The 115,343-nt window shown below is 38.1% G+C and carries 122 protein-coding genes, 3 pseudogenes and 2 other annotated features (1 of these 127 running past the window's edge); of the genes and pseudogenes, 25 read left to right on the forward strand and 100 right to left on the reverse strand.

Features of this window, described 5'->3' with window-relative positions; all coding sequences use genetic code 11:
• The 65 genes and pseudogenes from ACOZBY_RS16100 to ACOZBY_RS16420 form a co-directional block, all read right to left on the reverse strand.
• Positions 1-752 (reverse strand): annotated as a pseudogene (locus tag ACOZBY_RS16100) (DNA-directed RNA polymerase subunit alpha); the annotation flags it as partial.
• A 139-nt stretch (positions 753-891) separates the two neighbouring features.
• Complete coding sequence (rpsK, locus tag ACOZBY_RS16105) at positions 892-1,281, reverse strand: 30S ribosomal protein S11 (protein WP_004233731.1); 390 nt, start codon at positions 1,279-1,281, stop codon at positions 892-894.
• 25 nt (positions 1,282-1,306) lie between these two features.
• A complete protein-coding gene (gene rpsM / locus ACOZBY_RS16110; protein ID WP_004233729.1) occupies positions 1,307-1,672 on the reverse strand; it encodes a 30S ribosomal protein S13 in 366 nt (121 codons plus the stop codon).
• A gap of 24 nt (positions 1,673-1,696) precedes the next feature.
• Positions 1,697-1,810 carry a 50S ribosomal protein L36 gene (gene rpmJ, locus ACOZBY_RS16115; RefSeq protein ID WP_000868344.1) on the reverse strand — a complete coding sequence of 38 codons (114 nt, stop codon included), beginning with the start codon at positions 1,808-1,810 and terminating at the stop codon, positions 1,697-1,699.
• Positions 1,811-1,847: 37 nt separating this feature from the next.
• Positions 1,848-2,066: a translation initiation factor IF-1 gene (gene infA, locus ACOZBY_RS16120; protein WP_004233690.1), complete on the reverse strand. Its 219-nt coding sequence runs from the start codon at positions 2,064-2,066 to the stop codon at positions 1,848-1,850.
• Between the two features lie 86 nt (positions 2,067-2,152).
• A pseudogene (locus ACOZBY_RS16125) lies at positions 2,153-2,230 on the reverse strand (type I methionyl aminopeptidase); the annotation flags it as partial.
• A 249-nt stretch (positions 2,231-2,479) separates the two neighbouring features.
• Positions 2,480-3,133 carry an adenylate kinase gene (locus ACOZBY_RS16130; RefSeq protein WP_012296052.1) on the reverse strand — a complete coding sequence of 218 codons (654 nt, stop codon included), beginning with the start codon at positions 3,131-3,133 and terminating at the stop codon, positions 2,480-2,482.
• Between the two features lie 70 nt (positions 3,134-3,203).
• Positions 3,204-4,499, reverse strand: coding sequence for a preprotein translocase subunit SecY (gene secY / locus ACOZBY_RS16135; RefSeq protein WP_031416715.1), 1,296 nt, complete (start codon positions 4,497-4,499; stop codon positions 3,204-3,206).
• A complete protein-coding gene (gene rplO / locus ACOZBY_RS16140) occupies positions 4,499-4,939 on the reverse strand; it encodes a 50S ribosomal protein L15 (RefSeq protein WP_008181708.1) in 441 nt (146 codons plus the stop codon). Before rplO ends, secY begins: the two co-directional genes overlap by 1 nt.
• Positions 4,940-4,973: 34 nt before the next feature.
• On the reverse strand, positions 4,974-5,156 hold the full coding sequence (gene rpmD, locus ACOZBY_RS16145) for a 50S ribosomal protein L30 (protein WP_004233668.1): 183 nt from the start codon (positions 5,154-5,156) through the stop codon (positions 4,974-4,976).
• A 15-nt stretch (positions 5,157-5,171) separates the two neighbouring features.
• Positions 5,172-5,675, reverse strand: coding sequence for a 30S ribosomal protein S5 (rpsE, locus tag ACOZBY_RS16150; protein WP_008181711.1), 504 nt, complete (start codon positions 5,673-5,675; stop codon positions 5,172-5,174).
• 21 nt (positions 5,676-5,696) lie between these two features.
• Entirely contained in the window at positions 5,697-6,056 is a 360-nt protein-coding gene (gene rplR / locus ACOZBY_RS16155; protein ID WP_012296055.1) for a 50S ribosomal protein L18, read from the reverse strand.
• 32 nt (positions 6,057-6,088) lie between these two features.
• The gene (rplF, locus tag ACOZBY_RS16160; RefSeq protein ID WP_031416716.1) at positions 6,089-6,628 is read right to left on the reverse strand and encodes a 50S ribosomal protein L6; all 540 of its coding nucleotides are present in this window, start codon (positions 6,626-6,628) and stop codon (positions 6,089-6,091) included.
• Positions 6,629-6,658: 30 nt separating this feature from the next.
• Positions 6,659-7,057 carry a 30S ribosomal protein S8 gene (gene rpsH, locus ACOZBY_RS16165; protein ID WP_008181717.1) on the reverse strand — a complete coding sequence of 133 codons (399 nt, stop codon included), beginning with the start codon at positions 7,055-7,057 and terminating at the stop codon, positions 6,659-6,661.
• A 29-nt stretch (positions 7,058-7,086) separates the two neighbouring features.
• Positions 7,087-7,272, reverse strand: coding sequence for a type Z 30S ribosomal protein S14 (locus ACOZBY_RS16170; protein ID WP_004233656.1), 186 nt, complete (start codon positions 7,270-7,272; stop codon positions 7,087-7,089).
• Between the two features lie 21 nt (positions 7,273-7,293).
• Entirely contained in the window at positions 7,294-7,833 is a 540-nt protein-coding gene (gene rplE / locus ACOZBY_RS16175) for a 50S ribosomal protein L5 (RefSeq protein WP_004233654.1), read from the reverse strand.
• Positions 7,834-7,862: 29 nt separating this feature from the next.
• Positions 7,863-8,171, reverse strand: a complete 309-nt coding sequence (rplX, locus tag ACOZBY_RS16180; RefSeq protein WP_004233652.1) for a 50S ribosomal protein L24 — start codon at positions 8,169-8,171, stop codon at positions 7,863-7,865.
• A gap of 35 nt (positions 8,172-8,206) precedes the next feature.
• The gene (gene rplN, locus ACOZBY_RS16185) at positions 8,207-8,575 is read right to left on the reverse strand and encodes a 50S ribosomal protein L14 (protein ID WP_004233650.1); all 369 of its coding nucleotides are present in this window, start codon (positions 8,573-8,575) and stop codon (positions 8,207-8,209) included.
• Positions 8,576-8,617: 42 nt separating this feature from the next.
• Positions 8,618-8,881, reverse strand: a complete 264-nt coding sequence (gene rpsQ / locus ACOZBY_RS16190) for a 30S ribosomal protein S17 (RefSeq protein ID WP_008181723.1) — start codon at positions 8,879-8,881, stop codon at positions 8,618-8,620.
• 18 nt (positions 8,882-8,899) lie between these two features.
• The gene (gene rpmC, locus ACOZBY_RS16195; RefSeq protein ID WP_004233646.1) at positions 8,900-9,100 is read right to left on the reverse strand and encodes a 50S ribosomal protein L29; all 201 of its coding nucleotides are present in this window, start codon (positions 9,098-9,100) and stop codon (positions 8,900-8,902) included.
• Positions 9,090-9,524: a 50S ribosomal protein L16 gene (gene rplP, locus ACOZBY_RS16200; RefSeq protein ID WP_012296060.1), complete on the reverse strand. Its 435-nt coding sequence runs from the start codon at positions 9,522-9,524 to the stop codon at positions 9,090-9,092. The genes rpmC and rplP overlap by 11 nt, the downstream gene beginning before the upstream one ends.
• A 1-nt stretch (position 9,525) precedes the next feature.
• A complete protein-coding gene (rpsC, locus tag ACOZBY_RS16205) occupies positions 9,526-10,179 on the reverse strand; it encodes a 30S ribosomal protein S3 (protein ID WP_025116438.1) in 654 nt (217 codons plus the stop codon).
• A 3-nt stretch (positions 10,180-10,182) separates the two neighbouring features.
• Positions 10,183-10,527 carry a 50S ribosomal protein L22 gene (gene rplV / locus ACOZBY_RS16210; protein WP_004233639.1) on the reverse strand — a complete coding sequence of 115 codons (345 nt, stop codon included), beginning with the start codon at positions 10,525-10,527 and terminating at the stop codon, positions 10,183-10,185.
• 22 nt (positions 10,528-10,549) lie between these two features.
• The gene (rpsS, locus tag ACOZBY_RS16215) at positions 10,550-10,828 is read right to left on the reverse strand and encodes a 30S ribosomal protein S19 (RefSeq protein WP_008181911.1); all 279 of its coding nucleotides are present in this window, start codon (positions 10,826-10,828) and stop codon (positions 10,550-10,552) included.
• Positions 10,829-10,888: 60 nt separating this feature from the next.
• Positions 10,889-11,719 (reverse strand): 50S ribosomal protein L2, encoded by an 831-nt coding sequence (rplB, locus tag ACOZBY_RS16220; protein ID WP_008181913.1) that lies wholly within the window; start codon positions 11,717-11,719, stop codon positions 10,889-10,891.
• 47 nt (positions 11,720-11,766) lie between these two features.
• Entirely contained in the window at positions 11,767-12,051 is a 285-nt protein-coding gene (gene rplW / locus ACOZBY_RS16225; RefSeq protein ID WP_004233628.1) for a 50S ribosomal protein L23, read from the reverse strand.
• Complete coding sequence (gene rplD / locus ACOZBY_RS16230) at positions 12,051-12,674, reverse strand: 50S ribosomal protein L4 (RefSeq protein ID WP_012296062.1); 624 nt, start codon at positions 12,672-12,674, stop codon at positions 12,051-12,053. The genes rplW and rplD overlap by 1 nt, the downstream gene beginning before the upstream one ends.
• Positions 12,675-12,700: 26 nt before the next feature.
• The gene (rplC, locus tag ACOZBY_RS16235) at positions 12,701-13,330 is read right to left on the reverse strand and encodes a 50S ribosomal protein L3 (protein ID WP_031416717.1); all 630 of its coding nucleotides are present in this window, start codon (positions 13,328-13,330) and stop codon (positions 12,701-12,703) included.
• Positions 13,331-13,376: 46 nt separating this feature from the next.
• Positions 13,377-13,685: a 30S ribosomal protein S10 gene (gene rpsJ, locus ACOZBY_RS16240; protein WP_004233624.1), complete on the reverse strand. Its 309-nt coding sequence runs from the start codon at positions 13,683-13,685 to the stop codon at positions 13,377-13,379.
• A gap of 342 nt (positions 13,686-14,027) precedes the next feature.
• The gene (locus ACOZBY_RS16245) at positions 14,028-15,338 is read right to left on the reverse strand and encodes a Na+/H+ antiporter family protein (protein WP_325882137.1); all 1,311 of its coding nucleotides are present in this window, start codon (positions 15,336-15,338) and stop codon (positions 14,028-14,030) included.
• A gap of 153 nt (positions 15,339-15,491) precedes the next feature.
• Positions 15,492-17,471 (reverse strand): FtsX-like permease family protein, encoded by a 1,980-nt coding sequence (locus ACOZBY_RS16250; RefSeq protein ID WP_031416719.1) that lies wholly within the window; start codon positions 17,469-17,471, stop codon positions 15,492-15,494.
• Positions 17,458-18,222, reverse strand: coding sequence for an ABC transporter ATP-binding protein (locus ACOZBY_RS16255; RefSeq protein WP_012296070.1), 765 nt, complete (start codon positions 18,220-18,222; stop codon positions 17,458-17,460). The genes ACOZBY_RS16250 and ACOZBY_RS16255 overlap by 14 nt, the downstream gene beginning before the upstream one ends.
• A 96-nt stretch (positions 18,223-18,318) precedes the next feature.
• Positions 18,319-19,281 (reverse strand): sensor histidine kinase, encoded by a 963-nt coding sequence (locus ACOZBY_RS16260; protein WP_230586032.1) that lies wholly within the window; start codon positions 19,279-19,281, stop codon positions 18,319-18,321.
• A 60-nt stretch (positions 19,282-19,341) separates the two neighbouring features.
• Positions 19,342-20,031: a response regulator transcription factor gene (locus tag ACOZBY_RS16265; protein WP_031416722.1), complete on the reverse strand. Its 690-nt coding sequence runs from the start codon at positions 20,029-20,031 to the stop codon at positions 19,342-19,344.
• A 158-nt stretch (positions 20,032-20,189) separates the two neighbouring features.
• Positions 20,190-21,377: an elongation factor Tu gene (gene tuf, locus ACOZBY_RS16270; RefSeq protein ID WP_004233614.1), complete on the reverse strand. Its 1,188-nt coding sequence runs from the start codon at positions 21,375-21,377 to the stop codon at positions 20,190-20,192.
• Between the two features lie 136 nt (positions 21,378-21,513).
• The gene (gene fusA / locus ACOZBY_RS16275) at positions 21,514-23,592 is read right to left on the reverse strand and encodes an elongation factor G (RefSeq protein ID WP_012296073.1); all 2,079 of its coding nucleotides are present in this window, start codon (positions 23,590-23,592) and stop codon (positions 21,514-21,516) included.
• A gap of 80 nt (positions 23,593-23,672) precedes the next feature.
• A complete protein-coding gene (gene rpsG / locus ACOZBY_RS16280) occupies positions 23,673-24,143 on the reverse strand; it encodes a 30S ribosomal protein S7 (RefSeq protein WP_025116448.1) in 471 nt (156 codons plus the stop codon).
• A 147-nt stretch (positions 24,144-24,290) separates the two neighbouring features.
• Positions 24,291-24,710, reverse strand: a complete 420-nt coding sequence (gene rpsL, locus ACOZBY_RS16285) for a 30S ribosomal protein S12 (RefSeq protein WP_010860613.1) — start codon at positions 24,708-24,710, stop codon at positions 24,291-24,293.
• Between the two features lie 98 nt (positions 24,711-24,808).
• A complete protein-coding gene (locus ACOZBY_RS16290) occupies positions 24,809-25,057 on the reverse strand; it encodes a ribosomal L7Ae/L30e/S12e/Gadd45 family protein (RefSeq protein ID WP_036165052.1) in 249 nt (82 codons plus the stop codon).
• A gap of 138 nt (positions 25,058-25,195) precedes the next feature.
• The gene (rpoC, locus tag ACOZBY_RS16295; RefSeq protein WP_031416724.1) at positions 25,196-28,879 is read right to left on the reverse strand and encodes a DNA-directed RNA polymerase subunit beta'; all 3,684 of its coding nucleotides are present in this window, start codon (positions 28,877-28,879) and stop codon (positions 25,196-25,198) included.
• A gap of 202 nt (positions 28,880-29,081) precedes the next feature.
• Positions 29,082-32,657: a DNA-directed RNA polymerase subunit beta gene (rpoB, locus tag ACOZBY_RS16300; protein WP_012296077.1), complete on the reverse strand. Its 3,576-nt coding sequence runs from the start codon at positions 32,655-32,657 to the stop codon at positions 29,082-29,084.
• A 242-nt stretch (positions 32,658-32,899) separates the two neighbouring features.
• Positions 32,900-33,502, reverse strand: a complete 603-nt coding sequence (locus ACOZBY_RS16305) for a class I SAM-dependent methyltransferase (RefSeq protein ID WP_031416726.1) — start codon at positions 33,500-33,502, stop codon at positions 32,900-32,902.
• A 76-nt stretch (positions 33,503-33,578) separates the two neighbouring features.
• The gene (rplL, locus tag ACOZBY_RS16310) at positions 33,579-33,938 is read right to left on the reverse strand and encodes a 50S ribosomal protein L7/L12 (RefSeq protein ID WP_012296079.1); all 360 of its coding nucleotides are present in this window, start codon (positions 33,936-33,938) and stop codon (positions 33,579-33,581) included.
• Between the two features lie 73 nt (positions 33,939-34,011).
• Positions 34,012-34,512, reverse strand: a complete 501-nt coding sequence (rplJ, locus tag ACOZBY_RS16315) for a 50S ribosomal protein L10 (RefSeq protein WP_012296080.1) — start codon at positions 34,510-34,512, stop codon at positions 34,012-34,014.
• A gap of 32 nt (positions 34,513-34,544) precedes the next feature.
• Positions 34,545-34,690 (reverse strand) — a sequence feature (ribosomal protein L10 leader region).
• A 54-nt stretch (positions 34,691-34,744) separates the two neighbouring features.
• Positions 34,745-35,443 (reverse strand): 50S ribosomal protein L1, encoded by a 699-nt coding sequence (gene rplA / locus ACOZBY_RS16320; protein ID WP_031416727.1) that lies wholly within the window; start codon positions 35,441-35,443, stop codon positions 34,745-34,747.
• Positions 35,444-35,559: 116 nt separating this feature from the next.
• On the reverse strand, positions 35,560-35,985 hold the full coding sequence (gene rplK, locus ACOZBY_RS16325) for a 50S ribosomal protein L11 (protein WP_004233593.1): 426 nt from the start codon (positions 35,983-35,985) through the stop codon (positions 35,560-35,562).
• A gap of 230 nt (positions 35,986-36,215) precedes the next feature.
• The gene (nusG, locus tag ACOZBY_RS16330; RefSeq protein ID WP_031416728.1) at positions 36,216-36,749 is read right to left on the reverse strand and encodes a transcription termination/antitermination protein NusG; all 534 of its coding nucleotides are present in this window, start codon (positions 36,747-36,749) and stop codon (positions 36,216-36,218) included.
• 335 nt (positions 36,750-37,084) lie between these two features.
• Positions 37,085-37,270, reverse strand: coding sequence for a preprotein translocase subunit SecE (gene secE / locus ACOZBY_RS16335; RefSeq protein WP_025116455.1), 186 nt, complete (start codon positions 37,268-37,270; stop codon positions 37,085-37,087).
• A gap of 49 nt (positions 37,271-37,319) precedes the next feature.
• Positions 37,320-37,466, reverse strand: a complete 147-nt coding sequence (rpmG, locus tag ACOZBY_RS16340; RefSeq protein WP_075807303.1) for a 50S ribosomal protein L33 — start codon at positions 37,464-37,466, stop codon at positions 37,320-37,322.
• A gap of 76 nt (positions 37,467-37,542) precedes the next feature.
• Positions 37,543-38,190: an RNA polymerase sporulation sigma factor SigH gene (gene sigH / locus ACOZBY_RS16345; RefSeq protein ID WP_031416729.1), complete on the reverse strand. Its 648-nt coding sequence runs from the start codon at positions 38,188-38,190 to the stop codon at positions 37,543-37,545.
• 68 nt (positions 38,191-38,258) lie between these two features.
• Entirely contained in the window at positions 38,259-38,771 is a 513-nt protein-coding gene (locus ACOZBY_RS16350; protein ID WP_012296085.1) for an NYN domain-containing protein, read from the reverse strand.
• Positions 38,772-38,773: 2 nt separating this feature from the next.
• On the reverse strand, positions 38,774-39,526 hold the full coding sequence (rlmB, locus tag ACOZBY_RS16355; RefSeq protein ID WP_012296086.1) for a 23S rRNA (guanosine(2251)-2'-O)-methyltransferase RlmB: 753 nt from the start codon (positions 39,524-39,526) through the stop codon (positions 38,774-38,776).
• Positions 39,527-39,531: 5 nt separating this feature from the next.
• Positions 39,532-39,945, reverse strand: coding sequence for a Mini-ribonuclease 3 (locus ACOZBY_RS16360; RefSeq protein ID WP_012296087.1), 414 nt, complete (start codon positions 39,943-39,945; stop codon positions 39,532-39,534).
• Positions 39,946-39,950: 5 nt separating this feature from the next.
• A complete protein-coding gene (gene cysS / locus ACOZBY_RS16365; RefSeq protein ID WP_012296088.1) occupies positions 39,951-41,351 on the reverse strand; it encodes a cysteine--tRNA ligase in 1,401 nt (466 codons plus the stop codon).
• On the reverse strand, positions 41,348-41,998 hold the full coding sequence (epsC, locus tag ACOZBY_RS16370; protein WP_036162451.1) for a serine O-acetyltransferase EpsC: 651 nt from the start codon (positions 41,996-41,998) through the stop codon (positions 41,348-41,350). Before epsC ends, cysS begins: the two co-directional genes overlap by 4 nt.
• 189 nt (positions 41,999-42,187) lie before the next feature.
• Positions 42,188-42,407, reverse strand: a binding site (T-box leader).
• Positions 42,408-42,457: 50 nt separating this feature from the next.
• Entirely contained in the window at positions 42,458-43,918 is a 1,461-nt protein-coding gene (gene gltX / locus ACOZBY_RS16375) for a glutamate--tRNA ligase (protein ID WP_012296090.1), read from the reverse strand.
• An 89-nt stretch (positions 43,919-44,007) separates the two neighbouring features.
• A complete protein-coding gene (gene ispF, locus ACOZBY_RS16380) occupies positions 44,008-44,484 on the reverse strand; it encodes a 2-C-methyl-D-erythritol 2,4-cyclodiphosphate synthase (protein ID WP_008180601.1) in 477 nt (158 codons plus the stop codon).
• A 342-nt stretch (positions 44,485-44,826) separates the two neighbouring features.
• Positions 44,827-45,522, reverse strand: a complete 696-nt coding sequence (gene ispD, locus ACOZBY_RS16385; protein ID WP_031416731.1) for a 2-C-methyl-D-erythritol 4-phosphate cytidylyltransferase — start codon at positions 45,520-45,522, stop codon at positions 44,827-44,829.
• Between the two features lie 11 nt (positions 45,523-45,533).
• The gene (locus tag ACOZBY_RS16390; RefSeq protein WP_012296092.1) at positions 45,534-46,619 is read right to left on the reverse strand and encodes a PIN/TRAM domain-containing protein; all 1,086 of its coding nucleotides are present in this window, start codon (positions 46,617-46,619) and stop codon (positions 45,534-45,536) included.
• 216 nt (positions 46,620-46,835) lie between these two features.
• Positions 46,836-48,212: a DNA repair protein RadA gene (radA, locus tag ACOZBY_RS16395; protein WP_012296093.1), complete on the reverse strand. Its 1,377-nt coding sequence runs from the start codon at positions 48,210-48,212 to the stop codon at positions 46,836-46,838.
• 91 nt (positions 48,213-48,303) lie between these two features.
• Positions 48,304-50,748, reverse strand: a complete 2,445-nt coding sequence (locus tag ACOZBY_RS16400; protein ID WP_031416732.1) for an ATP-dependent Clp protease ATP-binding subunit — start codon at positions 50,746-50,748, stop codon at positions 48,304-48,306.
• Positions 50,738-51,847: a protein arginine kinase gene (locus ACOZBY_RS16405; RefSeq protein WP_012296095.1), complete on the reverse strand. Its 1,110-nt coding sequence runs from the start codon at positions 51,845-51,847 to the stop codon at positions 50,738-50,740. The genes ACOZBY_RS16400 and ACOZBY_RS16405 overlap by 11 nt, the downstream gene beginning before the upstream one ends.
• Positions 51,844-52,386 (reverse strand): UvrB/UvrC motif-containing protein, encoded by a 543-nt coding sequence (locus ACOZBY_RS16410; RefSeq protein ID WP_031416733.1) that lies wholly within the window; start codon positions 52,384-52,386, stop codon positions 51,844-51,846. The genes ACOZBY_RS16405 and ACOZBY_RS16410 overlap by 4 nt, the downstream gene beginning before the upstream one ends.
• Before the next feature lie 13 nt (positions 52,387-52,399).
• On the reverse strand, positions 52,400-52,870 hold the full coding sequence (locus tag ACOZBY_RS16415) for a CtsR family transcriptional regulator (protein WP_031416734.1): 471 nt from the start codon (positions 52,868-52,870) through the stop codon (positions 52,400-52,402).
• A gap of 267 nt (positions 52,871-53,137) precedes the next feature.
• Positions 53,138-53,443, reverse strand: a complete 306-nt coding sequence (locus tag ACOZBY_RS16420; protein WP_325882139.1) for a DUF4870 domain-containing protein — start codon at positions 53,441-53,443, stop codon at positions 53,138-53,140.
• A gap of 125 nt (positions 53,444-53,568) precedes the next feature.
• Here ACOZBY_RS16420 and ACOZBY_RS16425 point away from each other — a divergent pair, with 125 nt between their 5' ends.
• Both ACOZBY_RS16425 and corA read left to right on the forward strand, forming a co-directional pair.
• On the forward strand, positions 53,569-54,255 hold the full coding sequence (locus tag ACOZBY_RS16425) for a class I SAM-dependent methyltransferase (RefSeq protein ID WP_031416736.1): 687 nt from the start codon (positions 53,569-53,571) through the stop codon (positions 54,253-54,255).
• Positions 54,256-54,292: 37 nt separating this feature from the next.
• Positions 54,293-55,255, forward strand: a complete 963-nt coding sequence (gene corA / locus ACOZBY_RS16430) for a magnesium/cobalt transporter CorA (RefSeq protein WP_031416737.1) — start codon at positions 54,293-54,295, stop codon at positions 55,253-55,255.
• Positions 55,256-55,309: 54 nt separating this feature from the next.
• Here corA and ACOZBY_RS16435 read toward each other — a convergent pair whose 3' ends face one another.
• Positions 55,310-55,519, reverse strand: a complete 210-nt coding sequence (locus tag ACOZBY_RS16435) for a hypothetical protein (RefSeq protein WP_325882140.1) — start codon at positions 55,517-55,519, stop codon at positions 55,310-55,312.
• Positions 55,520-55,798: 279 nt separating this feature from the next.
• Between ACOZBY_RS16435 and ACOZBY_RS16440 the strand changes: the two are divergent.
• Positions 55,799-56,344: pseudogene (locus ACOZBY_RS16440) on the forward strand (protoglobin domain-containing protein); the annotation flags it as partial.
• A 276-nt stretch (positions 56,345-56,620) separates the two neighbouring features.
• On the forward strand, positions 56,621-57,109 hold the full coding sequence (locus ACOZBY_RS16445) for a methyl-accepting chemotaxis protein (RefSeq protein WP_373561627.1): 489 nt from the start codon (positions 56,621-56,623) through the stop codon (positions 57,107-57,109).
• Positions 57,110-57,155: 46 nt separating this feature from the next.
• On the opposite strand, the gene ACOZBY_RS16450 is transcribed toward ACOZBY_RS16445, so the two are convergent.
• The 5 genes from ACOZBY_RS16450 to adh all read right to left on the reverse strand — a co-directional run bounded on the left by ACOZBY_RS16450 (position 57,156) and on the right by adh (position 62,375).
• Entirely contained in the window at positions 57,156-57,635 is a 480-nt protein-coding gene (locus tag ACOZBY_RS16450) for an acyl-CoA thioesterase (RefSeq protein ID WP_025116473.1), read from the reverse strand.
• Between the two features lie 68 nt (positions 57,636-57,703).
• Positions 57,704-59,131 carry an aldehyde dehydrogenase family protein gene (locus tag ACOZBY_RS16455; RefSeq protein WP_012296104.1) on the reverse strand — a complete coding sequence of 476 codons (1,428 nt, stop codon included), beginning with the start codon at positions 59,129-59,131 and terminating at the stop codon, positions 57,704-57,706.
• Between the two features lie 41 nt (positions 59,132-59,172).
• The gene (locus ACOZBY_RS16460; protein ID WP_325882141.1) at positions 59,173-60,141 is read right to left on the reverse strand and encodes a DUF4003 family protein; all 969 of its coding nucleotides are present in this window, start codon (positions 60,139-60,141) and stop codon (positions 59,173-59,175) included.
• A 332-nt stretch (positions 60,142-60,473) separates the two neighbouring features.
• On the reverse strand, positions 60,474-60,833 hold the full coding sequence (locus ACOZBY_RS16465; RefSeq protein WP_031416741.1) for a DUF779 domain-containing protein: 360 nt from the start codon (positions 60,831-60,833) through the stop codon (positions 60,474-60,476).
• A 21-nt stretch (positions 60,834-60,854) separates the two neighbouring features.
• The gene (gene adh, locus ACOZBY_RS16470; RefSeq protein ID WP_012296107.1) at positions 60,855-62,375 is read right to left on the reverse strand and encodes an aldehyde dehydrogenase; all 1,521 of its coding nucleotides are present in this window, start codon (positions 62,373-62,375) and stop codon (positions 60,855-60,857) included.
• A gap of 239 nt (positions 62,376-62,614) precedes the next feature.
• Here adh and rluF point away from each other — a divergent pair, with 239 nt between their 5' ends.
• Together rluF and ACOZBY_RS16480 are read left to right on the forward strand one after the other, a co-directional pair.
• Positions 62,615-63,316 (forward strand): 23S rRNA pseudouridine(2604) synthase RluF, encoded by a 702-nt coding sequence (gene rluF / locus ACOZBY_RS16475; protein ID WP_012296108.1) that lies wholly within the window; start codon positions 62,615-62,617, stop codon positions 63,314-63,316.
• Positions 63,317-63,338: 22 nt separating this feature from the next.
• Entirely contained in the window at positions 63,339-64,058 is a 720-nt protein-coding gene (locus tag ACOZBY_RS16480) for a DUF6904 family protein (protein ID WP_012296109.1), read from the forward strand.
• A gap of 43 nt (positions 64,059-64,101) precedes the next feature.
• On the opposite strand, the gene ACOZBY_RS16485 is transcribed toward ACOZBY_RS16480, so the two are convergent.
• The 12 genes from ACOZBY_RS16485 to ACOZBY_RS16540 form a co-directional block, all read right to left on the reverse strand.
• Positions 64,102-64,599, reverse strand: coding sequence for a cupin domain-containing protein (locus ACOZBY_RS16485; protein WP_325882142.1), 498 nt, complete (start codon positions 64,597-64,599; stop codon positions 64,102-64,104).
• Between the two features lie 114 nt (positions 64,600-64,713).
• Entirely contained in the window at positions 64,714-65,421 is a 708-nt protein-coding gene (locus ACOZBY_RS16490; RefSeq protein ID WP_012296111.1) for an ABC transporter ATP-binding protein, read from the reverse strand.
• Positions 65,421-66,200, reverse strand: coding sequence for an ABC transporter ATP-binding protein (locus ACOZBY_RS16495; protein WP_012296112.1), 780 nt, complete (start codon positions 66,198-66,200; stop codon positions 65,421-65,423). Before ACOZBY_RS16495 ends, ACOZBY_RS16490 begins: the two co-directional genes overlap by 1 nt.
• Positions 66,200-67,135: a branched-chain amino acid ABC transporter permease gene (locus ACOZBY_RS16500; protein WP_031416743.1), complete on the reverse strand. Its 936-nt coding sequence runs from the start codon at positions 67,133-67,135 to the stop codon at positions 66,200-66,202. The genes ACOZBY_RS16495 and ACOZBY_RS16500 overlap by 1 nt, the downstream gene beginning before the upstream one ends.
• 12 nt (positions 67,136-67,147) lie before the next feature.
• Entirely contained in the window at positions 67,148-68,023 is an 876-nt protein-coding gene (locus ACOZBY_RS16505) for a branched-chain amino acid ABC transporter permease (protein ID WP_012296114.1), read from the reverse strand.
• 150 nt (positions 68,024-68,173) lie between these two features.
• Positions 68,174-69,394, reverse strand: coding sequence for an ABC transporter substrate-binding protein (locus ACOZBY_RS16510; RefSeq protein ID WP_012296115.1), 1,221 nt, complete (start codon positions 69,392-69,394; stop codon positions 68,174-68,176).
• Between the two features lie 374 nt (positions 69,395-69,768).
• A complete protein-coding gene (locus ACOZBY_RS16515) occupies positions 69,769-70,371 on the reverse strand; it encodes an SAM-dependent methyltransferase (protein ID WP_031416744.1) in 603 nt (200 codons plus the stop codon).
• Positions 70,372-70,458: 87 nt separating this feature from the next.
• Positions 70,459-72,240 carry a CotH kinase family protein gene (locus tag ACOZBY_RS16520; protein ID WP_031416745.1) on the reverse strand — a complete coding sequence of 594 codons (1,782 nt, stop codon included), beginning with the start codon at positions 72,238-72,240 and terminating at the stop codon, positions 70,459-70,461.
• Positions 72,241-72,282: 42 nt separating this feature from the next.
• The gene (locus ACOZBY_RS16525) at positions 72,283-72,966 is read right to left on the reverse strand and encodes a DUF4956 domain-containing protein (RefSeq protein ID WP_036165083.1); all 684 of its coding nucleotides are present in this window, start codon (positions 72,964-72,966) and stop codon (positions 72,283-72,285) included.
• 17 nt (positions 72,967-72,983) lie between these two features.
• The gene (locus ACOZBY_RS16530; RefSeq protein ID WP_031416747.1) at positions 72,984-73,685 is read right to left on the reverse strand and encodes a polyphosphate polymerase domain-containing protein; all 702 of its coding nucleotides are present in this window, start codon (positions 73,683-73,685) and stop codon (positions 72,984-72,986) included.
• A gap of 213 nt (positions 73,686-73,898) precedes the next feature.
• Positions 73,899-75,317 carry a sensor histidine kinase gene (locus ACOZBY_RS16535; RefSeq protein ID WP_036217770.1) on the reverse strand — a complete coding sequence of 473 codons (1,419 nt, stop codon included), beginning with the start codon at positions 75,315-75,317 and terminating at the stop codon, positions 73,899-73,901.
• A complete protein-coding gene (locus ACOZBY_RS16540; RefSeq protein ID WP_036165088.1) occupies positions 75,301-75,987 on the reverse strand; it encodes a response regulator transcription factor in 687 nt (228 codons plus the stop codon). The genes ACOZBY_RS16535 and ACOZBY_RS16540 overlap by 17 nt, the downstream gene beginning before the upstream one ends.
• A gap of 215 nt (positions 75,988-76,202) precedes the next feature.
• Between ACOZBY_RS16540 and ACOZBY_RS16545 the strand changes: the two genes are divergently transcribed.
• Positions 76,203-76,538, forward strand: coding sequence for a heme oxygenase (locus ACOZBY_RS16545; RefSeq protein ID WP_012296118.1), 336 nt, complete (start codon positions 76,203-76,205; stop codon positions 76,536-76,538).
• A 148-nt stretch (positions 76,539-76,686) separates the two neighbouring features.
• On the opposite strand, the gene ACOZBY_RS16550 is transcribed toward ACOZBY_RS16545, so the two are convergent.
• Positions 76,687-77,706, reverse strand: a complete 1,020-nt coding sequence (locus ACOZBY_RS16550; RefSeq protein ID WP_012296119.1) for a YeiH family protein — start codon at positions 77,704-77,706, stop codon at positions 76,687-76,689.
• A 113-nt stretch (positions 77,707-77,819) separates the two neighbouring features.
• Here ACOZBY_RS16550 and ACOZBY_RS16555 point away from each other — a divergent pair, with 113 nt between their 5' ends.
• Complete coding sequence (locus tag ACOZBY_RS16555; protein ID WP_031416752.1) at positions 77,820-78,701, forward strand: LysR family transcriptional regulator; 882 nt, start codon at positions 77,820-77,822, stop codon at positions 78,699-78,701.
• 15 nt (positions 78,702-78,716) lie between these two features.
• On the opposite strand, the gene ACOZBY_RS16560 is transcribed toward ACOZBY_RS16555, so the two are convergent.
• The gene (locus ACOZBY_RS16560) at positions 78,717-79,634 is read right to left on the reverse strand and encodes a LysR family transcriptional regulator (RefSeq protein WP_012296121.1); all 918 of its coding nucleotides are present in this window, start codon (positions 79,632-79,634) and stop codon (positions 78,717-78,719) included.
• Positions 79,635-79,747: 113 nt separating this feature from the next.
• Between ACOZBY_RS16560 and ACOZBY_RS16565 the strand changes: the two genes are divergently transcribed.
• Positions 79,748-80,938, forward strand: coding sequence for a coenzyme F420-0:L-glutamate ligase (locus tag ACOZBY_RS16565; protein ID WP_012296122.1), 1,191 nt, complete (start codon positions 79,748-79,750; stop codon positions 80,936-80,938).
• A 187-nt stretch (positions 80,939-81,125) separates the two neighbouring features.
• Here ACOZBY_RS16565 and ACOZBY_RS16570 read toward each other — a convergent pair whose 3' ends face one another.
• The 4 genes from ACOZBY_RS16570 to ACOZBY_RS16585 all read right to left on the reverse strand — a co-directional run bounded on the left by ACOZBY_RS16570 (position 81,126) and on the right by ACOZBY_RS16585 (position 85,511).
• The gene (locus ACOZBY_RS16570) at positions 81,126-81,761 is read right to left on the reverse strand and encodes an RNA ligase family protein (RefSeq protein WP_012296123.1); all 636 of its coding nucleotides are present in this window, start codon (positions 81,759-81,761) and stop codon (positions 81,126-81,128) included.
• Between the two features lie 23 nt (positions 81,762-81,784).
• Positions 81,785-82,741: an AAA family ATPase gene (locus ACOZBY_RS16575; RefSeq protein ID WP_036162456.1), complete on the reverse strand. Its 957-nt coding sequence runs from the start codon at positions 82,739-82,741 to the stop codon at positions 81,785-81,787.
• A gap of 156 nt (positions 82,742-82,897) precedes the next feature.
• Positions 82,898-84,067 (reverse strand): M20 metallopeptidase family protein, encoded by a 1,170-nt coding sequence (locus ACOZBY_RS16580; protein ID WP_236249583.1) that lies wholly within the window; start codon positions 84,065-84,067, stop codon positions 82,898-82,900.
• Positions 84,068-84,098: 31 nt separating this feature from the next.
• Entirely contained in the window at positions 84,099-85,511 is a 1,413-nt protein-coding gene (locus ACOZBY_RS16585; protein WP_012296126.1) for a YfcC family protein, read from the reverse strand.
• Between the two features lie 579 nt (positions 85,512-86,090).
• On the opposite strand from ACOZBY_RS16585, the gene helD reads away from it, so the two are divergent.
• Positions 86,091-88,397: an RNA polymerase recycling motor HelD gene (helD, locus tag ACOZBY_RS16590; RefSeq protein WP_422762551.1), complete on the forward strand. Its 2,307-nt coding sequence runs from the start codon at positions 86,091-86,093 to the stop codon at positions 88,395-88,397.
• Positions 88,398-88,515: 118 nt separating this feature from the next.
• On the opposite strand, the gene ACOZBY_RS16595 is transcribed toward helD, so the two are convergent.
• The 5 genes from ACOZBY_RS16595 to ACOZBY_RS16615 form a co-directional block, all read right to left on the reverse strand.
• Entirely contained in the window at positions 88,516-89,271 is a 756-nt protein-coding gene (locus ACOZBY_RS16595; RefSeq protein WP_012296129.1) for an amino acid ABC transporter ATP-binding protein, read from the reverse strand.
• Between the two features lie 13 nt (positions 89,272-89,284).
• On the reverse strand, positions 89,285-89,986 hold the full coding sequence (locus tag ACOZBY_RS16600; RefSeq protein WP_012296130.1) for an amino acid ABC transporter permease: 702 nt from the start codon (positions 89,984-89,986) through the stop codon (positions 89,285-89,287).
• A 12-nt stretch (positions 89,987-89,998) separates the two neighbouring features.
• Positions 89,999-90,706 (reverse strand): amino acid ABC transporter permease, encoded by a 708-nt coding sequence (locus tag ACOZBY_RS16605; protein WP_031416758.1) that lies wholly within the window; start codon positions 90,704-90,706, stop codon positions 89,999-90,001.
• An 84-nt stretch (positions 90,707-90,790) separates the two neighbouring features.
• Positions 90,791-91,654: a transporter substrate-binding domain-containing protein gene (locus tag ACOZBY_RS16610; RefSeq protein ID WP_416277897.1), complete on the reverse strand. Its 864-nt coding sequence runs from the start codon at positions 91,652-91,654 to the stop codon at positions 90,791-90,793.
• A gap of 31 nt (positions 91,655-91,685) precedes the next feature.
• The gene (locus ACOZBY_RS16615; protein ID WP_197223665.1) at positions 91,686-92,852 is read right to left on the reverse strand and encodes an acyl-CoA dehydrogenase family protein; all 1,167 of its coding nucleotides are present in this window, start codon (positions 92,850-92,852) and stop codon (positions 91,686-91,688) included.
• Positions 92,853-93,121: 269 nt separating this feature from the next.
• Between ACOZBY_RS16615 and ACOZBY_RS16620 the strand changes: the two genes are divergently transcribed.
• The gene (locus ACOZBY_RS16620) at positions 93,122-93,868 is read left to right on the forward strand and encodes a hypothetical protein (protein WP_099805444.1); all 747 of its coding nucleotides are present in this window, start codon (positions 93,122-93,124) and stop codon (positions 93,866-93,868) included.
• Between the two features lie 96 nt (positions 93,869-93,964).
• On the opposite strand, the gene ACOZBY_RS16625 is transcribed toward ACOZBY_RS16620, so the two are convergent.
• Positions 93,965-94,339, reverse strand: coding sequence for a VOC family protein (locus tag ACOZBY_RS16625; protein WP_422762552.1), 375 nt, complete (start codon positions 94,337-94,339; stop codon positions 93,965-93,967).
• 204 nt (positions 94,340-94,543) lie between these two features.
• On the opposite strand from ACOZBY_RS16625, the gene ACOZBY_RS16630 reads away from it, so the two are divergent.
• Positions 94,544-96,493: a methyl-accepting chemotaxis protein gene (locus tag ACOZBY_RS16630; RefSeq protein ID WP_422762553.1), complete on the forward strand. Its 1,950-nt coding sequence runs from the start codon at positions 94,544-94,546 to the stop codon at positions 96,491-96,493.
• A 255-nt stretch (positions 96,494-96,748) separates the two neighbouring features.
• Complete coding sequence (locus ACOZBY_RS16635; RefSeq protein ID WP_012296137.1) at positions 96,749-98,698, forward strand: methyl-accepting chemotaxis protein; 1,950 nt, start codon at positions 96,749-96,751, stop codon at positions 98,696-98,698.
• Between the two features lie 44 nt (positions 98,699-98,742).
• Here ACOZBY_RS16635 and ACOZBY_RS16640 read toward each other — a convergent pair whose 3' ends face one another.
• Complete coding sequence (locus ACOZBY_RS16640) at positions 98,743-99,162, reverse strand: VOC family protein (RefSeq protein ID WP_031416763.1); 420 nt, start codon at positions 99,160-99,162, stop codon at positions 98,743-98,745.
• Positions 99,163-99,398: 236 nt separating this feature from the next.
• On the opposite strand from ACOZBY_RS16640, the gene guaC reads away from it, so the two are divergent.
• Entirely contained in the window at positions 99,399-100,382 is a 984-nt protein-coding gene (gene guaC, locus ACOZBY_RS16645; protein WP_012296139.1) for a GMP reductase, read from the forward strand.
• A gap of 192 nt (positions 100,383-100,574) precedes the next feature.
• Complete coding sequence (locus ACOZBY_RS16650; protein WP_422762554.1) at positions 100,575-102,308, forward strand: cache domain-containing protein; 1,734 nt, start codon at positions 100,575-100,577, stop codon at positions 102,306-102,308.
• A 57-nt stretch (positions 102,309-102,365) separates the two neighbouring features.
• Here the strand turns inward: ACOZBY_RS16650 and ACOZBY_RS16655 are convergent, their stop codons facing one another.
• Complete coding sequence (locus ACOZBY_RS16655; RefSeq protein ID WP_008177853.1) at positions 102,366-102,590, reverse strand: hypothetical protein; 225 nt, start codon at positions 102,588-102,590, stop codon at positions 102,366-102,368.
• A 217-nt stretch (positions 102,591-102,807) separates the two neighbouring features.
• On the opposite strand from ACOZBY_RS16655, the gene psiE reads away from it, so the two are divergent.
• Positions 102,808-103,263: a phosphate-starvation-inducible protein PsiE gene (psiE, locus tag ACOZBY_RS16660; RefSeq protein ID WP_036162460.1), complete on the forward strand. Its 456-nt coding sequence runs from the start codon at positions 102,808-102,810 to the stop codon at positions 103,261-103,263.
• Positions 103,264-103,278: 15 nt separating this feature from the next.
• Here the strand turns inward: psiE and ACOZBY_RS16665 are convergent, their stop codons facing one another.
• Positions 103,279-104,574, reverse strand: a complete 1,296-nt coding sequence (locus ACOZBY_RS16665; protein ID WP_227256947.1) for a GNAT family N-acetyltransferase — start codon at positions 104,572-104,574, stop codon at positions 103,279-103,281.
• Positions 104,575-104,652: 78 nt separating this feature from the next.
• On the opposite strand from ACOZBY_RS16665, the gene ACOZBY_RS16670 reads away from it, so the two are divergent.
• A complete protein-coding gene (locus tag ACOZBY_RS16670) occupies positions 104,653-105,684 on the forward strand; it encodes an HAAS signaling domain-containing protein (RefSeq protein ID WP_197148766.1) in 1,032 nt (343 codons plus the stop codon).
• A gap of 136 nt (positions 105,685-105,820) precedes the next feature.
• The gene (locus ACOZBY_RS16675; RefSeq protein WP_197148767.1) at positions 105,821-106,966 is read left to right on the forward strand and encodes a SpoIIE family protein phosphatase; all 1,146 of its coding nucleotides are present in this window, start codon (positions 105,821-105,823) and stop codon (positions 106,964-106,966) included.
• Positions 106,967-107,011: 45 nt separating this feature from the next.
• Here ACOZBY_RS16675 and ACOZBY_RS16680 read toward each other — a convergent pair whose 3' ends face one another.
• Together ACOZBY_RS16680 and ACOZBY_RS16685 are read right to left on the reverse strand one after the other, a co-directional pair.
• Positions 107,012-107,866 carry a CheR family methyltransferase gene (locus ACOZBY_RS16680; protein WP_012296145.1) on the reverse strand — a complete coding sequence of 285 codons (855 nt, stop codon included), beginning with the start codon at positions 107,864-107,866 and terminating at the stop codon, positions 107,012-107,014.
• A gap of 2 nt (positions 107,867-107,868) precedes the next feature.
• Positions 107,869-110,619 carry an ATP-binding protein gene (locus ACOZBY_RS16685; RefSeq protein WP_422762555.1) on the reverse strand — a complete coding sequence of 917 codons (2,751 nt, stop codon included), beginning with the start codon at positions 110,617-110,619 and terminating at the stop codon, positions 107,869-107,871.
• 170 nt (positions 110,620-110,789) lie between these two features.
• Between ACOZBY_RS16685 and ACOZBY_RS16690 the strand changes: the two genes are divergently transcribed.
• The 7 genes from ACOZBY_RS16690 to ACOZBY_RS16720 form a co-directional block, all read left to right on the forward strand.
• Positions 110,790-111,980, forward strand: a complete 1,191-nt coding sequence (locus ACOZBY_RS16690; protein ID WP_031416771.1) for a M14 family metallopeptidase — start codon at positions 110,790-110,792, stop codon at positions 111,978-111,980.
• A 174-nt stretch (positions 111,981-112,154) separates the two neighbouring features.
• Entirely contained in the window at positions 112,155-112,484 is a 330-nt protein-coding gene (locus ACOZBY_RS16695; RefSeq protein ID WP_012296148.1) for a PadR family transcriptional regulator, read from the forward strand.
• Entirely contained in the window at positions 112,481-112,888 is a 408-nt protein-coding gene (locus ACOZBY_RS16700; RefSeq protein WP_012296149.1) for a permease prefix domain 1-containing protein, read from the forward strand. Before ACOZBY_RS16695 ends, ACOZBY_RS16700 begins: the two co-directional genes overlap by 4 nt.
• Positions 112,889-112,890: 2 nt before the next feature.
• Positions 112,891-113,547 (forward strand): hypothetical protein, encoded by a 657-nt coding sequence (locus ACOZBY_RS16705; RefSeq protein WP_099805449.1) that lies wholly within the window; start codon positions 112,891-112,893, stop codon positions 113,545-113,547.
• 12 nt (positions 113,548-113,559) lie between these two features.
• Positions 113,560-114,591 carry an alpha/beta hydrolase gene (locus ACOZBY_RS16710; protein WP_036165128.1) on the forward strand — a complete coding sequence of 344 codons (1,032 nt, stop codon included), beginning with the start codon at positions 113,560-113,562 and terminating at the stop codon, positions 114,589-114,591.
• 92 nt (positions 114,592-114,683) lie between these two features.
• Positions 114,684-115,091, forward strand: a complete 408-nt coding sequence (locus ACOZBY_RS16715) for a MarR family transcriptional regulator (protein WP_012296152.1) — start codon at positions 114,684-114,686, stop codon at positions 115,089-115,091.
• Between the two features lie 129 nt (positions 115,092-115,220).
• Positions 115,221-115,343 carry the 5' portion of a hypothetical protein gene (locus ACOZBY_RS16720; RefSeq protein WP_031416775.1) on the forward strand. It continues 537 nt past the right edge of the window, so only the first 123 of its 660 coding nucleotides appear in the window; it begins with the start codon at positions 115,221-115,223; its stop codon lies beyond the right edge, outside the window.

The following is a 115,343-nucleotide window of genomic DNA, read 5'->3' on the forward strand; positions in this document are numbered from 1 at the left end:
AGCTCTAAAACTTTTTCTTTTTGATCTTCTTCTTTTTCGACCATGATTTCAGCAGTTTGTGCCTCATCTGTCATGCCAACGAAGATGTTAAGATGCTCGGTTAAAATTTTTGCTCCGAGCGAAATCGCCTCTTTCGGACCGATGCTGCCATCTGTCCACACATCAAGAGAAAGTTTATCGTAGTCAGAAGACTGACCTACACGAGTATTTTCCACTTGGAAATTAACGCGTGATACTGGAGTGTAAATAGAGTCGATCGGGATCACGCCGATAGGAAGATCCTCACGTTTGTTTTGATCAGCAGGAGTGTAACCACGGCCGCGTTGTGCGTACATACGCATACGTAAATGACCGTTTTTAGCGATTGTTGCAATATATAGATCTGGGTTTAAAATTTCTACATCACTGTCATGTGTAATGTCAGCAGCCGTAACTGTACCATCGCCTTTTACATCAATCTCAATAACTTTTTCTTCGTCAGAGTAGATTTTAAGAGCTAGTTTTTTCACGTTCAAAATGATTGAAGCTACATCTTCTACTACGCCTTCTACAGTTGAGAATTCGTGAAGAACGCCATCAATTTGAATGGACGTGACAGCAGCTCCTGGTAATGAAGACAGAAGGATACGACGTAAAGAATTACCCAAAGTGTTTCCATATCCGCGTTCAAGCGGTTCTACAACAAACTTTCCATACTTGGAATCTTCGCTGATCTCCACCGTTTCAATCTTTGGTTTTTCAATTTCGATCATTTCATTTACCCTCCTTCAAAACATCGAATGTATAGGTTCTTTCCATCATAGATTCGATCGTCAATGACGTATCGTTTATTATCTGCACAAGACAGTCTGTACAAAAAATGATGTTCTCATACAATATGAGACGCACCCATTACACGCGACGACGTTTTGGCGGACGGCAACCATTATGAGGAACTGGAGTAACGTCTTTAATAGCAGTTACTTCTAAACCAGCAGCTTGAAGCGCACGAATTGCAGCTTCACGACCAGCACCAGGACCTTTAACAGTTACTTCCAACGTTTTCAGACCATGTTCAAGGGATGTTTTAGCAGCAGTTTCTGCAGCCATTTGAGCAGCGAATGGTGTAGATTTACGTGAACCACGGAAACCAAGAGCACCAGCACTTGACCAAGATACAGCGTTACCTTGCATATCTGTAATCGTTACGATTGTATTGTTAAATGTAGAACGAATGTGTGCGATACCAGATTCGATATTCTTTTTCACACGACGTTTACGAGTTTGTTGTTTACGAGCCATGTTAAGAAGGAACCTCCTTTACCAATTATTTTTTCTTGTTCGCTACAGTTTTACGAGGACCTTTACGCGTACGCGCATTGTTCTTCGTATTTTGGCCACGAACAGGTAAACCACGACGGTGACGGATACCACGGAATGAACCGATTTCCATCAGACGTTTAATATTTAATGAAGTTTCGCGACGTAAGTCACCTTCAAGTTTGTAAGAATCTAATTGTTCACGGATTTTGTTTAACTCATCTTCAGTTAAGTCGCGTACGCGTGTATCTTCTGAAATACCTGCGTCAGCTAGTACTTTCTGAGCTGTAGTTTTACCAATACCGAAAATGTACGTTAATGAAATTACCACGCGTTTGTCGCGAGGAATATCAACACCAGCAATACGTGCCATGTACGTTGTGCACCTCCTTTAGAATTAACCTTGTTTTTGTTTATGTTTAGGATTTTCACAGATTACCATTACTTTACCGCGTCGGCGAATTACTTTACATTTTTCGCAGATCGGTTTCACAGATGGTCTCACTTTCATCTAACCTAACCTCCTTAGTAGTCCGGAGCGCAAAAGATTATTTAAAACGGTATGTGATACGACCGCGAGTTAAATCATAAGGAGATAACTCGATAGTAACCTTATCTCCAGGTAGAATACGGATAAAGTGCATACGAATCTTACCAGATACGTGTGCTAGAATCACATGTCCATTTTCTAATTCTACCTTAAACATCGCGTTTGGCAAAGTCTCAACAACTGTCCCTTCGACTTCAATTACATCATCTTTCGCCATCTACTCTGTCTCCTCTCTATATGCAAATTAAAGTTCTCATCGTTACATCAAACGGATATCTGCTGCAACTATAGAAGCAACCTCGTTTCAACATATGTTTGGATTGTATGAGAGATGTTTGAAAGACGCTCGTCTGGTTTCGCTTCACACAATCCACGGAATATCCAGAACCAATAAGGGCACTGAAACTCCCATGTTTACACGAATACCGGAATGTCTTGGATGAGATATTCATACCCGTTACACAGATGCTTCCACGAAACCCATTATACTCCTCCAAAAACTATGTTGCACTTTTTAGAAGAAATATATACCGGGCACAATATGCTTTTGCAACTCTCAAAAAAATTATGTTTCGTTGTTGCTCCCGCATGCCTCCCGCGGAAGCAGTACTCTGCGCCCGGAGCCGGGTATCAGCTGCGGCTGCTCTGTAATAGAGCATCAAGATCAGCAAACACTTTGTTTATATCTTGCTGTCCATCTATATTAGTTAACACACCTTTTGCTTGATAGAAATCAAGTAAAGGTTGCGCTTGTTTCATATTAACTTCCAGACGGTTCGCAACCGTATCAGGATTATCATCGGCACGTGTGTAAAGCTCGCCACCATCTTTATCACATTTTCCTTCCTCGGCTGGAGGATTGAAAATTAAATGATAGGATGCTCCACAAGTTTTACAAATGCGTCGACCTGAAAGACGAGCAATTAACTCATCCTTTTCAACTTGAATGTTTAGAGTATGTTCAATTGCTTTGCCAAGATCAGCAAGAATGCTATCTAAAGCTTCAGCTTGAGGAACAGTACGTGGGAAACCATCTAATAGGAAGCCCTTTTCACAATCAGGTTTAGCCAGTCGCTCACGAACAATACCAATCGTTACTTCATCTGGTACAAGAGCACCTTGATCCATAAACGACTTAGCTTGTAAGCCAAGTTCTGTACCTTCTTTAATAGCAGCACGGAACATATCGCCTGTAGAAATATGAGGAATCGCGTACTTCTCAACAATTTTATCTGCCTGAGTACCTTTACCAGCACCTGGCAGACCCATTAAAACGATATTCATTAGGAAATATTCCTCCCACCAAAGGTTTGCTGATTTAAGGAAACGATAGAACGTTCCCTAAAAACCAACATTATTTCATAAAGCCTTTGTAGTGACGTTTAACAAGTTGAGATTCTAGCTGTTTCATCGTTTCGAGCGCTACGCCGACTACGATAATAATACTAGTACCACCGATTTGCACTGAGGCAGGTAAATTCATAAAGTTAATGAATAAAATCGGCATTACAGCAATAACAGTTAAGAATATCGCACCAACAAATGTTAGACGATATAACACGCTTGTTAAATACGCTTGAGTGTTTTCACCAGGACGAATACCCGGAATATAAGCACCTTGTTTTTTCAAGTTGTCTGCCACATTTTCAGGATTCACTTGTACGAATGCATAGAAATATGTGAACGCGACGATCAATGCAACGTAAATAATCATTCCAACAGGTTTCGTATAATCAAACGTGTTTTCAATGAAAGTAGTTACGTCATTTTGACCAAAGAACGTAGCTAACGTACGTGGTGTAACAATAAACGCTACTGAAAAGATTACCGGAATAACCCCTGCAGCATTTACTTTTAAAGGTAAATGAGTTTGTTGACCACCAGCTTGTTGATTACGTCCAGTAACTCGTTTTGCATATTGAATTGGAATTTTACGAAGTGCTTGTTGCACATAAATAACTCCAACTACAACTGCGAGTAAAACCAATACAAGCAATGCAAGGATTATGATGTTGATAAATAATTTATCCCCAGCACCCTCGATTTGCTGTGCAAAGATTTGGTTGATTCCTGTAGGCAATGCTGCAACGATACCTGCGAAGATTACAACAGAAATACCATTCCCAACACCGTGTGAAGTAATTTGCTCTGCAAGCCATACAAGGAAAGCTGTCCCCGCTGTCAATACAATGGCGATTGTAACATATGTTAGAATCCCTTCTTCTTTAATCAATGATCCGCCATACATTCTATTAAAACCAAATGACATTGCGAATGATTGGATGAAAGCAAGAATAATAGTAAAGTAGCGAGTAAATTGTGCAAGTTTACGTCTTCCGACTTCACCTTGCTTTGCCCATTCAGCAAACTTCGGTACTACGTCCATTTGCAATAACTGAACAATAATTGAGGCTGTGATGTAAGGCATAATCCCCATCGCAAAGATAGAGAAGTTCTTTAAAGCACCACCGCCAAAAGTATTCAGGAAACCAACGAGGTTAAACTCATCAGTTGCCTTTAATACATTTGCGTCAACGTTAGGTACTGGAATGAATGTTCCAATACGGAAAACGATTAACATTAAAAGAGTGAAAATGATTTTATTTCTTATATCTCGAACACGCATAAAGTTAGAGATTGTCTGAAACATTAAATCACCTCAGTAGTTCCGCCGGCATTCTCGATTGCTTCTTTAGCTGAAGCTGAGAATTTATGAGCTTTAACTGTAAGCTTTTTGTTAAGAGTTCCGTTGCCAAGAACTTTAATTCCAGCTTTTTCATTACTCACAAGACCAGTTTCAAGTAATAATGCAGTTGTAACCTCTGCACCGTCTTCGAAACGGTTTAAAGCGTCAAGGTTAACGATCGCGTATTCTTTACGGTTAATGTTCGTAAAGCCACGTTTTGGTAAACGACGGAATAATGGGTTTTGACCGCCTTCAAAGCCTGGGCGTACACCGCCACCAGAACGAGCGTTTTGACCTTTATGACCTTTACCTGCTGTTTTACCGTTACCAGAACCGATACCACGACCAACGCGGTTGCGTTGCTTACGAGAACCTTCTGCTGGTTTTAACTCATGCAGTTTCATAGTGGGTGGCACCTCCTTGTTCATTAATTGGAAATTAAATTTCTTTTACAGTAACTAAGTGAGCTACTTTATCAAGCATACCGCGAGTAGCTGCGTTATCAGCTTTCTCTACAGTTTGGTGTAATTTACGTAAACCTAAAGCTTCAACAGTTTTGCGTTGTGCAGGTTTAGTACCAATCACAGATTTAGTAAGGGTGATTTCTAATTTGTTAGCCATATTATCTTTCCCCCCTTATCCTAATATTTCTTCCACTGATTTACCACGTAATTTTGCTACGTCCTCTACGCGTTTTAATTCAGTTAAACCTTGAACAGTTGCACGCACCATGTTGATTGGTGTGTTAGATCCAAGAGATTTTGAAAGAATATCAGTAATACCAGCAAGTTCTAGTACTGCACGTACTGGACCACCAGCGATAACCCCTGTACCAGGAGCAGCAGGTTTAATTAGGATTTCTCCTGCACCGAAGCGACCAAGCACTAAGTGTGGAGTTGTTCCACCAACACGTGGCACTTCTACTAAGTTTTTCTTCGCATCTTCAACAGCTTTACGGATAGCATCTGGAACCTCTTGAGCTTTACCAGTACCGAAACCTACATGACCGTTTCTATCGCCAACAACAACTAGTGCTGTGAAGCGGAAGCGACGTCCACCTTTAACAACTTTAGCAACACGGTTAATAGTAACTACGCGTTCTTCAAGTTCTCCAAGTTTGTTTGCGTCAATTCGACTCATGAAATGTGTCCCTCCTTCTTATTAAAATTCTAAACCATTCTCACGTGCAGCTTCAGCTAAAGCTTTCACGCGTCCATGATATAAGTAACCACCACGGTCAAAAACTACAGCAGTAATATTTTTTTCCGCAGCGCGTTTCGCGATTGTTTCACCGATTTTTGATGCAGCTTCAACATTGCTACCAGCACCTTCAAAACCATTTTCTTGAGAAGATGCGCTAACAATTGTTACGCCTGCTACGTCATCGATAAGTTGAGCGTAGATGTTCTTGTTAGAACGGAATACATTTAAGCGTGGACGCTCAGCAGTACCCGAAATTTTAGAACGTACTCGTGCATGACGTTTTTTACGAACTTGATTTTTATCCTGTTTCGTAATCACAAGGGTCACTCCTTTCTAATGCTTAAGCAGCATTATTTACCTGTTTTACCTTCTTTACGACGAACGTATTCGCCTTCGTAACGGATACCTTTACCTTTATATGGCTCTGGTGGACGAACGTCACGGATGTTAGATGCTAGAGCACCAACGCGCTCTTTGCTGATACCTTTAATGATGATTTTAGTGTTAGAAGGAACTTCAATTTCTAGACCATCTTCAGGTGTGAACTCTACTGGATGAGAGTAACCTACGTTAAGTACAAGTTTTTTGCCTTGTAACTGCGCACGGTAACCAACACCGATAAGTTCTAAAGCTTTTTCGAAACCTGCAGAAACACCAGTAACCATGTTCGCTAGAAGCGCACGAGTAGTACCGTGGTTTGTGCGGTGTTCTTTTGAATCAGAAGGACGTGATACTGAGATTACGTTACCTTCTTGCTCAATTTTCATATCTTGGTGGAAAGAACGAACAAGTTCGCCTTTAGGACCTTTAACAGTAACAGTGTTGTCAGCTGCAACAGTAACAGTTACGTTAGCTGGTACCTCGATAATTTTTTTACCTACACGAGACATTTAGTTGCACCTCCATTCATTTATTGCTAATTACCAAACGTATGCTAGAACTTCGCCGCCAACTTGTTTAGCGCGAGCTTCTTTATCTGTTAATAAACCTTGTGAAGTTGACACTAAAGCGATACCAAGACCGTTCAGTACTTTAGGAACTTCATTTGTTTTTGCGTATACACGTAGACCAGGTTTAGAAATACGTTTTAAGCCAGTGATAACACGCTCGTTATCTTTACCGTATTTTAAGAAGATACGGATAATACCTTGCTTGTTGTCTTCCACGTATTCTACGTCACGTACGAAACCTTCACGCTTTAAAATTTCAGCGATTTCTTTTTTCACGTTGGAAGCTGGTACTTCTAACTTCTCGTGACGAACCATGTTCGCATTACGAATGCGAGTAAGCATATCTGCAATCGGATCAGTCATTGTCATTACATTTACCTCCTTCCCAAATTAGGGGATTACCAGCTGGCTTTTTTCACGCCAGGAATTTGTCCCTTATATGCAAGTTCTCGGAAACAAATACGGCAAAGTTTGAATTTGCGATATACAGAGTGTGGACGACCACAGCGTTCACAACGTGTATATTCTTGCACTTTAAACTTTTGCTTACGTTGTTGTTTAACGATCATAGATTTTTTAGCCACGTTTTCGCCCTCCTTGTTTGATTACTTTTGGAACGGCATACCGAATTGTGTCAATAACTCGCGAGCTTCTTCGTCAGAGTTCGCTGTCGTTACGATCACGATGTCCATACCGCGTACTTTTGAAACTTTATCGTAATCGATTTCTGGGAAAATTAATTGCTCTTTAACACCTAGAGTGTAGTTACCGCGACCATCGAATGCTTTTTTAGAAACACCACGGAAGTCACGTACACGAGGAAGTGAAATTGAGATTAATTTGTCCAAGAATTCATACATACGCTCACCGCGTAATGTAACTTTAGCACCGATAGGCATACCTTCACGTAAACGGAAACCTGCGATCGATTTTTTCGCTTTAGTTACAACTGGTTTTTGACCAGTGATAATTGTTAATTCTTCTACAGCTGCATCTAATGCTTTAGAGTTTTGAACAGCATCACCAACACCCATGTTGATAACGATTTTTTCAACTTTCGGCAATTGCATAACTGATTTATATCCAAATTTGCTCATAAGAGCAGGAGAAACTTCATTTAAATATTTTTCTTTTAGGCGGCTCATGTGTGTACCTCCCTTCTTTTATTTACTAATTAGTCGATTACTGCACCTGATTTTTTTGCAACACGAACTTTTTTACCGTTTTCGATTTTATAACCTACACGAGTCGGCTCGCCAGATTTAGGATCGATTAGCATTACGTTCGAAACGTGAATTGCAGCCTCTTGGCTTACAATCCCACCTTGTGGATTCAATTGGTTAGGTTTAACGTGTTTTTTCACGATATTAACACCTTCAACAAGAACGCGATCTTGTTTAGGGAAAGCAGCTAGGATTACTCCTTCTTTGCCTTTGTCCTTACCAGTGATAACCTTAACCTTGTCACCTTTTTTTACATGCATGCTGTCGCACCTCCTTGATTGGCACTATCATGAAATTAAAGAACTTCTGGAGCTAGAGAAACGATTTTCATGAAGTTGCTGTCACGTAATTCACGTGCAACAGGTCCGAAAATACGAGTTCCGCGTGGTGATTTATCATCACGAATAATTACACAAGCATTTTCATCAAATTTGATGTACGTACCGTCTTTACGACGAACGCCTGATTTAGTACGAACGATAACAGCTTTAACAACGTCACCCTTCTTGACAACGCCACCTGGTGTTGCTTTCTTAACTGTACAAACAACGATATCACCGATGTTAGCAGTTTTACGGCCAGAGCCACCAAGCACTTTAATTGTAAGAACTTCACGTGCACCTGAGTTGTCAGCAACTTTCATACGACTTTCTTGTTGGATCACTTAGGTTACCTCCCTTCGGAAATGGTTGTTCCGAAATAGTTATTAAATAATAACCGCTTTTTCTACAACTTCAACTAGACGGAAACGTTTAGTAGCTGATAGCGGGCGAGTCTCCATGATACGTACGATATCACCGATTTTCGCTTGGTTTTGCTCATCATGAGCTTTAAACTTTTTAGAGTATTTTACACGCTTACCGTAAAGCTTGTGCTTTTTGTGAGTTTCAACTAAAACAGTAACAGTTTTGTCCATTTTATCTGAAACAACGCGGCCCGTGTAAACTTTGCGTTGGTTACGCTCAGTCATACTTGAAAACCTCCTTTATCAGTTATTTGCACTGATTTCTCTTTCACGAATAACAGTTTTCATACGCGCGATTGCTTTACGCACTTCACGAATACGAGCTGTGTTTTCTAATTGACCAGTCGCCAATTGGAAGCGAAGGTTGAAAAGCTCTTCTTTCAGTGATTTCACTTTTAATTCAATTTCAGAAGTGGCAAGGTCACGGATTTCATTAGCTTTCATTAGATTCACCACCAGTTTCTTGACGTTTTACGATCTTACATTTAACAGGAAGCTTATGTGATGCTAAACGAAGTGCTTCACGTGCAACCTCTTCAGATACACCAGCAATTTCGAACATAATTTTTCCTGGTTTTACTACTGCTACCCAACCTTCAGGAGAACCTTTACCAGAACCCATGCGGACTTCTAGAGGTTTTTTAGTGTAAGGTTTGTGTGGGAAGATTTTAATCCAAACTTTACCGCCACGTTTCATGTAACGAGTCATCGCGATACGAGCAGATTCGATTTGACGGTTAGTAATCCAGCTAGCTGTTTGAGCTTGTAGGCCCCATTCGCCGAAAGATACTTCTTTACCGCCTTTCGCTTCGCCACGCATGTTTCCGCGGTGTTCACGACGGTATTTTACGCGTTTAGGCAATAACATATTATTTGCCTCCTTCCACAGATTTCTTCGTAGGAAGAACTTCACCACGGTAGATCCATACTTTAACGCCTAATTTACCGTAAGTAGTGTCAGCTTCTGCGTGTGCATAATCAATGTCAGCACGTAGAGTATGAAGTGGAACAGTTCCTTCACTATAGTGTTCAGCACGCGCGATATCAGCGCCACCTAAACGACCAGATACTTGTGTTTTAATTCCTTTTGCACCAGCACGGATTGTGCGTTGGATCGCTTGCTTTTGCGCACGACGGAATGATACACGGTTTTCTAATTGACGAGCGATGTTTTCAGCTACAAGACGAGCGTCAAGATCTGCACGTTTAATTTCAATGATGTTGATGTGTACGCGTTTACCAGTTAACTCGCTAAGGTATTTACGAAGATTTTCAACTTCAGTACCACCTTTACCGATTACCATACCTGGTTTCGCAGTGTGAATTGTAATGTTTACACGGTTTGCAGCACGTTCGATTTCTACTTTAGAAACAGAAGCGTCTTTAAGAGCCGTTTCAATATATTTACGCACTTTGATGTCTTCGTGAAGTAGAGTTGCATAGTCTTTTTCAGCGTACCATTTTGACTCCCAGTCACGAATAATACCAACGCGTAGTCCTATTGGATGTACTTTTTGACCCACGGATTAACCCTCCTTCTTCTCAGATACCACTAGAGTAATGTGGCTTGTGCGTTTGTTAATTGCGCTTGCACGTCCTTGCGCACGTGGACGGAAACGTTTTAAAGTTGGACCTTCATCAACGAACACTTCAGAAACTACTAAAGAGTTGATGTCAAGATCGTAGTTGTGCTCAGCATTAGCAACTGCAGATTTTAATACTTTCTCAACGACTGGAGACGCCGCTTTTGGAGTATGACGTAAAATTGCAACTGCTTCACCAACTTGCTTACCTCGGATTAAGTCTACAACTAGACGTACTTTGCGAGGAGCAATGCGTACTGTACGAGCGATAGCTTTAGCTTGTGTCATTAGGATTTACCTCCTCTCAAAATTAGCGTCTTGTTTTCTTGTCGTCTGCACCGTGACCTTTGTAAGTACGTGTCGGTGCGAACTCACCAAGTTTATGGCCTACCATATCTTCTGTTACGTATACAGGAACATGTTTACGTCCATCATATACAGCAATCGTTAAACCGATAAAGTTCGGGAAGATTGTAGAACGGCGTGACCAAGTTTTGATAACTTGTTTTTTCTCAGAAGCCTCTTGTACTTCCACTTTTTTCATTAAGTGGTCATCGACAAAAGGTCCTTTTTTCAAGCTGCGACCCATGTAGGAACCTCCCTCCGTGATTCCACCACGGCTCTCACATAGAACCGTAGTTTAACCACTTTATTTTTTACGACCACGGATGATAAATTTATCCGATTTGTTTTTCTTCTTGCGAGTTTTGTAACCAAGTGCTGGTTTACCCCAAGGAGTCATTGGTGATTTACGTCCGATTGGAGAACGTCCTTCACCACCACCGTGTGGGTGATCGTTAGGGTTCATTACAGAACCACGAACTTCTGGGCGTTTACCTAACCAACGGCTACGACCCGCTTTACCGATGTGTACAAGTTCGTGTTGTTCATTACCAACTTGACCGATTGTAGCGCGACAAGTAGCTAACACTAAACGTACTTCACCAGACTGAAGACGAACGATTACGTACTTTCCTTCACGACCAAGTACTTGAGCAGAAGTACCAGCAGAACGTACTAATTGTCCACCTTTACCAGGTTTTAACTCGATGTTATGGATTGTAGTACCCATTGGAATGTTTGCTAATGGTAAAGCGTTACCCACTTTAATGTCAGCATCTGGACCAGAAACGATTGTTTGACCAACCTCTAGACCTTTAGGTGCTAGGATGTAAGCTTTTGCTCCATCAGCGTAATTGATTAATGCGATATTCGCAGAACGGTTTGGATCATATTCAATAGTAGCAACTTTTGCCGGAATGCTATCTTTAACACGTTTGAAATCGATAACACGGTATTGCTTCTTATGACCACCACCATGATGACGAACAGTGATTTTACCTTGGTTGTTACGACCAGCTTTGCGTTTAGTTGGTTCAAGCAATGATTTCTCAGGCTTGTTAGTTGTAATTTCCGCAAAGTCTAATGACGTCATGTTACGACGACCATTAGAGGTAGGTTTATACTTTTTAATCGCCATTGTGTTTCCCTCCTTCTTGAGTGTTCAAATCATAAATCCACTAGGGATTACATTTCGAATAATTCAATTTCTTTGCTATCAGCAGTTAATTTAACAATCGCTTTACGACGTTTGTTAGTGTAACCACCGTAACGGCCAACACGCTTGAATTTACCTTTGTAGTTAAGAACGTTTACTTTCTCAACTTTTACACCAAAGATTTCTTCTACAGCGTCTTTTACTTGAGTTTTGTTAGCGCGAGTGTCTACTTCGAAAGTATACTTTTTCTCTGCCATAAGTTCTGAAGAACGCTCAGTAATGACCGGACGTTTTAAAATATCACGTGCTTCCATTATCCAAGCACCTCCTCAACTTTTTCTACTGCAGATTTAGTGAATACAACTTTTTCATGACCTAAAAGATCAAGAACGTTGATTCCATTTGCAGTTAAAACTGTTACACCAGGGATGTTACGAGCAGATAATGCTACGTTTTCATCTAGGTCAGCAGTTACGAATAAAGATTTTTTCTCTAAAGAAAGATCTTTAAGGATTTTTGTGAATTCTTTTGTTTTTGGTGCTGCTAGAGTTAGAGCATCAAGAACTAAGAAGTTTTGTTCTACTACTTTAGCTGATAAAGCAGATTTAAGAGCTAAACGACGAACTTTTTTAGGTAATTTATAAGAATAGCTACGTGGAGTAGGACCGAATACGATACCACCGCCGCGCCATTGTGGAGAACGGATAGAACCTTGACGAGCACGACCAGTTCCTTTTTGACGCCATGGCTTACGACCACCACCAGCAACTTCAGAACGGTTTTTAACCTTGTGATTACCTTGACGTAGAGAAGCACGTTGAGCTACTACTGCGTCGAATAATACTGCTTCATTTGGCTCGATTCCGAAGATCGCATCGTTTAATTCGATTTCACCAACTGAAGCACCTGTTTGACTAAGTACAGATACTTTTGTCATTCCTGTTTCCTCCTTTCCTTAAGTGATTACTTAGCTTTAATTGCAGTTTTTACTGTAACTAGAGCTTTTTTAGAACCAGGAACATTACCTTTAACAAGTAGTAAGTTACGATCTGTATCAACTTTCACGATTTCTAAGTTTTGGATTGTAACTACATTGCCACCCATTTGACCAGGTAATTTCTTTTGTTTGAATACGCGGTTCGGAGCAACTGGACCCATTGAACCAGGACGACGGTGGTAACGAGAACCGTGGGCCATAGGACCACGAGATTGTCCGTGGCGTTTAATTACACCTTGGAAACCTTTACCCTTAGTAACACCTGTTACATCGATTACATCGCCTTCTGCGAAAATTTCTACTTTGACTTCTTGACCAACTTCGTACTCTTCCACGTTCACGTTGCGGAATTCACGAATGAAGCGCTTAGGAGCAGTGTTCGCTTTTGCTACGTGACCTTGTTGTGGTTTGTTAGAAAGCTTAACGCGCTTATCTTCGAAACCAACTTGGATTGCTTCGTAGCCATCTGTTTCAACAGTTTTCTTTTGAAGTACTACGTTTGGAGTAGCTTCGATAACTGTTACCGGGATTAGATCGCCGTTTTCAGCGAAAACTTGTGTCATACCAATTTTTCTACCTAAGATTCCTTTAGCCATTTGTCACACCTCCTGTAAGTTTTAAAAAGTTATATTGTTTTTACCATTAAAGTTTGATTTCGATATCAACGCCAGATGGTAAATCAAGTTTCATTAACGCATCAACAGTTTGTGGTGTCGGGTTAACGATATCGATCAGACGTTTATGCGTACGCATTTCGAATTGTTCACGAGAATCTTTGTACTTGTGAACCGCACGAAGAATTGTGTACACAGACTTCTCAGTTGGAAGTGGAATCGGACCTGATACACTTGCACCTGAACGTTTTGCAGTTTCCACAATTTTCTCAGCAGATTGATCTAAAATACGGTGATCATACGCTTTTAAACGAATACGAATCTTTTGTTTTGCCATTATTTTCCCTCCTTCTCGCCTATTTTCTAGACATTCTCCACGAAAATTTTCCCACACACCGCCATGGCAAAGCGGCCGGGTGTGTCGGCAACCTCTCGCTTCATCGCAGTCAAAGACCAACATTCAACATTATATACAATAAAAAAAGAATAAGCAAGTCTTTTCGCTAAATTCTTTTAAATGTTGCAGATATTCTTAGTACTACTATTACTTCGCTTTATTAAGCCGTTTATTAGTATATAAAATTTCCATACATATTGCAACACCTAAGGTTTCCATACAACAATATCGAACATTTCAAATAACTTTGAAGTCTTTTTAAATAGTAGCTTCCTTTCTTCTTTATAGAAAGAACACACATGCAATCCAACCAAATAGAATTAATGGAATGTTAATAAAAATAAAAGTCGGCACACAAGTGTCCCAAATATGGTGATGTTGTCCGTCTACATTCAAACCTGCTGTCGGTCCTAGCGTAGAATCTGAAGCTGGAGATCCTGCATCACCTAATGCACCTGCCGTTCCTATTAGACAAAGGATTGCTAAAGGACTCATTCCTAACCCCTGTGCGAGAGGAACAAATAACGTCGCGATTATCGGCACTGTTGCAAAGGAAGAACCGATTCCCATTGTCACAACTAACCCTATGACTAACATAATAAATACCGCTAAACTTCTGTTTCCTTTTAAAATAGATATAGAGCTTGTAATTAAGCTATCCACATGTCCAGTAGCATTAATGACCGCAGCAAAGCCATTAGCGGCAATCATGACAAAGCCTATAAAGGCCATCATCTTCATTCCTTCTGAAAGAATGTCATCAGCTTCTTTCCATTTCAATGCACCTGTAAAATACATGATCATAATACCTGCAAAAGAACCTACTATCATCGAATCTGTAAACACTTGAGCACATAACGATACGATTAGTGCAAGAGCTGTGGAAAACATCACAACTTTGCTGACATTAACATGGAGAGAATCAGCCTCTATTTCATTATTTTTATAATGTCTTGGCTTGCGATATACAATAAAGGCTGTAATTAATCCTATCAGCATACCTAGCACTGGAATCGCCATTGCTACAGGTACATCACGTGAAGATACTACCATCCCAGCCTCTGATACTTGTGTAGCAACGATATCTTGAAAGATCGCCCCAAAGCCAGCTGGTACAAAGCTATAAGTACCTATTAAGCCCACTGCTATTAAGGTTGCCACTTGACGTCGATCGATCTCTAATAAATTTAAAATTTTTAAAACAGGAGGAATCAATAGTGGAATAAAAGCGATATGAATAGGTATGACATTCTGTGATAAAATTGACATCAAAAAAATAAGGAAAAAAATTAAAACCTTCACTAAACCTTTGCGATTACTTTCACTATTTAATATGTTTAACATCCCTGTAATCATCAATTCAGGTATCCCGGTTTTGGCAATGGCGATGGCAAAGCCGCCAAGTAGGCCATAACTTAATGCAATCGTTGCACCTGCCCCTAACCCTTCTGTAAATGATTCTACTGTTGCTTCAATGCTCATACCGCTTGTAAGGCCACCTACAAACGCCCCTAACACTAAAGATAGGACGACATTGATGCGGAGTAAGCTTAATATTAACATAACGGCTACCGCCACTATTACTGCATTCATCGTTACACTCACTTTCATACGCTAAATTACTAACATGTTAAACATTATTATTCTGATAATTGAAAGTCAAGGGTTTTCATCATTCAAGGCAATAAAAAAACAGTATGATCTATTACTCATCACACTGCTTTTGGGTTCCTACTTATTTAATTGTTACAATGATTCTCGAACGACTTTTTTATAGTAGCCTACCGATAGTAGAGCAAAAATTGTATACAATGCTATATAACAGCACATCGCAATCCACAAGGGTGCTGTTAACTCTGTTCCAAATAAAAACCATCCTGATTTAACAGCAAAGTAGCTATGCAATAATCCAATAATTAATGGAACTCCAAAATTAAAGGCTTGTTTCATATAAATGCCTCTCATAATATCTCTTTCTGCAAAGCCAATCTTTCTGAGGATTGTATAGGAGCCACGCTCTTCCTCTGCCTCAGACATTTGTTTGAAGTACAGAATACTACCAGTTGTCATTAAGAAAGCTAATCCTAAAAATGCAGTTGTAAATATAGTAAGACCCAATGATTCAATATTATCTTTACGCTTCTCTTCATAAGAAGATTGATTATACTGCTCTGTTTTACCCTCATGATCTTTAGTTGTAATGACCCCAGCATTTGTCTGTAAATATAATTTCTCTGCCACCACTAAGTTTTCTTTTGAATTTATAGTAATAGAAGACTGTCGATGCCAAGGGTAATGCTCTGATTGTGTAGCTAGACTTTTAAACATATCATCTGTTACAACAAAGATGGGCCCACCACCTCCAGCTGTAACGATACCACTTATAATACTTTTATCGTGTACATCCACAACATGAAAAGTCTCTTCGAGTTCTCCTGCAGATACTACTACATCACGATCTTTCTCTAATGGGAACATCTCAGCCATATACCCACCATAGTTTGTTAAAATCACATCATTTCCTGATATCGAGGCTTCAGGCACACTCTGCTTATAATCAGAAAGTGGAATTGTATAGATGGTTCCTTCCATACTATATAGAGGATTATCCTGCTGTTTTTTAGACATGAGTTGTCCTACAGAGGCTGTTACTCCTTGCAAACGATAATCTACCCTTTCATACGCTATGTTATTTTTCTCTAATTCATTTAAGAAAGACATTCCCTGCTCTTCTAGCAAGATAAAATCACCCGGTACTTGGCTATATGCAGATGCTTCTGAAGAATAGTAGGAGATATAAGATAAAGTCGTCACACCTAGAGAGACACCCGTTAATACGGTTATGAGCGTTAATGACTTAGCGTTGCTCTTCATCCGATGCATGATAGGTGTTAATGCTAAAACATCATGGATGGAAAGATGTCCTTTTTTCTTTAAGCGAATCGTATTCATAATAAATGCTACAGAAAAACGAAAGACAAGAAATGTTCCACCAATTGTAGTAACTAGAATAATGATCATATTAATAAATAAGTTTCCGGCTGATTCAATATCAAATAGCTTTGTTGAAGCATAGTAACCATAAACTATTAAAACTAACCCCATAAAGCCAATCACCATTTGTAAGGCACTAAAACGTCTTACACGTTCATCTGCTTGTTTAGCAGCGGTAAATAGTGATAGTAAAGAAACACGATGGATCATCCAGGCCATTTGTACAAGGACAATCATCAAAAGTATAGTAAATACAATTATGGATTGCTGTAATGCCTGCGTACTAAATGTCATGGTTACAAGAGCTTCTTTCTCAAGTACACGCAATAGTATCATTGCAAATACACGTGAACTAAAGAAACCGGCCAGCATACCTAAAATAACTGCTCCAACAAATAATAGAATGCTTTCGATCGCTAATAAGCGTACAATTAATCCCTTGGTCATACCAATCAATTGGTACAAGCCTATCTCTTTACTACGACGCTTCATAAATAAATGATTGGCGTACAAGACGAAGAACAAAACGATAAAATATAAAATATAAGTGGCTGCTTTAAATCCAGCAGTAGCCGTTCCACTCATCTGAACAGCATCCCATACTGCAGAGTTATTTTGTAATGTTACAAAGGAAAAATATAAAGTAACGCTAAAAATAAGGGCGAAGAAGTATAAATAGTAGTGCTTCATATTTTTCTTCATGCTTCTTAATACTAACTTACTTAGACTCATAACCATCACCGCCTAGCACACTTTGCGTATGCATGATTTCCTGGAAAAAAGCCTGTCTTGTTTTATCCCCTTTATAAAGCTCACTATAAATAAGTCCATCCTTTAGAAATAAAACACGTGTGCAGAAACTTGCAGCTACTGCATCATGCGTAACCATCATTATTGTCGCTTCTTTTGTCTCATTAATATTTTGGAGATTTTGGAGCAAAGCTGTAGCTGATTTAGAATCTAATGCACCTGTAGGCTCATCTGCAAATACTAATGATGGATTTGTAATCAGTGCACGCGCAGCAGATGTACGTTGTTTTTGTCCCCCGGATATTTCATTGGGATATTTATTTAAAATTTCTGATATGCCTAGTAAGGATGTTAGCTCCTTTACACGACTTTCAGCAACTGTCTTAGGTAGATTACTGATCGCTAAGGGGAGAAGAATATTTTCCTTTACGGTTAATGTATCTAGTAAATTATAATCCTGGAATATGAAACCTAACTGCTCTCTACGGAAATTGGCCAAAGCCTTTTCCTTCATTCCCCGTAAATTATGACCATTTATTTCTATTACTCCTTCTGTTGCAAAATCGATTGAACATAAGACATTTAAAAGTGTTGTTTTACCTGATCCAGAAGGTCCCATAATACCTACGAATTCACCCTTACTCACTTCCAAATCAATGCCCTTTAATACTTCCTGAGCCGTAGATTTCTTTCCATAAACTTTTTTTATTTTACGACCAATTAACACTGTCACTTATAAACGCCCCTTTCTATATTCCCAGTGTACCCTATCGCATCTATTCATTCGTGCGTTTTAGATGACAATATAAAAAGGTAGGTGACAATTTCGTCATCTACCTGTTAGTTTGACATATTCATTTTGTAATGGGAACCGTAGCGTAAATAATGAACCCTCTCCTACAGTCGACTGTACATTTATACGGATACCTATTTTTTTTGCTACATTATATGCTAGATAAAGACCCATACCTGTAGATTGACTTGACTCCCGCCCCACGTTTCCTGTATACGATTTTTGAAAAATCCTAGGTAAATCCTCCGAAGGTATCCCAATGCCCACATCTTTAATATGTAATAATGTAGCACCTGTTGGGTCAAGTTCAGTAAAAATCGCTACCTCTGAATTGGCTGAACTATATTTTATGGCGTTAGAGAGAATTTGTCGTACAATAAACGATAGCCATTTTCCATCTGTCATAACCTTTTCAGTCAGTTCATCTACTTCAAAACCGATTCCCTTTTCTATACACCAGGCTTGCATAGCTCGAATCTCTTTATTAACAACTGGTTTTAGCTCAATCTCAGTTAAATAATTGTCCTTTTCTATAGAAGTAAGTCGTGTTTGGTGTAGCTGTTGATCGACTAACAGATGGAGTCTCAACCATTCTTTTTCTAATTTTCGACGTGTTGATAAATCCTCCACATGGTCTAACATTAAATTAATGGTTGTTAAAGGCCCTTTTACTTCATGAACCCATGCCAGCAACTCATCTGAATACTCTTGCAGCTGTACTTTGGCCTGATTTAATTCCATATTCTTTTCATGAAAGACATCCTCCATTTTTCGAAAGCTAACTTCTTGAAAAGGTGACAAAGATAAGCTACTTCTATGGGCTTCATCAAGGTGGCTATCCATATTTCCCAGGAAATCATTTAATTTCCCAACTTCGAGGAAGAAACGCCATAAGAAGAAGAGTATGAAACTAACAAGCATACTTACATTTACATACCAAATAGAAACACTATTTAGACCAACATCTAAAGAAAATAGCACGTTTAACAGTATCATCATAAATGTAAAAAACCCTATCCATGCAAAGCGCTCTCTTATAAACAATAGTAACAATATAGTTCACGTCCCTTGAGTTACTGCTATATATCCAAGTCCCTTTTTTGTTAGAATCACTTCATGTAAGCCAATATCCTCTAGCTTTGCACGTAACCTGTTAACATTCACCGATAACGTATTATCGTTTACAAAACGTTCATCATCCCACAGTTTTCTCATTAGTTCATCTCTTGAAACGATATGATTAGCCTGTTCCACTAAAATGCGCAAAATAAAGAGTTCATTTTTTGTTAAAGAAGCTATAGCTCCATCACAAATAATTTCACTCCTTGCATAATCAATAACAGCATCATTAAATCGTGTAACATCCATTTTCGCTTCAACATAGTCATAGGTTCTTCGTAAAATAGCCTGTGCTTTAGCGAGCAATACTTCCATATGAAAGGGTTTCTGTATAAAATCATCTGCCCCCATTTGCATTGCCATCACCATATCCATTGGATGATCTCGAGAAGATAGAAAAAGGATTGGCACATTGGATAGATGACGAATTTCTCGACACCAATGAAAGCCATCATAGGCTGGCAATTGAATATCGATTAGTACAAGATGTGGCTTTACTTCTATAAAGTCATCCATCACCTTTTGAAAATTTTTGGGTCCAACAACTTGTAATGACCATTGTGCAAAACGTTCTTCAATCATACTATATATCGATGGATCATCTTCAATCAGTAAAATTTTCATCTCCATATTCAAATCCCTTTCCACTTAAATAGTTTACCTAGATGACATGCTGGCTGATATGTATTCATACACTAATTAAAACTTTAAATTACTTACATTTTAACATAAAAAACCAATCTGTAAGCGTCCCTACAGATTGGTTTGAACATTAGCAAAAGCTAAAATTATTTTTGGATAGAAGCAACTACGCCAGCGCCTACAGTACGGCCACCCTCACGGATAGAGAATTTAGTACCTTCTTCAAGAGCGATTGGAGCGATAAGTTCAACTGTCATTTCGATGTTATCACCAGGCATTACCATTTCAACGCCTTCTGGTAAGTTACAGATACCTGTTACGTCAGTTGTACGGAAGTAGAACTGAGGACGGTAGTTAGAGAAGAATGGAGTATGACGGCCACCCTCTTCTTTTGATAAAACATAAACTTCAGCTTTGAAGTTAGTGTGTGGAGTAATTGAACCTGGTTTAGCTAATACTTGACCACGTTGGATTTCTTCACGAGCTACACCACGAAGTAATGCACCGATGTTGTCACCAGCTTCAGCATAGTCTAATAATTTACGGAACATTTCTACACCAGTTACAGTAGTAGATTTAGCTTCTTCAGCGATACCGATGATTTCAACTACGTCACCAACTTTAACTTGACCACGTTCAACACGGCCAGTTGCAACTGTACCACGACCAGTAATAGAGAATACGTCCTCTACTGGCATCATGAATGGTTTGTCAGTTTGACGTTCTGGAGTTGGGATGTAAGAATCTACAGCGTCCATTAATTCAACGATTTTTTCTTCCCATTCTGGTTCACCTTCAAGAGCTTTAAGAGCAGAACCTTTGATTACAGGAATATCGTCACCTGGGAAGTCATATTCAGATAGTAGGTCACGGATTTCCATTTCTACTAATTCTAATAATTCTTCGTCATCAACCATATCACATTTGTTCATGAATACTACTAAGTATGGAACACCTACTTGACGAGATAAAAGGATGTGTTCACGAGTTTGTGGCATTGGGCCATCAGCAGCAGATACTACTAAGATACCGCCGTCCATTTGTGCAGCACCAGTGATCATGTTTTTAACATAGTCAGCGTGTCCTGGGCAGTCAACGTGTGCATAGTGACGAGTTTCTGTTTCATATTCTACGTGAGAAGTATTGATTGTGATACCACGCTCTTTTTCTTCAGGAGCGTTATCGATGTCAGCGTATGATTTAGCTGTACCACCCATTTTTTTAGAAAGAACTGTAGCGATAGCAGCAGTTAAAGTAGTTTTACCATGGTCAACGTGTCCGATTGTACCAATGTTAGCATGCGTTTTAGAACGGTCAAATTTTTCTTTAGCCATTAGAGATTGCCTCCTCAAAATTATATGTTTTATTTTTGAAATTTATAGAATGAATGCTGATAGAGAACGGGCCCATCCCCTATCCTGCAATCATAGCTTACAAATTAGTTATACTTTATGCAAGATGAAAATTCAATTATTCACCTTTATTTTTTTTGATGATTTCAGCAGCAATTGATTTTGGTACTTCTTCATAATGATCAAATGTCATTGAGAATACACCACGACCTTGCGTTGCAGAACGAAGAGTCGTTGCATAACCAAACATTTCTGCTAAAGGAACCATAGCACGAACAACTTGTGAGTTACCGCGAGCATCCATACCCTCAACGCGTCCGCGACGAGAAGTAATGTTACCCATGATATCACCAAGGTATTCTTCTGGAATTACAACTTCTACTTTCATCATTGGTTCTAAGATAACAGCATCACATTGTTTAGATGCTTCTTTAAGAGCCATAGATGCAGCAATTTTGAACGCCATCTCATTCGAGTCAACGTCATGGTAAGAACCGAATACTAATTTCGCTTTAATATCGATTAGAGGGTAACCAGCTACTACACCGCGGTCAAGAGAGTCACGAAGACCTGCCTCAACTGCAGGAATGTATTCACGAGGAATTACACCACCAACGATAGCGTTTTCGAATTCAAAGCCTTTACCTTCTTCATTTGGAGAGAACTCAATCGTTACGTCACCATATTGTCCACGACCACCAGATTGGCGAGTGAATTTACCTTGAACTTTTGCAGAGCTACGGAATGTTTCACGGTAAGATACCATTGGAGCACCTACGTTAGCTTCTACTTTAAATTCACGGCGCATACGGTCAACTAAGATATCAAGGTGAAGTTCACCCATACCTGAGATGATTGTTTGTCCAGTTTCTGTGTCAGTATGAGCACGGAAAGTTGGATCCTCTTCTTGAAGTTTTTGTAAAGCTTGACCCATTTTATCTTGGTCAGCTTTTGATTTTGGTTCTACAGAAAGAGAAATTACTGGCTCAGGGAATTCCATTGATTCAAGAATAACTAGGTTTTTCTCGTCACAAAGAGTATCACCAGTAGTAGTATCTTTAAGACCTACTGCTGCTGCGATGTCCCCAGCGAATACTTTAGAAATCTCTTCACGAGAGTTAGCGTGCATTTGTAGGATACGACCTACACGCTCACGTTTACCTTTAGAAGAGTTTTGTACGTATGAACCTGAATCTAATGTTCCAGAGTACACACGGAAGAACGTTAATTTACCTACGAACGGGTCAGTCATAACTTTGAATGCAAGAGCTGAGAATGGCTCATCATCAGAAGATTTACGTTCTAACTCTTCGTCACCATCAACAGAAGTACCTTTGATTGCTGGTACATCTACTGGAGATGGTAAGTAATCGATAACAGCATTTAACATTGGGCGTACACCTTTGTGTTTGAACGCTGTACCACAGATTACTGGGTAGAATTCTACTGCGATTGTAGCACGACGGATTGCCGCTTTAAGTTCCGCAACAGTAATTTCTTCGCCTTCTAAATATTTTTCCATGATATCTTCATCAACACTTGCAACAGCATCGATTAATTTTTCACGGTACTCTTCAGCTTGTGCGCGGTATTCTTCAGGAATTTCTCCCTCAGTTACTGCTGTACCTTTTTCGTCACCATAGAAAGTAGCTTTCATTTCAACCAAGTCAATGATTGCTGAGAACTGATCTTCAGCTCCGATTGGTAATTGAATAGGGTGAGCGTTTGCTTGTAAACGATCATGTAGAGTTCCTACAGAATATAAGAAGTCTGCTCCTGTTTTATCCATTTTATTAATGAATACAATACGTGGAACACCATAAGTTGTAGCTTGACGCCATACAGTTTCAGTTTGAGGCTCAACACCAGATTGAGCATCTAGTACTGTTACAGCACCGTCAAGTACGCGTAATGAACGTTCTACTTCTACAGTGAAGTCTACGTGTCCAGGAGTATCGATGATGTTTACACGATGGCCTGCCCATTGGGCTGTTGTTGCTGCAGAAGTGATTGTAATACCACGTTCTTGCTCTTGCTCCATCCAGTCCATTTGAGAAGCGCCTTCATGAGTTTCACCGATTTTGTGAATCTTACCAGTGTAATAAAGGATACGCTCAGTTGTTGTTGTTTTACCAGCATCAATGTGAGCCATGATCCCAATATTACGAGTATTCTCAAGTGAGAATTCGCGTTTCATAGGAAATTTCTCCTTCCATATTGGGGTAAAGACTGTATAAGAGACCTTGTGCTAGCCAATTTGCTAACACATAGGTTAAATTACCAGCGGTAGTGAGCGAATGCTTTGTTCGCTTCTGCCATTTTGTGCATATCTTCACGTTTCTTAACTGATGCACCAGTATTGTTAGAAGCATCAAGAATTTCGTTAGCTAAACGTTCTTCCATAGTTTTTTCACCACGAAGACGAGCATAGTTAACTAGGTAACGAAGACCTAAAGTTGTACGACGTTCTGGACGTACTTCAACCGGTACTTGGTAGTTAGAACCACCAACACGGCGAGCGCGTACTTCAAGAACTGGCATTACGTTATTTAGAGCAGCTTCGAATACTTCAATTGGATTTTCACCAGAACGTTCTTTAACAATTTCGAACGCACCGTATAAAATCTTTTGAGAAGTACCTCTTTTACCATCAACCATCATTTTATTGATTAAACGAGTTACTAGTTTTGAACTATAAATTGGATCTGGTAACACGTCACGTTTGGAAACAGGACCTTTACGAGGCATGTGTTTTCCTCCTTTCGAATAAATATCGATTATTTTATAAGTTGGCCTTTTATATTCGTCCATCAAATATCAAATCTGCTAGCAAGATTCGATATTTGTGACATTTAGTATAAGGCTCAGTTTTAAATAACGTTATTGAACGTTAAATTATTTTTTTTCTTTAGGGCGTTTTGTTCCGTATTTAGAACGTGATTGTAAACGACCGTTTACACCAGCTGTATCAAGAGCACCACGTACGATATGGTAACGAACACCCGCTAAGTCTTTTACGCGTCCGCCACGGATAAGAACAACGCTGTGCTCTTGTAAGTTGTGGCCTTCACCTGGGATATAAGCTGTAACCTCAATTTGGTTAGTTAAACGTACACGAGCGTATTTACGTAACGCTGAGTTTGGTTTACGAGGTGTCATTGTACCAACACGAGTACAAACACCGCGTTTTTGAGGAGACTTAACATCAGTTAAAGATTTTTTAAATGAGTTATATCCTTTGTTTAACGCTGGTGATTTTGATTTCGTGATTTTAGATTGACGAGGCTTACGTACTAATTGGTTAATTGTAGGCATCGGTATTTCCTCCCTTCATTTATTCCTTGTTAATACCACACATCCAGGTGGTTCATTTTTTGGGTAAAAACAAAGTCTTTGTGCTTAACACACAAAAACTACTCTACAGTAATCGCAACTACCGCAGCTCCAACATGGATTCCACAGGCCTTGCCCAGTTCCTTTTTGGACTCAACAAGAATAACTGGTATACCGATTTCTCTCGCGAAAGATATGGCCAAATCGGTTACCCAATTGTCTGCATCAAGTGCCACAAGGAGTTCTTTCACTGAACCGGCTCGCATTGCTTTTACTGCTTGCTTTGTACCTATGATTGTTTGACTAGCCCTTACTTTATCATAAGACATTTTCATATCCTCCGAAGTACAGACAGTTAACTATCAACCTTCAATATATTATCATTACCATTTTATACTGTCAACTAATATCTTTAAAAAGTCCGAAGAGACGGTGGAATTCCATCTCTTCGGCGCTATTTTTACTATCTATTCAGCAGAAACGACTTCTGTGTCAAGCTCATCTTTTTCAATGCGGATTTGACGGTAACGTTGCATACCAGTACCTGCAGGAACAAGTTTACCGATAATTACGTTCTCTTTTAATCCAAGAAGCTCGTCACGTTTACCCTTAATTGCTGCATCTGTTAACACACGTGTTGTTTCTTGGAATGATGCTGCTGATAAGAATGATTCTGTTTCAAGAGAAGCTTTTGTAATACCTAGGATTACAGGACGACAAGTTGCAGGGTTTTTGCCATCCATAACAGCATCTGCGTTTGCCTCTGCGAACTGGTGGATATCTAGTAATGAACCTGGTAATAAATCTGTATCTCCAGCTTCAATTACACGTACTTTACGAAGCATTTGGCGAACCATTACCTCGATATGTTTATCTCCAATTTCTACCCCTTGCATACGGTATACTTTTTGAACTTCTTTTAATAAATATTCTTGAACAGTTGAAACGTCTTTGACTTTTAATAATTGTTTTGGATCGATAGAACCCTCTGTTAAAACTTGACCACGCTCCACATTATCACCTTCGATAACTTTAAGACGTGCATTATAAGGCGCTTGGTACTTACGAGTTTCTACGTCACCTTGAATCGTAATTTCTTTTAAGCCTTCACGGATTTCTGTGATATCTGAAACAGTACCTGCGATCTCTGAAATAACAGATTGACCTTTTGGATTACGTGCTTCAAAGATCTCCTGGATACGTGGAAGACCTTGTGTAATATCGTCCCCGGCAACCCCACCTGTATGGAATGTACGCATTGTTAACTGTGTACCTGGTTCACCGATTGATTGAGCGGCAATAATACCAACTGCCTCTCCAACCTCAACCTTTTCACCTGTTGCTAAGTTCATGCCGTAACATTTTTTACATACGCCATGTTTTGTATTACATGTAAATGCTGAACGGATAGTCACTTCTTCGATACCAGCTTCGATAATTGCACGAGCCACATCTTGATCGATTAAACCGTCTTTATTTAGAATCACTTCACCAGTTTCAGGATGTACGATTGTTTTCTTCGTATGACGACCAACAATACGCTCATCTAGAGCCTCGATTAGCTCTGTGCCTTCCATTAATGCACCAATTGTTAAACCACGGTCAGTACCACAGTCATCTTCGCGCACAATAACATCCTGTGCAACGTCAACAAGACGACGAGTTAAGTAACCTGAATCGGCAGTTTTTAGGGCTGTATCGGCAAGACCTTTACGAGCACCGTGAGTTGAGATGAAGTACTCTAATACTGTTAAACCTTCACGGAATGAAGATTTAATTGGTAGTTCGATGATACGACCAGCCGGGTTGGCCATCAGACCACGCATACCTGCTAACTGTGTAAAGTTAGATGCGTTACCACGGGCACCTGAGTCAGACATCATGAAGATTGGGTTTGTTTTCTCAAGAGACTTCATCAGCTTGGCTTGGATTTCATCTTTCGCAGCACTCCAGCTTGAGATAACACGGTCATAACGTTCATCCTCTGTGATGAAACCACGGCGGAATTGCGCTTGAACTTTATCAACCTTTTCTTGAGCTACTGCTAAAATTTCACCTTTGTCAGGTAATACCACGATATCAGATACACCAACAGTAATACCGGCACGAGTTGAATATTTGAATCCTAGGTTTTTCATGCGGTCAAGCATTTTAGATGTTTCAGTAATGTGGAAACGTTTAAATACTTCAGCAATGATATTTCCTAAGAACTTTTTACGGAATGGATTTACAACTGGTACAGATTCAAAATGCTTGCGCAATACAGCTGTACGTTGTGCATCAATTTTCCCTTTTTCATCAAGGCTATTATAAGCACTATCTGATTCAAGCTCTTTTAGTGTTTCTTCGTCAATTGTTAAATTCACAAAGTATTTTTCTGGTGTTACTTGCTCTAAGTTAAAATCAGTCGGCTCATTGATATAAGGGAATGATTCAGGCAAGATTTCGTTAAAGATCACTTTACCAACAGTCGTTAATAGGAACATGTTATTTTGTTCCTCTGTGAAGGTTGGATTATTTAACGAACCAGCTTTAATAGCAATACGTGTATGCAAATGCACATGACCTGTATCATATGCGATTAATACTTCGTTTGGACCGTAGAAAATAGTACCTTCTCCACGTGCACTTTCACGTTCAAGCGTTAAGTAGTAGTTTCCTAATACCATATCTTGTGAAGGTGTTACAACAGGTTTACCGTCTTTAGGGTTCAGAATGTTTTGCGCAGCAAGCATTAGAAGACGAGCCTCAGCTTGAGCTTCTGCAGACAATGGTACGTGAACGGCCATTTGGTCACCATCGAAGTCAGCGTTATATGCTGTACATACTAATGGGTGAAGACGAATAGCACGACCTTCTACTAGTGTTGGTTCAAATGCTTGAATACCAAGACGGTGTAGCGTTGGTGCACGGTTTAGTAATACTGGATGCTCACGAATAACATCTTCTAGTACGTCCCAAACGTCGTTGTTTAAACGTTCGATTTTACGCTTAGCAGATTTAATATTATGAGCTAGGCCACGTTCTACTAATTCCTTCATAACGAAAGGCTTGAATAACTCAATAGCCATTTCTTTAGGTAGACCACATTGGTACATTTTTAAGTTTGGACCTACTACGATAACGGAACGACCGGAATAGTCAACACGTTTACCAAGTAGATTTTGACGGAAACGACCTTGTTTACCTTTCAACATATGTGAAAGTGATTTTAGTGGACGGTTACCAGGACCTGTTACAGGGCGTCCGCGACGACCATTATCAATTAATGCGTCAACAGCTTCTTGTAACATACGTTTTTCGTTTTGTACGATGATGCTTGGAGCACCTAAATCTAATAAACGTTTTAATCGGTTATTACGGTTGATAACACGACGGTATAGATCGTTTAAATCTGAAGTTGCAAAACGTCCACCATCTAATTGCACCATTGGGCGAAGCTCGGGTGGAATTACAGGTAGTACATCTAAAATCATCCATTCAGGTGAGTTACCTGAGTTACGGAATGATTCAACAACTTCTAAACGTTTGATAGCACGCGTACGTCTTTGACCTTGTGCAGATTTTAACTCCTCTTTTAAAGAATGAGTTTCATCTTCTAGGTCAATTTTGCCTAATAATTTTTTAATTGCTTCTGCACCCATTGAAGCTTCGAATGTATTTCCGAACTTTTCACGGTATGCGCGGTACTCTTTTTCAGAAAGTAATTGTTTGCTTTCTAAATTTGTAGCACCAGCATCAATCACAACGTAGGAAGCGAAATAAATCACTTCTTCAAGTGCACGCGGTGACATATCTAAAATTAGACCCATACGGCTAGGAATACCTTTGAAGTACCAGATATGAGAAACTGGTGCAGCTAATTCGATATGACCCATACGTTCACGACGAACTTTAGCACGCGTTACTTCAACACCACAGCGGTCACAAACTACGCCTTTATAGCGGACACGTTTATACTTACCACAATGACATTCCCAATCCTTAGTTGGCCCAAAAATACGTTCACAGAATAAACCATCTTTTTCTGGTTTTAACGTACGGTAGTTAATTGTTTCAGGTTTTTTAACCTCACCATATGACCAAGAGCGAATCTTGTCAGGGGATGCTAAACCGATTTTCATATATTCAAATTCATTAACGTCTATCAAGGAGCCTACCTCCCTCTAGTATAGGTCTTTATAAAGACTCTTTTACGCAGCTCGATAATCGTTTGCAAAGAATTTCCTCTTTGACAAAGGATTAGAAATAGAATGATTTATTAAAAGAAAAAGCCAGGCAGGGCGTTAAATCCTGCCCGGCTAATTTGAAAATAAGTTTGACCTTCTTCACTATTGTGAATTTTGGTTTCCATTATTCAAAAGACTCTACTGGCTCTTCTTCAGTATCTGGCTGTGGTGCGATGTTAAGTGCATCAGCTGGTTGAAGATCTTCTTCTTCGTCTAAATCACGAAGCTCTACTTCTTCATCATTAACTGTTAACATCTTAACGTCCATACCAAGAGATTGAAGCTCTTTAATCAATACTTTGAATGATTCAGGAACCCCTGGCTCTGGTACACTTTCACCCTTAACGATGGCTTCATACGTTTTCACACGACCAACAACGTCATCGGATTTAACTGTTAAGATTTCTTGAAGTGTATAAGCGGCACCATATGCTTCAAGTGCCCATACTTCCATCTCACCAAAACGTTGTCCACCAAATTGCGCTTTACCACCAAGTGGTTGCTGCGTAACAAGTGAGTAAGGACCCGTTGAACGCGCGTGAAGTTTATCGTCAACCATGTGAGCAAGTTTGATCATATACATGATACCAACAGATACACGGTTATCAAATGGTTCACCAGAACGGCCATCATACAGGATAGTTTTACCGTCACGGTTCATCCCTGCTTCTTCCATTGTTTCCCAAACGTCTTCTTCATTCGCACCATCAAATACTGGTGTTGCCATGTGGACGCCTAGGTAGCGAGAAGCCATACCTAAGTGTAATTCTAAAACTTGTCCGATATTCATACGAGAAGGTACACCAAGTGGATTTAACATGATATCAACAGGCGTGCCATCTGGCATGAACGGCATATCTTCTTCTGGCAAGATACGAGAGATAACCCCTTTGTTACCATGACGTCCGGCCATTTTGTCCCCAACGCGAATTTTACGTTTTTGAACAATGTAAGCACGAACTAATTGGTTAACACCTGGTGGTAATTCATCGCCATCTTCACGGTTAAATACTTTAACATCCAGAATGATACCGCCAGCACCATGAGGGACACGTAATGATGTATCACGAACCTCACGAGCTTTTTCACCGAAAATAGCATGTAATAAACGCTCTTCAGCAGTTAATTCTGTAACTCCTTTAGGCGTTACTTTCCCTACAAGAATATCACCGTCACGTACTTCCGCACCAATACGGATAATACCACGTTCGTCTAGGTTACGAAGTGCATCTTCCCCGACATTCGGAATATCACGAGTGATTTCTTCAGGTCCAAGTTTTGTATCACGAGACTCTGATTCATATTCTTCAATATGAACAGATGTATAAACATCGTCTTTTACAAGGCGCTCACTCATAATAACAGCATCCTCATAGTTAAAGCCGTTCCAAGTCATGAATGCAACAAGTACGTTACGTCCAAGAGCTAATTCGCCTTTTTCCATTGATGGACCATCTGCTAAAATATCGCGAGGCTTCACACGTTCACCTACTTTTACAAGCGGACGTTGGTTATATGAAGTACCTTGGTTTGAACGAATGAATTTTTGTAATTTATATTTTGTTAAATCGCCTTTAACCTCTTTGCCGTCAACAACTTCAATGCGGCGAACATGGATAGAGCGAGCTTCAACATGCTCAACAATACCATCATACTTCGCTACTACAGCTGCACCTGAATCACGTGCATCCACGTGTTCCATACCCGTACCAACGAATGGTGCCTCTGGGTTAAGAAGTGGAACTGCTTGACGTTGCATGTTTGCACCCATAAGTGCACGGTTAGAGTCATCGTTTTCTAAGAATGGGATACACGCAGTCGCTGCAGAAACTACTTGTTTAGGAGATACGTCCATGTAGTCCATTTGAGCTTTATTAAATACTGTGTTATCTCCGCGGAAACGACCTACTACTTCGTCATTTGCAAAGCTACCATCTGGATTTAATGGTGAGTTTGCTTGTGCTACGTAGTAGTTATCTTCTTCATCAGCTGTTAGATAATCAATTTGATCCGTTACTTGACCTGTTTCATGGTCAATACGACGGTAAGGCGTTTCGATGAAACCAAATTTATTTACTTTAGCGAAAGAAGATAATGAGTTGATTAAACCAATGTTTGGCCCCTCTGGTGTCTCAATTGGACACATACGACCATAGTGAGAGTAGTGAACGTCACGTACTTCGAAACCAGCACGCTCACGTGTTAAACCACCAGGCCCTAATGCAGATAATCGGCGTTTATGCGTTAACTCTGCTAACGGGTTTGTTTGGTCCATGAATTGTGATAATTGAGAGCTTCCGAAGAACTCTTTAATTGACGCAATGACTGGACGAATATTAATTAATTGTTGTGGTACGATAGCCGCTGTGTCGTTAATAGACATACGTTCACGTACTACACGTTCCATACGAGATAATCCAATACGGAACTGGTTTTGTAGTAACTCACCTACAGAACGTAGACGACGGTTACCTAAATGGTCAATATCATCTGTTGCACCTACTTGATAAAGCAAGTTGAAGAAATAGCTTACTGAAGACAATACGTCAGCAGGAGTGATATTTTTTACTTCTTCATCAATATAGGCATTACTAATGATATTAATTTCTTTTTGTGCTTCATCTTTCGGTGCATAAATTTTAATAGATTGGATTGTTACATCGTCCTCAAGTACTCCACCAACTTGTGATAAAGTACGGAAACCAATACCCTTCGAAGAATCTTCTAGGTAAGGTAGGATTTTATCTAAAGTACGGCGATCAAGCACTGTACCTTTCTCTACTAAAATTTCGCCTGTTTCTGGGTCTACAAGCGTTTCAGCAATCGTTTGGTTGAATAAACGATTTTTAATATGAAGCTTTTTATTCATTTTGTAGCGTCCAACATTCGCTAAATCATAGCGTTTTGCGTCGAAGAAACGAGAGTATAATAAACTTTTCGCACTTTCAACTGTTGGTGGTTCACCTGGACGTAAACGCTCGTAGATTTCTAAAAGTGCTTTTTCAGTGCTTTCAGAGTTATCTTTTTCTAACGTATTACGTAAATACTCGTTATCACCGATAATATCGATAATTTCTTGGTCTGAGCCAAAACCTAATGCACGAAGTAATACGGTTACTGGTAGTTTACGAGTACGATCGATACGTACATATACCACATCTTTTGCATCCGTTTCATACTCTAACCAAGCACCACGGTTTGGAATCACTGTAGCTCCAAAACCTTTTTTACCGTTCTTATCCGTTTTATCATGGAAATACACACTTGGTGAACGAACTAATTGTGAAACGATAACACGTTCAGCACCATTGATAATGAATGTACCCGTTTCTGTCATTAATGGGAAATCACCCATGAAGACATCCTGTTCTTTCACTTCGTCTGTTTCTTTGTTGTAAAGACGTACTTTCACACGTAATGGAGCTGCGTAAGTAACATCTCGCTCTTTACACTCATCAACATCATATTTAGGATCACCTAATGAATAATCGATGAATTCTAATGAAAGATTGCCTGTAAAGTCCTCGATCGGCGAAATGTCACGGAACATTTCACGTAAACCTTCTTCAAGGAACCACTCGTAAGACGCCGTTTGAATCTCAATCAGATTTGGAAGCTCAAGCACCTCTTTAATACGCGCAAAGCTTCTACGCTGGCGGTGTTGTCCGTACTGAACTAGTTGACCTGTCAACTCATTCACCCCTCAATAAAGCGATATTAGGTCTTTGCAAAATCATACAAATAGTGTATGATTTCGAAAGACAAAAAGAAAACGAGTCTTCAAAAAGATCTCATTTTCGGTTAACTAAACTTATCTTGGCAAGTATACCCATATTAAAACAATTCTATACAAAAAGGGCATACGACCTCAAAATAATATTTTTGCATTGTATCATATTATCATAGCCGATTTGTCAAGTCAATAAATTATACATATTTCATTTATTTTTTTGCTCGTATTATCCAGTATCCTTTTTTCTTCTCGACAACATCGACTTCGGAAAATTTACCCTCTAGGTAACTTACTGTCGATGGCGCTCCTTGTTTCTTCTGAATTACTACCCAAAGCTCTCCAGATGACACTAGTCTATCATAAGCTCCATCGTAAAAGCGGAAAATCGTTTCCTTCCCTGCACGAATTGGCGGATTCGTTAAGATAGCTGCTGCTTCTATATCTTTATCAACCATCGATAGGCCGTCACTCACAAATATTCGCACATTTTGAACACCGTTCACTTGCGCATTTTTTTGCGAAAGCGCAACTGCACGTTCATTTATATCCATCATACAAACGGTACGGTCTGGATTCGCTTTGGCGATGGATAATCCTATCGGCCCATATCCACACCCTATATCAAAAATTGCACCATCAATATTAGGCATTTGAAAAGCGTCTATTAAAACACGGGATCCAAAATCTACTTCGCTTTTACTAAATACACCTGCATCCGTTTCAAATGAAAACGAATGCCCTAGTAATTGAAATGTCCAATGACGAGGTTTACTCTCAGTTTGAGGATTACTTGTATAATAGTGATCTGACATTTTCACGCCTCCTCAGAATGAAGAAAAAAGCTCGCCAATATGACGAGCTTTCCTTTTGTTTAAAAGTAACGCGAGATTACTTAACTTCTACAGATGCGCCAACTTCTTCAAGTTTAGTTTTGATTTCTTCAGCTTCATCTTTAGAAACGCCTTCTTTAAGAGCTTTAGGAGCGTTATCTACTACTTCTTTAGCTTCTTTAAGACCTAAACCAGTGATTTCGCGAACCACTTTGATTACTTTAATTTTTTCTGCACCAGCAGATGCTAATACTACGTCGAATTCTGTTTTCTCTTCAGCTGCAGCAGCACCACCAGCAACTACTGCTACAGGAGCAGCAGCTGTTACACCGAATTCTTCTTCGATAGCTTTTACTAAATCGTTTAATTCAAGAACTGTCATAGCTTTGATAGCTTCTAAGATTTGCTCTTTGTTCATTATAATTTCCTCCTAATTGGATAATGTTTTATTTTTTTGCGGTCAGGCCGCGGAAGTTTTTGGACGTATTAAATTACGCGCCTTGTTCTTCTTTTTGATCTGCAACAGCTTTTGTTGCAAGTGCGAAGTTACGCACTGGAGCTTGAAGTACAGATAAAAGCATAGAAAGTAGACCTTCGCGTGATGGAAGTTCTGCAAGTGCTTTAACATCTTCAACAGAAGAGATTGTACCTTCGATAATACCCGCCTTAATTTCTAAAGCTTCGTTTTTCTTAGCGAACTCGTTGATGATTTTAGCAGGCGCTACAACATCTTCATTTGAGAACGCAATTGCGTTAGGACCAACTAATACGTCGTTGATTCCTTCAAGACCAGCAGCTTCAGCAGCACGACGAGTTAAAGTGTTTTTGTATACTTTGAACTCAACGCCAGCTTCACGAAGTTGTTTACGAAGCTCTGTTACTTGTGCAACATTAAGACCACGGTAATCCACTACTACTACAGAAGAAGCGTTTTGGAATTTCTCAGTAATCTCTTGAACTTGTACTTGTTTGTTTTCGATTGCTTTGCTCATGATGACACCTCCTATTAGAATGGGTCATTTATACCGACAAAAGAAAAGCCCCTACGTCAAATAGACACAGAGGCTGAAAGTCATCATCTTTAAATAAGAATCTGAATTCCGATGTCCTCGGTAGGAACATTAAGTGACATGTCACTCCTACTGTCTACGGTACAAATGGATAATTCACAACAGCAATGATTATATCATGTAATCATTGCTGTTGTCAATATATATATTTAAATTATTTTACTACTACGTTAGCAGCGTCAATTTTAACAGCTGGACCCATTGTAGTTGTAATATTTACAGACTTCATGTAAGTACCTTTAGCTGCAGCAGGTTTTGCTTTTTGAACTACATCAAATACAGCTAAGAAGTTTTCTACTAATTTTTCTGCAGAGAAAGAAACTTTACCGATAGGAGCGTGGATGATACCAGCTTTGTCAGCACGGTATTCTACTTTACCAGCTTTGATTTCTTCGATAGCTTTTGTTACATCGAAAGTAACTGTACCAGTTTTAGGGTTTGGCATTAAGCCTTTAGGTCCTAATACACGACCAAGTTTACCAACTTCACCCATCATGTCAGGAGTTGCTACGATTACATCGAAATCAAACCAACCTTGTTGGATTTTTTGGATGTACTCTGCATCACCTACATAATCAGCACCAGCTGCTTCTGCTTCTTTAAGTTTTTCACCTTTCGCGAATACTAATACGCGTTGAGTTTTACCAGTACCGTTTGGTAGTACTACTGCACCACGGATTTGTTGGTCGTTTTTACGAGTATCAATACCTAAGCGGAAAGCAACTTCTACAGTAGCGTCGAAGTTTACTGTGCTAGTTTTTTGAGCAAGTTCGATTGCTTCTTGTGCACTGTATAGTGAGTTACGATCAATTAATTTAGCTGCATCTTGCAGTTTTTTACCTTTTTTAGCCATTATATATTTCCTCCTTGATTGTGGTTATAACGGATTTTACCTCCCACGAATAAAGGTTGCGTGTTCACAAAGAAACTTCGCAACCTTCCAAAAAACAAAACATCAAGTAACTGGGATTAGTCTTCGATAACAATACCCATGCTTCGTGCAGTACCTTCTACCATTAACATAGCAGCTTCTACTGAAGCAGCGTTAAGGTCTGGCATTTTAGTTTCAGCGATTTCGCGAACTTTATCACGTTTAACCGTTGCCACTTTTTTACGATTTGGTTCACCAGATCCAGATTGGATACCAGCTGCTACTTTAAGTAGAACTGCTGCAGGTGGAGTTTTTGTAATGAAAGTGAAAGAACGATCCTCGAATACTGAAATTTCAACTGGAATAATAAGACCAGCTTGATCAGCAGTACGCGCGTTGAATTCTTTACAGAATCCCATGATGTTCACACCTGCTTGACCTAATGCAGGACCAACCGGTGGAGCTGGATTAGCTTTACCAGCAGGGATTTGAAGTTTTACAACTTTAATAACTTTTTTAGCCACGAGACACACCTCCTTAAGTCCGTGATGTGGTAATTGGGTTGCCCCTCCCACTCAATATCTGTCTGTCAGCTAAGTGCCGATAACATTAAAATTATCATTACAGACGTCAAACAAAAGTATGACAGTCTGACCTATGAAATGATACCACTTTTAATTTTTTTAAGCAAGTAGTAATTAACAAAATCTGCGAAACGTCTACCAATTGGCATGTCACAGTTCTAGAAATTGTACTATAATTTTTGAATTTGTTCGAAGTCTAGCTCCATAATTGTTTCGCGACCAAACATATCAACTGACACTTTTATTTTTCCTTTTTCTGTGTCAATTTCTTCAACACGTCCTTGGAAATGAGCGAACGGCCCTTCTAATACTTCAACTGCCTCACCAATAGAGATGTCCACTTCAACAATCTTATCAGTCATACCCATTTGTTGTAATAGACGATCCGCTTCTTCAGGTAGTAAAGGTGTTGGTTTTGCTCCTCCACCAGAGGACCCGATAAAGCCTGTTACACCCGGCGTATTACGCACTACATACCAAGAATCATCTGTCATAATAAGCTCTACTAATACATAACCTGGGAAAACTTTACGCATCATCGTACGCTTTTTCCCATCCTTCATTTCTGTTTCCTCATGCTCAGGAACAATCACTCGGAAGATTTTATCTTGCATTCCCATTGTTTCTACACGTTTTTCTAGGTTTGCTTTTACTCGGTTCTCATACCCTGAATACGTATGAACAACATACCAATTTTTCTCCATAACTACTAGGACTCCTCGTCCGTCCCTCCCTTACAAATAAAAGTGAAAATGAATCGCGATATGCTAGATGCAATCCTTACCCTTTTCACAAACATCTCATATAAACATAGCCTTTTCCTATAAAGAAAGCCTGAAGATATGTATCGAAACTAGCATAGTCATCTATCGCTACTATCATACTTATCATAATGAGATTAACTTACTGCCATTCACTTCATCCATATCACTTGCACATAAAGATAGAATTACCTGCTGAATGAAGATAAAACAAACGAAAAAACCCGTTATTGCAATGGACGGGCTATTTCATAAGTATTAACATGCTATTTACTAAATTATAAATCTAAGTACCAGCGGAATAATGATGAAATACCTAAGTCAACTAACACAAAAAATAAAGCCATAACGACAACAGTTGAAATTACAACGACTGTATATTTAGTCAGCTCTTTACTTTTCGGCCAGCTTGTTTTGCGCATTTCTGACATTACATCACTGAAAAAGCCTTTGATCTTGCCCATTCTAGCTTAACCTCCGAATCAATCAAAATCTGTCTATTTACATATCATTTTATAACGTTTGTTTATGCACTGTATGTTCATTGCAATGCGAGCAAAATTTCTTTAATTCGAGGCGTACAGTGGAGCCTTCTTTAGCCGGGAACGTGTAATTTCTCGATCCACATTTCTCGCAATTTAGCACGACTTTTTTTGCCATACACTCACCTTTTTCGGCACTTTATCTTTTTAAGACTAACACCTATATTTGTCAATGTCAATAAAGCCTATGACCTCTAAGACATTTCCTCAAGGACTAAATGTCGCTCTAATTTGCGCTTCACCCGCTGCAAAGCATTATCAATGGATTTCACATGACGATTTAATTTTGCAGAAATTTCATGATATGATCGGCCATCTAGATATAGAGCTAAAACCTGTAACTCTAGTTCACTTAAAATCTCACTCATCTTTTCTTCTAAATATCCAAATTCTTCTCTATGAATTATTAATTCTTCTGGATCATCCATGATAGCGCCTGTTAAAACATCCATTAGCGTTCGGTCTGATTCTTCATCAAAAATGGGCTTGTCCAAAGAAACATACGAGTTGAGAGGTATATGCTTTTGCCTAGTAGCCGTTTTAATAGCGGTAATAATTTGCCTTGTAATACATAGCTCAGCAAATGCCCGGAAAGAAGCAAGCTTATCCCCTTTAAAATCACGAATCGCTTTATACAAACCAATCATGCCCTCTTGCACAATATCTTCCTTATCAGCACCAATTAAGAAATAGGATCTTGCCTTCGCCCTAACTAACAAACGGTATTTCGTAATTAAATAATCCAACGCATCTGTATTACCTTGATGCACCATTTCAATAAGCTCTTCATCATTGAATCGTTCAAAATCTTGTGTCACTTGTACAATGCTATTTTTAAACATGGTATCACCTCAGCCACAACAGATAATTAGGAACAGTATAACGGAAATGGAAAATATGCGTCAATCAATCATTTCAATCCACGTCTCCATTTTTCGAATGCTATCGCCACATCCGGCTTTAATTCTATACGTGAAGGTGGTCTACTTTCATGTTTCCTTTTTACAGCATGTGATATTTTATGCTGGATAATGCTTGTATCTATTTCTAGTTCTCTCGCTGATTTTCTCAAAGCTCCATTACCAAAGATCACACTTTGCTCTGCCATATCGGAAGTTGCTACGTGTATTTGTACATTTCTAGCCTTAAGTTCATGCGTCATTTTTTCAATACGTTCATCTGCTGTTTCATTTTTCCGAGTATAAATGACTTCAACATCACTTTCTAAATAAGATTGCTCTACGCCTGGTACTAGATGTGCGTCAAAAACAATAATTACGCGCCACCCCATAGCTGCTTTATATTCAGCCATAAGTTCTATCAACCTTTTGCGAGCATCCTCAAAATTTGTATCCCGCAATGGTCGAAGCTCTTTCCAGGACCCAATCATATTATAGCCATCAACTAGCAAAATGTTTTTCATTGTTACTCATTCGCTTCTTGACGCTTACGATACACTTCGTACATTAATAATGCTGCTGCCACTGAAGCATTCAGTGATGTCACATGCCCTACCATCGGTAAATGATACAAGAAGTCACATTTCTCTTTTAATAAGCGACCCATTCCCTTACCCTCACTACCGATAATGATAGCCAATGGTAATGTTGCATCCATTTTCCGATAGTCTACAGAGCCCTTCGCGTCTGTACCAGCAATCCATATACCTCGTTCTTTTAGTTCATCCACTGTTTGAGCCAGATTGTTTACACGTACTACAGGGACATGTTCAATAGCGCCTGTTGAAGACTTCGCCACGACAGCTGTTAAACTTACTGAACGGCGCTTTGGAATAATAATACCATGCGCTCCTATTGCATCAGCTGTTCTCATAATAGAACCTAGGTTATGTGGATCTTCAAGCTCGTCTAAGATTAAGAAAAAGGGATCTTCTTGTTTTTTTGCGGCTGCAGCAAATAAATCCTCCAGTTCAGCATACTTATATGCTGCAACAGAAGCAACAATACCTTGATGATTTGCACTTGATAATTGGTCGACCTTCTTTTTCGGAACAAACTGAACGATCACTCCACGTTCTCGAGCTAGATCTAGCAGTTCATTGACACCCGATTTTTTTACCCCCTCTGCAATCCATACTTTATTCATATCGCGTCCTGAACGAAGTGCTTCTAACACTGGGTTTTTACCGGCAATAATTTCTCCATTTTGTTCTGTCATTCTTTCTACACTCCTTTCGATTCCTCGATTATTTGAATAGCATATGCAATGATTTCATACACGCGTTCAAGTTCATTTAATAAATATAAACTACCAAGTACCGCCTCAAAGCCAGAGCTATTTCGATAAGTTTGGACATCTGTATTCTTTGGTACAGAGCCGGACTTGGCATTACGTCCACGACGGAACACTGCCAACTCCTCCTCTGTTAAATAATTCTCATCCATCATACGATGAACAATCATAGATTGTGCCTTTGCCGAAACGTAACGCGTTGCCTCTCGATGAAGTGTATTCGGTTTAACTCGACCTGAACGAAGCAAGTGTTCTCGTATCTTTTGCTCCAATACGGCGTCACCCATATAGGCTAACGCCAACGCATTTAATTGCTTAACATCTTCATTGCGAAGTTTATCCAACTTAATTACCCTCGTTTCCATCTAGTTCCTTGTCGCGTATCTTCTAAAATGATACCTTGGGCTTGCAAATGGTCACGAATCTCATCAGAACGAGCAAAATCACGATTCTTACGTGCCTCTACACGCTCTTGTAGTAGTGCTTCAATTTCTTCGTCTAATAATTCTTCTTCTTTTGCAAATTCGATACCTAAGACGTCACCTAGTACTTCAAAAGTTTCAATAAATGTTTCTAACACTTTTTTGCAAGTATTCGTTTCATTTAAATAAATATTAGCAATACGAGCTAACTCAAATAATACCGAAATCCCGTTAGCTGTATTAAAATCATCATCCATGGCCTCTTCAAACTGTGCCTTTTGCTCAGTAATTTTATTCAGCCACTCATCTGAGTGATCGCCTAAGCTTACAGTAGTCGTAAGACGATGCTTCACATTGTTGTAGGCTGTACGAATGCGCTCTAAGCCAGCTGAAGCTGCCTCTACTAAATCCTTCGCAAAATTAATTGGATGACGATAATGAACAGATAGCATAAAGAAGCGAAGCACCTGTGGATCAATTTGTTTACGAATATCATTCACCAAAATAAAATTCCCAAGAGATTTAGACATCTTTTCATTATCAATATTAATATAACCATTATGCATCCAATAACGTGCAAATGTTTTATCATTGTGAGCTTCTGACTGTGCAATTTCATTTTCGTGGTGTGGGAAAGTTAAATCCTGCCCACCAGCGTGAATATCAATAGTATCTCCTAAATGCTCACGAGCCATTACTGAACATTCAATATGCCAACCAGGACGACCATTGCCCCAAGGACTTTCCCAGAAAATTTCACCTGGCTTCGCTGCTTTCCATAAAGCAAAATCTAATGCATCATCTTTTTTCTCACCAGCTTCTATACGTGCACCAATTTTTAAATCATCTACGGATTGATGTGATAATTTACCATAGCCATTAAACTTGCGCGTGCGGTAATACACATCACCTGCTGACTCATAAGCATAGCCTTTTTCAATTAAAACTTGGATAAATTGAATAATATCAGCCATATGCTCTGTTACACGTGGATGAACATCGGCTTTTTTGCACCCTAATGCAGTAACATCTTCAAAGTACGCAGCTATAAAGCGCTCTGTTAACTCATGAACTTCTTCACCAAGCTCATTGGCAGCCTTAATAATTTTATCGTCTACATCCGTAAAATTGGAAACAAACTTTACATCATAGCCTTTATATTGGAAATAGCGACGGACTGTGTCGTAAACTATAACAGGACGTGAATTCCCGATATGGATATAGTTATAAACGGTAGGCCCGCAGACATACATTTTTACTTTGCCTTCTTCTAGCGGAACAAAGGTTTCTTTTTGTCTTGATAATGAGTTGAAAATTTGAATACTCATTGTGTCTCTCTCTCCTTTTGTAAGCGTTCAATTTCCTGTCTTAATATAACAATTTGCTTCTCAAAAGCTTGACAACGTTCTTCTACAGGATCAGGAATATTTTGATGATCTAGTTTTTTCTCTAGACGAACTCCATCTTTAATTACTATTTTACCAGGTATACCGACCACAGTGGCATTTGGAGGCACCTCTTTTAAAACAACTGACCCCGCACCAATTTTACTATTCTCGCCAATTGTAATAGAACCTAAAACTTTAGCGCCTGTTGCTACAAGGACATTATCCTCTAATGTAGGGTGTCGTTTTCCTTTTTCTTTCCCTGTACCACCTAGAGTTACCCCCTGGTACAAAGTCACATTATCACCGATTTCACATGTTTCACCAATCACAACACCCATACCATGGTCTATAAAAAAGCGGCGGCCGATTTTCGCACCAGGATGAATTTCAATACCAGTAAAAAAGCGGCTTATTTGTGAAATGGCGCGAGCCATAAAATAAAAGCGTTTTTTAAAGAACCAATGAGCCACTCGATGAGCCCATGTGGCATGCAAACCGGAATATGTTAATACCACTTCCAATACACTTCGCGCAGCTGGATCATTCTCAAAAATTGTTTCCACATCTTCTTTCATCCTTTTAAACACAAAAAACTCCCCCTTTTTATGTTGTTCTTGCTCAAATTCCTAGAAACCCTTTACACAGAACCGACACTGTCGTCAACTTTCTTTAGAATTCTCTGCCTAAGATGATGTGGTGTGTTTGTTTGAATGCCTCCCTCTTCATCAAAGAATGAAGATAAAATAAAAAACGCCCCTATCATCCCAAAAAGGAATGACAGAGACGCTTAAATTTGCGTGGTTCCACTCTGATTGAAGGCAAAAAGCCTCCCACTCTGGTCGTTCTTTAACGAGAACGAATCGATAAAGCCTACTATAGTTCAGCTTTATGCTCAAAGGTGCATTTCAGTTTTGCCTAGACTCAGACCACTTTCAGCCGGTGATGGTCCTCTCTTTAGAGCGTGCGCCACTTACTTCTCCTTATCAACGCTTTTTCAATGTAAATACATTTTACAACGCAAGAATCAATTGTCAATGGATTTCTATTTATTGTGCAAATTTTTCTACACGATCAATTGCTTTCTCTTTGCCGATTAAGCAGATAGCATTGGGAAGCTCCGGTCCATGTGTTTCACCCGTTGTGACAACACGGATTGGCATAAATAAATTTTTACCTTTATGACCTGTTGCCTTTTGCACAGCTTTAATAGCTGCTTTTACTGCATCTGGCGTAAATTCTTCTAATTCTTCGAGCTGTGCTTTGAATGCAGCCATTACCTCTGGTACTTGCTCTCCTGCTAAAACAGCTTTGGCTTCTTCATCATATTCAATATGGTCTTTAAAGAATAGGCTAGATAATTCAACAATCTCTGCACCAAAGCTCATTTGGTCATGGTAAAGCCCAATTAAATCTGTTGCCCATGCATGTTGCACTGCTGAAAGTTCATCTGGTAAGAGTCCAGCTTTTTGTAAATGTGGTAATGATAAAGCTACTACTTCTTCTAAAGATAGTTTTTTAATATATTGATTATTCATCCATGTCAACTTTTGTTTATCGAACATAGATGGTGATTTAGAAAGACGTTTTTCATCAAAGATCTTGATAAATTCTTCTTTAGAGAAAATTTCCTCTTCCCCTTCTGGAGACCAGCCAAGTAAAGCAAAGAAGTTGAACATTGCTTCAGGAAGATACCCTAAATCCTTATATTGAGTGACAAATTGAATAATGGACTCATCACGTTTTGATAGCTTTTTACGGTTCTCATTAATAATTAACGTCATATGACCGAAGCGCGGATACTCCCAACCAAATGCATCAAAGATCATCATTTGTTTTGGCGTATTAGATAAATGCTCTTCACCACGGAAAACGTGAGAAATCTCCATGAAGTGATCATCTAGAACTACAGCATAGTTATAAGTTGGAATACCGTTTGCTTTTACAATTACCCAGTCGCCAATGTCTTTAGATTCAAATGTAACTTGTCCACGAACTAAATCTTCAAAATCATATGTTACATTTTCTGGTACACGCATACGAATTGTGTATGGCTCACCCGCTGCTTCTTTAGCTGCAACTTCCTCAGCTGAGAGATGACGGCATGTACCATCATAAGTAGGAGCTGCTACACCTCTTGCTTTTTGTTCCTCACGAGATGCTTCCAGTTTTTCTGAAGAACAGAAGCATTTGTAGGCTGCACCTTGCGCTAATAGTTTTTCAGCGTGCTCTTTATAAATATCAAGACGCTCCATTTGACGATAAGGCGCATAAGGTCCACCAATATCAATGGACTCATCATATTCAATACCTAACCATTTTAGGTTATCTAACTGAGATGCTTCTCCACCCTCTACATTACGTTCAATATCCGTATCTTCAATACGTACAATGAATTTACCGTTATGATGTTTTGCATATAAATAATTGAATAATGCTGTACGCGCCCCACCGATATGTAAAAAACCTGTTGGAGATGGCGCGTAACGAACGCGAACTTCTTTCGTCATATTAAAAGCCTCCTAAATTTTCGATCAAAAATTGACTTTGTTCATTTTACCACTCTGTAACTGGAAATAAAAGCAGAGTTCACTCACATTTATTTCTTCATCAAAAGAATTGTTGCCATCGCTGCTATACCTTCTTCACGTCCAGTAAAACCTAGACGTTCAGTTGTTGTCGCTTTGACATTTACCTGTGACGGCTCAGCATGTAACAATTCTGCAATACGATTTTGCATTTGCTCAATATATGGTGCCATTTTTGGTCGTTGAGCCATAATTGTACAATCGACATTACCTAGAATATATCCTTTATCCTCAACAATTTTCCAAATGTATTCTAATAATTTTGCTGAATCTGCGTCCTTAAAAGCTGGATCTGTGTCTGGAAAATGACGTCCAATATCTCCTTCTCCAATTGCTCCTAGCGCTGCATCTGTAACTGTGTGTAATAATACATCTGCATCTGAGTGTCCAACTAACCCTTTTTCATGTGGAATAGTAATACCACCGATAATTAACGGACGCCCTTCTTCAAATGCATGTACATCAAAACCTTGTCCAATTCGAAACATATGATAGAGAGACTACGTTAGCCATACATATGGATAATTCTCCTAGTTTGCCTAAAATGCAGTCTCATTCACCTTCCTTCACTTTTATCTATTTAGTCACTATTATACCCTCACATTTTAACATATTTCCTAGGAAATTGAGCTGATAGCAAATAGTCAGCATTTTCTTATACCAACAGATCCATTACTCCTTGGTGTGCTGGCTTATAGTTTTTCCAAGCTAACCAATCATTATTACAACAGGCGTTAGGACGACCACTGAAAAATAAACATGTCCCATTCTTAAGCATCAATATAAAATCCCATTAGCAACTATCACTAATGAGATTTTTAAACTAGTCACTATTCATTTAATTGCAATGCTCGTTTTCGTAAAATAGCTTCTCCAAATAGCAAATCCTCTTGTGTCGTCATTTTTACATTCTCGTAGCTGCTTTCCACAATATGCACTGTGTGACCAAGACGCTCAACTAGCATTGCTTCATCGGTACCAAGAAAACCTACTTTTTCAGCAACATCCTCTGCCTCAACAATTAAGTCAAAACGGAAGGCTTGAGGCGTTTGAATCATCCATAAGCTGTCGCGATCTACTGTTTCCTCAATGACACCATTACGAACTTTTTTCATTGTGTCCTTTGCTCGGACACCTGCAATGGCTGCACCAAAGTCGTGGGCACTTTGCACAAGATTGGCGATAATAGCATGTGTAATAAAAGGTCTTGCCGCATCATGAACAAGCACGATGTCTACCTGTTCCATTTCCTTCATACATGAATGTACAGAATGCTGTCGTTCAGCACCACCATCAGGTAAACCTTTGACTTTCGTAATACGATATTCATCGAGCAATTCTTGTATATAAATACGCTCCTCTGGTTTTACTGCTAGCCAAATACCTGTGCAAAAAGGGTCCTGTTGAAAGACCTCTAACGTGTGTATCAGAATAGGCTTCTTTAAAAGTTTTAAAAACAATTTATTTTGTCCTGCCCCCATACGTTTTCCACTTCCTGCGGCAGGTAAAACTACTTCATACTGCATGTTTTCACTTCCTAATCGTCCTTCGGCTTTGCAAATATCATACGACCTGCTGACGTCTGCAGCACACTCGTTACTGTTACCGTTATTGCCTGTCCTATATAGCTACGACCGCCTTCCACAACAATCATTGTACCATCGTCTAAATAGGCTACTCCTTGATTATGCTCTTTGCCATCTTTAATGACTACCACCTGCATATCTTCACCTGGAATAACGACAGGCTTTACGGCATTCGCTAAATCATTTATATTTAATACTTTTACATGATGTAGCTCGCATACTTTATTAAGGTTAAAATCATTTGTGACAATTTGCGTATCAGTCCCCATTTTTTTTGCCAGTCGTACAAGTTTTAAATCTACCTCTTGCACATCCTCAAAATCCTCATCTGTAATCTCTACGTTCGTATTACGTTCATCCTGTAATTTCCTTAAAATATCTAAGCCTCGACGACCTCTTGTGCGCTTTAATGTATCTGAGGAATCAGCAATATGCTGAAGCTCTGTTAGGACAAATTGAGGCACAATTAAGATTCCTTCAATGAATCCTGTTTCAGAAATATCTGCGATGCGGCCATCAATAATGACACTTGTATCTAACAATTTGTAACTTCCTCGCACCTCTTGAATTTCATTACCCTCAGCAACTTTTTTCTTTGTCTGATTACTACGTAAGGTAAAAAGCTGGATTAATTCATCCCTTTTTCTAAAACCTAAACGGAAGCCTAGATATCCTAATACGAATGACAGGATAATAGGGACTACCTCTGTAATAACAGGGAACTTCACACTATTAATAGCAAAGCCTAAAAAATACGCTACAATTAGCCCTATTATTAGGCCAAGCGTACCAAATAACAAATCTCCGACCGGAACCTTAAACAGGACCTCTTCCATCCAGCTAATGAGCTTCACAAAATAATCGGAAAACGCGAATGACAATGTAAACAGTAAAAGCGCTCCTAATGCTACTGATACGTAAGGATTATCAAGCCAAGGATTAGATGATAAATGAAGCAATTCGTATAATGGCGGTAAGAAAACAAGGCCCAATGCTCCTCCAATCAGTAAAAAAGCTATCTGAACAAATTTTTTCACAAGCTGTCACCTCCTATTGTTAGTTAAGATTATACATAGTTTATTATAGAAAATCCTTCTTCAGCCCATCAGATTATCATTATTTAACTCTCTCTTTCCAACCACACTTTCACCCTGCATTAACTAGGACGCCTATTCCTTTACTTGAGTTTCCCACTTTTTACGTCAAAATGAAGGAAATGCATGTCAGAATAGTATCTAACATGCATGGTTTTCCTATAACTCTCTAAAACAGGCATTTAATGCATCCTTTATTGTTTCTACACCGACAATTTCAATCCCTTGCGGAAAATCCCAACCACCTATATTTGATGCAGGAATGAAGACTTTTTTAAAACCAAGCTTCGCTGCTTCAATGACACGCTGCTCGATACGGGATACTCGACGTACCTCTCCTGTCAGACCCACTTCACCAATAAAGCAATCGGTTGCCCTTACAGCCTGATCCTTAAAGCTAGACACGATGCTTGTCAGAACAGCTAAATCTATAGCAGGTTCGTCCAATTTCACACCACCAGCAACTTTAATATATGCATCCTGTGCTTGTAGCATGAGACCCATACGCTTTTCAAGCACAGCCATCAGCAATTGCACTCTATTTTGATCTACCCCGGTTGCCATCCGTTTAGGGTAATTAAAGCTTGTAGGCGTCACTAGCGACTGAATTTCAACGAGTATTGGCCTTGTTCCCTCCATCGAGGCAACAATCGTGGAACCCGCAGCCCCTTGTGAACGCTCCTGCAAAAATAGCTCAGATGGGTTCAGCACCTCTTTTAAACCACCCTGTAGCATTTCAAATATAGCAATTTCATTGGTAGAGCCAAAGCGGTTTTTTTGACTTCGTAAAATACGATGATTATGATGTCTTTCGCCTTCAAAATATAGGACTGTATCCACCATATGTTCTAAAATTCGAGGCCCTGCGATTTGCCCCTCTTTCGTAACATGCCCAACTAAGAATATAGCAATCCCTTTTGTTTTAGCTATTCGCATAAGCTCAGCTGTACACTCACGTACCTGAGATACACTACCTGGCGCACTTGTTACCTCTGGATGAAAGACCGTTTGTATGGAATCGACAATGACAAATTTCGGCTGTACTTCCTCAATCGTTTGATTCAAAAACTCAAGATTCGTTTCGGAATAAATGTACAGCTCTTGAGAGATTACCCCTAAACGCTCTGCTCGTAGCTTCGTTTGACGAATAGACTCCTCACCTGAAATATACAGCACGCGATGGCCTTTATTTGAGAGCAAAGCTGAAACTTGTAGTAATAATGTTGATTTCCCAATCCCAGGATCGCCACCTATTAATACTAGAGAGCCAGGCACAATACCACCGCCTAATACACGATTCAGCTCGCCCATTTCTGTCGCCACTCGAGACTCTTCACTAGCTTCGACCTGAATAATGGGGATTGCCTTTTGAGTAACTGTAGCAGAATGCTGGAATGCCCCTCTTGGTCCTTTCGCTATAACTTCTACTTCCTCCACCATTTTATTCCATTCTCCACAGCCTGGACATCTTCCCATCCATTTTGCCGATTCATAGCCACAGCCTGAACATACAAATTTCGTTTTTTTCTTTGCCAACTTTCTTTCACCTCGAATATTTGTTCTTATATTAATTGTACAAAAAAAAAGACAGCTTGGCACTTAATGCCTTACTGTCTTTAGTTTGAAATTATTTAGAGATAGAAACTCCCTCTTTTTTCTTCACAATAAACTCGTCATTTACATAATCAATGATAACATGATTACCCTTCTCCACATTACCCTTTAATAATTCTTCTGATAATCGGTCTTCCACTTGTTTTTGTAATGCTCGACGTAGTGGACGTGCACCGTATTGAGGATCGTAGCCCTCCTGAGCAATTTTTTCAAGCGCTGCATCTGTTAATTCTAATGAAATATCCTGTTCTTTCAACCGCTTTGTTAGAGCGTTCCCCATCATCGCAATGATTTCTTTTAAATGCTCTTTTTCTAATGAATGGAACACAATCATTTCATCAATACGGTTTAAGAATTCTGGACGGAATGCTTTTTTCAATTCTTCGAGCATCGTACTCTTCATATCTTTATGTTTAGAATCTGCACCACCTACGTTAAAACCAAGGCTTTTTTGATATTTAAGAGCATCCGCGCCGACGTTAGAAGTCATTATCACTACTGTGTTGCGGAAGTCTACTACACGCCCCTTAGAGTCCGTTAATCGACCATCTTCAAGAACTTGCAGGAGAATATTGAAAACATCAGGGTGTGCTTTTTCAATTTCATCTAGTAATACAACAGAATATGGTTTACGACGAACCTTTTCAGTCAATTGACCACCATCATCAAAGCCTACGTAGCCTGGAGGTGAACCTACTAAACGAGAAGTTGAATGTTTCTCCATGTACTCAGACATATCGACACGAATCATAGCATCTTCGTCACCAAACATCACTTCAGCAAGTGCTCTTGCAAGCTCCGTTTTACCAACACCAGTAGGACCTAAGAAAATAAATGAACCGATTGGTCGTTTTGGATCTTTGAGGCCCGCTCTTGCACGACGGATCGCACGGGAAATGGCTTCTACTGCTTCCCCTTGCCCAACCACACGTTTGTGTAGCTCTTCTTCAAGTTGTAATAATTTTGAAGATTCTTCAGAAGCAATTTTAGCTACAGGAATTCCTGTCCACATTGATACAACTGCTGCAACATCATCTACTGTTACTTTGGACTCGGCTTTACCTTGCTCTTCTTTCCAATTTTTTCTTGTAGCTTCAATCTCATCTTTAAGCTTTTGCTCCGTATCTCTTAACGCAGCAGCCTTTTCAAACTCTTGACCTGATACAGCAGCATTCTTTTCAGAGCGAACATTTTCAAGCTTATCTTCAAGTGCCTTTAAGTTTGGTGGCACTGCGAATGAACGTAAGCGAACCTTTGATCCTGCTTCATCAATCAGGTCAATTGCTTTATCTGGTAAGAAGCGGTCAGAAATATATCGATCACCCATTTTTGCCGCTGCTTCAATTGCTTCATCTGTAATTTTCACTCGGTGATGTGCTTCATAGCGATCTCGTAAGCCTTGAATAATGAGAATTGCTTCTTCCACCGTTGGTTCATCCACTTGGATCGGTTGGAAACGACGCTCTAATGCTGCATCTTTTTCAATATATTTACGATATTCATCAAGCGTTGTCGCACCGATACATTGCAGCTCACCACGCGCTAAGGATGGTTTTAAAATATTTGATGCGTCAATTGCACCTTCTGCACCACCTGCACCGATTAAAGTGTGTAATTCATCAATAAATAAAATGATATTTCCGGCTTGGCGGATTTCATCCATTACTTTTTTCAAACGGTCCTCAAATTCCCCACGATATTTTGTGCCTGCAACGACAGTTCCCATATCTAGTGTCATCACACGTTTGTCTCGAAGAATTTCTGGTACTTCATTATTAATAATTTGCTGTGCTAACCCTTCAGCAATTGCTGTTTTACCAACACCTGGCTCACCAATTAAAACAGGGTTATTTTTTGTACGACGCGATAACACTTCGATAACACGTGTAATTTCCTTGCTTCGACCAATCACAGGATCTAACGTGCCTTCACGGGCAATTTGAGTTAAATCACGGGCTAAACTATCTAATGTAGGGGTATTCGCAGCTTGTGCCGCTTGTTGACCTGATTGCGCATTATCATTATTCCCTAATAACAATAATACTTGCTGACGTGCTTTATTTAAGCCCACACCTGCATTGTTTAAGACGCGAGCTGCTACACCTTCACCTTCACGTATAAGGGCTAACAGCAAATGCTCTGTACCGATATACGAATGGCCTAATTTACGAGATTCATCAACCGATAGTTCAATTACTTTTTTCGCTCGTGGCGTATAGTGAACGATTGGACCAACATCTTCTTTACCTTTACCAACTAATTCTTCAATACCAGCTTCAATCATTTGAGGACTAATATCAATAGCTTCTAACGCTTTTGCAGCAATACCGCCGCCTTCACGTATAAGCCCTAATAAAATGTGCTCTGTGCCAATGGATTCGTGCTTCCAACGAATAGCCTCTTCCTGAGCAAGCTGTAATACTTTTTGCGCGCGTTGTGTAAAACGATTAAACATCATATAAATCCTCTCCTTTTTCCCCATTATTAGGCTTATTCGTGTGTGTTTGAATTAATGCCTCACGAAGCATTTCTGCTCGTACACGATCACGTTCAGCAGGCGGTAATGCCTCACCTGCATAATGCTGTAAAAAACCTGGTTGCATACTGACGACGCACTCATTTAAAGTTGTTGCGAGTATACCGTCAATCAACTGTAGGTCGACTCCTAAACGAACATTCGAAAGACAGGTAGCCGCTTCCTCACTTGTTAAAATTCTTGCATAAGTAAGGGTACCTAAAGCTCGATAAACTCGATCTTCTAAAGCAAGCTCAGCTTTTTCCATCAGCCTGCCTCTCGCATGCCGTTCCTTTTGTATAATTTTTTCAGCAACACTTTGTATATCTGCTAAAATATCTTCTTCTGTCTTTCCAAGTGTAATTTGGTTAGACACTTGATAAACGTTCCCTAAATTTTCGCTTCCTTCACCATATATACCTCTTACCGTCATGCCTAAGCGTGTCATCGCATTTATAATTTGATTCATCTGTCCGGTTAACGTAAGAGCAGGTAGATGCATCATCACAGATGCCCGAAGCCCAGTACCAATATTCGTAGGACAGCTTGTTAAATAGCCAAAGGTATCTCGAAATGCATAAGGTAAGACCTTCTCTAGAATACGGTCAATCTTATTCGCTTGTTCATAGGCATTTTGAAGCTGAAAACTCGCGGTCATACATTGAATGCGCAAGTGATCCTCTTCATTCACCATAATACTCACCGATTCATCTTGTGACAGAAGCACAGAGCCCACCTGCTCTTTTTTTGCAAGCTGCGGACTAATCAAATGCTTTTCTACAAGAATTTGACGTTGTAAAGGTGTTAAATCATTGATAGAAAAATAAGCATAATCATTTTGAAGCGTTGGACTATCGCTTACTGCATGTGTAACTGCCTGTTCCACCTGTAAAGCCTCGTTCTCTGAAAACGATAATGGAAAACGATATCCATCTAAATTTCGAGCAAGGCGAATACGTGTACTAATGACAATGTCAGAATAATCGTCTTCAATACGCATCCAAGTAGGTGTAGCACGCTCTAAAAACGATTCAATCATCATGACACATCACCACCTTCAAATTGTAGCTGCTTCTCAAGCTCTTTGACTTCATCACGAAGCTTTGCTGCCTCTTCGAATTGTTCTTCATCTACAGCGAACTTCATGCGTTTACGGATTTCCTCAATTTGCTTTTTAATGACATACACATTGCTATGGGCACCTGGCATTTTACCAATATGTTGGGGACCAGCCTGTATCCGATTAAAGAGCTTAGGTAAATGTTCGCTAAAAGTGTCATAACAGCTTGGGCAACCAAACTTACCTTCTTTCAAAAATTGCTTATACGTAAATTCACATTGTGGACACGTTTGCTGTTGTGGCTGTGTTTGTTGTTTTTCCCCCACCTTTTGCCATGTAGGTGAGCCAAACCAGTTAGATAATAACTGTTGTATAGAAACTGGCTCTTGTTTAAACTCTGCATGAAATGGATGGAACTGTGAGGCGCAGACGTCACAATAATGGTGCTCCACCTTTTGCCCATTTTGAACTTGTGTTACAGTAACTGTCGCATTACGTTGTTTACAATGTTCACATATCATTTCCATCACCTCACTATTTCTGCTGCTCGTATTTTATAGTTGTCAGCATCGCCCGCAATATTTTTGCTCGAATTATATCTCTTAAAGGAAGATGTAAGTCGATTGTTGAGCGATCAATTGCTGCTAACATTAACTTCGCTTCTCGCTTTGAAATTACCTGCTCGTCGATGAGTCGATACACTAAATCTTCTGCCATCGTTTGCGATGCTCCACCTTCAATATGCCGGAGAACATCGTCAATTAAATCAATCTGTGAATTCGCGCGGACACGTAAAATTCGAATGTATCCACCACCACCACGCTTGCTCTCTACAAGGTAACCTCGCTCGGCAGTAAATCTTGTATTAATGACATAATTTATTTGTGACGGAACACATTGAAATTTATCTGCAATTTCACTACGTTTTATTTCAATATGCCCTTCCCCACCTAATTCAAGTACTTGCTTTAAGTAACCTTCTATGATGTCTGATATATTACGCATTTTAGGAATACACCTCGCTTGCTTCACTGACTTTGACTATCTTTGACTTTCTTTGAGTATATTATACAAAACGCTTGAAAATAATTGCAATGATTTCGCCCAGAGAAAAATGAAATGCCTTAAAAAGTATATTCAAGCGTAGAAAATAGCACTTATTAATTAATGGCTATCGAGCACACTTATTTGCTTCCTACACCTAATGTACCCTTTTTATCCATAGAAAAAACGCAAGCATATGCAACTAGCATATACTTGCGTCTATAAAAATTATACCCAACGACCTACAATTGGATAACGCCAAGGCTCATCAGTTAATGCTTTGACGATACCGATAATTGGTACTACTAATAGCATAATACCGAAAACGATTAAAAATGGAATGCCAATGATGAAAAAGCTTAAGACTCCAGAGACAGCAAGTAAAACCGCCATGACAAGTTGGAAAAGTATTGCTTGGATAGAAATTGCCTTCACTTCCTCATCCGTACTAATTAAAAAGAAGATTATGGGAACTAACCATGGCGCAAAAAACGAACTTGCGTGTATGATTACTTTAGACCATTTACTCTCCATATATATCAACCCTTTCTTTATGCGTTGTCTATCGTTTTATGTACTACTATTTACGGAACTATACCCGTAATAGTTTCAATTTAAAGTGAGTTTTTTAAAATTTTTTTGAAAGGTCGTGATGAGAAATGGAATTTAACCACACATTAGCAAATGAATATGAAAAGGGGATTCGCCGTACTCTACCAAGCTATGATGCAATGCTTCGTTTAATACAAACTTTTTATCGTTCTACATTACAGGAGCAAGCTGATATGTTGATTGTTGGTGCAGGCAGTGGCAATGAAATATTACAGCTAGCAGATGGAAGACCGCATTGGTCATTTACGGGTGTTGATCCGTCAGAATCTATGCTCGATATAGCAAGGGAGCGTCTCCAATCGTTACCCAATGATCTGTCATTCTACCGTGGGACATTGCTGGATACACAGCTACCAGCCACCACATTCGATGCAGCTAGTTGTGTACTCGTCCTTCATTTTATTCAAGGTTATGAAGAAAAGCTGTCAACTTTGAAAGAAATTTACAACCATTTAAAGCCAGGGGCACCTTTTACTCTTGTTTCAAAATACGGTCAACCTGGTACGATTGAAACGGAACTACAATTCGATTTATGGCGTTCCTACTGGCTTCAACATACAAAACTTTCTATATCCGATGTTGCAGAAATGGAAAATTCCATCCGTGCTCTGTCATTTATGCCCGAGAAAGAAATATTAACATTATTACAAGAAGCAGGTTTTATAAAACCTTCTAGATTTTTTGCCACTACTTTGTTTGGTGGATGGGTATGCTTTAAAGAGGAAGAACATTAAATATATATATTGTAGTAAATACTTTGAGGTGAAAGCTGTGATAAGCACCATTGGCATTACAAAAAAACAACAATTACTAAAGGATTTCCCTTTGGAATCGATACATCAACAAGAATTCGAGTGGTACTGGATTGATTTTAATTGTCCAACTGCTGAGGAAGAATCTTTGCTAGATTCATTTTTTCATTTCCACCCACTAGCTATTGAAGATTGCTTGATGCGATTACAACGTCCAAAACTCGATTTTTATGACGATTTTCATTTTTTCGTCATTCATCGATTAAACGAGCTGTCATTAGCTGCAGAGGAGGTAAATATTTTTACCTCTAATAAGTATATAGTGACATTTCATAAGAACCCAGTTCCTGAAATAGAAAAGGTACAAAAGTTGTTAGAAAGCCAGCCAAAAAACTGGGAGCGTGGCACGGTTTACTTAACCTACCAAACCATTGATAAAATTGTTGATAGCTATTTCCCACTTGTTTATAAAATTGAAGATCATTTAAATGCACTTGAAGGCGAACTTACATACCAAAGCAACGTAAATGCCATGAAGATTGTCTTCGAGTTTCGTAGTGATTTGCTCGATTTAAGGCGTGCCATTTTACCGATGAGAGACCTTTTATATCGAGTACTTAATTCTTACCGTTTTTCATTGAACAAATCTGAAAGAGCTTATTTTGGAGATATTTACGACCATCTTCTAAAACTAACTGAAATGGTTGAATCAAATCGAGAGCTGACGGCAGATATGCGAGATAGTTATATGGCTATGAGCTCAAGCCGAATGAATGGCATTATGATGACTTTAACAATCGTCTCAACCATCTTCATTCCACTGACCTTTATTGCTGGAGTTTATGGGATGAACTTTGACAATATGCCTGAGCTACATGGACAATACAGCTATTTTATTGTCCTCGGTATTATGATTATTGTTGTCATCGCTATGCTTACCATCTTTAAACATAAAGGCTGGTTTAAATTATTTAAGCCCTAATCCACAAAAAGCTGCTCGTTTAACAATCAAAACGAGCAGCTTCAGTTATTACTATTAATAAGGACCGCGGTCGTCAATTTTATTTTCACCCTGCTGTGGGAATAAAAAGTATGCTAAAACCCCTGATCCTAAAGCAGCGCAAATTGTAATTAACAGCTGTTCAACAGCTGGTACTTCCGCATAATAGTTTCGTAGCATATAAATGGAACCTATTGCAACAATGACCATGACTGGAATAACGAATTTAAAGCGTTTTTTCTCCATATAGTACCTCCTATTTATCTTTCACGTTCAGTTTTATTCTCCTTAAACAGTTCGTATTTTACAGGTTTCCCACTTTAAATTCAAATTTACTCTGCTGCACTAACAGAACTGCCAAGAAAGTAAAAAAATAAAGAAATAACCAAATTTTTAACCAAATATTCAGCAAATAATAGTAAAATAGATTTAATACCAATTGTTTATCAAATTTACAGACCTAACAAATTCAGAAGTTCATTTTACTCACAATTATTATGGATATTAAGAATGGAGCAAACAATAATGAGTTGGTTTTCAAAAAACAGCAGTTCTAGCTACTCAATTACATTAACACCTGAAAATTTTAAGGGCCATGTACAATTAGATGTTTTAAATCATCCAAATCTTCAAAAGCAATTACAGCTTTTAAATTTAACAATTGAGGATTTAGCCATAATTAAGCAACTACAACCGTTAGCTAAGGATTTAATACCTGCAATGGTGGAGCAATTTTATGCAGCCATTAGTTTGAGCCAAGATTTAATAGATATTATTAATAGAACCTCGCATATAGATCGTTTAAAAATTACGTTACATAAGCATTTAAGCGATATTTTTGAAAGTCATATTAATGACGCCTATATCGCTGAAAGAAAAGCAATTGCTGAAGCCCATGTACGAATTGGCTTACAATCAAAATGGTATATAGCATCCTTTCAATCACTTACCTCAACGTTCACAAATTTTGTGAATGAAGTGGACATTTCAAAAAATGATGCCATTCGAGCCATTAATGCATTTTGCAAAATCATTAATTTTGAGCAACAGCTTGTGATCGAGGCTTACGAAAAAGAGGAAGACCGTATCCGAACAGCCGCTGACCAAACGAAAAACGCTCTTGTTACGACAATTCAAAGTACAGCAGAGGAACTTAACGCTATTAGTGAAGAGACAGCTGCATCATTGTTAGTAATTTCCTCACAAACGGATGATATCGCAGAGGCAACAAAGCAGGGATTAAGCTTCGTTGCAGATACGCAGGAAAAATCAAGACGTGGGCAACATCAACTGCAAGAGCAAAATGATTTAATCCAAGTTATTTTACAAAGTGTCAACAGCCTTGAGGTGACTATGAATCAATTACGTACCTCCTCTCAAAAAATTTCCGAGATTGTAGGACTTGTCACGGGCATAGCTGACCAAACAAATTTATTAGCTTTAAATGCGTCTATTGAGGCAGCTCGAGCTGGGGAACACGGGAAAGGCTTCGCGGTAGTGGCAGAGGAAGTGCGAAAGCTTGCTGAAGAAACAAAAAATGCTGTCCAAAATGTGTCGCATCTCATTAAAGAAACTGAAAGTAATATTTCAACGATGGCAAATTCAGTTATTAATGTTGACCAAAAAATTCAACATAGCGTCAATACGCAAGAAAACTTATCTAAATCATTTAATGATATTGCTGATGCCGTATCTGGCATTCAACAGCAGTATGTTCATACATCTAGAGATATTTCAGCCATTTCTAATTTAATTACTGAATTATCACAAGGGGCTACACTTGTTTCCTCTTCTTCTGACTCACTCATTAATGTAGTCAATGAACTAAATAGGTAATATAACAAAGGGAGCCCCACCGCTTTAGGTGAAGCTCCCTTTTTCCTTAATGTGGCAATGCACGTTTTTGTTTACGATGCTCACGTCTTGCGGGCCCTGTTTCAAATAAACGTTTTTCCTCATCTGTTTCAGGATAAATTGCAGGTACGGGTACTGGTTTTCCTTCTTCATTTACCGCGACCATTGTTACAAATGATTCTGTCGTTAATTTTTCCTCACCAGTTTCAATATTGCGAGAAACAACACGAACATAAACCTCCATTGAAGAACGTCCTGTAGAGGAAACTATACTTTCAATTTCAAGAATATCTCCTACATGGGCAGCCGATAAAAAATCAACTGAGTCTATTGAAGCTGTGACTACAAGTCCCTTCGCATGTTTCATCGCTGTAATAGCAGCAATTTCATCAATATAAGCTAACACTCTTCCACCGAAAATAGAATTGTGATTGTTTGTGTCTGGAGGTAATACGAGACGCGATTGAACCGTACGTGATTGGCTCATGGGTACAGCATTGTTTGTCATATTCCTTGTAACTTCCCTTCATGTATGTTCTTTCGTCATCGTATCGTAGAAAAAGAGCTTATGCAAATCTAGAACGATTTTTTCATCGTAATAAATTTCATATCTGTCATTTCCTCAATGGCCCATTTAATTCCTTCTCTTCCATACCCACTCATCTTCACACCGCCATATGGCATATTATCTACTCGGAATGTCGGAACATCATTAATAATGACAGCACCCGCCTGTAATTCGTCGGCTGCATATAAGGCATCTGGCAATACATTCGTGTAAATACCTGCATTTAAGCCAAGGTCCGACTCATTTACAAGTCGAATTGCGTCATCTAATGTTTCATATGAAACAATTGAGACGATTGGCGCGAATGTTTCCTGACAAACGATTTTCATATCAGCTGTCACATTGGTCATAACAGTGGGCGTTAACGTTCGTTCTGTAAATACTCCTCCAGTTGCAATGACTGCTCCTTGTGCCTGTGCTTCTTCAATCCACTCTTTAATTCGTCCAACCTCATTCGGATTGATCATAGCACCTACATCTGTATTTTTATCTAAAGGATCTCCTACTACTAGCTTCTCAGTTTCCGCAACAAATGCCTCTGTGAATTCATCAATAATAGAAGAATGTACATAAATGCGTTGTAACGAAATACATACTTGTCCAGCAAAGTTAAAAGCACCGCTCACACAGCGACTTATAATTTTATTAAAAGGTGTCGATGGTTCGACGATAACTGCTGCATTAGAACCAAGCTCTAACGTTACTTTACGTAAGCCAATCTTTTCTTTAATACCTAATCCAACTTTTCCACTACCCGTAAACGTCACCTTTTTGACGTGAGGATGTGTAACCAAAGTATCGCTAAGCTCACCACCACTTCCTGTCACAATTTGCAACGCACCATCTGGCAAACCCGCTTCACGGAAAATCTCTGCCATAACAAGGGAACTTAATGGTGTTTGGGTTGCTGGTTTTAAAACAACTGTATTACCTACTGCAAATGCTGGGCCTAATTTATGGGCCACTAAATTAAACGGGAAATTAAACGGCGTAATAGCGGAAATTACCCCCAACGGTTCCCTTTTTGTCCAACCTATACGATCTCCTGCTCCAGGTGCCGCATCCATCGGTACCGTTTCACCTTTAGGCTGTTTGGCACCCTCTGCTGCAAATTGATAGGTGGCAATTGTACGATCAATCTCCGCTAACCCTGCTGTCAAAGGCTTTCCTGCCTCTAATGCTAAAATCTCTGCAAACTCTTCTTTTCGTTGTCGCATTAAATCGACGACTTTATATAAAATTTCGGCACGCTCGTAGGCTGTCGTCTTTTTAAACGAATGGAATGCTTGCTGTGCACCATCGATTGCTCTCTCCACATCTTGTATAGATGCTTTTGCCACTCGGGCAATCGCCTCACCACTATATGGTGATTTTAGCTCATAGCTTTCCTTTGCATCTTGCCATTGGCCGTTAATCCACAGTTTTGTTTCCTTCATCCTTCAAATGCACCTCCAAATAATTGTTCACCCCCATTCTATCACGAAGAGCTTGAACTAGATGCAATGGCGGCTGCACTAACTGCTGCTATCATTGCAGCTTGCTGAGCTTGAATTAATAATTCAATAGATGACATAATCGTCATAGACAGTGATTTTTGTACTTTCGCCATATGATAAATAATGATTTGCACAGCCATAAAGAGAACAAATTCACGATGCCATTTTAATAATTTTAAATCCTTTAATTCATGATATAAATTTATAACTTCTTGCAATTGATGATGAGTAAGATCTAGCAAGGCTAAAAACCCAAGTAAAGGATAATGCATGGCCTGTACTTTGACATCTTGTTTTTTTAGTGCATCTCGAATGGTCACGACATTGGGCACTAGTTGACGATCAAATTGTGGAGATAGGAAGGTTAATACTTGCGACAGCCATTGAAGCTCATTTCCTGCATGAAAATTATATGTTCGTAATTCTTTATAATAGCGATTCATTGTTTCTGCACGTATTTCCACATCATCAGATGGATTACTTAGTAACACAGCGTATGGAATATCTTCATAGGATGTTAAAAATGGGTGATGTTTACGAATGGCTTCAAATAAAGCTCTAGCTGCATGTGCATGCGCGATTTTATCCTTTTCATTCTCTGTCAAAAACTGAGCCGCAATATAACTAAAGTTACCACTTCTAAATTTCGCTTCCTTTAGTGCATTCACATTCGTTAATAGATTTTTTACTGCGTTTTCAGGATCCTCCTGCTTCATTAAATTAGCAGCTATGCTATAGCCTACCGTAGTTCTTAAAGGAGACATCCAAGAAGATTGCTTCTTCATTTCCTGTAAAATATTCTTGTATTGGACAGCATCAAAAGTTTTTCCCGAGGCCACGAATGTACTAGCTATTGCTAAAACAATCTTACGATCCACTGTCCACCCCGCAGCCTTCGATACATCCTCTACCGTATTTGTAAATTTATTTTCTATCATCACATAATCCATATTTAGCACGCTCCTTTACCCATTTTACGTTACATGATGCGAGAATGATTCATCCCGCTTGTAACAATTAACATAAAAAGTAAACTTAATTTAATATATGTTACTCTATTTTTTTGATTTAATAGGAAATATTAAACATATAAGAAAGGAGGAAAAACTGTTGATAGCAAAAACCACTCGGAAATTAATATTTACATTAACCTTAAAAGAACGTTTACAGCTATTTTTATTTTTACGAAATTCATCTAATAATATAGCTTTACATACCCTTTTTTCTAAAAATTAATACGAAAAAACAGCGGCAAAATTTTTTGCCGCTGTACAATGACTCGTCAAATTAATCCAAGCATCTGTAATTCCTCTGGTGTGAAGGCTCTCGATCTTGTTAAGAAACGCTTTCCTTCAACACCCTCTAATGAGAACATCCCACCTCTACCTTCAACTACATCCAGGATGATTTGAGTATGCTTCCAATAATCATATTGATTTTTATGCATATAGAATGGAGCTCCACCTATCTCGCCCAGACATATATCCTGATCACCTAATAGCAAGTCCCCCTCTGGATAACACATAGGTGAAGAACCATCACAGCATCCGCCTGATTGATGAAACATAACAGGCCCATGTTTCTCTTTTAATAGCTCGATGAGTGCCAGCGCTTCCGCCGTGGCTAATACACGTTCGATCACGCCCATGCACCTCCCTATGGTTTAGAAGAAACCAAGTTTATTTTCGCTATAGCTCACTAATAAATTTTTCGTTTGTTGGTAATGAGATAGCATCATTTTATGATTTTCACGACCAACGCCTGACATTTTGTAGCCACCGAAGGCTGCATGTGCAGGATAAGCATGGTAGCAGTTTGTCCAAACACGACCTGCTTCTATTTCACGACCAAAGCGATATGCTGTATTAATATCTCTTGTCCAAACACCTGAACCTAGACCATATAGTGTGTCATTCGCAATTTCTAATGCCTCTTCTTTCGTTTTGAACGTAGTAACAGCTACAACAGGACCAAAAATTTCTTCTTGGAAAATACGCATTTTATTATGTCCTTTAAAGACAGTTGGTTTAACATAGTAGCCATTTTCAAAGCCTTCTCCTACATTATTTTTCTCCCCACCGATTAGACACTCTGCACCTTCTTGTTTACCGATATCTAAATAAGAAAGGATTTTTTCCATTTGCTCGCTTGAAGCCTGAGCACCCATCATTGTGTTTGGATCCAGTGGATTACCAACTTTAATAGCTTCTACTCGTTGTAGTACACGTTCCATAAATTTATCATAAATAGATTCCTGTATAATTGCACGTGAAGGACATGTACATACTTCCCCTTGGTTCAGAGCAAATAATACGAAGCCTTCGACTGCTTTATCTAAAAATGCATCGTCTTTATCCATAATATCCTCAAAGAAGATATTAGGTGACTTACCACCTAGCTCTAATGTAACTGGGATTAGGTTTTGAGACGCGTATTGCATAATCAAACGGCCCGTTGTCGTCTCACCAGTGAAGGCAATCTTACCGATACGTGGGTTAGATGCTAGCGGTTTCCCCGCCTCTAAACCAAAACCATTCACAATATTAATGACACCTGGTGGTAATAAATCTTCTATTAATTCCACAAGCACCATAATGGATGCTGGTGTTTGTTCTGCAGGTTTTAATACGACACAGTTTCCAGCAGCTAGTGCTGGTGCAAGCTTCCATACAGCCATTAATAACGGGAAGTTCCAAGGTATGATTTGACCCACTACCCCAATTGGCTCATGAAAATGATAAGCAACGGTATCGTTATCGATTTGGCTTACAGAGCCTTCTTGAGCACGTAAAGCTCCAGCAAAATAACGGAAATGATCAATGGCAAGAGGGATATCTGCATTTAAAGTTTCACGTACCGCCTTACCGTTATCCCATGTTTCAGCAACGGCTAGCTTTTCTAAATTTTGCTCGATACGGTCCGCAATTTTAAGTAAAATGTTTGCACGTTCTGTTGGTGAAGTTTTCCCCCACGCATCTTTAGCAGCATGTGCTGCATCAAGTGCCAGTTCAATATCCTCAGCTGTGGAACGCGCTATTTGTGTAAAAACTTGTCCAGTAACAGGAGTGACATTATCAAAGTATTGACCCTTCACTGGGGGTGTCCATTCGCCACCAATATAATTATCATATTTCTGCTTGAATTGAACTACCGATCCTTCAGTGTTTGGAAATGCATAAACCATTTTACTTCTCCCCTTTACACAATTTAATGAGACTATCTACAAAAAACATCATTTTATAGCGAAATAACAATATTTTCATAGAAATCCTCTCACTTAATATATTGTCAGAAACGAATGATAATTTCAACTTTTCTAAAAAAATTCCAGGTAATTTATTTTTACTAGAAAAGTATATAGAATTCACGATTTGTATAACGTTAAGGTATACTTAAAAATAATATTAGATTTAGGAGAACAATATGCGTATTAATAAATATTTAAGTGAAACAGGCATTATATCTCGTCGCGGCGCTGATAAGTGGATAGCCGAAGGAAAAGTAACAATTAATGGAGAACCTGCGACAGTTGGAAGTCAGGTCCAGGATGGTGACATTGTTTGCATTGACGGAAAAGAGGTAAAAAAAGAACAACAGCTAGTCTATATAGCTCTAAATAAGCCGGTCGGCATTACAAGTACAACCGAACGTCATATAAAAGGGAATGTCGTTGATTTTGTAAATCATCCTTTACGTATTTTTCATATTGGACGTCTTGATAAGGAATCAGAGGGACTATTGTTATTAACCAATGATGGCGACATCGTCAATAAAATTCTACGCGCTGAAAACCACCATGAAAAAGAATATATTGTTCAAGTTGATAAACCTATAACTGAGCAATTTATTAACAAGATGAGCGCGGGCGTAGATATTCTAGATACAACCACATTACCTTGTTATGTTGAAAAGATATCAGACAAAGTTTTTAAAATCATTTTGGAGCAAGGCTTAAATCGTCAAATACGCCGAATGTGTTCAGCTCTTGGCTACTCTGTAAAGCGTCTACAGCGTATTCGTATTATGAATATTAAGCTTGGAAATTTAAAAGTAGGCCAATGGCGTGATTTAACGGATAAAGAACAGACGGAGCTCTTCAAGCTACTGAATTACACACCAAAATAAATATTAGAGGAGGGCGAGGACTATGATTTCCATTCAAAGCACAGAGCAGTTAACAGGAGTACAAATTTGTGGAGACTTCTGGGATTTAGATGAGCTTACTAAAGCTATTTACAAAGTAACTGGTGATGCCAATAAATACTATGATTATCAAGGTCCTCGACTCCGTATTTTAAGCGTTTGCTATAAACTGAGACATGCCATACTTGGGGAACACCAGATAGAGTTTGTAAGTAACGGCCTTAACAAGAACACCCTTATACAACATGAACTGATTTTCCCGACTAAAAACATCTATTTTGCCACAGACATTCTTTGGCCCGAAATTATTTTTAGTGCCATCGCTTTAAACGATTTCATTCATCTACACTTGAAATTAAACAAAGCATCTATTTGGAATCATGAGATAGCGACAATTCGTAAATTTCAAGCAGCTATTGCAGATTGTTTAGAACAGGAAGTTAAAGAAGAGGACTATGTAGTATTTTTAACTATGCTGCAGGCAAAAGGCCCATTAACCTTCCTTTTCGCCACACAGTATGTAGATGTTCTGAATCTAAAATACATCCAATTAAATAAAGAGGAACGTAAAGCTCAGCTTGCTGCATTTGCATTACGCCTACTTGTAGAGGATCATGAATATGTAGCACTCAAATCACATCTAATGCAAGCAGCCATTGCCACTAAACAACCTTTACACGCCATACAAATGCAGCTCAGCTATCCGGAAGAAATCTTATGGTAAATATACACAAAGCCGTCTCACAATGAATGAGACGGCTTATTTTCTATTTAATGGTTGGATAAGCCATTTTTCGAATTACTGCCTCGTGCTGAGGGTAATCTGCTAATAGCTCTTCCTGTGTAAACAATTCGAAATCCTCAAAGTCAAAGCCTGGGGCAACCATACATCCTACTAAACTAAACGTATCTACTTCCTCCACAGATGATCCAAAAATTGTATTTTTAGGCACCGCAATTTGTGGGATCTCTCCTGCTTCTACGTTCAAGCCAAGCTTCTTCGCTTCATATGTTCCATCTGGAAAAATCATATGGACTGTGAGTGGACTACCGGCATGGTAATACCATAGCTCATCTGACTTCAAGCGATGTAGATGTGAAATGTCTTGTGAGCGAAGTAAGAAATAAATACTCGTATAAATAGGTCTCTGAACATCTCTTACTGCAATATTCTCCTCAGCCCGAAATGAAGAAATATAATAGCCCCCTTCAGGATGTTCGGCTAAATTTAATTGTTTAATAAAATATGGTGCTGAATATTTCAAAAAGCATCACTCCTTTTTTCCACCTTACCAAAAATGAATAGTAAAATGCTACCTTCGATTATTTAATAGGGAGAACATTGAAAAGGGCCCCTCATTGTTGAGACGCCCTCCCCATTATAAACCACCCAAATAAGCAGCCTTTACTTGTTCACTTTCTTGAAGCTCTTTGGCTGAACCAGATAAAACAATGCGTCCTGTTTCGAGCACATACGCACGGTTAGCGACAGACAGTGCCATATTGGCATTCTGCTCAACAAGCAATACTGTTGTCCCCTCTTTATTCACCTGTTCAATAATATTGAAAATATTCTTTACCATTAGCGGTGCGAGCCCCATTGAAGGCTCATCCATTAATAGCAATTTGGGCTTTGCCATTAAAGCACGACCCATTGCAAGCATCTGCTGCTCCCCACCAGATAATGTTCCTGATAGCTGTTTGCGACGCTCCATTAGTCTAGGGAATAATTCGAAAACATGGTCCATATCTTTTTTTATTCCTGCTTTGTCATTACGCAAATAGGCACCAAGCTCTAAGTTTTCTTCTACGGACATATTGGCAAAAACACGACGTCCTTCTGGAACGTGGGAAATCCCCGATTTAACAATGGTTTGGGCTGCTTTCCCTGCAATAGAGAAGCCTTCGTATTCAATGATGCCACCTTTTGGCTTTAATAAACCTGACAATGTTTTTAACAATGTACTTTTCCCAGCACCATTTGCACCGATTAGTGTTACAATTTCACCCTCGTTTACTTCTAAAGAGAGGCCCTTTAATGCTTGAATGTTGCCATAATAAACATCTATATTTTGTACTTTTAGCATTAGCCGATAACCTCCTCACCAAGGTATGCTTCTATTACCTTTGGATTGTTGCGAATTTCTTCTGGTGTCCCGTCAGCAATTAATTGTCCATGATCAAGGACATAAATGCGCTCACATATACCCATTACTAAGCTCATATCGTGCTCAATCAGTAATATGGTTAAGCCAAACTCCTTACGAATAAACGCAATTAATTCCATAAGATCATGCGTTTCCTGCGGATTCATCCCGGCAGCTGGTTCATCCAATAATAAGAGCTTTGGATTTGCCGCTAATGCTCGGGCAATCTCTAATCTCCTCTGCATTCCATATGGTAAATTTTTAGCCAACTCATTCATATAGACATCTAAACCAAAGATTTTTAAAAACTCTATGGATTGAAGCTCCATTTCTGCCTCGCCCTTAAAATGCGTTGGTAAGCGAAAAATTGATGACCACATCGAATGCTTAGCAAGCGAATGATTGGCTACTTTAACATTGTCTAGAACAGATAGTTCTTTAAAGAGACGAATATTTTGGAATGTACGGCTTATTCCCTTTTGCGTTACTTGGTAAGGTGCAAGCCCGTTTAATTTCTGTCCGCCAAATGTGATGGTCCCCTCTGTTGGTGTATATACCCCTGTCAACATATTAAAGCTAGTCGTTTTCCCAGCACCATTAGGTCCGATTAATCCCACTAATTCACCTTGATTGAGGTACATATTAACACCTTGTACGGCCTTTAAACCACCGAATTGAATCCCCATATTTTCCACATTAATAAGAAGGTTTTCAGCCATTATTTTGTACCTCCTTTTTTCCCAAACTTAAATAAATCCGTAATTTCTTTTGTCCCCATTAATCCGGTTGGACGGTAAAGCATCACGATAATTAATACTAAACTGTAAATAATCATACGAGTTTCAGGGAAGTTTGCTAGATACGTCGATACGATTGTTAAGAATACCGCAGCAATTACAGAACCTGAAAGACTTCCTAAGCCCCCAAGTACAACGTAAATTAATATATCAAATGATTTTAAGAAACCGAAAGTCGTCGGTTGAATAATGTAAAAGTTATGGGCAAAAATTGCACCTGCTAGCCCTGCAAAGAAAGATCCAATTGCGAACGCAACAACCTTATAGTAAGTTGTATTGATTCCCATAGCATCTGCTGCAATCTCATCTTCGCGAATAGAAATACATGCACGACCATGACGTGAATTTGTAAAGTTTGAGATTACAAGAATGGTTAATACTACGCCAAAGAATGCATACGTCCAGTTAGATAAATATTTAACTTGCATCCCTGCTGCACCGCCAACATAATCCGTATTTAAGAAAATAATACGAATAATCTCCGCAAATCCTAATGTTGCAATTGCTAGATAATCCCCTTTTAAACGAAGTGTTGGAATACCTACAATAAGACCTGCAACAGCTGCTGCAACTGCCCCTAATAAGATCGCCAATGGGAATGGCAACATGAGCTTTGTCGTAATAATGGCTGATACATACGCACCAACAGCTAGGAACCCAGCATGCCCAATCGAGAATTGACCAGTAACACCAATAACAATATGCAAACTGACAGCCAGCATAATATTAATACACATCGTAATCAGCATATTTTTATAGTACATATCAATGACTTCGGTCATAATCAATAATTGCACAACTGCATAGATGACTAGCGCTAATACGGCATAGCCCCAGAAAACTTTAGACTTTTTCATATAACCGCTCACCTACACTTTCTCACGGGCATTTTTACCAAAGATACCCGATGGTCTGAATATTAAGATCAAAATTAAAATAACGAATGCTGCTGCATCTCTCCATAAAGAGAAGCCAAGAGCACTTACCAAGGATTCCACAACGCCTAATAACATACCACCAACCATAGCGCCAGGAATGATACCAATCCCGCCAAGAACAGCCGCAATAAATGCTTTAACCCCTGGTATAACACCCATTAACGGGTCAATCTTCGTATAATAAACACCGAAGATAACACCGGCTGCGCCAGCTAAAGCGGAACCGATGGCAAATGTTGCCGAGATTGTATTATCAACGTTAATCCCCATTAAGCGTGCTGCATCCGCATCATGAGAAACGGCACGCATTGCTTTCCCGATTTTTGTTTTATGTACGATGAATTGTAAAAGAATCATCAGTACAACAGCAACTGATAAAATTAAAATGGATGTACTACTAATTTGCACGCCCAAAATGTCAAAAGATTTATTTTTGAAAACTTCAGGATATGCTGCTGGCTGAGCGCCTCTGAAGAAAATTGTTGTATATTCAATTAATAAAGATACGCCAATCGCTGTAATTAATGCCGCGATACGTGTTGCATTTCGTAAACGTTTATAGGCAATCCGTTCAATTAAAACACCAAAGATTGCACAAATGAGCATCGCCAATAATAATGCTGGGAAAAAGCCAAGCTCCCATTTAGCAATTGCGTAAAAGCCAATAAATGAACCAATCATGAAAACGTCACCATGAGCAAAGTTAATCAGCTTGATAATACCGTATACCATCGTATACCCTAGCGCTATTAACGCGTAGATACTTCCTAGTGAAATACCATTCACAAGTTGCTGTATCCATTCCATACGCTTTCACTCCTTTGAATTTTCTGAAAAATGAGAAATCTGTACATGCATCGATACTAAAAAGTTATGTTTTATACAGCTATTGTAGTTATATAAAAAAGAAAAAAGGAAGGCGTGTTTACCCGCCTCCCCCTTGCTGCTTACAAAACATTAAGGATTAACTTTAGAGTTGAACACTTGTTTACCGTCTTTAAATTCAAGAACTGTTGCTGTTTTAATTGGGTTATGGTTTTCGTCAACTGAGAAAGTACCTGTTACTAAAGAAAGATCCTTTGTTGCAGCTAATTCATTTTTAATAGCTTCCCCATCCGTAGAGCCTGCACGCTTAATTGCATCAGCAATATAGTAAATAGAGTCATACCCAAGTGCGTTGAACGCATCAGGTGCCTTATCACCATTTGCCGCTTTAAATGCCTTTACAAAGTCTTGAATTTTTTTATCTGGATCTTCCGCAGAATAGTGGTTAGTAATGTACGTATTATTTAATGCATCTTTCCCAGCTAGATCCACTAAAGTTGGTGAATCCCAACCATCAGCACCCATTAAAGGTACATCAATACCCATTTCACGGGCTTGTTTAACAATCAAACCAACCTCTTCATAGTATCCAGGGATAAAGATAAAGTCTGGATTCGCTGCTTTAATATTTGTTAATTGTGTACGGAAGTCTGTATCCTTCGCTACATAAGCTTCTTCCTTCACAATTTTTCCACCACTCTTAGTCATCGTTTCTTTAAAGGACTTTGCTAAACCCTTTGCATAATCAGATGCGTTGTCTGCAAAAATAGCTACATTTTTCGCACTTAGCTCACCTGAAGCAAAGTTAGCTGCCACAATCCCTTGGAAGGGGTCAATAAAGCATGTACGGAATGCATATTCGTTAACGCTGCCATCCTCGTTTACTGTAATATTTGGGGCAGTTCCAGAGCCCGTAACAATCGGGATTTTATTTTGATTAGCAATTTGAACCGTTGCTACTGTATTCCCAGAAGTTGCAGGTGCTAGCATTGCTACTACTTTATCTTGCGTTGCTAGTTTAATAGCTGCGGCTGTGGCCTCAGAGTTTTCTGATTTATTATCTACTTTAATCAGTTCTATCTTCTTACCATCAATACCACCCGCATCATTAATTTCTTTTACAGCCAATTCTGCGCCCAGACCGATTGAAGAACCGTAAGATGCTACATTTCCTGAAAGCTCTAAGTTTGCACCAATTTTAATTGTATCGCCATCAGATGAGCCACCGCCTGATGATGAGCCACCACCTGAACTTGAGTCGTCTCCGTTACCACAACCAGCAAGTACACCAGCAAGTAATGAAGATGCTACTAAAAGTGAACCGAACTTCTTAAGCTTTTTACTCTCTTTCATAATTAAATTCCCCCTGAAAATTTCTAAAATATTAGATATTTCTGATAATTATAAACAAATACATTCATTTCCTCAATAGCAAAAATAATTATTTATAACTAGCTAAAATGACAGAACAATATTATTCATTTATGACTTTTACATTGTAAAACATTCTTTATATTTAGTCTAGAGTGATTTTTCAGTATAATTAGTTATTTGCGAATTATCTTTTAATTCAAGCCATCGTATAGTACAAAACTATCATATGCTATCATTTTTTTAAGATAAGAATTAATCCGAACATATTTGTTATTTTTAGTTCTTGATAAATTATTTCCCTGAAAATAAGTCTGTAAAAACAGGAAAAAGCATAGAGACGGTTGCCCATTACTCTATGCTTTCTTTAATTCGAACACACAAAGACGTTCATTAATATTTGTTTCATTTTCTAAATGCACTTCATGAAGCAATTCAAATGGTGTTCCCTGATGTAAAAACTGTAAATAATCATAGGGTGGATAGTATAAAATGATATGAATATCTCGCATTCGTTGCTCGTAGGATTGCCAAATGTTCTGAATAACTGTGCGGAAAATGTGAATAGAAAAGGGATTAAAAAAGAAAAATACATTATCACGCGGCTTTATTTCATACGCCTCTGCTATCGTATGAAGAAATGTAATGGGTGCATGTGAACGATTTTTTTGAAGATAGCTTCGTTTATTATCTTCTGCCTCTGCATAAAATCCAGCATCCATCTCTATTCCGATCGTTGGAATATGGAATTGATGATGAACATAAATGGGTACCCTTCCTTTTCCACAGCCCATATCAATAAACACTGGGTTGTCAGGCATTTCGTATATAGCAAATAATTGTTCAAGCCCATTGTAAGGTGTTGGTTCATAACGATGATAGTGGGCAAGCTTTGGGAAACCATATTGTTCTCCCACGGTCTTAATATGCAAATATTTATCAAACTGTTGTTCATTCATATGAAAGGACTCCTAAGAACAGAATGCTTTATTTTAGCACGAGAAAAAGCAAAAACCATACCCAAAAGTTTGGATATGGTCATTTTTTTAACGGCCTCTCCGCTTAAATCTATAAACAAAGAGAAGTGAAAGGAGTAATAACACTAAGGATGCAATGATTGTAATCACTGTAGTCTTATCAATAGTGGTGGCTGGATCGGCGATTTCCTTATTGGCACCAGGCATTCCCATTGGCGCTCCGTTTTCTTCTGGGCGCTGCATAGGCCCACCATTTTGACCTTCTCCCCCCCTTAGTCCATTGGCTTCTTTGTTAAACGGAGGACCTTGAGATGGATCAAAATCCTCTGGTAGCTGACTCGGATCAAAATTATCAGGCATAGCTTTCATTTCTCCATCTTCATTTGGAACTGGCATCGTATTATTTTGAGAAGTTGTCAATGCTTCCACAACAAGCTCCCCAGAGAGCTGTTTTAAAATAGATTCGGAGCGCTGCTTTGCAAACTCAGGTAAACTATTCTCACCTTCAACTGCCTCTAAAAACTGTTCCGTCGTAGAAAATTTAGTTGGATCCGCTTCGACATAGGTTGTTAAAAGCACCGCTAATTTTTTTGTCATTGATTGTACATAATCCTCTGTTAAATAATTCGTCGTTAACTCTTCTAAATAACCTTCATATTGAGCGCGATATTTCTCATTAGTAAGTAAGGCATTCAGTAGTGGCCGCTCCTCCAAAGTTGTACCAGAGACAGGAGTAGTCACACTAAAATTAATAGCACTCTCGGCCATTAGGTTTCCTGACATACCCATATCCATGTTAAACTGGCCATTCTGTTGTTGCCTATCCACACCCTTTTGATCCGTTTGTCCATTGTTCTCCATTGGTGAACCTGAATTAGAAGCATCAACTGGCTTTTGACGATTTTCTCTACCCATTCCCATTCCACCGCCACCTGCTCCAAAGCCGCCAAAGGACATATTGTAATCCCAAGGGATAATTGAAAACTTGCCATTCTGTTCGTATAAATAATAGTTATGCTTCATATTCCCTTGATAACTGTCTAAATTTACAAGTGCTGTATTGACAGCAAAATAACATAGCATTTCATCAACATCCAAATATTTTTCAATGTCTCCACCATTATTAATAGCATCCAGCATTTCTACAAATTTGGATTGCTCGATATTATCTTCATTTGTTTTTAATCCAATACCTGTATAATCCAGAATATCCTCACTAATATATTTTAAATCACTGCCTATCCCATCTGGCTTAAATAAGAAGCCATTATTGGAGCCATAGTTATTAGCTAGGAACGTTTCATCCACTGCTTCTACGCCTAAAAACAAACCACGTTCCTCACCATTTACTGTGACATACATATAGGAATGTGCTGGCGTTGGTAAGCCCATTTGCTCCATCAATTCATAGGATATATACTCTCGCATTAATGTAGAGTCACTATAATTATTATTTAAATTTAACTTTTTCAAGCCAAATAAACTTTGTGTGTCATCATAATAATCAAAATCAATTTTTAAACTATAACGATCTGAGTCACTGTTGATGACGGAGCGTAACGTTAAATTTCCTTTCGTGCGAATAGCCACATTCTCAATTTTCTTGCCGTTTACTGTAATATCCGCCTGTTTTAACTCTTCATCTGCCGCATTTTCCAGCATGTCAGCCCAATCTTCCTCTGCTATCTCGATATCGACTGTAGTGACTTTGTTTTTATTAAAAACTATATTCTCATAAGAGAACTCGGTATTCTTTGTTTCAATGCCTACATTCGGAAGCACAGCATATATTACAACAAAGAGAAGGAGAAGAATTGCCATGCACAGGTAGACAATTCGGGTTTTAATCATCACTGACACCTCGCTTTGGAATCCTTTTTGTGAACGTAGTCATTATGCTGTAAAGTTCCCGTCATAGCTTAGCATAATGGCAGATTTTACACCCGGCACTTTTGTTAGTAGATCCATTAGTTTAGCATCGTTTTGTTTGACGCGAATTTCATACGTTGTTTCCATTTCCTCATTGTTCATAATCGACTTCGATTTGAGGGCGAATTTTTTTGTTTGTGCAGCTATAATTCGCTCCACCTCTTGAGATGCTAGCTCTTCCTCAAACTTTACAATTAATAAATAAGGATTTTCCACTGTAATTTTATTGACAAATACTAACAGCACAAGACCAATTAACACGGAACCAATAATGACTAAAGGAATAAAACCTGCCCCACATAAAATACCTGAAACAATTGCCCAGAAAATATAAACTAAATCCATAGGATCCTTAATAGGCGTTCGGAAACGCACAATGGATAATGCACCAACCATACCAAGAGATAGAAGAACATTCGAACTGATCCCCATAATCACGAGTGCTGTCGCCATTGTCATAATGAGCAATGCAATATTGAATGAATGAGAGTAAATCACTCCGTTAAAGGTTTTCTTATAAACTGCGTAAATGAAAAGCCCAATGAAAAATGCTACGACCAAACCAATAATTGAATCGATTAATGAAAAAGATGTTGTTTTTTCTAAAAAATTAGATTTAAAAATATCACTAAATTTAATTGTATCCATCGTTCGTTCTCCTTTTATTAGCCATACATACGACTAAGTTGATATTTTGAATAAGCCTCGGCACGTGTATCTACAGACTGAAGTAAATATTTGATGATGTCCGGTAAATAGTCATCATATTTCACCTCTAAAATCACTAGGTTTTGCTCTAGTACATCCACCATGGGTAAGTTTGGATTAAACATATCTGTATTGCGTAAGCTGGATTGCACCTTACTATCAAAAGTTACTCGTACATTACCAAATGGGTAAATATACGCCTCTCGCACATAATCTACTACTGTTGTTGGTCTAAGTTGCCTGTAACTCATCTCTTGATATAAGTCCCTAAGCAGTCCTCGCTCATCCTCCTCCATCCATGAAATATCTCCAAGGCGCATTTTTTCATATTCAGCTTGAGATATTGCACACTTCGTTTTAAAGGTTAAATTATTCCGTTTACTCTTGCGCTCAAGATTGATAATGGCACTAGATTGACCGTATATTCGTACGCGGTATTTATCTCGATTAATATAGCCTTCCTTTTTCTCATTGAGCACTTTATTCGCAAAATTATCGAAGTACGTACTTCGAATTACATATTTCCCATCCGCACCCGCATGCTTGTCCAGCTGCATAATATACTGTAGCTTGGCTTTTAATAACGCATAGTCTGGATAGGAAATCGCTTGTTTAATTTCTTGACGACCATTTGGATTAAATGAGGTTACTATAGGCATATACATCTCACTCCCTACTAAATATCATTGTCATATAGCGGCTGAATCCCAACGATAGCAAAAGAACCTTTTTGCTCGTTTCTCGTCTACACTGTCTACTATAAAGAGCGTTTGTGTCAGGCAGATGTCAACTTTACATTTTCTTCACTGATATTTTACAAATCATTTCTGGCCTTTTGTTTCCATGAAGCCCATAAAAAAGCTACCACGCCTTTACGACGTAGTAGCTTTTTGCAATAGTAATTCAAAGGAAGTTCCTGTGGCATGACTTTCGATTAGTTTTAAGTCACCACCAATAGATTGTGCCATCATTTTACTAAGAGGTAATCCAAGACCTAACCCTCGAATCGCATATTTTTTATTCTCTCCTCTATAAAAACGCTCAAATATAAATGCCTGATCCTCTACAGGAATACCTCGCCCTGTATCCTTTACAATAATTGAGACCGTATCCCCTTGCTCTTTAAGTGTTAGCGTTACAAATCCTATATCCATCGACTGTTTCGCATTGGTTAATAAGTTTGTCATAATTTGCTGAATACGGACAATATCTACCTGTACATGGATGGCAGGATCAACTAGGTGCAAGCTTACATGAACACTGTCATCTTCCTGCATTACTTCCCACTGTGCGACCACCTCCCGCAGAAGTTGATTGACATCTACAGGCTCAAGCTTCACCGGAATCGCATCTACTGCAAAGTGGTTAAAAGCAAGTAAATCACCGACCATTGTTTTCATTTTTGTCGTTTCGATCACAGCCATATTTATAAATTCCATTGCATCTTGTCCTGTTACAACGCCATCCTTTACAGCTTGTAATAGCCCACTTATAGAAGTGACGGGTGTTTTCAGTTCATGGGTGACGCCTGCCAACAATTCTGTTCTGGTTTTCTCCAGTTGTTCAAGTTTTTGAGCCATATCTTCAAAGGAAGTTACAAGCTCATATACCTCTTTTTCCTTACAATCCTGAGGTAAATCGACTGAATAGCTACCCTCCTGCACTTGTTTTGCTGCTGCTGCTACTTGTTTTATGGGACGTGCTAAACGTTTGGACAAAAAATAGATAGCAACCCAGCCTAACAAAGCCAAAGTCCCAATCAGAATAGCAAGCTGACCATAGGCTTGATTCACTCTTGTTAAATTTTCTTTCTTCTCCACTACTAGCACCCAGCCAATTAGCTCCTGACTATTTTCTATTTTTCTTTTGACCACATATTGAACAGGCTCTAATCCTATCGTTAATTCCTTTGTACCTTCTTCACCATCTAACATACTCTCTACATTTTTAGCACTGCCTGGTGGTACAGGGCGGTTACTTGTTATGATACTGCCCTTTGTATCGACTACATACAGGATAGGATCGATTTCTCTCATAGTAAAACGTTCCCGATCCCCAATGAAACCAGGAATACCGTTAAACGGCCAATTATTGAGCCCCGAATTATCGGTTAAACGATAGACCGTCTCGTCCGCTAAAAACTCCATCATCTCTAGTCGATTTTCAAACGTCGTATGGCGAATCCAAGCTGCCGAAATCAAGGAAATTATAGCTAAACCTATAAATAGTGTAAGTAAGTAACGGCTTGTCCAATATTGAAGTAAAGATATTCTTTTATTTCTTTTGAACACTCAGCTGATACCCCAATCCACGTAGTGTCTTTATTTCGCCCTCTGCTTCATCCCATTCCATCAACGCTTTACGAATCCGTTTCACTGCTAAGTCTACCGCTCGATCACTTCCGTCATACTCCCAGCCCCAAACATGATCAATGAGCTGATCACGCGTAAATGTTTGGTTCGGATGGTCAGCTAAAAATAAAAGCACCGATAAATCTCTAGGCGTTAATAGTATTTCCTTCCCTCTTAGAAACACTCTATGTGCCTTCCTATCAATTTCGAGAGAACCGTAACGCTTTAAAGAGGATGAATCGGTGCTTCCTTCAGCCCGTCTTAAAACGGCCTTCACTCTCGCAACAACTTCATCTGCAATAAAGGGCTTTGGAATATAATCGTCTGCCCCTTGGTCAAATCCTTCTAAACGGTAATTAACCTCGCCTAAAGCGGTTAACATTATAATGGGACAAGCACTGAATTCTCTAATTTCCTTTAAAATAATCCAACCATTTTTCTCAGGCAGCATAATATCTAGTAACACTAAATCTGGTTGAGTCTCAATAAATTTATCTAAAGCCTCACCACCACTAAAGCACTGTGTTACACCATAGCCGACCTTTTTTAAATAAACGTTTAACACCTGGCTAATTGCATATTCGTCTTCTATTACTAATATATGCGCCATTTTTGTTCACCTCGATACTACTAGCTCTTATAATTAGTATAGCACCGGATTATGTCAGTTAAATGTCAGCATCTATGAAGAAGTTTACTTACGATGAAAATATAAAGAGGACTTCTATTGACAATGTCTTCCTAAGCCACTTATCATTGATTGCGAATGATAATCAGTGATAATTCATTCAAAAACCTAGTAAATGAAAATAAGGGGGGAAAAGCATGATTATTGTTACAAATCGCATTCAAGTGAAACCAGGTTTTGCAGCAAGAATGGCTCCAAACTTTACAAAACCAGGTCCTTTACAACAATTTGAAGGCTTCCATAAAGTAGAGGTATTAATTTCAACGGATGATCCTACTTATGACGAAATGAGTGTTAATATGTATTGGGAATCCAAGGAGCATTTCCAGGCATGGCGCAATAGCGATGCCTTTGCTGCAGCCCATCACCGTCCAAGTTCAGGCTCTGAAGGGGAAAAAACGGATAGCCCGATTATCGGCAGCAAAATAGTAGTTGCTGAATTAGCATCTTCCATTGAAGCTTTACGTTCATAATCACACTAAATATTTATACATGATCTTCTGATTCTATCTAAAAAGCCCTGCATGCTGACATACGATGCAGGGTCTTTTTCATGAAGATAGTTTATACAACATCCTTTAAAAATGGATTAGTTATATGGCAGTGCAATATTTTTCAACATCATAATAAGAAAATAACAAGTATATAGCCTAATATAGATAGACAAACTGAGCCAATTAAACCAGCAACAAATGCCTTTACTCCAAGCTCCTTAAAGGTTTTAATCTCAACATTTAATCCAAGACCAGCCATCGCCATAGCAATTAAGATATAGGCAATATTTACAAGGGCTTGCGCCACATTAGCTGGTATAATACCTAATGAATTAATTGCACTCATTGCTAAGAATCCTAATATAAACCAAGGTATGATTGACAATGAAAATGTTTTTTTCTCTTCTCCTTTAGCCGTTCTTCGATAGAAAATGCCGATTATAATGGCAACTGGAACTAGCAGTGCGACACGAGTTAACTTTACAATGACCGCTATATCAATAGCTTCATTTCCACCAGCAGATGCCGCAGCAATAACATGAGCTATTTCATGTAAGGTACCACCCGCGAAAATGCCATACTCTGTTGGCGTTAAGTTCATAACAGAATAAAGTACTGTATAAACAAGTGTAAATACGGTTCCCAATAGCGCAACAATGGCTGCCCCCACAGCAGTTTCTTTTTCATTTGCTTTAATTTGAGGTGCGATTGCCACAACAGCTGCAGCTCCACAAATGGCAGTGCCGCAAGCCGTTAGTATCCCTAGCTTTTGATCTACGTGAAATATTTTTGTTAGACCATACACTACGATTAATGCAAATAATAAATTAATGACTGCAATGAAAAAAACATTTGCTCCAGCGTGATAAATATCAGCTAAATTTAAACGCATCCCCAATAAAATAATGCCGAATCGTAATAGCTTCTTACTGGAAAATGCAATTCCCACTTGCCAGGAATCCTGTACTTTAAATGCTGCTCGCCAAGCCATCCCTAATATAATAGCAATGACCAATTGTCCTAATATTGAAAAGAAAGGAAAAGTAGCAATATATTTAGCAACTAAGGCAAGAAGGAGTGTTAGTAATATTCCCTTCAGAAAGTTTGATTGAAGTGCGTATTTCCCTTTGTTCTGTCCATTAACCATGATGTTCACTTCTTTCTCCTTTGTTGAGTACTACTTTATTAAAAAGTCCACTATTAGTAAAATACATATATATAATTGTTACTATTAAAATTTCTAATTTTAGAGGTGTAGATATGCAATATGAGGCTTTAAAAACGTTCATCACACTAGTAGAGGTCAATAATTTTACAAAAGCATCAGAAATACTTCATATTTCACAGCCAAGTGTCAGCTTACACATTAAAAACCTTGAGCAGGAATTACAAACTACTTTATTTATTCGATCGCCAAAATCTGTACAAATTACACCAACTGGTGAAATTCTCTATAAACGGGCTAAGCAGATTATGGCGATAACTGAGGCTGCTAAGGAAGACATTGCAGCCTATCATCAAGAAGTACAAGGGACACTTGTCATAGGTGCCAGTTTTACTATAGGAGAATACATACTGCCTCCTATTATCGCTAGCTTGCAACAACGCTTCCCACAACTTGAGCTTCAAATTATTATTGGTAATACGAAAGAAATCATTCAATATACAAAATTATTGCAAGTTGATATTGGCCTGATAGAAGGACAGGCTCATGACAATGAACTTTTAATAAAGCCATTTATGCAGGATGAGTTATTTATTGTCAGTGCTAGCAATCATCCTCTAACAAAGCAACAGCCCATTACTGCAGACAATCTTCAACAGCAAAGCTGGGTTGCGCGTGAGGAAGGCTCTGGCACGCGTTATTATTTAGATCATTTATTTAGAGCCAATGGTTTACAGATTCAATCATTGTTAACTATTAGTAGTAATCAGGGAGTTAAAGAAAGCGTTATGCAAGGACTTGGGCTTTCCTTACTGTCTGCGTGTGTCATTGAGCGTGAGTTAAAAAATGGCGATATGGCGATTCTGACCCTTGAAGAACAGCATTTTATGCGGACATTTTCTTATCTTTGTTCGCCAACTATGAAAAATAAGCGGAATGTTGATATATTAATTGAGGTATTATCAAAAAAAGCTTAGTGACGCTTCCCGTCGCTAAGCTTTTTTGATGCTTCTTCTAGTATTAAAACGTTTATGTTCAATGATTTCGACAAATTTGGTCGCCGCTCTAGAAAGGGGTACTGTCTTTAAAAAGCACATCCCTATACTCCTGGGTGGAATATTTCCATTTAAAGATAATTCGTATAGAAGTCCTCTGTGTAGATAATCCTTCGAAAACTCCTTTGTAACACATGCGATTCCTAAATTACTACGGGCAAATTCTAATACAAGATCATGTGAACCTAACTCAAACTCAGGTTCAATATGGACCCCTCGTGATAATAAAAAATCCTCTACATATTTTCGTGAATTCGATTTTTTCTCTAGGAAAATAAGCGGGAATTTTAACAGATCCTCATAGCTTAAACTTTTAGAAGCCAGTGTCTTATATTTCTCGCCACAGACAAAAATATCTTGAATATCCGTACATACCGTTAACTGTAATGTCGAGTCCTCTATGGGAAAATTACAAAAACCAATGTCCACCTCACCCGATTTAATAAAATTGCAAATTTCAGTGGTAGTACCATTTAACATTTCCAACTTAATATTCGGGTACATCGTATGGAATGCTTCTAAATAAGGCATAAGGAAAAAACGTGAAATCGTATCTCCTACGCCAATCTTTAGTTGCCCGGTTGTTAAATTTTTAAATTCTAATAACTTTTCTTCACCCGCATCTAAAAGTCCTAAAGCCGAATTCGTATATTCAAATAGCAGACTGCCCTCTGTTGTCAAAGTTACACCCTTAGGCGTTCGATTAAAAAGACGTGTACCCAGCTCTTTTTCCAGTTGCATCATAGCTTGGCTAACAGCAGGCTGAGTCATATATAAAACCTTGGCTGCTCTTGAAAAGCTATTATTTTTAGCTACAACACTAAAAACACGGTATAAATCTAATTTCCCTATCATATAAGCACCCCTTATAGCTAGTATATGAACTATTAATTTTACTTATATCATGAGTGAGGCGTATAGTAAAATCATATGGATTTTACATCAAAGTTAAATGAGGAGAGATTAAGTTGGAACGTGTAATCGGTACAGTTGTAAGAGGTCTTCGTGGTCCTATTATTAACGAAGGCGATCATATTGAACAAATTGTTGTAGATACGGTGTTAAATGCTGCGAAAATAGAGGGTTACACTATTGAAGATCGAGATATTGTGACCGTAACTGAGTCAGTAGTAGCACGTGCACAAGGGAACTACGCAACAATTGATGATATCGCTGTGGACGTAGCAGCGAAATTCGGCAATGATACTGTAGGAGTTATTTTCCCTATTTTAAGTCGAAATCGTTTTGCTAACTGCTTACGAGGTATTGCTAAAGGCGTTAAAAAGGTTGTCTTAATGCTAAGCTACCCATCTGATGAAGTTGGCAATCATCTTGTCGATATCGATGAGTTAGATGTAAAAGGCATTAATCCTTGGACAGATACATTAAATGAAGTGGAATTCCGTGAGCATTTCGGCTTTAAAAAGCACACATTTACTGGTGTAGATTATATTGAATACTATAAAGAGTTAATTGAAGCAGAAGGGGCTACATGTGAGGTCATCTTCTCCAATAATCCAAAAACCATTTTAGACTATACAAAGAGTGTCCTAACATGTGATATTCACTCACGTTTCCGCACAAAGCGCATTTTAACAGCAAACGGTGCTGAAAAAGTTTATAGCCTTGATAATATTTTAGCCGAATCCATCAATGGTTCTGGTTTCAATGCTGAATATGGTCTACTTGGCTCTAACAAGGCTACAGAAGATAGTATTAAGTTGTTCCCACATACTTGCCAGCCGATTGTTGACGGTATCCAAGCTAAAATCAAAGAAGCTACAGGAAAAACTGTAGAAGTTATGATTTACGGAGATGGTGCATTCAAAGATCCTGTGGGTAAGATTTGGGAGTTAGCAGATCCTGTTGTTTCTCCAGCCTTCACAGCCGGATTAAACGGAACTCCTAACGAGGTTAAATTAAAATATTTAGCAGACAATGACTTTGCTGATCTTCGAGGAGAAGAGTTAAAAGCTGCTATTTCTGAATATATTCAAAATAAAGATGAAGATTTAACAGGTCAAATGGCTGCACAAGGAACAACACCTCGCCGCTTAACTGACCTTATCGGCTCCCTATCTGATTTAACATCAGGTTCAGGAGACAAAGGAACGCCTATGATTTACATTCAAGGTTATTTCGATAATTACACTAAATAATACAAAAGAACTCTCGTACTAGTGACGAGAGTTCTTTTTTGGATGGAGGATGACAGGGATCGAACCTGTAATCCCTAGATGAAAGGGATATGCAGCCTAGCAACTTCCTCATAATATACTATGGTTGATTGATTCTATGAAGTATTACATTTTTCTCAGTCCTTTTCATAAATGAATGAAATTACTTTTATTTTAAACGGTTAGGTATTACTTTTTCTTGTAGCCAGTGTTCACTTGTTTGAACATGGTGAGGTCTCACAAATTTGCCCAAATTATACTGAAAATCATCATAATGAAAGGATTCGGCATTTCGAATGACATAACCCTCTTGTTCACCATCAAACATTGATTTCCCAGTAAACATTCGTTTTATTTTATTCTCGTCGAAAATCCCTCTGTATAAAACAGGCACCGTTTCAACACCTAATTTTTCCGCAAAGGCAACCGTCTCATCCCAACTTAAACAAATATTATCTTCATTCCAAATACTAAATAAATAAAAATAACTTGTTAGTGCCTGATAATATATAGAATGCTTAGCATACATATTTTCTCCACATAGTCGCCAACTATCTGGGATCTGATAAGAAAAACTAGCATGGAATGTTTTAACCCAATGTCTAGAAGGATGGTTAGCTGAATGGATGCTTCTAGCATGCATATAGTCCTTGTACAGCGTTGTTCCTTCTCCATCTAGCTTTTCAGTGACAACAACCTCTTTCCCAATAAAATGATTCACATTTTTAGCAACCTTGTCATCATGGGTATAGCCTCTGCTCCATGGTAAATGAAAGCTTCTTGGGTATTTCATTAATTTCGTCATATTTACACTCCTTTCTCTATTGTTTATTTCGCAAACTGGTCAGCCTCACGGAAAAAGTAAAGCCTTGTTAATAAATCCCCATCTAATAAATGATATATTTCACTTCCCCCTCTATCGCCACCATACTGGATTAGCATATGAAATTGAACTAAATAGACGACCTTTAATACAAAATCCACTTCAAAGCCCAATTCTAATAAAAAATGACAAACGATTTGTGCTGATACGTTTTCATGACCATAATAGCCATATCGTTGTTGCAGCGGCTTATATTTTTTACAAAATGGTTTACCAACATCATGGAATAATGCTGCTATTTGTAATGCCAGCTTATCACTTTCCGAATAGTATTCATTGATATAGGAAAAGACAAAATAAGTATGCTGACATAATAGAAATTGGTGATGTGGATTTTCTTGATTGAATTGATAAATCTCTTTAAAAAGTGGAATTACTCGAAGTGTTTGAAAAAGCTCCTCATAATTGGGCTCACGTTGAATAAGCGAAATAAATTGTTGTCGGGAAATTGCATAGGGGCTTGATTCATGTACGATATGCACTTCATCAAATCCTTCTCCCACCGTCGGAAATTCTAAATGCTTGCTCATTTTCTCCATCACCACTAACGGTACATTTCTCTTTCGTTGTTGGTTTCTAGCTACACATATGGAGTAGGGGGTGTCAAAATAATAGCATTCCTTCCTAACCGAGGTTGGCAATTTACCTAGTGCAAATATCCTCCGTTCCCGTTCAATATTGGTAGCATCTACAATGACCGTATAACCCTTTGCCACAAGGTCATTAAGACGCTCATATAGTGTACGAAAAACCTGACGTGATTTCTGTTTTGTTGCGTCACCAAATAGCTCCTGACGTATAGCATCACTCGAAAGGACAACGGCATTTTCTTTTTTTGCTAGCTGCTTCACAAATGTGCTTTTTCCACTTCCAGGTAATCCAACTGTGAAAATTACCTTCATCTCTTTTTCACCTCCCTTCAAGTTTCTATATCGTATAAGATAAACAATCCTTTAGTGCTTTTCAATACATCCTTATAAGCATTTTAAAAGGCATGAGTCATGTACTATACCGCACTCATGCCTTTTAAACAAATTATTTTTAGCTTACATTTCCCTTTATGGGCATAGTGTTCGTGCAATATTTTCAAAGTAACGAACACCATACATAAGAGCTTCTTCATCAATTTTAAAACGAGGATGGTGTAATGGGTACGCATCTCCAAACTCTACGTTATGTACCCCTATAAATTGCATCGATGAAGGAACAACTTCTGAAAAATCGGCGAAATCCTCTGTTCCAAACATTGGTCCAGGTAATTCCTTCACACCTGTATCTCCAACTATTTCTCCAGCTATACGGCGGGATAATGCTGTTAATTCTTTATCATTTGTTACAGAGGGACACCCTAGCTCCCATGTAATTTCAACCTTTGCACCATGCATAGAAGCGATACTTGTAGCGATCTTTTCTAAATGTTTTCGCGCATCTACACGAATCGTAGGATCTAGTGAACGAATCGTTCCACCTAGCTCTGCTGTGTCTGCAATAATATTTAATGCCGTTCCACAATGAAATTTTGCCACCGTTAAAACAGGCGCATGTGTACTCGGTACTTTACGTGACACAATGGTTTGCAGAGCTACAACTATTTCAGAACCAATAAGTAAAGGATCTATAGCGACCTCAGGTGTAGAAGCATGGCCACCCCTACCGTAGATTTTAATTTCAAAATCATCTGCTGCTGCAGTAAATTTACCGTCTTTCATAGCAAATTGTCCTACCTCATAATCAGGGCTCACATGTAGTGCAAAGGCATAATCGACATGTTCTACAATTCCTAGGGCTACTAGTTGAGCAGCTCCTCCAGGCGTCACCTCTTCAGCATGCTGAAAAACAAAACGAATTTCTCCACAAAAATCAGTCCCACGCTCAGCCAATGCTTTTGCTGCACCAAGGAGCATCGCTGGATGGGCATCATGGCCACACGCATGCATGACTCCCGGATTGGTTGATTTAAAAAATAAATCCGTTTCTTCTTCAATCGGCAATGCATCAATATCAGCTCGTAGTAAAATGGTATGCCCCTTATTATCCTTTTTCGTACCCTTTAAAAATGCACAGACACTCGTCTCTGTTAAACGCTTCACCTCTAAATGTGGAAACGTTACTAGTTGATTATAAATATATTGGGCTGTCCCATGCTCCTGATGTGATAATTCTGGATACATATGCAAATGACGACGCCATTTAATTACTTGTTGTTTTAAATCCACTGCTTCTATCAATCTAATCACTCCTACTATATAATTTATATGATTAAAATGGTCCATAGTTTATGAGATGTGCAATAACTAATAAGATAATTGCTAAGCTTGTCTGTATAAGGAAATAAGGAAATACCCATCTGACCCATTTTGAAAATGGGATACCCGCTATTGCTAATCCTGCTAATAAAACCCCACTCGTTGGAATAACCATATTGGAAATACCATCACCAAATTGGAAAGCCAGTACAGCTGTCTGCCTAGTTACACCAATTAAGTCTGCTAAAGGTGTCATGATTGGCATTGTTAACGCCGCTTGTCCACTTCCAGAAGGCACTAAGAAATTCAAGCAGAGCTGAAGTAAAAACATCCCTACTGCATTTATAGAAGCTGGTAGAACACTTACTGCATTAGAAACAAAATGCAGAATAGTATCAATTAACCCTCCATTCGTCGTAATCACTAAAATGGTTTGGGCAAATCCGATGATTAAAGCCCCTTCTACCATATCTCGGGCGCCAGTAATAAATCCTTCAGCCATTTTATTCGGTCCAATCTTACATATAATAGACATAATAATACTGCTTAGTAGAAAAATTCCGCCAATTTCACTTATATACCATTGGAATTTTATTACCCCTACAATTAGTGCAACAAAATTACCTAGTAGTACGAATAATGCTAGTAAATGTCGTGTACTTATCTTAAAGTCCAAATCTATTTTTATACTTTCCTCCGGATTAAACTTGCCATAAATCCCTTGGGATGGATCAACTTTTACTTTTTTTGCATGTTTATATATAAAAAGGACTGTCAACATATAAAATACAACAAACACGACTATTCGATAGGACATCCCTGAATACATCGGAAGCTCGGCAATCGTTTGAGCAACACCAATGTTAAAAGGGTTTGTAATGCCCGATGTAAAGCCTGTTGCTAGTGTACCGAGCATGACAATCGCAAAACCTGTCATCGCATCCATCCCTAGCGCCATCGTTAAAGGGATAATAATGGCTATATATACAAGCGTATCCTCCGCAGAGCCAATTAATGTTCCTAAACTTGCAAATATTAATACGAGAATAGGGATTAATACGTACTCTTTCTTCCCAAACTTAGAAGCCATTACTTTAATAAACGAATCAATAGCACCAGTTTTTTGCATGATCCCTAAAGCTCCACCAAATAAAAAGACGAACAAAATAATAGGAGCCCCTTCAAGCATCCCCAAATGCACACTATTAAATATTTCTAGAAAACCAACGGGATTTGAGCTTATATATTGAAAGGACTCAGGATCAACAACCATTCTCCCATTACTCTCAACTCTTTCATACTGTCCTGCCGGTAAAATATAGGTCAATAACGACATAACCAAAATAATAATAAACATTAATACAAATGCATTAATTCCCTTTATACGTGGTTCATCTTCTTTTTTTTCTTGATGCAGGTTTACCATAACTGTCTCCCCCTACTATTTATTATTCTTTGAACCGAGACATAGACAACGTAGCAATTAAGCAAGGGTTTATACACCCATCATTTTCCGTTTAACGGAAACACGTTCCGAATAACGGAAACTTTATACACAAGAATAAAAAATAGAATACAAAATGTCAATATATTTTGATAATTCAAATAAATATATTTTGATGAATAGGAAACATAATTAATAATCATTTCTTTAAAAGGAGGAATAATTGGGGACTTTTCTACATATAAAAAAGACTGCTCCACCTTTTCGTAGAGCAGTCTATGCATATCAATATTTTATCAACTTATACCATTATTGTATCACAAATTTACAAAAATTACTAGACTATACTTCTTACTGAAGTAGATGTATGATAAATTTCCTGATTCAATCACCATACCAAATCTCCTTGAGATAATTACATTGGAAGAATTTTCTATTTATTCAAAGAATCAGTGTTCAACCATTGAAAAGGAATCACAATTACCTACATCCCACCATCTATATAGGTAAGGGTTCATGCCGAACGAAAATAAAAACTATGGAAAGGAATGTGAGTAAACGTTGGAAAATCAAAATGAATGGATTGAAGAAAAGCAGCACCTTGAGCATTGTTTAACTATCATTGATGACAAAATGAAGGAATTACTGCTTAAAGAAAAAGGGTTTAAAGAAAATGCTGTCTCCATCAAAAAAACTTTCTGGAACGATGTCAGAGTCAATTTAGATACTGCTGAGGATGTTGATGAAACCTTTTTTGCCATTAAGCAACAAGTAGAGCTTCTTTCAGATTCAGAACTTGCACAGCAAAGGGCGATTCGATATGCGAAGGTTTATGAACGTTTACAGCAGTCACCCTATTTTGCACGAATTGATTTTTTACAAAGCGAGCATTCTGAACCTCTAAAAATTTATATAGGTGTTGCCACACTTTTGGATGAGCTAGATGAAAACATCATCATTTATGACTGGCGTGCACCCATTTCTAGTATGTATTATGATTGCACACCTGGTGAGGCTTCCTACGAAACTACGACGGAAAACATTCACGGAGAGATGCTACTTAAACGGCAATTTATTATTAAAAACGGACAGCTACAATCGATGTTTAATACAGGTCTTACCATTGGTGATGACTTATTGCTTGATATCCTTGCACAAAATGCAAACGAGCATATTCGCAGTATCGTTGCAACTATTCAAGCCGAACAAAATAAAATTATTCGCCATATCCACTCACGTTACCTCATAGTAGAGGGTGTTGCAGGAAGTGGTAAAACGGCCGTTGCTCTCCAACGGGTTGCTTATTTATTATACCGATATCGTAATGAAATGACGGCAGATCAAATTCTACTGATTACACCTAATCAGCTTTTTAATCAATATGTTCACACTGTGTTACCTGATTTAGGTGAAGATAATATGCAACAACTAACATTTATTGAGTATGCTGAAAAGCGTTTAGGTCGTCAATTCCAATTAGAATATCCTTATGAGCAACTGGAAGATCTTTTAACAGAAAAAGATGAGGCACAATATTTAACAAAATTAAATAGTATATCTTTTAAAGCCAGCCTGACTTACAAACAATTGATCGACCAATATGTAAGCTATTTGTCAAACAAAGGCTTATTATTTAAAAATATTGTTTTTCGTGGGGAACGAATTATTACTGCACAGGAAATTACGGAATACTTTTATTCTTTCCCATCCTCCATGTCGATACCAAATCGCCTACAATTAGTGAAGGAATGGTTATTACAGCAATTAACCAAAATTGAAAGAACTGAACGTATGAAGGATTGGGTAGAAGAAGCTACTGAGCTATTAGAAAAGGAAGACTACTCCAAGTCTTACAGTGAGCTCTTATATGAGGGACGCTATACAGAAAACTCATTTGATGATTTTGATCATGAACGCAAAAAATTAGCGAGACAAATTGTAAAAAAGCATTTTAAACCATTACGAAACTCTGTCAATCAATTAAGATTCGTCCATATATTAGGTACCTATCGTCAACTCTTTGATATGTCTAATACTCTCTATCAAGAATTTCAGCGGCTTGTGCCAGACAATTGGGAGGACATCTGCCAAAACACTCTTCCTAATTTAGCAAAACGATGGATTTCTTATGAAGATGCAGCTCCATTTTTATATTTACAGGATAAAATTGAAGGACAGCAGACAAATACGACCATTCGCCATGTATTAATTGATGAAGCCCAAGATTATTCACCATTCCAACTAACTGTCTTACAGCAGTTATTCCCTAAAGCTCGTATGACCATTTTAGGCGATGGACATCAAACCATTCATCCGCATACCTTTGATAATCCTTCTCTGCTCGACCCTCAATTATATGGTGAGCATGCAGAAAAGATGATTTTAACAAAAAGCTATCGTTCGACAAAGCAAATCATTCGGCTCACGGCTAAAATTTTAAATGATGGTAGTGAAGTAGAGGCCTTTAACCGAAATGGGCTAGAACCTACGATTACAATTTTGCCAAATGAATTGGAGTTAAACCAACAGATTATCCAGAGCATTAACACGCTAGCTCATAAATTTGAAACAATTGCTGTTATTTGTAAAACCGCAGCGGAATGTTCTGCGGTTTTTGAACAATTAAGCAATCACGTTGATATTCAACTCATTACTCACAATACTAAGCAATTTAAAAAAGGGATATTATTACTCCCTGCCTATATGGCAAAGGGGATTGAATTTGATGCAGTTCTTATCTATAATGCATCCGCCGCCAACTATTCACGTGAAACAGAGCGTAATTATTTCTATACAGCCTGCACAAGAGCTATGCATGAGCTGCACATTTATTCTATTAACAAATTAACGTACTTCCTTCAATCATAGAAAGGTGTTTCATTATTGCTGAATAAACGAAGGGATTTCCATTCAGGTCTATATCTCCCGCTCTCAACCATCTCTTTGAGCATACATTGGAGCTGAGTCTGAATGGAAATTATCCTCGTTATATATAGAACGTATAGTCTTCTGGAATGACACGTTTTAAAAATCTCTTCGTCCGTTCCTCTTTCGGGCTAACAAAAATATCATGAGGGCTACCTTCCTCTACGACAACGCCTCCGTCCATGAAAATCACACGATTTGCTACATCTTTTGCAAAACCCATTTCATGTGTCACCACAAGCATTGTTGTCCCCTCAGCTGCAATATTTTTCATGACCTGTAGGACCTCACCGACTAATTCAGGGTCAAGTGCAGACGTTGGTTCATCGAATAAAATAATATCCGGATTCAACGCTACCGCCCGCGCAATCCCTACCCGTTGTTGCTGACCTCCGGATAACTGACTTGGATATGCGTCATATTTTTCAGATAAGCCTACTTTATCAAGAGCCTTTTTGCCAATTTCTACTGCCTCTGCCTTAGGAACTTTCCGTCCAATAATTAGTCCCTCTGTGACATTTTCTAATGCTGTTTTATTCGTGAAAAGATTATAATTTTGGAAAACAAATGCTACACGCTGGCGAATTGCATGTACGTCTTTTTTCTTTACATGTTGAAAATCCACTTCAATGTCTCCAAATGTCGCATGTCCTTGATCTGCTTTCTCTAAAAAATTGATACAACGTAATAATGTTGTTTTTCCTGAGCCACTAGGACCTAGAATAACGACTACATCACCTTGATCAATAGCTAAATCTACACCCTTTAGAATTTCATTTTCACCAAATGATTTATGAATATTTTTAATTTCTAACATCCTCATTCACCCCTTAGGCATTTGCCGCTTTATATTTGCTTAAATATTTTTCATATCGCTTGAACAAGTATTCGACGGTGCTACATAAAATTAAATACACAATAAAGATATCAAGATAGGCTTCCACGTAATTGTAGCCGACATTTGCAGCAACCTTTGCCTTCAGTGTGATTTCAGGTAAAGACATTGCGTACCCTAAGGAAGTTGCTTTAATCAAATTGACTGTCGCTGTACATATATTCGGTAGCGCAACAACTAATGCTTGAGGAATAATGATTCGGGTATACGCTTGGAATGTTGTCAAACCTATTGAATATGCTGCCTCCAGTTGTCCCTTTTCAATGGTACTTAACGCAGAACGAAATACTTCTATTAATATGGCTGTTGAACTAAATGCGAACACGATAAATGCATACCAGATTGGATTGATTTTATATATATCATACGTAATATGATATTTTTCAAAAATAACTTTTAGCATAAGCGGAATACTACTATAAATAATAAAAATTTGTATAATAATAGGTGTTCCTCTCACAAAAGATACATAAATTTTTGCTATATGATGTATAACTGGAATTTTATTTATCCTTGTTAACGCCAGCAAAAATCCTAGTGGCAGAGCAATGAGCAAAGCTACAACTGTGACAAGGAGTGCGATGGGAACACCTGATAATGCAACAAAAAATGTTTCAAATAAAAATTGATAATTCATGGTTACGCCTCCTTACGTTGTTTCTAAGGTCTTTTTACCCCTACCAAATACCTTTTCTAATATAGAAAATATTTTTTCAATAATAATAGATAGTACCCAATAAATAATAGCCAAGGCAATATAAATCTCTAAGGCATGAGCATTAATATTACTAGCTATAATTAAATTGGCCTTCCCCACAATATCAATTAATCCGATTGTATAGGCCAAGGCACCTTCCTGTAATAAAGCAATCATGCCATTTCCAAAGTTCGGTAATGCAACGACAAGCGCCTGTGGGAAAATGATTCTTCGGTAAGCTTGTATAGGTGTTAACCCTACACTAACAGCTGCTTCAAACTGCCCTTTTGGAATGGCTAAATAAGCCGATCGCATCACCTCTGACATAATTGCTGCAAATTGTAATGTGAATGTTACTACCACGAAAATAGCCGTTTCAATGGAATGGAGATTGAGACCAAAGTTTTCAGCTAATGCTGGTACACCATAATAAACAAGGAATAATAAAACAATGGATGGTGTACATCGCATAATTGTTGTATACAGGTTCGCTAATTTTCGTAATAGCTTAACAGAAGAGAGCTTAGCGGCTGCTAGTAATAAGCCAAATATTGTGCCTAAGACAATAGAGGACCCTGCAACTAAAAACGTGATTTTTAAAAACGGTAATAAGACGGGGATCGCGCTCCAAATATAGGTCGCGTCAAAGTATTTATCCATTTCCTCACCAACTTTTGTTTTATGAATAAAGACTGCTGAGCGTGCCAGCCTCAACAGCCTTAATAATGGTCAATATGCATTAAATTAACGATTAACAGATTCCAACACTTCAAATAAATCACGGCCATAGAATTTCGTGCTCAATTCGTTTGTTTTCTTCTGTTCTTTAATTTGAGCGATGGCTTTATCGTAGGCATCAGCAAATTCTTGTTCTTTTTTATTGAAAAGAGGCCACGTTTTAATAACAGAAAACTCATTATAGACTACTTCATCTTTCAAGTTATTATATGGTCCATCTTCTGCAAGTACTTGCTGTTTAAAAGGCCCCTCAATCATCACGCCACCATCGACGCGCCCTTCATTTACCCACTGCACAACGTCAACCGTAAATGCGTCACCAGCTTGAAGTTTTACTTTATTGTCAGGGTAGGCAGTATTATACTCATCAATAATTGTGTATTGCGCGTTATTAGCTGCAATAGGTGCCAACGAATAGCCCTTTTTCGCAAAATCAGCTAACGTCTTTATCCCTTCATCTTCTTTACGTAATACTAGTCCTGCACTACTTAATCCCAAAAATTCCTTTGGGAAAATAAATTTCTCTGTGCGTTCCTGTGTAAAGAATGCGTTTTTCACCCCAACTTGATATTTTCCTTGCTCTACACCAATTAATAAATCATCACTTGTCGTTCCTACATATTCAAATTTATAGTCAGGTAATAATTCATCTACTAATTTCATTACCTCTACGTCATAACCTGTTGGATTTCCATTATCATCTATATAACTAATAGGCTTTGAGGCCTGATCGTAGGCAACTTTGACTGTACGAACTTTGCCACCATCATCTGCATTCTTATCAGCTGATTCTCCAGAATTACAGCCCGCTAAAAGTGCGATAGAAGCTAATCCAATCATGGCAAATTGTAATATCTTATTCTTCTTCATATAACATTTCTCCTTATTATCCACATTATTATTAATGGTCATTTAATTTCTGCTGTTCAATAGCAGCCGTTGCTAATTTAATTATGGTCATATCATCCATTGGCGGATTATGAAGCCCTGCACGTACATTTCGATAATAGCGCTGTAGCGGGTTTGACAATTGTAAGCTTTTCGCCCCGACTACACGCATCGCCTTATCAACAATGTCAATTGCGATATTCGTTACGGTATGTTTAGCAACAGCCATTTCATTTGTTAAAATGACGCGTCTTGCTGGATCATCGTATGCCTCAGCTACCCCATATAAAACAAAGCGTGCTTGATGAAGCTTCAACTCTATGTCCCCTAAAAGCTGTTGTACATTCGGTAATGTACTAATTGGAGCATTCAAGCTATTAGGTTGATGATGATTGGCAAAATGTACAGCATAGTCACGGGCAGCTTGTGCAATGCCTAGGTATGTGGCTGGTATATGTAATATCCAGCCATTTATCTTACCGCCACTAGGATGACTTGGTAATTCGACTAAATGCTCTTTAGCCACAACGACATCTTTTAATACAAGATCATGGCTGCTAGTGCCTCGCATTGCAGACATTTCCCAATTCTCTTCAATCGTTAATCCTATTGAATCTTTATGGATGAGGAAGAAACCAATTTGTTGCTTTTCTTCAATCCAAGCAGAAGTGAGGAAATAATCTAACACTGGAGAAGCTGTTGTAAAAATTTTGCGTCCATTTATGCGCCATCCGTCTTTTATAGAAACAGCATTTGTTCCTGGTTTTCCCCCACGTGTTGGGCTCCCAGTTGCTGCTTCACTTACAGCCCTATTAATCATGGCGCCTTTCTTTATTTCCTCCGCGAATGCCGTTAATGCATCCTTTTTCCATAATTTAGTATCATATATCTCGCCAACAACACCTAATGTCCATCCGAGGGAGAGCGAGGCATTCTCGTCATAGCTTGCTAATGTTTCTTGTACAAGTACCATGTCATAGACTGATAGGCCCTCTCCTCCATATTGTTTCGGTAAAGTAAGCTGCGGATAACCAATTTCCTTGAGTAGTCGATGCGCTTCGAACGGGAAACGAGATTGTTCATCTACCTCAGCTGCCTCAGCCTTAATAGGATTTGAGATGGCTTCTAACTTATCTAACCAAAATCGTTGTTGCTCCGTTTTAACAAATAAATTCTTCAAAAAATCTCCTTCTTCCCAATATATATAAATCTTATATATTTACTAAGAATTAATAATAAAAAAAATCCCGCGCTACAAATTTGTAGTGAGATAGCATCTGGTACTGAATTTTCTGATACGTTGACATTTATATTACTTTTCACCTTTAAAAATGTCAATGGGTTAAATTTAAGTTTTTTTGTCTGTTTAATATGATTTAGACCTCTTCGAATTTTTATGCACCAAGCTTTTTTTACAACATATGCTAAGACTATGAAAGAGGTGTATATATGACTAATAACATAAATTCTGCGCAAGGGGCAGGCTACGCATCCCATTTAGCACCACAGGTTATTCAAACTAAATTTGGAGATATTAATGGGGATGGCTTCTTTGAAACGATTTTTTTAATGGGGACTCAAAAGACTGGTAGCCCTTTATGGGAAAACCTAACCTTAACCATTTTTTATGGGCAAACAGGGCGAATTGAACAAATCCCGCTAAAAGAAAATGTGGGTTATAACCCAACCATTTTTCTAGGAGATTTTACTGGTAATCATATAGAAGATATTTTGGTTATTTCTGATACAGGAGGTAGCGGAGGAATTATTAACGGGGAAATATTCTCCTCTACCAATAATCAAGTACACTCCATTTTTGACACAGAATCATTTAATAATAAGCTCCACTATACTGTCAATTATGCCAACAACTATAAGGCAATTGTTCAAAGTAAGACACCTGCAAAAAAATATATAATTGATCTACACTATAAAGGGCCTGAATATTTAGCAGAAATCTATCATCCGGATGGAACATTAAAGCAACCGATTGAGGGTTGGGTTGACCCCATTAGCGGATTATATCCTGTTGATTATGATCGGGATGGGACATATGAAATTTTAGCTTATCAAGAGATTGCAGGTAGGTACCATGCAGATGGCTTAGGGTATGTGGAAAATATTTTAAAATGGGATGGCCATGAATTTGTAGTAGATCGACAAACAGTTAGTATTTTCGGAGAAGATTTAGCATAGAGGACTAACTAACATTTATATAAGAAGAAACCAAACAAGAATCTGCTTATTTTTAATTAATTCACAACAAAAATAAGCAGATTTCCTCATTTATTATTATTTTTCAACTAATGCAAAGTAATTGTTTTCTGGATCCGCAAAATTAAAGACTCTACCCACCGGCATCATGACTAAATCGCCCACCTTAATGCCCTTTGCCTGAAAATCCTGGTACATCTCTTCAATTTGGTCAGCGTAAAACATAATAGAGGGTGTTCCCAAATTTAATTCTGGCTGCATTTTAGCAATAATTTCTTTATTGTGTAGCACAAAGGATGTTTGAGCTTCCCTCGCTGGTGCAATTTCAATCCAACGCATTCCAGCCTCCTCCTGCTCATTTATAATAATAAATCCTACTTTTTCTGTCCAAAATTTAACTGCAGCATCTTGGTCGTTAACATATAACATGACTTGTCCAATTTGATGAATCATGACTTTACTCCCTCCTCATTTATGCATTAGTATACAACAAAACAAGGCATTATATAGCTTCTAACGAATTGTTTAGCGAAATTTCTAAAAATTGATAATAATATCTATTAGGGCTTACCTTTTACTTTATTTCTGTTAGAATGAGAATTATTTACCTTATAGGGAAAAGTATAGAATAAAAAATATTATGTGAGGATAATACAAGTGAAACAACTAAGTGTAAGAAAAAAGCTTATATTTTCGTTTTTAGCAATGCTTCTCATTCCAACACTCTTAATTGGAATAGTGTCGTACCAAAGCGCTGAAAAGCAAATTTCTGAAGAACAGCAGGCTAGTGCAACTGAAAGCGTACGCATACTTAATACTAATATTACGAACACGATTGAACCAAAATTAAAAGATGTACAATATTTCTCAAAAAAGTTCAATGAATCTTATTTGCAGGAAAATAAAATTCCTGAGCTTAAATCACTGCTACAGGAATACGTTAATATGCATCCTGAAGTAGAGCTTATTTATTTGGGAACTGCAGATGGCAGACTACTGGATGAGCCTGCTCAAGTGTATGCTGAAGACTTTGACCCTCGTACAAGACCCTGGTATAAGCAGGCTTTAGAAAATAATGGCCAAGTCTCAATAACGGCACCTTATGTTACAAAATCTACAGATGACATTGTCATTACCATCACTCAAGCTTTACCGGATGGTTCAGGGGTAATAGGAATAGATTTAAATATTTCTACAATAAGTGACATTACCAATGAAATACGCATCGGCGAAACGGGTTACGCCTCTCTTTTAGATAACAATAAAATCTATATTGCTCAGCCTGAGAAGGAAAGTGGGACTGAGGCAACAGAAAACTATATCGCAAAAGTTTATGAACAACCAAGCGGGACGATTATTGAAAGAGATCGTCATTTACAGTTTGTCACTAATGAACTTACAGGTTGGAAGGTTATTGGTACAATGTTTACCGCAGAAGCCGCAAAGGCGGCTGCCTCCACATTAAATATCAACCTAATGATCATTGTTGTCTCCATTTTAGTTGGTGTAATCTTCATGCTCTTGATGATTAAATCTGTTGTCAATCCAATAAATAAGCTGAAACATAGCGCGTTAAAAATTAGCGAAGGTGATTTAACTGAGTTTATAGACATTCATTCCAAGGATGAAATTGGACAACTTGGAGAAGCCTTTATCTCTATGAAGGTGAGCTTAAAAAAACTGATTCGCAACGTTGACCAAAGCTCGCAGCATGTCCAAACATCAGCTCAAGATTTATCTGCTAATGCTGAGCAAAATATTGCTGCCTCTGAGCAGGTTGCTGACGCTGTACAGCAGATGGCTATCAGTACAGAGAAGCAGACTACTGCTATTGACCAAAATGCTATGTCAGTGGAGGAAATTGCTAAAGGAGTTGTGGAAGTTGCAGATAGCTCTATGCAGGTATCTGATCTTTCTAGCCACGCTATCCAATTGGCAGAGGAAGGCGGTCAGGCGGTAGAACAAACTGTTAAGCAGATGAACTCGATTCATGAGTCTGTTACACAATCCGATACAATGATTAAAACTCTTTATGATCGCACAAAAGAAATTGGCTCCATTTTGGAAATGATTAGTGTGATTTCAGACCAAACAAATTTACTTGCCCTGAACGCCGCTATAGAGGCAGCAAGAGCAGGAGAACATGGAAAAGGTTTTGCCGTAGTGGCTGATGAAGTTCGAAAATTAGCAGAGCAATCACATCACTCAGCAGAACAAATTTCTGCACTCATTACAACTATTCAGCAAGATACAGCTAAATCTGTACAAACAATGGTAAAAGCTTCTGCAGATGTCCAAGATGGCTTACAACTAACGGAGGAAACGAATAAAAAGTTTGCGAGTATTATTGCAAGTCTTCGAAACATTGCACCCAAGATGGAGGATATCTCAGCCTCCTCTCAAGAAATGTCAGCAGTCGTGGAAGAAGTTTCTGCAACAGCCATTGAACTATCAGACCATGCTAAATTAAATGCAGCTTCTACAGAGGAAGTTGCGGCTTCAACTGAACAAACCCTATCCTCCATGCAGGACATAGCTTCCGCTGCTAAAACGTTACTTGATATGGCGGATGAACTACAGGGTCATGTAAATCGTTTTCACTATTAAGGTGCTTCATTTTAAAATCTGAGTTCAGAACTTCATGGAACTCAGATTTTTCTTTTGTAAAGAACTACAAAATAGGACATTTTTCTTTAAATATCACCAAAACATAACTTTATTTTCCAGATTTTTCAGAAAATTATGTTGATTATTCTCCCTTTTCCTCTTAGAATCATATTACAACAGGAAAGACTAATTAATGATTATTAGACTTCGTCCATTATCTACAAACTTATCATGATATTTAAGGGGGAATAACCTATGAAACAACTTAGTTTAAGAAAGAAACTCATCTTTGCCTTTTTAGTCATCCTTCTCATTCCTGCACTTTTAATCGGCTATACCTCCTTTAAAAGTACTAAAAGTCAAATTTTAAAGGAGCAAGAAGCAAGTGCTACGGAAAGTGTCAGAATGCTTAATACCAATATTACAAATTTGATTGCACCTAAAATACACGATATTGAATATTTTGCAAAAAAGTTAAATCTATCTTATTTACAGCCAGAGAATCGTGATGAATTGAATAATCTTTTTCAAGAATACATCCATACACATCCAGAGGTAGAATTGCTTTATATAGGTACTGCAGATGGAAGTATGTTTGATGCACCTGTCCATGAGTATGCTAGTGATTATGATCCGCGTGTTCGACCTTGGTATACGAAGGCTATGGAAAACAAGGGACATGCATCGATCACTTCTCCTTATCTATCAAAATCTACAAATAACATTGTAGTGACGGTTATGCAAGCTCTTCCCGATGATTCAGGTGTCATTGCCTTAGATTTAAATATCTCTGTTTTAAGTGCACTAACAGATGAAACACGTATTGGGGAAACTGGCTTTGCGGCCATACTGGATAGTAGTCAACTATATGTAGCACAAAGGGATAAGGAAAGCGGAACCGAAGCTACAGAAAAATATATATCAAAGGTTTATGAACAACAGGAAGGAATCATTATTGAAAAAAACCGTCATTTACGCTTTGAGACAAATGAACTGACAGGATGGAAGGTTATCGGAACAATGTTTACCGTAGAGGCTACAGATGCTGCCTCTGCAACATTTACTATCACCTTACTAATCATTGCAGCTTCCATTATTGTTGGCATTATCTTTATGCTTGCTATGATTAAATCCATTGTTAACCCTATTAAACGATTACAGCAGAGCGCATTAAAAATTAGTGAGGGAGATTTGACGGAATATATTGATATTCATACGAAAGATGAAATTGGACAGCTTGGTGAGGCATTTGTCTCCATGAAAGTAAACTTAAAAAAGCTAATTCGCAATGTTGATCAAAGCTCTCAGCATGTTCAAACTGCTGCACAAGGTCTTTCAGCAAATGCTGAGCAGAATATCGCTACCTCTGAACAAGTGACAGAGGCTATGCAGCAAGTAGCTATGAGTACGGAAAAACAAACAACGGGCATCGATCAAAATGCAATCTCCATTGAGGAAATTGCGAAAGGGGTTGTAGAGGTAGCAGATAGTGCACTACAAGTATCTGATTTATCCAGCCAGGCTATCCATTTAGCAGTGGAGGGTGGGCAATCTGTCGAGCAAGCGGTGAATCAAATGGTATCCATCCATGAATCTGTAGCACAGTCTGATAGCACGATTAAATCACTATTCGATCGTACAAAAGAAATAGGCTCCATCATCGAAATTATTAGTAACATTTCAGATCAGACAAATCTTCTTGCTTTGAATGCAGCTATTGAAGCAGCACGAGCTGGCGAAAATGGCAAAGGCTTTGCAGTTGTGGCAGATGAAGTACGTAAATTGGCAGAACAATCTCATCAATCAGCGGAGCAAATTGCCTCACTAATTACAGGCATTCAACAAGATACAGCTAAATCTGTTCAAACAATGATGCAGGCTTCTGCAGATGTCCAACAAGGCTTGCAGCTGTCTGAGGACACAAAAAAGAAGTTTATAAGTATTATTGAGAGTTTACGTAACATCGCTCCTAAAATGGAGGATATATCGGCTTCTGCTCAGGAAATGTCTGCTGTCGTAGAAGAAGTTTCGGCAACAGCCATTGAACTGTCAGATCATGCTAAACTCAATGCAGCAGCATCTGAAGAAGTAGCTGCTTCAACCGAACAAACATTATCATCCATGCAGGAAATCGCATCATCATCAAAAGCATTACTCGATATGGCGGATGAATTACAGGGCTATGTCAATCGTTTCCATTACTAAATATAAAGCACGGTGATCTATCACCGTGCTTTTAATTGTATTAATTATTCAATTACCTCATGGCTAAACTGCCACTCTACACCAAATTTATCTGTAAGGGAGCCGTAACATTTACTCCAAAAAGTTTCTTGAAGCTCCATAACAACTTTCCCACCATCTTTAAGCTTATCAAATGCTTTTCGCATCTGCTCTTCATCATCAGAAACAACAGCTAATGTAACATTGTTTCCAACCGTAAATGGTGAGCCTGGAAATGTATCTGAGAACATAATTCTACTACCGAATACGGAAAGTCGTGTATGCATAACAAGATCTTTTGCTTCCTCTGGTAATGGATAATCAGGGTTCTGTGGTGAATCCCCAAATGTCATAATTTCAGCCTTGTCCGTACTAAAAGCATCTTCGTAAAACGCTACTGCTTCTCGACAATTTCCGTTAAAAATTAAATATACCTCTACCGCCATTTCCAACACTCCCTTAACATTTTTTGAAACAATTATATTGTACATGGATTATAAATCATAACACAAACTAAATGATAAAGATTTCATCTATCACATAAGAATTGTAGCCTTGTTTTCCATTTTTTTATTTATTTTAGCAAAAGCTTTGACTTTTTCTTAAAAATCATGTAAATTACCAAATGGCGAACAATTTAAAATAAATCTTTAAAAATATTCGTATTTTAGGAGTGTATATAATGGATAACGTATTTGACTATGAAGATATTCAACTAATTCCCGCAAAATGTATCGTAGAAAGCCGTTCAGAATGTGATACTTCCGTTACTTTAGGAGGGCATACTTTTAAACTTCCTGTAGTACCTGCTAATATGCAAACAATTATTGATGAAACTCTTGCTAAGAAACTTGCTGAAAACGGTTACTTTTATATCATGCACCGCTTCCAACCAGAAGCACGCGTAAATTTCATCCAAGATATGCATGGCAGTGGTTTAATTGCTTCAATTAGCGTTGGTGTAAAAGAAGAAGAATACGCGTTTATTGAAGAATTAGCAGCGACAAATTTAGTACCTGAATTCATTACAATTGATATTGCACATGGCCATTCTAATGCTGTTATTCGTATGATTCAGCATATTAAAAAACACTTACCAAATAGCTTTGTTATTGCTGGTAATGTAGGAACACCAGAGGCTGTTCGTGAGCTTGAAAACGCTGGGGCTGATGCGACAAAGGTTGGAATTGGTCCAGGTAAAGTATGTATTACTAAAATTAAAACAGGATTTGGTACAGGTGGCTGGCAGTTAGCTGCACTTCGCTGGTGTGCAAAAGCTGCTACAAAGCCAATCATTGCTGATGGTGGTATTCGTACACACGGCGATATCGCTAAGTCTGTACGTTTTGGCGCTTCAATGGTGATGATCGGTTCTTTATTCGCGGGTCATGAAGAGTCACCTGGTCAAACAATCGAAGTCGAGGGTAAAAAGGTAAAAGAATACTTCGGCTCTGCTTCAGAATTCCAAAAAGGCGAACGTAAAAACGTCGAAGGAAAGAAAATGTTTGTTGAGCATAAAGGAAGTATAAAAGATACATTAATTGAAATGCAACAAGACTTACAATCATCTATTTCTTATGCTGGTGGCACAAAGCTGGATGCTATTCGAAATGTTGATTATGTTATCGTGAAAAACTCTATCTTCAATGGAGATAAAGTGTACTAATAAGTTACAACTCCCACTTCTGAACATTCTGGAGTGGGAGTTTTCTATTTTTCCATCACCCAATTCCTCTACAGACACCCAGCCTGCAATATAAAATACCTCCCTTATTATCAGAATTTTCTATTTTATTAGAAAATTTTGTATTATACTATCATTATACTGCATTACTTTGAGGGAACGGAGGTCTTTTCTATGATTAAATCAGTACGTAATAAGTTAGTCGCTCTAGCCATTATTGTTATTCTCATATCTACAGCACTCGTTGGAACAGTTAATTATTTTGTAGCAAAAAGCGAGATGGATCAGGTAGGTAGACAAAGTCTTAAGAATGGTACACTTGGCATACTTGAATTAATTGCACAATTGGATGAACAAGTTCGAAATGGGAAATTAACGATAGAAGAAGCACAAGAAAGTGCTAGAACACAGATTGTTGGTAATAAAATTGAAGATCATAAGCGATCTATCGATAACCCTGTAAAATACGGTGATAATTTTTATTTCTATGCCTTTAAGGACAATGGGTTGGTTGAAACTCATCCCTCTCTCGAAGGTCAAGATATCTCCGACTTACAAACAAGTGATGGTCGTTATTTTGTGAGGGAAATGATTGAAACTGCACAAGCAGGTGGCGGATATGTGCGGTATGACTGGGCACTACCCTCCAATCCTGATATAGTTGCTCCTAAAATTACTTATGTGGAAATGGACAAGCATTGGGGGTGGATTATCGCGGCTGGTACATATGAAATGGATTTTAATGCTGGTACTAAAAATGTTTTATATTACACACTTGGTACAACCATCCTAGCTACTATCATCGGTGTCATGCTTTTTTGGTTCTTCACTGGACAGATGACTGCCTACATACGAAAAATTATGGTGATTACATCAGATATTGCTAAAGGTAAGCTAACAGGGGAGGACATCCCCGTTACGACAAAGGATGAGCTTGGCACACTAGCGAATAATGTCAATAATATGAAAAGAAGCTTACATGAGATGGTCAACAATACAAAGAATAGTGCATCCCAAATGAGAGTTTCTTCAGAAATGCTAAGTGCGATTACGGAGGAAACTACCGCCTCTGCTGATGAAATCCACCAAACTATCAATGACATTTCTAAAGGAGCTGTTGTGCAGGCAGAGGAGGCTGAATTGTCCATTAGTAAAGTGGAAACATTATCAACACTGATTTCTAATGCTACAAGTCAATACAGTGAAATTACCGAAAATATGAATACTATTAATCAATCACAAGAAAATGGTAGACAAAAAGTTGAATTATTACTGCAAAATTCTCATGAATTCACGCAAGTAATCGAAGAGTTAAGAACTAATTTTTCAAGTTTAACAAGCCAGATGAAAGAAATTCATCAAGTAGTACAAACGATTACTTCCATTTCAGAGCAAACTAATTTATTAGCGCTAAATGCAAGTATTGAAGCAGCTCGTGCAGGTGATCAAGGTAAAGGGTTTGCTGTAGTTGCCGAAGAAGTACGAAATTTATCAGAGGATACAAATGAAGCGACTAATCGTGTCAGAAATCTATTACAGCGCATCGAGATCGATACGGTCAATTCAGATACAAAAATGATAAACACCCTTCAGCTTTCACAAAGTCAGGCACAGTCGATTACAGAAGTAAAAGGAGCTTTTACTTTCCTAGCCGACTCCATTCAGGACATAACAGAGCACCTTGTTTCTCTTAATGAGGGTATGAACGAAATGGCACAAAACCGGGTAGTCGTTATTCATGCTATCAACGAAATAGCAAGCGTAGCCACAGAATCTGCTGCAGCAACCGAACAAATTAATGCATCCATTGATGAGCAAAAGTCAGCCGTTACGTCTATCATGCACTCCTCACAGGAGCTCCATACAGAGGCAGAGCGCATGTATGAATTAGTAGAACGCTTTACGTGACATGTAACAGCCTATAAAAAAGAATGCTACGAATAGGTCATAGCATTCTTCTTTTCCTTATAGTTTGTTAATAACTGCGTGGATTGTTTCCTTTAGTTCTGCATCATAGCTAGAAAGATCAACAAGGTTTCCTACACGCTCACGTAATACTGGGCGCTCAATTACTAGCTTCTCATCAAGAACTTGTACAAGTAGTTCGATAATAAGACGATCACGAACAACTAACGCTTCTTCTAAACGCTCTGGTGTAATTTTAGCATCCGTTTTTGCAGATTTTGCCATCTTTAAAACCCCTTTTTAATTTTATATTCATGCACATCTATTTTAGCATACCACTAAATTATTTTGAAAACTTTCTTTCGCAAAAATATACCAAAACTTTACAAATACTAAAAGAAAGATTTACGACATATTGTTATATTCATATCATAATACTTTCGTATTTTCCATATGATAAATGTGTTTATGCTTACCATTCAAAACTGATTGGAGGAGTTATATGAATCAAAAAAATTCACCCTACATACAGCTCATTAAAGCTGTACCTAAGTCATTGCAACTCTTTTTAAATGTTTGCCTTGTACTATTAGCACTCATTCTAGCGTTTTTACTCTTTAAGGAGCTAATAGAATTTCTTAAAATATTACTCTTCACTAAGGAAGGTGGCGATTATAAGCTATTCCTTGCTAACATCCTTATATTCTTTCTGTACTTTGAGTTCATCACGATGATTATTAAATATTTTAAAGAAGATTATCATTTTCCGCTACGATACTTTATATATATAGGTATCACAGCAATGATTCGATTAATTATCGTTGAACACGATCATCCACTGAATACATTAATTTATTCAGTCATTATTCTCATACTCATCATTAGTTACTTTATTATTAATATCACACCGCTTGAAAGACCGACACGATCATCTCTTTTTATGAATAAAGAGCATTAACCTAGCACCAACATTCTAAAATGCCGTCATACATTTTGGTTTTTCAAACACAAAGAAAAATTTCTGTAATGCCTGTAAATATTGCTCATGACTGATCTTTATTCGTTGAAGCATATACAGTTCTTGGACCGTTATGACTCCCATTACCAGTGAGGAAAGCTCAGCCACATCTACAATTATTTCTACATCATAGGGACCACTTTCATTCATGTTAATTGTACCTTCAACAGCCTGGATAATGAGTTGCTGATTATTTTCAGCAAGTAATGAGTCCGTAACTGTTAATTTAAATGTCAGTGTTACACCATTAAAATGGTGTGTCGTTAATTCTTCAAAAAAACCTTTCACATTAATAATGCGGTACATCAGTCCAACTCCTGACACAGCATTTTCATGGTAAACACTTGGAATTAAATGATTTGAACCATTTCTGACATCACCTAAAAAGAAATGTACATTGTCTTCTTGTGTATTCCACTCAATGCGGTTTACTTGATCTGCCTGACTGTTTAAAAACGTACTAAGCTCTAACAAAGCCTGTGGTGTCTCATATACCCATTCCTTAATAACTAAATTATTCAACATAAAATTACTCTCACTTTGCTTTTTAAATGAAAAAACGATATAGCCTTGCACGCTATCGTCCTTTTCCATCGCAATCACATAGTTTTCGTCGTTTTTAAAAATAGAAGAAAGCTCTGACTTTGTTTTGAGAAGCATCCCATGCTGTTGAGACGCTACCCTGTTATAACAATCTGTTAGCTGTTGCTGATTTTCCACTGACAAATATTTAAGGTGCTCCTTCGTTTGACCTTTAGGAAAGCTTAAGGGCTCTACTAAATATTGGTACATTTTCGGTCCATAGCCAAACCCCATTTTCTTATAAAAATCTGGCCTAAACGGATATAAAGCGACAAAGTGAATACCCTTTGCTAAAAAAAAGTTAAAGAATTGATGGATTAGCTCCTTCGCAACCTTTTCCTTTTTATGTAACAAGTCAACTGCCACAAGCCCTACTCCACCAATTGGTATCATTTTAGAGAAAAGGTTCATTTGAAAATCATGCAATCGCATGCCGCCAATTAGGTTGCCTTCTTCCCAAAGCCCAAAATAATTTAGGGATTCATCATGATTCTGATTTTCCATAAAAAGATTTTTCAACTGCTCTTTTGTTGTCTGAGCTCCGTTCACTATTCCAGGGTAGGCTCCTACAACGATACTCGCAAAAGTTAAAAAGTCTTGCTCTTTTACTAACCTCTCTACCACTCTCATTAATTCCCCTCCATTTTCAAAGTATGACATGTCGTTCATATTCATTTTCCACCCATAATAACATATATTACCACTGCACATGTGAACAATGTAAATGATTAAAGGAGGAATAAGGAAATGACTTTAATTGATGCGTATATTGAAGAAGTATCTAAAAGACTACATAAAAATAGACGTGAAAACATAAAGCTTGAGCTTAAAGCTACTATTGAAGATATGTTGCCAGAACCCTATTCAGAAGCAGATATCATGAAAGTGCTAAAAGAGCTTGGAAGCCCTGCAAAAGTTGCAGCTAGCTACCAGGATACGCCTCGTTTTTTAATTGGTCCAAACGTGTTTGATCCATACACTAGAACCATTAAACTCGTTTTCCCTTGGGCTATTTTTATAACGGTCATTGTTCAAGTGATTGAGAGAATTTTTCTCTATTCTGGAGAAGAGGCCATGCTCTCCACTATCATTTCAACATTTGCTATGACGATTGTTACCATTATTTCTGTATCATTTCATGTATTGTTCTGGATCACCGTTTTTTTCATCGTCCTAGAACGCTCTGATCCGAGCAAAATTCAATTGTTGCCTTTCTTGAATGACACCAAGGAATGGACACCCGAAAGTTTAAAAATTAAAACCGTTCCTAAGGAAAAAATCATCACTTTAAGTGATACAATTTTTAGCTTTGTAGGGGCTATTATTTTTACCTTTGTTTATTGGAACGCCAATCGTCTTTTAGGTATTTATACAACAAATGGAAATGGTAGTTTAAAATTTGTTATGCCTATTTTGAATCAAAATCTTTTACAATCCTATGCCCTCATCGTCATGCTCTGTATAATTCTTAGTCTTGCCTTAACCTTTTTAAAATGGCGTACTGGGCAATGGACCATGACGATTGCTATCATCAATGCATTACTTCAAAGTGTGGGAACTATTGTATTTATTGTCATTGCTGTTCATCAGGATTTTATCCATAGTGCCTCCATTCCGTACATTGCAGCAATCGTAGAAACTAACAAAGAAAATGTCTCATCTGTCATAGATAAGATCCTGCTTGCCAGTATGATTATTGCTGTTTTAGCCAATGCATTTGATATATATCAAGGATTTAGAAAAGCTAAAATACCAATCTCTAAAAGTGATAAATTGTAAATATATGATTGAAAGCTAATCTCAAATCGCTAAAATACCTTTCTCCTCTAATGTTTTGTATAATAATAAAGTTGGAAATAATTTATATACACGAATAATAATCTGCACAATTCAATTAGAGTAAGGGGAAATAACTATGACCATTCTTCTAGTAGATGACAATCAAGTCAATTTATTTGTCATTGAAAAAATACTGAAAAATGCAGGTTATGAACACTGTGTTTCTCTTTCATCTGCTAATGAGCTATTTGATTATTTACAATTAAATGAACCAAATCCAACCGGAAGCTCAGTTGATTTAATTTTATTGGACATTATGATGCCTGAAGTAGATGGTATAGAGGCCTGCAAACGTATTAAGCAAATTGAAAGATTAAGAGATATTCAAATTATCTTTGTTACAGCCCTTGAGGATAAAAACAAACTCGCAGAAGCATTAGATATCGGGGGCGTAGATTATATTACAAAACCGATTAATAAAACCGAATTGCTTGCTAGAATCCGAGTTGCCCTACGTTTAAAAGCTGAATTAGATTGGCACACACAACATGAAAAGAAAATCCAATATGAATTGGATTTAGCCACTCATGTACAAAGAAGCCTGCTTAGTCCACCTTTAAATGAAAAAGATATTCGTCTAGAAGTCTCTTACTTACCATCCTCTAACTTGGCTGGTGATATGTATTATTGGCATAAAATAGACGATCATCGTTATGCTATTATTTTATTGGACATGATGGGCCATGGTATATCTGCAGCGCTAGTTTGTATGTTTATCTCCTCGGTTTTGAGGGAGGCCGTTAAACAATTAAACGACCCTGAACTTGTTATTAAAGAACTGAATCGTTATATGGCACTCTTACAGGATGGCAAGGATGAAAATCTTTATTATTTCACAGCGATTTATTTAGTAATTGATACGAAACAAAAAACAGTCGAATATATAAACGCTGGTCATCCTGCAGGATACGCCTTAGTTGATGAAGAAACATGTATCCCATTAAATCAAGGTAGTTGCGCAGTCGGCTTTTTCGATGAAATTAAAGTTAAAAAACAATATATTCAATATGAAAAAGATCTACAAATTGTTATGTTTACAGATGGAGTATTAGAGGCAATGGGACCTTGTGAAATAGAATCAGAAAAGCATTTGCAAACGCTAACATCTTCTAAATGGAAGTATACCCAACCTCTGATCGACAACCTATTGCCTAAAGACAAACAAGACAATCAACCTGATGATATGTGTGTATTAATGATTCAAGCAAGTGCTACAGTATAAATAAAAGAAAAGAGGCTACCGAGTGATGGCGGTAGCCTCTTTCTTTTAATCTATTTTCTGGTAAATTCTTTCGTTACCAATAAATTCCCTATAATTCGAAATAACCTCTTCAAAGCGCAATGTTTCCTTATCGCCTAAACATAAAAACCCTTTGTCACTTAGGCTTTCATAAAACAAACGATGGACCTGACTTTGCAGCTGCGGCGAAAAATAAATAAGGACATTTCTACATAAGATAACATGGAATTCGTTAAATGATTGATCTGTCACTAAGTTATGCTGAGCAAAAATAATATTTTTCAATAATGTTGAATGGAAATAAGCATATTGATAATCCGTCTTATAGTATTCCGAAAAAGCATGGGCTCCCCCTGCAAGCATATAATTCTTCGTATATGCCTGCATTTTATGAATAGGAAAAATCCCCTTTTTAGCCTTTTCTAATACCTGCTCATTCATATCTGTTGCATAAATGACAGCCTTGTCTATGAGCCCTTCCTCCTGAAGCAAAATGGCCATAGAGTATACTTCCTCACCAGTTGCACAGCCAGCATGCCAAATACGGATTTCCTGGTATTCACGTAAGGTTGGAATCACTTTTTCACGGAATGCCTTAAAAAAGCTTGGGTTGCGGAACATTTCTGTGACATTGATTGAAAAATCGTTTAATAGCTGCTCTAAAAACGCCTGATCATGAATGACCTTTTCCTGAACGCGAGAAATAGTTGGAATGCTATTTATTCTCATCCTATTAAAAATTCGACGTGAAATGGAAGAACGGTTATATTGCCGAAAATCATAGCCTGATAATCGATAAATAGCCTCTAATAACAAATCAATTTCTAAATTTGTTTGTTTATTCAATTGTATATTTTGCTCCAAAGGCTCAAAATGTTCCATCTTTATATACTCCCTTTAGAAACTAACCATACTCTTAAAACGGATATTAATTGATCTAAATTTAATGGTTTACTAATATAATCAGATGCACCAGCTTGCAATGATTTATCCCGGTCATTCTTCATAGCCTTCGCCGTCAGGGCGATAATCGGTAATTCAGTCCGCTTCATTTGTTGACGAATAATAGTCATTGCTTCATAACCATCCATATTCGGCATCATAATATCCATAAGCACTAAATCAATCTCATGATGAGCTTGCAAAACCTCTAAACATTCAAGTCCATCTTTAGCCACTAAAATGTTCATGCCTCTTGTTTCAAGTGCTGTTTTTAAGGCATAAATATTACGGTTATCATCGTCGACGATTAATATATTTTTCCCTTGAAAAACCTCTACCTCATCATGCTTTAAAACTTCCCTATTATCCTGCGATGGCTCTTCTCTCGGTACATCTTCCTCAATTGTCACAGCTACCTCATTCAAAGCAGCAAGCTTATCGCAATGATCCTCTTCGACTCCATTTGGTAAGCTTGGAATCGTTAACGTAAAGCTACTACCTTGTCCCTCTTCACTTTGCAATGTAATCCAACCACCAAGTAGTTTCGCAAACTCCTTACAAATTGAAAGACCAAGTCCTGTTCCACCATATTTTCGAACGGTAGCACCGTCTGCTTGCTGGAATGACTCAAAGATCAATTGATGCTTGTCTTTTGGAATTCCTATACCGGTATCTGAAACAGTAATTTCTAGCCAATCATCGCTAATATCTTGCATATTACTTGTAAGCTGGCTCTGTGCAAGCTGATTAATCGCTAAAGTTACAGATCCATGCTCCGTAAACTTAAAGGCATTTGATAATAAGTTCTTTATAATTTGCTGAAATCTCTTTTCATCTGTATAGAATACGTCGACAACATGATCTGCCTTTGAAATATGGAAAGCTATATTTTTCTTCATCGCGACAGGTGCAAAAGTATGCTCAATTTGAACAGGTACTTCACTCATATTCACTTCATTAAAGATGATATCTAGCTTCCCTGCCTCCACTTTAGATAAATCTAAAATATCATTAATCAATGCAAGTAAATCCTCACCTGAGGAATGGATAACCTTCGCAAATTCCGTTTCCTCATCTGTTAAGTGGTCTTGGCTATTCTCTGCTAACATCTCTGACAAAATTAAAATGCTATTTAAAGGCGTTCTAAGCTCATGTGACATATTTGCTAAAAACTCAGATTTGTAATTAGAATTAAGTATAAGCTGTTCTGCACTTTCTTCTAATTCTTGCTTAGCCTTTTCTAGCTCACGTGATTTGGACTCTGCCTCTTTCGTTCGCTCTTCAAGCTGCTCGTTAATCATCGTCAGCTCTTCTGTCTGCATTTGTAATTCTTCAGATTGTGTTTGAAGTTCCTCTGATTGAACTTGTAACTCCTCCGTCATTGCTCTTGACTCATTTAATAATCGAACGATCTCCATACGCCCCAATACACCATTTACAGTTAAGCCAAAGGTTTCAGTAACCTGCTTCACTAACTCCTGTTGCAATGCATTAAATTTAGTCATTGTAGCTAACTCGACAACCGCTATAACTTCATTTTCGAAAATAACAGGAATCAATAAAATATGCTTGGGTCTTATTTCACCTAGCCCTGTTCTAATTAAACGATAGTCCTGCGGAATATTATCATAGAATAAAACTCTTTTTTCTAATGCACATTGACCGATTAAACCTTGTCCTACTTTAAAGCTCTCCATACCGACACGATCATCTCCGTCAGCAAAAGCCGCCTTTTTTATAAATAGTACTTGTTCCTCTGCCTCTTCCCGAACATAGAATGCTCCAAGAGACGCCTGTGTTTTCTGTGCCATTTCTGACAGGAAGGTTTCAGCCAATTTCGTAATAGCTGAAATACCTTGATATTTTGTTACAATATCAGCAATATTGGTTTGTAACCACTCTCTCTTCTCTACCGATTCCAATAATATATTGGTTGCATCAGCAAGCTCATTAATTTCATCATTTGTATTCACATGTATTCTTCTCTTGAAATCACCCTTCGTGGCAGCCATTTCCTGAATCGTTTGTGTTACTTCTGTTATAGTTTTGACAATGGAACGGGAAATGCCACTTGCTATAACAATAGCAATTACAGAAACCAAAATTAAAATCCCAAATAGACCACTTGTTAATTGACTATTTTGTTTGTCTAACTGAGCGGCCTTTGCTTGTGTATAAGTATTTTCAGTTGCACGGAATGCATCGAATAATTTGCGCATTTTTTCCATGTCTTGGCGTCCATTATCAACTTTGAAAAATTCCGTTAACGCTTTTGTATTACCGTCCTTTTTATATTGAATAGTTGGCCCACCCGTTGTTTCAACCCAATGATCGATCGTTTCCTCTATCTCTTTCAATTTTTCCTGCTGGGTTGGTTTATCTTTCATTTGCTGATAAAGATCATTAAAATCTATTTTCCAGTTTTCCGCTCCATTATCATAGGGCTCCAGATAACTAGGTTCACCCGTAATAATAAAAGCTCGCTGACTTGATTCCATATCCAATATATATTTTTCAATATCATTGGTTAATGTTTTCACATTAGAGTCGTACTTAATAATAAAATTTCTTTCCTTTTGCAAAGAAGTAATTTGATTATTTAGGATGATCACTGATGCAAGTAAGCAAAGAATGATGATAATATAACCCAATGTAATCTTGGAGCGTATACCCAATTTTAATTTATTTAACATTTGGTTTTCCTACCTTTACCTTTCCTAAACTCTATTTTTGTTATAAATGTGACTAGAATACCATCTTAAATATTCATTTAAAGAAATTTTACGGCTTTAGCATTAATAAGTATTAATTTCTCACATATACATTTTATATTGAACTATTTCTAACTAAGGAGAGAATGCATGTGGACATATTCGTAAGGCCAGGAGATTCACTTTGGCATTTCAGTGAAGTATTTAAAATACCTCTCCCACTCATTTTAGATTCCAATACCAATATAAATCCTCAATTTTTAAGAGTTGGGCAACGCATTCGTATTCCTGGATTTGTGACCATTAACTATCAGGTGAAACAAGGGGATTCCCTTTGGCAAATTGCACAGCGGTATAATCTACCACTTATTGCTATATTACTTGTAAACCCGGGTCTTCATCCAAATCAATTACAGATTGGCCAGATGATTCATATACCACAACGCTTAACATGGCGCTTAATTGACGGTAAACAAAATTATACGTACAACATCATGATGAATGATATTCAAAGGCTAGTTGACGCCTATCCATTTCTTCGCAGTACTACCATTGGTAGCTCCGTTTTAAGTAAAGAAATACCAGAGCTATTAATTGGCAATGGAACTAAACGTGTTCATTATAACGGCTCCTTCCATGCAAATGAATGGATTACTACTCCTATTATTCTAACATTTTTAAATGACTATTTGCTCGCTCTCACTAACCAAAATAATATGAGTGGACTTTCTTTATTTCCTCTTTATCAGCAAACGACCCTATCCGTAGTACCAATGGTAAATCCCGATGGGGTCAATTTAGTCATACAAGGTCCCCCAAATGATGAATCATTAAAAAATCAGCTCATTTCATGGAATAATGGTAGCTCTGATTTTTCTGGCTGGAAGGCAAACATCCATGGCGTTGATTTAAATGATCAGTTTCCTGCCAAATGGGAATTAGAAAGCGCCCGTAACCCGAAAACTCCTGGTCCTAGAGATTATGGCGGGGAAAGGCCTTTGTCTGAGCCTGAAGCCATAGCTATGGCTGATTTGACCAAGCAGCGTGATTTTGCAAGAGTACTAGCCTTTCATACACAAGGTCGCGTTATCTATTGGGGCTTTGAAAATCTTGAACCACCTGAATCAGAGGTGCTTGTTAATGAGTTTAGTCGAGTGAGTGGCTATGAACCGATTCAATCTGCTGGGAGCTATGCTGGCTATAAAGATTGGTTTATCCAAGATTGGCGTAGGCCAGGCTTTACCGTTGAATTAGGAAGTGGCACAAACCCTCTCCCGATAAGTCAATTTGATGATATTTATGAGGAAGCTAGGGGAATTTTTCTTGCAGGGTTATATATGTAGAGGGGTATGATCGTTAACTCCATTTGCTATGAAATTGTCCTTTTGGGCACTTTCTAGCGAATGGAGTTCTTTTATCGTGCTCTAAAAAAAAGAAAATAAATTACTTTGACAGGCAGAGTAATATTTGCTAATATTACTCTGACAGATAGAGCAATAAAATGAAGTAGGTGACTTATGGTTCGCAGTGATATTATCCGAGGACACTTGGATTCGATTATTTTACGGCTCATTTCAGAAAAAGACCGCTATGGCTATGAAATTTCTCAGGAAATAAGTCTCCGTACAAATAATCGATTTCAGATTAAAGAAGCAACTTTGTATGCTGTTTTTCAACGTCTTGAGAAAAAAGAAATTATTGAAGCCTATTATGGAGATGTTTCACATGGTGGCAAAAGAAAGTATTACCGTATTACCTCATTGGGTAAGGCCTATTTAAATGAGTTAGCGAAAGAATGGTCGGAAGTAAAAGAAATTATTGATTTATTTATGGAGGGCGTCGAATGAAGAGAATAAAAAACCATATTGATGAGCTGTTTAAGGGTATTCCTCGCAACAACGAAACGGAAATGGTTAAACAAGAAATTATTGAAAATCTTGAAGAGAAAGTCTTTTATTTGATGGATCAGGGAAAAGAACAAGAGGATGCCATCAATAAAGCAATTGTAGAGTTTGGAGACATAGAAGATTTAAAAAAGGAACTAGGCGTTAAGGTACCTGCTAAGAAAAACATGGCTAAATTAAATTTAGAGTTCTCTCTTTGGGGTAGTGGCTTAATTATTGCATTTTTTATTTTTATTAATCTTTATTACACACCACAAACAATTTGGGCAATCTATCCAATATTCGCTATCCTTTGGTGGCCATTGTCCATGTACTTTGTATGGTCACGTAAGAGATGGGGTGAATAAATATGAAGAATTTTATTAACTTTTCATTAGCTGGGAGCATCATGACAATGATTTTTTTAGGTATCGTCAATTTCACGACATCGCCCCAAACAATGTGGTTTATCTATCCTTGCTTACTGCTGTTACTTTGGCCAATTACGATCATCTGTATGTATAAAAAAATGTATAAACAATATTCAATTATTTGTAGTACGATGATTATCGTGTTTCTTATTATAGAAAACTATATTTACACACCAGATCATCCATGGTTCATTTACGCCATTTACCCTATTGTCTGGTGGCCCATTCTGATGTACTTAGATGAAAAAGCAAAAACGCTAAAAATCGCACTAATAGGCTGTGCTTCTACTATTATTTATTATGCTTTAGTAAACATCATTTTATCACCACAATACCCTTGGGCAATTTATCCTGCATTTTTAGTTATATGGTGGCCCTTAGCCTTATACCATGCTCAACGAAAAACATTTGTGGCTTTCTCCGTCACTGCTACATTATTAATAAGTATCTTTTTTATCATCGTCAATATTGTTTCTTCACCAGGAGTTATATGGGCAATCTACCCTATTTTTGTTACGCTTTGGTGGCCTCTGAGTATGTATTTTTATGTGTATAAAAGAAGAATGTATCAAGCGACATTCGCGAAACGCATGTAAAGGAGAAATCCGATGAAGACATCTATTAATTTTATTAAATATATGGTGATAGTCATTGTACTTTTACTACTATTGATGCTGCTCTTCCCAACATGGACCTCCTCCATAAAAGGCTCAACCAGCATTAGCGCTTTAGAGCAAGTTGAAATTAATGGCACTGGTCATGAAATAATGATCCGAGGTCAGGATAAAGCTAACCCTGTTATTATTTTTGTTCATGGCGGACCTGGCTGCTCTGAAATACCCTACGCAAAAAAATATCAGGATTTACTAGAAACGGAGTTTACGGTGGTCCATTATGATCAGCGTGCTAGTGGGAAATCCTATCATTTTTTCGAGGACTATTCTAATCTTTCTTCTGATTTGCTTGTGGAGGATTTATTAGGACTGACTGATTATATAGCTAAACGACTAGACAAAGAAAAAGTCATCTTAATTGGCCATTCCTATGGTACATATATTGCTACACAAGCAGCCGCTAACGCCCCTGAAAAATATGAAGCTTATATTGGGATAGGACAAATGAGCAATACAATCGAAAGTGAGAACGATAGTTTAAATTTCACAATCAATCAGGCTCAACTGCAAGGCAACAAAGAAGATGTTTTATATTTACAACAGATAGCTGATGCCATTAAAAATGGTACAATGTTTACGCCTAGAAATTACGTAAACAAATATGGTGGTGCTACCAGATTAATAGATAATCCTGATGGAAATATGCTAGGAATGCTGTTCAGTAAAGAGTATAATTTGTTAGATATTATCCGCTATAACTATGGCTTATCCTTGTCTCAAGAGGCTTTATTAAAAGAGGTCATGCAGCACCCCCTTCCAACAAAAGTCCAAAAGCTTGATTTACCCTTCTATTTTTTAATGGGCAACTATGATTATCAAACATCCTCACACGCAGCAAAAAATTACTTCGACCAAATCAGGGCAGAGAAAAAAGAATTTATAGCTTACGAGCAATCTGCACACTATCCACAATTCGAAGAAAAGAAAAGATTCTTTGAATGGATGCACGCAACTTTTAAACAATAAAAGCTTATTTCTTTAGAGATATTGTATTCTTGGAAAGATATATTCACTTGCTATATAATTCAATTATTAAATATTTTAACGGACGTGATTATATGGCTGACAGTCTACATAATGTTGAAATCATTATGAAAGAAATGCTAGAAATACAGCAAAAATCGAAAATGTTTGTAGACCTTTTATCTGAAGGAGAAGCGCTATCACAAAACCAGCTAATCCTACTTCTACAACTTAAAATCAATAGCGGTATGAAAGCGACAGAAATTGCAGATTTCTTTAGTGTGACACCTGGAGCTGTAACCTCTATGTGCGATAAACTGGAAAAACTAGCGCTCATTCAACGAATTAGAGAAAATAATGATCGTCGCGTGGTCAAAATGGTTTTAACAAGTACTGGTGATGAAAAGGTCCAAGAAATCTTTTTAAAATTTTCCCAAGATAAACTCATGGACATGGCCACGATCTTAAGCGAAGTAAACAAGCTAATGAATAAAATCTTTTAGGATTTCAATAAACTTGAAATCCTTTTTTTATTGGTTGGTTCTTGACAAATGGAAGTTGCATATAATTTAATTAATATATATTTTATTTATTAAAATATATATTAATTAAATTATAATGAGGTGACTTTTATGTTTCAAAATCTCCGCACCCTTACACTAACAAACGGTCGTATTAAAAATTTGGATGCTGATTACGAGCAATTAAATATTCGAGGTGCTGTAGCAATTCAACAAGAGGTACGTCTAAAAAAA

The sequence above is a fragment of the Lysinibacillus sp. NPDC056220 genome, from assembly GCF_049315265.1.
GTDB classification, from domain to species: domain Bacteria; phylum Bacillota; class Bacilli; order Bacillales_A; family Planococcaceae; genus Lysinibacillus; species Lysinibacillus pinottii.

Bases quoted from the DNA above. Each gene is read 5' to 3' on its own strand.
- rpsK (WP_004233731.1), bottom strand. From the start codon at position 1,281: ATGGCTCGTAAACAACAAACTCGTAAACGTCGTGTGAAAAAGAATATC.
- rpsM (WP_004233729.1), bottom strand. From the start codon at position 1,672: ATGGCACGTATTGCTGGTGTTGATATTCCTCGCGACAAACGCGTGGTA.
- rpmJ (WP_000868344.1), bottom strand. From the start codon at position 1,810: ATGAAAGTGAGACCATCTGTGAAACCGATCTGCGAAAAATGTAAAGTA.
- infA (WP_004233690.1), bottom strand. From the start codon at position 2,066: ATGGCGAAAGATGATGTAATTGAAGTCGAAGGGACAGTTGTTGAGACT.
- ACOZBY_RS16130 (WP_012296052.1), bottom strand. From the start codon at position 3,133: ATGAATATCGTTTTAATGGGTCTGCCAGGTGCTGGTAAAGGTACTCAG.
- secY (WP_031416715.1), bottom strand. From the start codon at position 4,499: ATGTTTCAGACAATCTCTAACTTTATGCGTGTTCGAGATATAAGAAAT.
- rplO (WP_008181708.1), bottom strand. From the start codon at position 4,939: ATGAAACTGCATGAGTTAAAACCAGCAGAAGGTTCTCGTAAGCAACGC.
- rpmD (WP_004233668.1), bottom strand. From the start codon at position 5,156: ATGGCTAACAAATTAGAAATCACCCTTACTAAATCTGTGATTGGTACT.
- rpsE (WP_008181711.1), bottom strand. From the start codon at position 5,675: ATGAGTCGAATTGACGCAAACAAACTTGGAGAACTTGAAGAACGCGTA.
- rplF (WP_031416716.1), bottom strand. From the start codon at position 6,628: ATGTCTCGTGTAGGTAAAAAAATTATCGAGGTACCAGCTAACGTAACT.
- rpsH (WP_008181717.1), bottom strand. From the start codon at position 7,057: ATGACAATGACTGATCCGATTGCAGATATGCTTACTCGCATTCGTAAT.
- rplE (WP_004233654.1), bottom strand. From the start codon at position 7,833: ATGAGCCGCCTAAAAGAAAAATATTTAAATGAAGTTTCTCCTGCTCTT.
- rplX (WP_004233652.1), bottom strand. From the start codon at position 8,171: ATGCATGTAAAAAAAGGTGACAAGGTTAAGGTTATCACTGGTAAGGAC.
- rpsQ (WP_008181723.1), bottom strand. From the start codon at position 8,881: ATGACTGAGCGTAACCAACGCAAAGTTTACACGGGCCGCGTTGTTTCA.
- rpmC (WP_004233646.1), bottom strand. From the start codon at position 9,100: ATGAAAGCTAATGAAATCCGTGACCTTGCCACTTCTGAAATTGAATTA.
- rplP (WP_012296060.1), bottom strand. From the start codon at position 9,524: ATGTTATTGCCTAAACGCGTAAAATACCGTCGTGAACACCGCGGAAAC.
- rplV (WP_004233639.1), bottom strand. From the start codon at position 10,527: ATGACACAAGCTAAAGCTATCGCTCGTACAGTACGCATTGCTCCTCGC.
- rpsS (WP_008181911.1), bottom strand. From the start codon at position 10,828: ATGGGTCGCAGCTTGAAAAAAGGACCTTTTGTCGATGACCACTTAATG.
- rplB (WP_008181913.1), bottom strand. From the start codon at position 11,719: ATGGCGATTAAAAAGTATAAACCTACCTCTAATGGTCGTCGTAACATG.
- rplW (WP_004233628.1), bottom strand. From the start codon at position 12,051: ATGGAAGCACGTGATATTTTAAAACGTCCGGTCATTACTGAGCGTTCT.
- rplD (WP_012296062.1), bottom strand. From the start codon at position 12,674: ATGACAAAAGTATCTGTACTTAGTCAAACAGGTGCTTCAGTTGGTGAA.
- rplC (WP_031416717.1), bottom strand. From the start codon at position 13,330: ATGGCTAAAGGAATCTTAGGTAGAAAAATTGGTATGACACAAGTTTTC.
- rpsJ (WP_004233624.1), bottom strand. From the start codon at position 13,685: ATGGCAAAACAAAAGATTCGTATTCGTTTAAAAGCGTATGATCACCGT.
- ACOZBY_RS16245 (WP_325882137.1), bottom strand. From the start codon at position 15,338: ATGAATGCAGTAATAGTGGCGGTAGCCGTTATGTTAATATTAAGCTTA.
- ACOZBY_RS16250 (WP_031416719.1), bottom strand. From the start codon at position 17,471: ATGAGTCTAAGTAAGTTAGTATTAAGAAGCATGAAGAAAAATATGAAG.
- ACOZBY_RS16260 (WP_230586032.1), bottom strand. From the start codon at position 19,281: ATGATGATACTGTTAAACGTGCTATTTTCTTTAGATGTTGGTCTAAAT.
- ACOZBY_RS16265 (WP_031416722.1), bottom strand. From the start codon at position 20,031: ATGGAGATGAAAATTTTACTGATTGAAGATGATCCATCGATATATAGT.
- tuf (WP_004233614.1), bottom strand. From the start codon at position 21,377: ATGGCTAAAGAAAAATTTGACCGTTCTAAAACGCATGCTAACATTGGT.
- fusA (WP_012296073.1), bottom strand. From the start codon at position 23,592: ATGAAACGCGAATTCTCACTTGAGAATACTCGTAATATTGGGATCATG.
- rpsG (WP_025116448.1), bottom strand. From the start codon at position 24,143: ATGCCTCGTAAAGGTCCTGTTTCCAAACGTGACGTGTTACCAGATCCA.
- rpsL (WP_010860613.1), bottom strand. From the start codon at position 24,710: ATGCCTACAATTAACCAATTAGTACGTAAGCCTCGTCAATCTAAAATC.
- ACOZBY_RS16290 (WP_036165052.1), bottom strand. From the start codon at position 25,057: ATGTCTTATGATAAAGTAAGGGCTAGTCAAACAATCATAGGTACAAAG.
- ACOZBY_RS16305 (WP_031416726.1), bottom strand. From the start codon at position 33,502: ATGTCAGATCACTATTATACAAGTAATCCTCAAACTGAGAGTAAACCT.
- rplL (WP_012296079.1), bottom strand. From the start codon at position 33,938: ATGAACAAAGAGCAAATCTTAGAAGCTATCAAAGCTATGACAGTTCTT.
- rplJ (WP_012296080.1), bottom strand. From the start codon at position 34,512: ATGAGCAAAGCAATCGAAAACAAACAAGTACAAGTTCAAGAGATTACT.
- rplA (WP_031416727.1), bottom strand. From the start codon at position 35,443: ATGGCTAAAAAAGGTAAAAAACTGCAAGATGCAGCTAAATTAATTGAT.
- nusG (WP_031416728.1), bottom strand. From the start codon at position 36,749: ATGGAGAAAAATTGGTATGTTGTTCATACGTATTCAGGGTATGAGAAC.
- secE (WP_025116455.1), bottom strand. From the start codon at position 37,270: ATGGGCAAGATCAAAGGCTTTTTCAGTGATGTAATGTCAGAAATGCGC.
- rpmG (WP_075807303.1), bottom strand. From the start codon at position 37,466: ATGGCAAAAAAAGTCGTGCTAAATTGCGAGAAATGTGGATCGAGAAAT.
- sigH (WP_031416729.1), bottom strand. From the start codon at position 38,190: ATGTTTAAAAATAGCATTGTACAAGTGACACAAGATTTTGAACGATTC.
- ACOZBY_RS16350 (WP_012296085.1), bottom strand. From the start codon at position 38,771: ATGAAAAACATTTTGCTAGTTGATGGCTATAATATGATTGGGTCCTGG.
- rlmB (WP_012296086.1), bottom strand. From the start codon at position 39,526: ATGACAGAACAAAATGGAGAAATTATTGCCGGTAAAAACCCAGTGTTA.
- cysS (WP_012296088.1), bottom strand. From the start codon at position 41,351: ATGAGTATTCAAATTTTCAACTCATTATCAAGACAAAAAGAAACCTTT.
- gltX (WP_012296090.1), bottom strand. From the start codon at position 43,918: ATGACGAAAGAAGTTCGCGTTCGTTACGCGCCATCTCCAACAGGTTTT.
- ispF (WP_008180601.1), bottom strand. From the start codon at position 44,484: ATGTTTCGAATTGGACAAGGTTTTGATGTACATGCATTTGAAGAAGGG.
- ispD (WP_031416731.1), bottom strand. From the start codon at position 45,522: ATGCAGTATGAAGTAGTTTTACCTGCCGCAGGAAGTGGAAAACGTATG.
- ACOZBY_RS16400 (WP_031416732.1), bottom strand. From the start codon at position 50,748: ATGATGTTTAATCGTTTTACACAACGCGCGCAAAAAGTATTACAGCTT.
- ACOZBY_RS16405 (WP_012296095.1), bottom strand. From the start codon at position 51,847: ATGATGATTGAATCGTTTTTAGAGCGTGCTACACCTACTTGGATGCGT.
- ACOZBY_RS16410 (WP_031416733.1), bottom strand. From the start codon at position 52,386: ATGATATGTGAACATTGTAAACAACGTAATGCGACAGTTACTGTAACA.
- ACOZBY_RS16415 (WP_031416734.1), bottom strand. From the start codon at position 52,870: ATGCGTAATATATCAGACATCATAGAAGGTTACTTAAAGCAAGTACTT.
- ACOZBY_RS16420 (WP_325882139.1), bottom strand. From the start codon at position 53,443: ATGGAGAGTAAATGGTCTAAAGTAATCATACACGCAAGTTCGTTTTTT.
- ACOZBY_RS16425 (WP_031416736.1), top strand. From the start codon at position 53,569: ATGGAATTTAACCACACATTAGCAAATGAATATGAAAAGGGGATTCGC.
- ACOZBY_RS16435 (WP_325882140.1), bottom strand. From the start codon at position 55,519: ATGGAGAAAAAACGCTTTAAATTCGTTATTCCAGTCATGGTCATTGTT.
- ACOZBY_RS16450 (WP_025116473.1), bottom strand. From the start codon at position 57,635: ATGACAAACAATGCTGTACCCATGAGCCAATCACGTACGGTTCAATCG.
- ACOZBY_RS16455 (WP_012296104.1), bottom strand. From the start codon at position 59,131: ATGAAGGAAACAAAACTGTGGATTAACGGCCAATGGCAAGATGCAAAG.
- ACOZBY_RS16460 (WP_325882141.1), bottom strand. From the start codon at position 60,141: ATGGATTATGTGATGATAGAAAATAAATTTACAAATACGGTAGAGGAT.
- adh (WP_012296107.1), bottom strand. From the start codon at position 62,375: ATGGTTTATGCATTTCCAAACACTGAAGGATCGGTAGTTCAATTCAAG.
- rluF (WP_012296108.1), top strand. From the start codon at position 62,615: ATGCGTATTAATAAATATTTAAGTGAAACAGGCATTATATCTCGTCGC.
- ACOZBY_RS16480 (WP_012296109.1), top strand. From the start codon at position 63,339: ATGATTTCCATTCAAAGCACAGAGCAGTTAACAGGAGTACAAATTTGT.
- ACOZBY_RS16490 (WP_012296111.1), bottom strand. From the start codon at position 65,421: ATGCTAAAAGTACAAAATATAGATGTTTATTATGGCAACATTCAAGCA.
- ACOZBY_RS16495 (WP_012296112.1), bottom strand. From the start codon at position 66,200: ATGGCTGAAAACCTTCTTATTAATGTGGAAAATATGGGGATTCAATTC.
- ACOZBY_RS16500 (WP_031416743.1), bottom strand. From the start codon at position 67,135: ATGAAAAAGTCTAAAGTTTTCTGGGGCTATGCCGTATTAGCGCTAGTC.
- ACOZBY_RS16505 (WP_012296114.1), bottom strand. From the start codon at position 68,023: ATGGAATGGATACAGCAACTTGTGAATGGTATTTCACTAGGAAGTATC.
- ACOZBY_RS16510 (WP_012296115.1), bottom strand. From the start codon at position 69,394: ATGAAAGAGAGTAAAAAGCTTAAGAAGTTCGGTTCACTTTTAGTAGCA.
- ACOZBY_RS16515 (WP_031416744.1), bottom strand. From the start codon at position 70,371: ATGAATGAACAACAGTTTGATAAATATTTGCATATTAAGACCGTGGGA.
- ACOZBY_RS16520 (WP_031416745.1), bottom strand. From the start codon at position 72,240: ATGATTAAAACCCGAATTGTCTACCTGTGCATGGCAATTCTTCTCCTT.
- ACOZBY_RS16525 (WP_036165083.1), bottom strand. From the start codon at position 72,966: ATGGATACAATTAAATTTAGTGATATTTTTAAATCTAATTTTTTAGAA.
- ACOZBY_RS16530 (WP_031416747.1), bottom strand. From the start codon at position 73,685: ATGCCTATAGTAACCTCATTTAATCCAAATGGTCGTCAAGAAATTAAA.
- ACOZBY_RS16540 (WP_036165088.1), bottom strand. From the start codon at position 75,987: ATGGCGCATATATTAGTAATAGAAGACGAATATGCAATTAGCCAGGTG.
- ACOZBY_RS16545 (WP_012296118.1), top strand. From the start codon at position 76,203: ATGATTATTGTTACAAATCGCATTCAAGTGAAACCAGGTTTTGCAGCA.
- ACOZBY_RS16550 (WP_012296119.1), bottom strand. From the start codon at position 77,706: ATGGTTAATGGACAGAACAAAGGGAAATACGCACTTCAATCAAACTTT.
- ACOZBY_RS16555 (WP_031416752.1), top strand. From the start codon at position 77,820: ATGCAATATGAGGCTTTAAAAACGTTCATCACACTAGTAGAGGTCAAT.
- ACOZBY_RS16560 (WP_012296121.1), bottom strand. From the start codon at position 79,634: ATGATAGGGAAATTAGATTTATACCGTGTTTTTAGTGTTGTAGCTAAA.
- ACOZBY_RS16570 (WP_012296123.1), bottom strand. From the start codon at position 81,761: ATGACGAAATTAATGAAATACCCAAGAAGCTTTCATTTACCATGGAGC.
- ACOZBY_RS16575 (WP_036162456.1), bottom strand. From the start codon at position 82,741: ATGAAGGTAATTTTCACAGTTGGATTACCTGGAAGTGGAAAAAGCACA.
- ACOZBY_RS16585 (WP_012296126.1), bottom strand. From the start codon at position 85,511: ATGGTAAACCTGCATCAAGAAAAAAAAGAAGATGAACCACGTATAAAG.
- ACOZBY_RS16595 (WP_012296129.1), bottom strand. From the start codon at position 89,271: ATGTTAGAAATTAAAAATATTCATAAATCATTTGGTGAAAATGAAATT.
- ACOZBY_RS16600 (WP_012296130.1), bottom strand. From the start codon at position 89,986: ATGAATTATCAATTTTTATTTGAAACATTTTTTGTTGCATTATCAGGT.
- ACOZBY_RS16605 (WP_031416758.1), bottom strand. From the start codon at position 90,706: ATGGATAAATACTTTGACGCGACCTATATTTGGAGCGCGATCCCCGTC.
- ACOZBY_RS16610 (WP_416277897.1), bottom strand. From the start codon at position 91,654: ATGAAGAAGAATAAGATATTACAATTTGCCATGATTGGATTAGCTTCT.
- ACOZBY_RS16620 (WP_099805444.1), top strand. From the start codon at position 93,122: ATGACTAATAACATAAATTCTGCGCAAGGGGCAGGCTACGCATCCCAT.
- ACOZBY_RS16625 (WP_422762552.1), bottom strand. From the start codon at position 94,339: ATGATTCATCAAATTGGACAAGTCATGTTATATGTTAACGACCAAGAT.
- ACOZBY_RS16635 (WP_012296137.1), top strand. From the start codon at position 96,749: ATGAAACAACTTAGTTTAAGAAAGAAACTCATCTTTGCCTTTTTAGTC.
- ACOZBY_RS16640 (WP_031416763.1), bottom strand. From the start codon at position 99,162: ATGGCGGTAGAGGTATATTTAATTTTTAACGGAAATTGTCGAGAAGCA.
- guaC (WP_012296139.1), top strand. From the start codon at position 99,399: ATGGATAACGTATTTGACTATGAAGATATTCAACTAATTCCCGCAAAA.
- ACOZBY_RS16650 (WP_422762554.1), top strand. From the start codon at position 100,575: ATGATTAAATCAGTACGTAATAAGTTAGTCGCTCTAGCCATTATTGTT.
- ACOZBY_RS16655 (WP_008177853.1), bottom strand. From the start codon at position 102,590: ATGGCAAAATCTGCAAAAACGGATGCTAAAATTACACCAGAGCGTTTA.
- psiE (WP_036162460.1), top strand. From the start codon at position 102,808: ATGAATCAAAAAAATTCACCCTACATACAGCTCATTAAAGCTGTACCT.
- ACOZBY_RS16665 (WP_227256947.1), bottom strand. From the start codon at position 104,574: ATGAACGACATGTCATACTTTGAAAATGGAGGGGAATTAATGAGAGTG.
- ACOZBY_RS16670 (WP_197148766.1), top strand. From the start codon at position 104,653: ATGACTTTAATTGATGCGTATATTGAAGAAGTATCTAAAAGACTACAT.
- ACOZBY_RS16675 (WP_197148767.1), top strand. From the start codon at position 105,821: ATGACCATTCTTCTAGTAGATGACAATCAAGTCAATTTATTTGTCATT.
- ACOZBY_RS16680 (WP_012296145.1), bottom strand. From the start codon at position 107,866: ATGGAACATTTTGAGCCTTTGGAGCAAAATATACAATTGAATAAACAA.
- ACOZBY_RS16685 (WP_422762555.1), bottom strand. From the start codon at position 110,619: ATGTTAAATAAATTAAAATTGGGTATACGCTCCAAGATTACATTGGGT.
- ACOZBY_RS16695 (WP_012296148.1), top strand. From the start codon at position 112,155: ATGGTTCGCAGTGATATTATCCGAGGACACTTGGATTCGATTATTTTA.
- ACOZBY_RS16700 (WP_012296149.1), top strand. From the start codon at position 112,481: ATGAAGAGAATAAAAAACCATATTGATGAGCTGTTTAAGGGTATTCCT.
- ACOZBY_RS16705 (WP_099805449.1), top strand. From the start codon at position 112,891: ATGAAGAATTTTATTAACTTTTCATTAGCTGGGAGCATCATGACAATG.
- ACOZBY_RS16710 (WP_036165128.1), top strand. From the start codon at position 113,560: ATGAAGACATCTATTAATTTTATTAAATATATGGTGATAGTCATTGTA.
- ACOZBY_RS16715 (WP_012296152.1), top strand. From the start codon at position 114,684: ATGGCTGACAGTCTACATAATGTTGAAATCATTATGAAAGAAATGCTA.